The organism is Brevibacillus daliensis (assembly GCF_021245735.1).
Taxonomy (GTDB): Bacteria; Bacillota; Bacilli; order Brevibacillales; family Brevibacillaceae; genus Brevibacillus_B; species Brevibacillus_B daliensis.
In genome coordinates, this window is record NZ_JAJISB010000023.1 from 1 (window position 1) to 115,343 (window position 115,343).

Sequence of the window (115,343 nt, forward strand, 5' to 3'; positions counted from 1 at the left end):
AACTTAACCAAGATGTGTCCATGAAACTATACTAACTCCATTTTAATACTTATTTTATATGAATAGGGGAGTGGATTTAACGAAAAAGGACATATGTGAATAAAAGTGATTTTAATCTAGTGAATAATGTACAGAGTTAAAGGGGGAAATATAACATGTTTGATGATAGAGAAAAAGAAGCGATTTATAATGTGATTTATAAAAGGAGAGATGTTCGGAATTTTCTTTCTAATCCTGTGTCTAAGGAGATAATAAACCGGATTTTACAAGCAGCACACCATGCCCCTTCAGTGGGATTTATGCAACCATGGAATTTTATTTTAGTGGATTCAATAGAAGTAAAAGAACAATTAGCTTGGGCGACAGAGAAAGAAAGAAAAGCATTAGCTATTCATTATGAAGAAGAGAGATCTACACAATTTTTAAGTTTAAAAATTGAAGGGATTAAACAGGCACCCTTGACTATTTGTGTAACATGTGATCCAACAAGCGGGGGATCGCATGTATTAGGACGAAACTCTATTCCTGAAACTGATATTCTTTCAACAGCATGTGCTATCCAGAATATGTGGTTAGCTGCATGTGCAGAAGGTTTAGCAATGGGATGGGTAAGTTTTTACAAGAAAAATGATGTACGAGATATCTTGCAGATACCTCCGCACGTTGATCCTATTGCTTTAATTTCAATTGGATACACTAAAGACTACCCATCTGCTCCGATTTTAGAACAGGTGAAGTGGGAAAAACGAAAATCTCTTGAAAATCTAGTTTTTTATAATAAATGGGGAGAGCGATAGGATTATACTGAGGAATTCATTTGATTTTAACCCATATTTTGGCGGTAGAGAGCGTAAATTCAGGTGTCCGATTATCAGTTTTTTTGAAAGAACCGAGGATTTTATACTGGTTTAGTGGTGTAAGCAACGAATAATTTATTTTGGTATTGGGAATATTATTCTGAAAAGATAAATACAACGGAGATAGCGTATGTTCAGATTCTCTATTTGCATCTTACTTTTGGTTTCATGTTGGCTATCATGAAGTAATGTTTATGCTGGACCTGAAACTTCCCCCAAACGAGAACAAGCGACAATAATTGATTCATTTTTGGCTGGGTTACAAGCAGAGACACCAAAACAAGCTGTTAAATTATGGATTCTAGGTGTTAAAAATCGTAGTGGTGCTGTCCAATATGCTACGCTATCGTCAAATCTACAACAAAAGACAAGGAATCAATTTGAGAAAATTACTACAAAGTATAATGAATATGAGGCGTTTATTCCTGCCGAAACAGTTATTAGATAATATCAATGGGCCTCGTATGAGGTCCATTTTAAGTATTGAGCTAATGGGTATCGATAGCTTAATACTCACTTAGAACGGCAGCCTGTTTAATAGGCTGCCGTTTTCTCAACTAACGGGCAGAATAGTGAAAAGTGACAGAAAGAAATGGAGAAATTGAGAATGATGAGTCTTGACTGTCAGCAGATCGAAAAATTGAAGAGGAGTGTACCTTGATGACAAATAAAAGAATGAATCCTAAGGTTGATGTATATTTTAGTAAAGCCAAAAAGTGGAAGGAAGAAATGGAGAAATTGAGAATGATCATTCTTGACTGTGGGCTGACCGAAGAATTGAAGTGGTATCAGCCTTGTTACACGTTTCAAAACAAGAACATAGTTATAATAAGTGGATTTAAAGAATACTGTGCGCTTAATTTATTCAAAGGTGCCTTGTTAAAAGATGCCAATGGTATTCTAATCAAACCTGGGGAAAAGAAATTAGATGAAATCCCTGCCTTGAAAACTGCTTTTGAGGCATTGACGCCAGGACGGCAAAGAGCATACAATCTTTATTTTTCAGCACCCAAACAATCCAAAACTCGGGAGTCAAGGGTTGAAAAATGTATGCAGCAAATTCTCAATGGAAAGGGATTAAATGATTAGTAAGCAGACTTTTAGTTAACTTGGTGGTTTTGATAATGAACGAATACAAGAAGTGGTCGATATCATAATAGAATGCAAAGAGCCGTATTTCTATATTAGAGACTACAAGAGCAAGGACGGAAAGTTTATCGCCAAAACAAAATCTTAATCGCCAAACGGTTCAGATTCGTTATTGTTCGTGTCCTGTACTTTGGATAAGAATTCATAGAAATAGGAAAGAGAATGCCTTTCTGCATCAGCGGAAGGACATTCTCTTATTGTGTGGAACAGACGATGTTTCCGTTCGTCTTCATACATTACAAGCAAATGTCCTCCACTCTCCGTCTTCGAAAACCGATCAACTGTTTCTGGGCTTGGATGGCGCTCCACCAACTATGGCGCTCCATCAGCTCGTAACCCCGACAATTCGCACTCCGCTAATCCGTTATCATGACCGAAGGAGTAGCTGCCCGCACGAAAATGATAGCATCAAAAGCTTTAGCTGGAATCATTTTTAAAGTATACATCTTTTCAATTTTTCCATACAATCCACTAAAGACTGCGCCTATTGCACTGATGGGCTGAGCTCTATTCAGATATGCGGTGAAATTTTCATCATGTCTTGCCTTTGCAAAGTCCAGGAATCCATCCTTCATGTTTGTATGTGCAAACAGAACAGCTAGCCGATCGTTCCCACTATTTTTTACATAAAACTCTTTTCGCTCATTGGTAGTGGCGTCATTAGCAATGAAGGAGCTTTCGTAGAATTCACTTCCTATTGCGTAATATTGGTCCCCAAAGGTTTTTGCGAGATACGCTCCCATGCAGGTTGTCATTCCTATGGAAGTGGAGGTTTTTTCAATGTGTCCATTATGTCCTGTTATGAATATGTTTTCGCGACCGTAATATTTCTTTTCAAATGATAAAATCCATATCACTTTTTCCGCCATATAGTGATCACGGGTATTGTTATAGTTTGCATTTGTTCCGCGCAGTGTAGCGTTTTGCTTGATAGCTTCGGCAAAGGCTAGAGCCAACTCATATTCTTTCTCAGAGCTTTTTGCGGTATAAACGGATTTATTTTCTTTCATCCGCTCCATCAAGTTTTTAATATGGGAGAGCCCCTCCTGTACGTTGGCCTGCTTTTGATCATACACCGTTTTATCATTCAGATTCGTAAGTGCAATTTCATACTTAGAGGCAAGTGTCGGATCAACCTTTTTTAAATAGGATAATAGCCCGTATTTGTTATGGTCATAGCGTTGCATATCAAAACCATAAAAATGAATTTTATCTTTTGCATCCTGATGCTCATTATAGGAGCGCATCCAAGATAGAAGGTCTACCATTTCTTGTGTATTGTAAATCGTAAATCCAATTGCTTTTGCAGCATCTTGTGCAGTTCCGCTGCCTCCTAAAATGTATTCATTAACCTTTTGTCCTCCGCCGAAATCGCCTTCTATGGCAAATACGCGATATCCTTGTTTTTCCACCAGATGCTTAAAAATATCTAACTTTAAAGTAGTAAATTGCTTGTTCCCATGTGTAGCTTCTCCAAACCCGATGATGGTTTTCGAAGGGAGTTCCATTTTTGAAACAGGAACAAGGTTAGATTTCAATGACTGTTGTAACGTATTGGTTGATTCAGAATGGAAACCCGTACCCGTCAATAAACTCATCATGATGAACAAGCTTATTGCGATCAGGAATTTTTTTTTCATATCGTTCTCTCTTTCTTGAGCTGATCATTCGTTTTTAAATGGATGAAAGGTGACAACCGCGTATACCATCTTCCCGCTCGGATTGATAAAAACGTACGGCACTTATGTTTTGGTTTTTCTTACTATTTACACTATTATACTCGTTCCCGATGTCGTTTAACTACATTGAATTGATTTATACGCAGTCCCCACCCTTTACATCATATCCTATCCAGCCGGAAAAAGGTTTGAGAGAGGGTTGTAAAAAAGTAGCTAGGTTTTATAATCCCCCGGCGCGTGTTCGTGGAAAAAATGTACAAATCGGATGTGAAAAAAAGCGAAGTTCCGATTACTAAAAGAAATTCGGAACTCCAAAATATTGTTCGTAGATCCATTAAGTCGCATGGTGGAAATTATGATCGTTTTAAAATGACTATAGTGTCATTTTAATATTGACGATAAATAGCTCATGACATACTATAAAGATGACTGTAGTGTCATTTTTATTTTAGGAGGTGGTTACTATGCCAAAGGTAAGCCATGAGTATGTGATAAGAAAGAAAAATACCATTTTAGAAGCAGCTTTATCGGTGTGTAAAGTTAAGCCACTCTATGAAATTACGATGAGAGATATCATTAAAGCGTCAGGGATAAGTCAAGGAGGGATATATCGCTATTATTCGGATTTGGACGAAATACTTGTTGCTGTCATTAATCAAGCTAATGCTAATGCAGACTATAAGCAAGTTGTCGATGCGATTATTGAAAATAGCAATTCTCCCAAAGAATCGATAAAAAAGCTGTTTACTTTTCTCGGTGAATACATGAAAGAAAACTTATCAACGGTTGGCAAAATTCAATTTGAGCTCACAATCGTATTTGCGAACAATCCAGAGAGACAAAAGAAAATTTTATTGAACATTACTGAAAATGAAAGCGGACAATATTTGGTCGAGCGGTTATTTAGTACAATTCATGAGGGAATTTCTTTAGGGAGCTTTCAGCCTGAAGTATCACCAGAAGATTTATTAACTTTTGTTATGACATCGATTGATGGCATTGTAAGAGATGTTGTTTTACAAAAATGTTACGGTATGTTCCAAAATGAACAAGTGCAATTTGACGAAATCCGTCTGATGGATACTCTTTGCAAGTCCGTATTATTATTGTTGGGGTCTAAATAAGGAGAGGTTCACAATTGGGGAAAGAGATAAGAAGGTTTCTATTCTATACCTTTGTTTCGTCGTGGATACTATGGGGCGGCTTAGCGATACTAACACAGTTCAATCTGCTCAGGTTTGGAACTGCATTTTCAATGATGTTGTTTATTCTTGGTGGTGTTACCCCTGCCATTTGCGAGATTTGGCTGAAAAAGAAATATAGTTCTAAAGAAGAGTTTAAATCATTTATTCATAATATAAAAAATCCTAGACACCCATTAGCATGGTACCTATTTACCATCGGACTTGCGTTTGCAGCTTGTTTTTTGCCAACTCTTTGGGGTGGAGCATCTATGGAGAACCCTCTATATCTAGCATTGATTGAATTCCCAATCATGATTATCGGAGGTGGTTTGGAAGAGATCGGCTGGCGTGGCTATTTACAGCCTACGTTGCAAAAAAAGTGGTCGCGATTCACAAGTACGCTCATTGTGGGTGGTATTTGGGCAATATGGCATCTGCCATTATGGTTCGTGGTTGGTTCAAATCAATTGAGTATGAACTTTCTCTGGTTCACTCTAAGTGCTTTGGCATTATCTTTTCTGCTGACGGTCATTTATTCATCCACCAATAGCATTTTTCTATGTATTATTTTCCATGCCTTAATTAATTCATTCTGGGATGTATATATTCCAGATACGAATGTTGCGTCTGCTTTATTTACACTTTTGTTTGCGCTGTTTATTTTTACTGCATTTGAATTCTATCGAAAGAGGAATAACACGAAAGGGCTAGAGGGGTGGTTTCATGTCTAAAAGGATAAAGAAGAAAAACATCTGAAGCTGAAAAGCAGATTAAAGAAGGTCGAGGCACAGGTATTGAAGCAGATTATCAGCCATAGTTAAAGATTCAAGACGCTTCATCATTAGACCGTTCCACGAGATAAAAAGGAAGTAAGACAAATAGACAGCATGAATTTATATTTTTATCAGATTTGATCCGAAAATATATTGAAATATAACGAAAATTGATTATAATTTAATTAACCAATGGTCAATAAAGGAGATTTGTATGGCTGCACGGAAGAAAGCGATGGACGAATTATCGAAGGAAATGATAATTCAAGAAGCAAATAAACAGTTTTTAACGAGTGATTTTCATAAAGTATCAATGCGAGCGATTGCGAAAGAACTGGGTTGTAGTCACGGCGCCATTTATTATCATTTTGCGAACAAAACAGAGCTCTTTTATGCAGTAGTGGAACAATATTTTACTGAGTTAAATATGACTTTAGAAAATGTGATACAAGAAGAGGGAGATTCACGTTCGAAAATGGCTGCAGTCTTTACAGGATTTATTGAATTTGGATTGAATCATCAAAGCCAATATGAATTTATGTTTATGCAGCGAAATAAGGAAGTAAATCCACTTTCGCAACAAGCCTCCAATGAAAGCTATACAAAATTCGCTCAGGTGCTTCAAGAGTTAACGAATCATACATTATCACTAGCGAAAATTTATTCAACGTTTATCTCACTGCATGGCTTTGTTTCCCATTATCGTGGTTTTGTAGAAAATTATAATGAGGCGAAGGAAGCAGCAATTCAGCACTCACAATTTTTGTTAGAAGCTCTAGATTAGCATCTAGAGTTTTTCTTAAAACAGCTATTGACCAGTGGTTAATTAAAAAGAACGAGGTGCTTTTATGAAGAAGGTTTTAATTGCAGGGGCAACGGGGGGAGTTGGCTATGCATTAGTGCAGGAACTGACAGAACGAAACATTGAAGTTGTAGCATTTGCACGTACAGCAGACAAATTAAAAAAATTATTTCAACACAATAAGAACGTAACATGTATAGCAGGAGATGTTTTAAACCGAGAAGATATTTTAAAAGCGAGTAAAGCTGTTGATACCATTTTCCATGCGGTTAGCTTTCCTTATCAGGAATGGGAGGAGAAACACATTCCTTGCTTAACCAATTTATTAGAAGCTGCCAAAAGTAATCAAAGCAAGCTTGTATTAATTGATAATATATATGCCTACGGGAAACAATCGCAAGCGGTAAAGGAAAATGTTGTGAAGCATCCACATACAAAAAAGGGTAAAAAGCGCTTGCAAATGGAGGGAATCGTTAAAGATAGTAACGTACCATACATAATTGTACATTTACCGGACTTATTTGGACCAAATGCGATAAATACAATTTTATATGGGACGTTGCAAGCCGCTGTTCAAAATAAATCTGCTTATTTTGTGGGGAGACTTGATGTGGTACGTGAATTCGCCTATACAAAAGACGTAGCAAAAAGTGTGGTTGCCCTTGCTTCAAACCCAGAGGCGTTTAATCAAAATTGGAACGTACCAGGATGCTTAAAAATTTCGGGGCAAGAACTTGTTATACTACTGCAAAAGATGCTGGGATATCGTAAAAAAGTACGTGTTGCTACACCAAAACTTATTGCTTTTTTAGGCTTGTTCTCCCCATTTATGCGTGAGCAAAAAGAAATGATGTATTTAACAGAAACCCCTATCCTATTGAATACGGAAAAATTAGAAAAAACGTTAGGGATTATCCCGCTTTCAAATAGTACACAAAGCCTAGAACAGACGTTGAACTGGATAAAAAGTAACTCATAAAAAAGAAAAGAGCATTGCTACATATTTTATTAGTAGGGGACGAATAGTGAAAATCCGCCTACCGAAATGATCAAACAAATTTATAAACAGGATTGAAAATATCAAAAAATGAGAACCCATTTTGATCAAACTTTTTTCAAAATAGGTTCTTTTTATTTACTGAAAATATGGCTAGTAACTAAAATGTATCTTGGCTTGCGGTAAACAAGCGTTTCTAGATCCTCACTACTGCCTTCATCATTTCTCAGTGGAGACACGCGACTTTAGTCATGAGTTGTTGACACATCATCTGTGTTAATAAAATGGGGAGAATTGGAACCTGCCCTTACATCCATTTGCGCACCCTTCTTCCTCCTAAGCCTACGAACCACGAACCAACCCGAGGCCACTACAATAAAAATCGCTAAAGAAATAAGGGTTAAATATTGATCGATCAGGTTTTCGGCAAATGTGCCAAAGAGATAGAACAATATCCCAACGACATAAAATTTAGCTGCTCGCCCGATTGCTGCGTACCCCATCATTTTCCATAGAGGGTAATTCGTACTACCAGAAATGATTGTAAAGATCTTGAAGGGAATAGGTGTGAAAGACCCTAGTAAAATAGCAGCTTCTCCATGACGGTTAAACATCTCCGTGGCGGAATCGACCCAGCTTTTTTTGAGTATTTTGCTGAGAAATGATCTTCCTGCAACTTTGCCGATCCAGTACCCAATCGGAGAACCCAATAAACAACCGATAAACCCGAAAGTAGCTAGCCATAAAGCATTGGATGGATCAACCATGCTTAAGGACACCTGAGTAAAAAAAGCGGGAATAGGAAAAATAATTGCATCAATAAATGCATGGAAAAACAATCCCCAGGCACCGAATTCCTTTAAAAAATTCATAATCGTATCTACCACGCAGCTATTTCTCCCCTTATATCGTTTATTTCGTAATGGAAACTGCCATCAATTAATTTCTCTTTACGGAGTAACGGATAATCGTATAAAATTCCTTCGTATATCAACTCGACTGAAGCGTGATGCAGAAAATCATCCGGTGTTACGAGAGCTGAAGGACGATCCCATAATGGTATACCGCTTCTCTTTAGTGTTTCGGCTACGAATTGAGAACAAAAATAAGAATTCTTCGATGATACAGGGACATTCATCATTACGCCAAAAAGTCCGATGAAATTATATTGGAAGGTATTTTCTTTATTTTGAAAATAACGAATGACTCGGTTTACTTTATCCCATTGCCGTTGCGTCACAGCTAATCGAAGTAGCACGCATTGTGTATTGGGAAAATGCCGGAATGTTTCTTTATACACATCTTCCATGACAAAACCGCCAATGAAAGGATTCTTGGGCTGTTTGCGGCCAAAGCTGAATAATTCGTCTAGCCCGCTATTTAGCGCAATAGACGCGTGATTGTACGGAGCTCCCGTATACTGTTTGATTAGGGTGGTAAATAACGTTCCTGTATCAGTTAAAAGTATATAGACGTATTTTGCTGCGTTTCGTTTTTTCATTTGCTCGTTCAGCACGATCACCTCGGGACTATGATAAATCATAAACATGAACGAGAGCGTAAGGAAAACTTAATAAAATCCTAATTTTACATGAATAGATCCTTAAATCATTCTTAGGTACAAAGATGAATTCTCTAGGAGATCTAATCCCACATTATTTAATGGATTCACTTCATGTTGAATAACAATAAATTTATTAAAAAAAACACGTTCAATTACAATAAACGTAATCGAACATGTTTTTTTATAGAGTATTTTTCTATGTACAGGAGCAACGGATTTTCTTTAAACCCCATTGAACCAAATCCCAATTGTCCTGAAACTTATTACTGGTAAAGCACATCGTCCCTCAACGTTGCGACTGTGCTTAGTGCTTGATTGATATCGGCTTCTTTTACTCCGAAATGTTCTAAAGCATCATGTAAATGCCTTACAATCGCATCAAAGTGTCCGGGTTGCAGGTTCATGTTTTCGTGCGCTTTCGCCATGGATTGCCCTGTATATTGATTTGGACCACCCAGGGCAAAACTAATGAATTTGGTTTGGTGACGGCGTTGTTTGTCCATGTCTGTGTTGGCAAAAAATTGGTTAACGGTACCATCGGCTAATACGAGTTCGTAAAAATAATCAACAACTTTGCCAATGGCTTCTTCACCGCCAAGATTGTCGTAAAGCTTTGCAGTTGTAGTCATGTAATCCTCCGTTTCTGTCATGAGAATAGACAAGGATAGTATTTCCAGAAGTGGTTTGATTATGTGGTGAACAGAAAAAGTACCAACTCCTAATACTAAGTGATAAAATTATGAAACAGATTATTAGCTATGGGGGGTATATGATGTTAGATACTCAAAAAATGAAGGACGTTATTATGCATCGCTATCCATTTCTTTTAGTGGATCGGATTTTGGAATTAGAAGAAGGGGTAAGAGCAGTTGGTATCAAAAATGTGACGGCAAACGAAGAATTTTTTACCGGGCACTTCCCAAATTACCCAGTAATGCCAGGTGTATTAATTGTAGAGGCGTTAGCTCAAGTAAGTGCAGTTGTGATGCTAACGAAAGAAGGAAACAAAGGAAGGTTAGGGCTTTTAGCAGGTATCGATAATTGTCGGTTTAAACAGCAAGTAAAACCAGGAGACCAACTCCGGCTTGAAGTTGAAATTACCAGATTAAAAGGCCCTATTGGGAAAGGAAAGGGTATAGCTTCTGTTGATGGTGGAATAGTATGCGAGGCAGAGATGATATTTGCATTTGGTAATTAATATACCGATTTAATTTCAAGCCAGTTAATTTTTGTTGTTCAACAAAACGGGTGCTTTCGTGCAACAAACTTAAATAGTTTGTCCAAAAACCGAGCGAGATTCAGGTATCCACTCCTGTTTCTCCTCGTTTTTTCATTTGAAAGCGGGGGGGACACAAATCCCGTTTATCCCTGGTAAATCATTCTGATATTTAATTTTAAAAATATCTAAAATTTAATTGAAATATTATTTCAGAAATGTTATCTTAATTAATGAAAGCGATTTCAAAAAAGATGGGGATGATAAACTCATGCTAGAGAATTTGACAACTGAGACCCGCAATGAAAAGACTATGAACTTGGATGAAATGACAACGATAGAATTACTAAAAGCCATGAACGAAGAAGATCAGAAAGTCGCTCAAGCTGTTCAATTAGAGCTTCCTCAAATTGCAAAAGCAGTAGAAGCGATTACGAAGGCAAAGAAGCAAGGAGGACGCTTAATTTACCTCGGAGCTGGAACGAGCGGGCGGATCGGTTTGCTTGATGCCGTTGAATGCCCACCAACGTTCGGTACAGCTCCGGAAGAAGTAGTCGGATTAATTGCTGGGGGAGAGCGTGCATTTATTAAAGCGGTAGAAGGAGCAGAAGACAGTAAAGAATTAGGAATACAAGATCTCAAAGATAGTAAGCTTACTGACAAGGACATTGTCGTGGGAATTGCTGCAAGCGGGCGCACACCATATGTTATCGGTGGATTAGAATATGCCAACTCGATTGGAACACCTACCGTAGCAGTAAGTTGCAACAAGGATTCAGATATCGGAAAAGTGGCCAATATAGCCATTGAGGTCGTAAACGGGCCGGAAGTGTTAACCGGGTCAACGCGTTTAAAAGCCGGGACTGCCCAAAAATTAATTTGCAATATGCTTTCAACCGCCTCTATGGTTGGTATTGGGAAAGTATATGGAAACTTAATGGTCGATGTACAAACCACAAATGAAAAACTAGTAAAACGTGCACAACGTATTGTGATGGATGCGACCGATTGCGATGCAAAAACAGCGGAAGCCTATTTAGTCCAAGCTGGCAACAAGCCTAAAATTGCAATCGTAATGATTCTTGCTGGGCTAACTAAAGAAGAAGCCGTACAACGTCTGGAAGCATCGCAAGGGTTTATTCGTCGAGCGATAAAATAATAGGAAACGAAGAGAGGAGAATGAACATGAGCAAGTATCATAATATGGCAGTCCAAATATTAGAGGCCATTGGTGGCCGTTCAAATGTATCCTCCTATACAAATTGTATGACACGTCTTCGTGTAACGGTCGTGGATCGCAGTCGAGTCGAAGAAGCAAATGTAAAGAAAATTGATGGCGTTCTTGGTGTGGTGGAGGATGAAACGTATCAAATCGTGCTTGGACCCGGAGTTGTGACCAAGGTAGCGGAACAATTTGGTATCCTGCTAGAGGAAGAGAGCGGAGACAAGAGGAATGCTCCTACGGCAGAAGAGCTACAAGCAAAAGGCGCACAAATGAGAGCGGATTTCAAGAAAAAGAATGATACGCCTGTCAAAAACTTTTTCCGTAAAATTGGAAGTATATTTATACCGCTCATTCCTGCATTCGTTGGAGCCGGTATCATTGCAGGTATCGTAGCGATTCTGACAAATAATATGACGGCAGGCAACCTGGATGGTGCGACTTGGCAGCAATATGTAACGGTTTTAAACGTTATTAAAAATGCGCTGTTCGGCTATTTGGTTATTTATATCGGTATTAATGCGGCCAAAGTATTTGGCGCAACTCAGGCGCTTGGCGGAGTTATCGGCGGTGTAACGATGTTAACAGGTGTTTCAGCCGACTTGCCGATCTTTAACATATTTACAGGCGCACCCTTGTCACCTGGTCAAGGCGGGATCATCGGTGTTTTAATCGCAGTATGGCTATTATCTATCGTTGAAAGAAAGTTACGTAAATTTATTCCGGATGCTATCGATATTATTGTTACACCTACAATTGCATTATTAGTTGTTGGACTTATCACGATTTTCTTCATTATGCCATTTGCCGGATTTATTTCGACTAACCTGGTTGGAGCAATCAACTGGACGTTAGAGCGCGGCGGCGCGTTCGCAGGATTTGTACTAGGCGCATCATTCTTGCCCCTTGTTATGCTAGGTTTACATCAAGTTTTAGCACCTATTCATATTGAGATGATTAACACTACTGGTATGACGCAATTGCTTCCGATCCTTGCCATGGCGGGTGCTGGTCAAGTCGGTGCATCCATTGCACTATGGATTCGTTGCAGAAAAAACAAATCCTTAAGCAATACGATTAAGGGGGCTCTGCCAGTAGGTATTCTGGGAATTGGTGAACCTTTAATCTACGGGGTAACTTTACCGTTAGGCCGTCCATTTATTACAGCTTGTATTGGTGGCGGTATTGGCGGTGCAGTAATCGGTTTATTCAATGATGTTGGAGCGATTGCGATTGGAACATCCGGGTTAACATTGATTCCACTCATCGCAAACGGATTATGGTTTAAATATGTGCTGGGCATACTTGCTGCTTATGCAGGCGGAATGATATTCACTTATTTCTTCGGTACGCCAAAGGATGCCATGGCAGAACAAGATTAATTCGTTCAAAACAGTGAGGTGATGGTCTTGTTAGGAATTTCAATTTTTTTAGCTGACCGAACATTGGAAGAAAATATAGCGTATATGAAAGAAATGAAGGAAGCGGGCTGTAAAGAGATATTTACAACACTGCATATGCCGGAAGACGATATCGATATATTGAAAGAAAAATTATTGGCCATTGCTCAGGCTGCTAAAACGCTGGAAATGGATTTGATCGCGGATATTTCCGGCAAAGTATTAGAACAGTTTCCTATTTCTTATTTATTGGAATCAGGTGTTACGGGACTACGAATGGATTTTGGATTTAGTCCCCGTGAAATTGCAGACTTCTCGCACAAGATGAAAATTGCGTTGAATGCCAGTACATTAACACCGGAGTTCATGGATGCATTAAAAGACCATTCGATATGCTTTGAAAATATTGAAGCTTGGCACAATTATTATCCCCGTCCAGAAACCGGGCTCGATAAGGAGCAGTTTATTGAAAAAAACAAATGGCTGCAATCCAACGGCATTACGACAATGTCTTTTATTCCTGGCGACGGGTTGAAGAGAAAACCTTTATTTCAAAGCTTGCCTACACTGGAGAAGCATCGTCATCAATCTTCGTTTCTAGCTTATTTGGAATTAGAGAACAACTGTGCGGTGGACAAAATATTCGTTGGAGACTTAACGCTTTCAGCATGGTCTCTTCACCAATTTCAAATGTATGCGGAAGGAATTATTCCTTTGCGGGTGATAAAGGAATTACCTTATGCGCTATGGGACACAGTGCATAGAAATCGCCTCGATGCCGCTCGTGATGCAATCCGATCAGAGAATGCACGTACGGATGAGGCACGCTTTGCAACGGAAAAGAATATTGCGCCTGCTAATACAGTCAATCGGCCAAAAGGTACGATTACGGTAGATAATCATTTGTATGGTCGCTATGAATGTGAGATGCAAATAACGCTGACGGATTTGCCGGCTCATGAAAGCGTCAATGTGATCGGTTATGTTATCGAAGAGGATATCCCCCTCTTGGAATATGTTAGAAAAGGTGGAAGTCAGTTTTCCTTTACGGCTATTTCTAATGATTGACATTCCTGTTTTTGTTACAATAGGAGAAGTAGATCAGGTAAAGGAGTTAAGAACTTGGCAGTAGGAAGTATGATATCTCAAATTGAATTAGTATTGAATGAGCTTCCAGAATCTGAAAAAAAGGTAGCGGAGTATATTCTTTCAAATGCCGGAGAAGTCATGCATATGACAATACATGAACTGGCGAAGAAAGCGGAAGCAAGCAGCGCAGCGGTTGTTCGGTTTTGCCGCTCTCTAGGAATAGATGGTTTTCCTGCCCTGAAAATTCGTTTATCCGCGGAAGTAAAGAGCACACCGCATGTTGGCTATTTTGATGTGGAATCCAATGAAACGGTCCATTCGATCATTAACAAAACATTGTCGAATACCGTATTGACTCTCCAAAATACGGCTAGCCAGCTTGATATGCAATCGATTGAACAGGCCGTAAAAATGTTACATCAGGCGAAAGTTATTTACATTTACGGAATTGGCGCATCTTTTATTATTGCGGAAGATGCTGCGCAAAAATGGATTCGGCTCGGCAAAAACGTATATGCAATTTCGGATCGCCATTTATTAGCAGCGGCAATGGCTACGCAATCACAAAACGCTGTATTCTGGGGCATTTCTTACAGCGGAGAGACAAGGGAAGTTATTCAATTAATGAAACGGGCAAAGGAAATCGGAATAAAGACAATTAGCCTCTCCCGTCCTGGAAATAACAAGCTGTCTCAGTTGGCTGATGTCTCTTTATTTACAGCACGCGCGCCTGAAGCAAAACTTCGCAGTGCGGCAACAAGCTCCAGATTAGCTCAATTATTCGTATTGGATGTTGTTTTCAGCACCTATGCGTCTGCTCAATACGATTTTACGGTGGAGCAGATAGAAAAAACAAAACAAATCATTGAAAGATTGTATGATTGATTTATAAAAGGTCACACCGCAGATGAATGGCTGCGATGTGGCCTTTTTTTGAATATAGCGATTCGCAGTATAATGGAATACTCAAAAGGAAAAAATCAATAGTAACTGAATTAGCAGAAGGGGAGAGAAGTAAATGGTTAATAAAGTCGGTCAAATTATGTTATATGTAAATAACCAAGATGCAGCATTGAAATTTTGGACAGAAAAAGTAGGGTTTAGCGTAATTTCTGAAGAAGATAACGGCCAAGGATTGAGATGGATTGAAATTGTTCCAACAAAGGAAGCAGAAACGAGTATCGTTCTCCACAATAAAGAATTAATTGCTAAAATGCAGCCTGAATTAAATCTTAATACACCTTCGATGATGTTTTACTCGGCAAATCTTGATAAGTTATATAAAGACTTTTCGGATAAAAATATCACAGTAGGGGAAATTGTAAGTATGCCTTCTGGTAGAGTATTTAATTTTGCTGATAATGAACAAAATTACTTTGCAGTCATGGAGAAAAAGTAAACTACAAAATGAAATGAGAAACAAACATGAAAACGAATTTTAGTCATTTTCATGTTGAGTGACAATAAAGGATTTCAAACCGAGTGAGATTCAGGTGTTTATCCCTGTTTCTCCTCGGTTTTTTTGGAGAGGAGCGAAGGACGAATAAGATTTTTTACAATCCGAGGACATATGTCCTTACTAAAACACATGGATATAACTTTTAATAGTAAAGAAATCTATAGTGGGGTGAGAAAAAATGAGAGGGATTTTATTTGCGGTTTTAGGTGGGGCCTGTATTACCTTGCAAGGTGTAGCCAATTCTCGAATCAGTCAAGATATTGGTACTTGGCAAACGGCAACTATTACTCAGTTAACAGGTTTCGTTGTGTCCTTTCTTCTCATGATTTTCATCTGGGACGGGAAATGGCAAAGGTTTAAGAAAGTGAAACCATTATATTTGACTGGAGGCTCCTTAGGGGCGATCATTATTTTCAGTAATGTCACCGCTATTCAAAGAATCGGTGTTACCCTTACGATATCTGCTCTACTGATTGCCCAGCTGAGTATAACGATTTTAATTGAAAATAAGGGATGGTTTGGGACAGCGAAGCAGAAGATGAGGTTGCCACAATTCATCGGAATCGGGATGATGATAACTGGTGTGGTGATACTAGGTTTTTGATAGTATGAATACTCCAGACTAGAGGTGAAGCCAAGTAATGAAAGAAATTAAAGATCCCGAGCAACTTAAATCTTATTTACATGCTCATCAAATAGAATCCATATTTAATGAACAATTAATACCGCATTTGTCACTGTGCAGCTTTGATCAAGGGGAACTCATATGCTCTCAAGGAGATCCTTCAGAGTATCTATACGTACTTGTTAAGGGAAAGGTTAAAATCTATACTACCTCGGCGGAAGGTAAGGCACTTATTCTTTCTTTTAAGAAACCGCTAGAGGTGATTGGGGATATTGAATATGTACGGAGTATCGATATTATCAATACGGTTGAGTCAATATCGCCTGTCTATATGATCCGTGTTCATCATCGATGGTTGAAGAAATATGGAAGAGATTATACACCACTTCTGCAGTTTTTATTGGAAATTATTACCCAGAAGTTTTATATCAAATCTAATTCTTTAAGCTTCAATTTGATGCATCCGGTGGAAGTGCGATTGGCTAGTTATTTATTGTCTGTCTCTTTTGATGAATCCGATTCTCTATTTAAAGGGCAATTAAGCACAGCCAGTCTAAAGGATGCAGCAAACTTAATTGGAACCAGCTATAGACATCTAAATCGGGTCATTAAAAAGTTCTGTACCGAGGGTCTGATTGAACGTAACAAAGGGTTTATTCTTGTGAAGGATAGGGAAGGATTAAGTGCACTCGCCAGTGATAATATTTACGAATAGACTTATTCATTCATCATTGATGTAACAGGCAAGTATGGATAATACCTACGAGTATTAAAACAAATTGGGAGAGTAAAAGTTATGATTCTAGGACTATTATGGGCTCTTATAGCTGGTTCGTTGATTAGTTTGCAAAATATTTTCAATAGTAAGGTGAGTGAACGTGCGGGGAATTGGGCAACTACTACATTAGTATTAGGTATGGGATTCCTGGCATCACTGACTATCGGTTTACTTTTTGAAGGAATCGATATGTTTTCCTTACAAAACATGAAGCCCTGGTACTGGTTCAGCGGTATAATCGGGGTGGGAGTGGTAACCTGTCTCATGCAGGGAATAAGGCTGCTTGGTCCAACATATGCCATTTCTATTGTTTTAACATCACAGTTAGGATTTGCTTTATTATGGGACTCACTAGGCTGGTTAGGTCTGGCTAAGGTCCCGTTTACTTTAAAGCAGTTGATGGGTGTGCTGGTCATAGTCGGTGGCATTTTTGTATTTAAATTAGGCGGTAGACGTGGGGAGAACAGGGTATTTTCTAAGATAACGTAGAAGAAAATGGAGAGATGATTTTGAAGAAATACCAGACTTTATTATTTGATGTAGATGATACACTATTGGATTTTAGTGCAGCAGAAAACTTAGCGTTACGCTTGCTTTTCGAGGATCAAAAGATTCCCTTATCAACTGAACTCGAAGCACATTATAAAAAAATAAATCAAGGTCTCTGGAAATCCTTTGAAGAAGGAAATTTAGATCGGGATGAGGTAGTGAATACTCGCTTTTCGATTTTATTTAAGGAGTACGGTCACGAGGTTGATGGAATCTTACTGGAAAAGAAATATCGTAGCTACTTAGAAGAGGGGCATCAGCTTGTTAATGGTGCGTTTGAATTGATAACGGCCCTGCAAAATAAATATGACTTATATATTGTTACGAATGGTGTTTCCAAGACACAGGATAAACGCTTACGTGATTCAAAATTACATCCGCTTTTTAAAGATATTTTTGTTTCAGAGGACACGGGCTATCAAAAGCCAATGAAGGAATATTTTGACTATATTTTTGCGCGAATACCTAACTTTTCTGCGGAACAAGGATTAATTATTGGGGATTCCTTAAGCGCGGATATTACAGGCGGGCAGCTAGCTGGGCTAGACACATGTTGGGTTAATCCTGATATGAAACCCAATGATACGGATATCGTTCCAACCTATCAAATACAAAGGCTGGATGAGTTGTATCGGATTTTAGGTGTTGGAAGAGACAATATTTCTCTATCAGCAATATAGTAGCAGAAAAATATCTGAACAATTTAATAATAAAAGGTAGAATGATAAACAAAACCAATCACAAGGAGGGACATTACATGGTTGTGAGAGATGATATTTTAACCAGAAAGGGAGCCAGGAAAGAAAGCGAAATCCCGAAGGAAGTTTTCATGTTACTTAATCAAGGAAAAATAGAGAGTGTTAATCTAACGGAATGGTTGGCTATTAACCATATTTCTTTACTGAAAAACGTTTTGCCATCAATAGGTTTAGAAGATAAGTTAGAATTTATCTTATCTGAAATAGCAAAGCATGACGCCGAATCTGGAATGAAAGCCATACGAGTGATAGGGGCTTTATTAGATGACGTTATGATTGGAGAAAGTGATAGAAAAAAGGAAGATATCATCATGAAATGCTCCAATCATGTTTCCGATAGTGTGCGGTGCTGGGCAGCATTTATGAATAAGAACCCTAATGATTCATTAGAAGATAAATTGTCGTACATCCGACCTTTTGCAGCTGATCATCATTTTGGTGTTCGGGAAATTGCTTGGATGTCTGTTAGAGAAGATCTTTCACATGATATTGAAAAGAGTGCAGAGTTGTTAGTAGAATGGGCAAAAAGTGATGATGAAAATATTCGCAGGTTCTCTGTGGAGTCAATTCGTCCTCGCGGTGTATGGACGAAGCATATTGAAATATTAAAACAAGAACCTTATAAAGCACTCCCCATCCTTACTTTACTCAAATCCGATCCGTCTAAGTACGTTCAAGATTCTGTTGGCAACTGGTTAAATGATGCTAGCAAAACCCAACCTGAATGGGTGACCAATCTGTGTGAAGAGTGGGAAAAAGATTCTGATACAAAGGCAACAGGTAGAATTATCAAAAAAGCTAAAAGAACAATAATGAAGGATAGTTGAATGAATCGTCATACAACATTTGGATCATTATGTTATTAAACACAACGGTAAATACGAAAATATGAGCATTGAGTTTTACGATGAAGAGTTGTGGGACGAGTAGCAATATAAGAGCAAAAAATGAGAAGGTAATTTTTGTAGGAGGGTAGATTTATGTGCGTATATTTACGAAATTCCATTTTCGACTAAGTAAGTCAGATAAAACGGGAGATGTTTTTCGAAAGATAGTCCAGGCTCTTAAAGAGGCAGATGTTGAATTTGAACCTGGCATTTATGTTACTGATCCCGGTAATGGGACTGTTTCGTCTGTAGATAGAATCATAAAGAAGTTCCCAACGATGAAGGAGTATGAATATATGAAATCAGATTGGGGAACTGATACTCCACCAAATAAAGCACTGTCAAATTTAAATGGTGGTTGGGATGTACCACATCATAATCAAACAGAAATAAGTATAGAAGTTCTTGAAGGTATTGCTGATGGAATACCTCGTGCTTATCCTTCTAACAAAACGACATTTGTATGGAGCGGAGCAAAATGGGATGACAACGACAAGCATGCTATTCATGCGAATCATGAGAAGGCTAATCCAGGATACCCGATGTCTTACTATTCTTCATCCGTCATTTTACAAAGCGATTGGTGGGTTAGTGGTCGCACGCTAAATCTTTGGGCAATGGTTGAACTTCCTGCTCCAAGTGAAGTGGATGTAAAATTAGAGAGAATAAGCGAAAAAGCACAAAAATTTATATCTTTACTAGGAAAAATTCAAAAAGAAGAGCTAGTAATTGTACCATCATTTGAAGAAGAACAAGATATACTAAAGAAAAGGGAACAAGCATTAGAAATAACGAAGTGGTATGATACAGCGCGTAAAAAATGGGATGCACCGCATCCGTACCCACCATTCCCACATACATTACCAAATCCAAGCCTACTACACGATACTGATGAATCGGTCTCTCCTAAAGCTGTAATCAATCAAATCTTTAAATCAAAGGGCTACAAGTATCTTAGTAATTTTAGTGGCCGTGGGATTTATACTCTCGTAAAAAGACTACCGAATAACAATCGACTTGTTTTAGAGTTTGACTTCACTCCAATTGGGCGTGATTTATCATGTGCGTTGACTTACCAGGGACTCTTTTGGAATAACAGAGTACAAGTAAGGATAACAGATAACACTGATTACTGTCCGAACAATTACCACATAACTAATACAGATATTTTAGAAAAAGTTGTTTTAAACATGGCAGCTGCTGTTGATTTCTTAGAAAAAGAATATGTTCCTAAAATAACTGAAATCTATGGCTCCTCTCCGGTTTGGATGGAGTATTAATTGACCAGAAAAAATGGGTGTAGACAAAGTAAATGAAATGCATCGTCAGTGCTTGAAACCTTCATTCTAGCACCTATTTTTTCTGGCTTTTTCTTTATACAAAATAATTCTTAGCATTAGTTAATGCCAATGCAATTGCTTTAATCCCGTTATCAATCTGTTGTGTGCATACATTTGAGACGTTTAATTTTAAAATTCTTTCCTGATAAAAGTTATCTAAATAGTTTCTTTCAATGGAGTCCAGTTCAATATGCTGTTCATGTAAATAGCGTATGAGTGAGGTCATATTCACTTTTTTAGGTAACATAAGGTGGCTATGCATGACCATTTCTGACGATGATTCGTACATAGATAAATGATAAATTTCGAATGGAAGGTAATTTTGCACCTGCTTGTAACTCTCCAGCTTGAATTTGCTGAAGAAGTGACTGATAAATTCTTTCATATTTGAGCATCATATTCCTCTTTGCGTATCTGTATCGGTACAGATGTGTATTTTTTGTATCGTGCAAATGGATGATTCTAATTATGATAGTGATACCGGCCGGATAGGAACGTAAAGGGGTTAGCAATATGACTGAAAAAAGAAAAGCGTATATCGCAGCAACCATCTATGCAATGATTATTGGTTTATCGTTTATGTTTGTGAAAATAACATTAACGATTGCGACACCACTTGATACTTTGGCTCATCGTTTTACAATTGCATGGGTTGTAGCTACATTGTTATTGCTAGTAAAAAAAGAATCGATAAAGGTAAAGAAAAAGGACGTACTGAGGATTGCCCTCTTAGCAATATTATATCCAACACTCTTTTTTGCTTTTCAAGTTTTCGGATTAGTGCATACATCATCTTCTGAAGCTGGGATTATTCAAGCGACAGTACCGATTTTCACACTAGTTTTTGCAAGTATCATCTTAAAAGAAACATCGACACGCGGTCAAATCATAGCTGTTAGCCTCTCAGTGCTTGGTGTTATCTATATCCTGTACATGAATGGGGTAGGGGCAGAAAATACAAGTCTACTTGGAAGTGGCTTCATCTTGCTTTCAGCTCTTACATCCTCACTATACAACGTATTTGCCAGAAAATTAACAAGGCTCTATTCGTTATTCACCATTACATATGTGATGACATTGTTTGGTTTTATCGCATTTAATGGAATTACACTGACAAACCATTTGATTAATGGGACCGTACATCAATTTATGCAGCCTTTTTTCCATATTGATTTCGTCCTCGCGATTTTATATTTATCCGTTTTATCCTCACTTGGAACGTCGTATCTATCTAACTATGCCTTATCACAATTGCCAGCTTCACAAGTAAGCGTTTTTAGTAATTTAGCGACCCTCATTACAATTTTAGCTGGGATCGTCTTCTTGAATGAATCATTTCATTACTATCATGCTATAGGCACTTGTATTATTATTGCGGGCATTATTGGAGTGAATTACTTCGGAAAGAGAGTGCATAAAATAACACAATAGGGTTCTGACTAAACTATTTCAGCTAATGCTCAAGGTGAGATTGACGCCATGTTAGAGATTATCTCGAAATCAGGAGAAGGTCATTTTTTATTCGAGCTGAAAAATACCTCTACTCGTACTGCTTTATATTTTTTTCTAACATTTCAACTAGCATCTCCTGAAGTTGTGGGGGAGAAATGATCTTCACCTCGGGACCATACCCGAGTAGCTTACGCGCGGTAAATGAAAATTCTTCAGGCGGAATGCGACCGTGCCACTGGTTATTTTGGAGAGGCTGAAAGTGTCTATCTGATTGAGCCAGTCTGGCACCTATACTTGTAAATTGCAGGATTACTTCCGTGGTTTCCCGATCATCTCTAGCAAGCATCCAATCTGCCAGTGTTGGCAGAGACTCGTCTACTTCCCCCAGAATAGCTAACTCTATTATCCGATCCACACGATATAATAGCACTCGATGATTTTTCCTAGCTGGCATGTACCAAAACCCATTTTCAAAATAAATACCGAGCGGAAAAGCCTGCGATATTTTATGACTACTGGCAGAGTTATAGGAGAACAGAATAGCTCTCTTTTCAATTGCCGCTTCCAGTATCCTTGTTGTATAGGGTGATGGCACAAAGCTTTTATGATTGGTAAACATGATGTGTTTTTTCATTCGATCAATGGAATCTTGGACATCAGTTGGCAGAGTGGCATAATACTGATCAGCAAGATGAGATCGTATGGTGGCAAAAGGAAAGTCGGTAACCTTTTCTAGAGACTGGATCATCAAAAAAAGACCAAGTGCCTCATGCTGTGTGAGTTGTAGCGGTGGCAATATACGATTGGGAAGAGCACGATATCCTCCGTGGGCCCCAACTTCTGTGTAAAGTGGGAATCCTATTTGTTGTAGATAATCGAGATCTCGCTGAATCGTACGGATGGATACTTGAAATCGTATTGCCAGCTCACGAGCTGTAAATTTTTTTCTTGAATCGATGATCTGCATTATCGCTATTCTTCTTTCATTCATTGGGATCACCTAATTACGTCAATATTTGTCATAATTCAACTGTATCATGATAACCAGAAAGGAGCGATAACAAATGTCTAACAATAAAGTGGTACTTTATATCGCGATGAGCCTGGATGGTTATATTGCGAAGCCTGATGGATCTGTTGATTGGCTTTATGATATAGAAGGGGATGGAGGCGATAATGGATACAGCAAATTCTATAATACGGTTGGAACGGTAGTTATGGGGAGACTTACTTATGAAGAAGTTCTCGCACTTGCAGATGAGTTCCCGTATGCAGAGAGACCGTGCTATGTTTTGTCCAGGTCCCAACAAGTGGAGGCTCCTCATGTTACTTTTACTAATGAACCATTGGAGACACTAATTCCTGGATTGAGGGATCAATCGAAGGGTGACGTTTGGCTTGTAGGTGGTGGTCAGCTTGTTCAAGCTTTTCTGGAGAAAAAATTACTGGATGAGGTATGTATCGCAATGATTCCAAAAGTGCTGGGCGAAGGTATTCCGCTCTTTCCCGAGGGAACAGTTCCAAGCTCATTTAGGCTGATCGGTATGGAGCAGATGGGTCAAATTGTTTCGTTGAGCTATGAGGTCCTACAGTAGGAAACGGAACGGTATCCAAATACAAACATTGGGTCTGTTGATTATGATACTTCGGCCAAGGAACCCATGGATAATTTTGGATAGCTGTCGATATGTAATATTGCATTTTTTATAATGAGAGACAAGGCGACAAAGGCATGGGCTATAACAATGTCTTTGTCGCCTTGTTTATGTTGTTTTATTAAAAGATGAAAGGGATTCGCCAATTAGATAACTGTCCATTTTGGGTTAAGTTCGATAATGTGACCAGTAACTTTGTTAGTGAGACTACTGACTCGCGAACTTTTATGTAATGATGGTAAAGTAGTTTCAACATACATTTGATGGGACAACCTGTCCTCCCACAGAGAAGCAACCAAATAGCTATGCATATCATTGGAAATGGTAAGAACAAGACCATCGCGGATTATTTCACGTGACAACCAGACACCAGCAAGTAACCCAGCGAGTACTGGTAAGAGTATAAACCATGTTCCTTGAATGGAGGCCAACAGTTCAGCTAGCTTCTTAAACGGAATCCATGGGAGAGTAAGAGCCCATTGGGAGATTGAGGGAATGAAGTATCCTAGTATTATCCCCAATAATGGTGGTATTGTGAGCACCAAAATACGAGTGGTTATAGAAAAACCTACAACTGTTGAAAATTTATTATTTTGATAAGATTGACGCATCATGGAATATTCTCCTTTTACAATACGATAATGAACAACTACATGATGAGGAAAATATCTTCCCCACATTACCATTTCTGTGGACCATATCCATTTTATCATTCTTGTGAGAGTATTTCTTATCCATTCTTACGATCATGAAAAAATAAAAAAAGACAGGGAGGATGATACTCCCTGTCTCACTATGCATATAGAAACATGTACTATTTGATTATCTGCTTATGAGTCTTCACGTAATAAATCTTCTCCAGGTTTCGGACGTTTTATAAAGAGTGCCAGTATTAAAGAGATAACGGTGATCCCCACAGATACTAAAAAGGAAAAGTTAATCCCTTCAATAGTAGCTGTTACCATAATTTGTTGATTCATTTCTGCCAATGCTTCAGGGGTTGGCTGAGCAGGTAAGCTATTCATGGCTTTTTCCGTTAGCTCTTTTATATATGTTTCTGTACGGTTTGCCATGAGTGTTACCAGCAAGGCGGCCCCGATAGCTCCGGATACTTGTTGCAGAGTACTATTCATCGCAGTACCGTGTGGCGTATAGCGCATAGGCAATTGATTCAAACCATTTGTCATTACAGGCATCATGATCATCGACATACCAAACATTCTAAACGTGTACAATGCGATTAGTGTTGTATAAGAGGTTGTAAACGTTAATTGGCTAAAGTAATAGCTTGTAATGATCGTGATCGTTAAACCAATAATCGCTAATATTTTTGCCCCGAATTTATCAAATAATCTTCCTGTAATAGGTGACATGACTCCCATAATTAAGGCACCTGGTAACATAAGCAATCCAGAATCCAGTGGTGAAATATGTCTAATTGATTGCAGATAAATTGGCATTAATATCATGGCGGAGAACATTGCCATATTAATAGAAACGGAAATAGCAGAAGATAGTGCGAACATAGGATATTTATAAACTCTAAAGTCCAGCATCGGCTGATCTAGCTTGAACTGGCGCAAGATAAAGAGAACTAGAGAAATACCACCAACAAGAAGAGTTACATATACTTGCGGGTTACTCCAGCCCTTGTCTCCAGCAGCACTAAACCCATATAAAATCCCGCCAAAACCGATACTTGATAAAATGATAGAGAGTACATCCAGTTTAATTTGAACTTTTTCCTTCTTATCACGAAGCTTAAAGAATGCTAGCAATAAGACAAGAAAAGCAACTGGTGAGATAATATGAAACAGCATTTCCCATGTATAATGTTCAATAATCCATCCAGATAAAGTAGGCCCAATGGCAGGTGCAAAGATCATAACTAAACCAAACATCCCCATTGCAGAGCCGCGTTTTTCAACAGGAAAGCTGGTTAACAGTACATTCATCAAGAGAGGCATCATAATTGCTGAACCAGATGCTTGAACCATTCTACCAAGTAACAGGGAAGTAAAAGAAGGCGAAAATCCTGCAATAACGGTACCTAGCGTAAATAAACTCATTGCTACTAGAAAAAGATGCCGTACAGAATATCTCTGTATTAAGAAAGCCGTAGATGGAATCATGATACCATTAACGAGCATATAACCTGTGGTTAGCCATTGAACAGTAGACGGGCTCACTTTGAATTCGTTCATGATCGATGGCAATGCAATGTTTAATAAGGTATTACTTAATAGGGATACGAAGGCGCCGATCAAGAGAATCGCTATTATCCCATACGACGGTTTTTTTTGTTCTATTCCAATACTCAAGTGTAAAACCTCCAGGTGTCAGATGATTATATAATTCTTTACTAATGAACATATATGTCAATATTGAACACAGTGTTTAATTATATGTGTGAAAAATATTATAATATACTTAAAAAAACTAAAGCAATAAACAATAAGTACCTGAATGTCATCTACTCAACACTCAACAATAGTATGTACAATATCTAAAAAATGAAAAAGGTAGGATCAATATGAAAGAGCAGACCATTGACAGAAGGAAAGTCCGCACAAAAAGAATGATTAGGGATGCATTTACAGAACTAATAAAGGAAAAAGGTTTTGATGAAATGACCGTAAAAGATATTACGATGAAAGCTGATATTAATAGGGGCACATTTTACTTACATTATCGAGATAAATATGATCTGCTAGAGCAAAGTGAGGAAGAAATCATTGAAGGCCTCAGACATATGGAACAAGGAAAGCCATTAAAAAGAGAGGATGTAGTTACTAATCGAGTGATAGACCAGCCCTCGCCTTTTATAACAAATCTATATGAATACTTATCAGAGCATGCCGAATTTATTAAAGTGCTTTTAGGTCCAAAGGGTGACCCAGCTTTTCCTTTAAAACTTAAAGAGGTTATGAGAAACAATATGGAGAAAACTATTTCATCGTATTTGGATGAGGAAAGATTGACTGTTCCCCTACATTACCTTACTGCATACTCAATTTCTGCACATCTAGGTGTTATACAGCAATGGCTAGATGAGGGAATGAAAGAAACCCCGCAAGAAATGGCTATCATTGTAGCTAGAATGATTTTTGGTAATCCTTACACCATTGTAAAACGTTAAAATAAACAGTAATTTGATAGAGGTGGTATTTTCTATTACCATACACATGTAACTGTTGGTACAATGGAAGAGTTGAGCATAGATAAGTACAAGTGGGTAATGACCATGTAGAGAGATATTTTTTAGAAATGTAGGCGGTGTAATTGTAATGAATTTATGGGAAGCATTCGTGGCTTTAATACTTGGAATGGTTGAGGGACTGACTGAATTTGCGCCGGTTTCCTCTACAGGACATATGATTATCGTGGACGATTTTTTATTCCAGACGAAAGAGCTGTTTTCATCAGATATAGCTAACACCTTTAAGATCGTCATTCAATTAGGATCGATTCTTGCTGTAGTTGTTCTGATGTGGGATCGCTTTATGAATCTACTAGGATTAAAAAAGATGCCAGGACAAACAGCTTTTGCACCACGTTTGAACCTTATGCAGGTTCTTGTTGGTCTGATCCCTGCTGGAATTATGGGGTTATTATTTGATGATTATATTGATACGTACTTGTTCTCTACCAGAACGGTAGTGATTGGTCTGGTTCTTGGAGCCATTCTGATGCTTGTAGCAGATTGGTTAGGGCCACGTAATCCGAAGACACAAACAGTGGATCAGATTACTTACAAACAAGCACTAACAGTTGGGTTAATTCAATGCTTGTCCCTGTGGCCGGGTTTCTCCCGTTCAGGATCTACTATCTCCGGTGGTGTTTTGATGGGGATGAGTCACAGAGCAGCGGCTGATTTTACCTTTATTATGGCTGTACCAATTATGGCGGGGGCCAGCTTCTTGTCACTTCTTAAGAGCTGGGATGCCATTACCATGGATGTCATTCCATTTTTCGCAGTTGGATTTGTGAGTGCCTTTGTATTTGCACTTATTTCAATTCGATTCTTCTTGAAATTGATCAACAAAATCAAGCTCGTGCCGTTTGCCATCTACCGTATCGTGCTTGCTGCTGTCATTTACTTTGTGTTCCTGTAGGTTAGGTAGTCATCCAGATTAGAATGTACAAGAGAAAACTGAGTGGAATTCAGATCGTAATGATGTTGCAATATCTGAACTCCCTCAGTTTTTTTCTATGCACATTACATTTAATAGGGATCACTTTAGGTGAAATATTTGGTAAAATGGAACTAAGGTTACCTTTCAGTAAAAAAGACGCACTATTCTCGTAAGAAAGTCAATTTAAAAAAGCTTGGTTTTACCTAGCTGATGAGTGGCATTCACAGAGACTTAGTTGCCAAAAAATACAAAAAGGATGGTAGTAACTTTGATTAAAACGATCCCACAATCATTGTCACAGGAACAAATGGAGTTCATGAATGATAAGCCGTTGATTCTATTAAGTACGATTGATAAGGAAACCAATACACCAAGTACATCCGCTATTTCATGGGTGAAGGCTCATTCTGAAAAAACAATTCGCTTTGCAGTTACGAGCAATTCTCGCACACTTGCTAACTTGAAAGAGAACTCTCGCGTATCACTTACCATGATTGGTTTAGGGACCGTCTATTCCATTATTGGTGAAGCACATCTACTAGAAGAAAAAATTGATGGAATTGCAATGCCATTGGCAAAATTGGAGGTTCGCATAGAGGCTGTGTTTGAATCTATGTTTTGGGGAGCTGCTATTACAGAGAACCCTGCCTATGAAAAAACCACCAATATCGAAAAAGCAACCGCATTGGATGTCCAAGTGTTTACAGCGTTACTAAATTAATATAATCATGTTCTACAAGCAGTTTATTCTCTTCAAAAGAGGATAGACTGCTTTTCTTTTTTTGCAGAAGCAGGAATTCACAGCTTCATAGCAAAAAAAGTAAGAATAGTATTTTTTGTAAAATGGAAGAGATTCGTGTGTTCCTGAACACTAATAAATTGTAAAGAGTGATAATCCATGAAAATAGTTGATACGCATTGTGATGCTTTATATAAAATGCAGGAGAAACCGGATCGTACGTTTGCTGATTCCATTGAACTCCAAACCAATCTGAAAAGATTACGAGCGGGTGAGGTATATGTACAGTTTTTCGCCATATTTATTGATTCCGAGGTAGATTCAGATCAAAAATTCCAGAAAGCACTTAATCAAATTGATATTTTTCACACAGAGATACTGGCTAAAAACAGTAGTATGAAAAAAATAACTTCCTGGAAAGACATCGATAGGTTAAAAGAGCATGAAATTGGTGCAGTGTTAACGCTGGAAGGTGCAGACGCATTCGGGAATGATATCAGGAAACTTCGAACGTTATACCAATTAGGTGTCAGATCAATTGGATTAACGTGGAATAACATGAATCTATGTGCAGATGGAGTAGGAGAGCCAAGGGGTGCAGGACTAACAGAATGGGGTAAAGAGGTTGTTCATTTAAACAATCAGTACCTTGTTTTTACAGATGTATCGCATTTAAGCGAGCGAGGCTTTTGGGATGTGATGGAGATAGCCGATTATCCGATTGCCAGTCATTCCAACTCAAAAGTGCTGTGTAAACATCGACGTAATCTAACAGATGCTCAGGCTCAAGCGTTATTTCAAAAGGGCGGTTTTGCCAGCGTTGTTTTTTATCCACATTTCGTTAAGGATGATGGAAACGCAAAAATTGCAGATGTTATCAATCATATCGAACACTTTTGCAGTCTTGGGGGAGTAGAACATATTTGTTTGGGGTCTGATTTTGATGGAATCTCTACATTTGTTCAACATCTAGAAGACGCATCACAGTACCAGAACCTGATTAATGAACTGTTGAAGCATTATAAAGAAGAGGAAGTAAGAGGCTTTGCTTATCAAAACTTCCTGAACCATCGACCGGGATGCTAGATGACTTCACTATACCGAGCTAGAAATAGGATATAATTCCTGGTTCTCGCTCGGTTTTTTTTATTCACAATTGTAGTGTGGTGGCAGAAGAAGCACATTTTTTGTCTGCGAACTCGTTAAGGTCCCGCAAGGAAGCGTGGACTGTCCGCTACTGGGTAAAGAGTACGGAAAGTACAAAATGATGAGACTGCTACGCAGTGTCTCACGGGTTGCACTTTTTAATCCGCACTCTTTGCCCAGTAGCTAGGCAGGACCTTAAATGTTCTGGACAAAAAATGTGCTTCTTCTGCAAACGGCTTCAGAGGAAAATTAAAAACCAAAAGCCTGAAAAACCAGATTCTCTTTTCACACAGAGCGTCTTGGCGAAGCCCAACTTAGCGGAGTACTATTCATCGGGGTAAAGAAGCGAAACCCAGCAAGTCTTACAGTGAAGACATCGTTTTGAGCTTCCCCGATGTATAGTGCGGAGTGGACAGTCCAACCCCTTGCGGGGCGAAGACTCTAGCGAAGAGTGAAAAGAGAAGCTGGTTTTCTCCCCTAGGGTAGGATTATATGCCTTTTACGCTCCAAAATGAAGGATAAACTACATTTTCTTAAGTGTATTGAAGTATATTATTGCAAGATATATAATATTCACAAAATTACAGAAATTAATAATGAAAAAGGAGCATCTGTCATGGATGAACAGGTAAGAGAAAGAATCAGAAAACAGTATAACAATCTGACAGCCAGTCAAAAGATTATTTCTAAGATCGCGATAGAAAAACCTAGTCTGCTTGCTATTCATCCGGCAAAGAAAATTGGCGAACTAACAAATACTAGTGAAGCAACGGTGATCCGGTTTTGCTATGCATTAGGATACTCGGGTTATACGGAGCTACAGGATGAGATAAAAAGATCACTATTGGTGGGAGATCAGAAAAAAGGTCCCATCCAGAAATATCGAGATACAACGGAAAATATTGCGACCAAGGATAATTTTGCCCATCACGTAATGGAGACGGATATTGCTTATCTTCAGCAAGGTTTACAGCAGATAGATTACGGACTATACCAGCAGGCAATTGAGAGCATTATCTCTGCTAACCGAATTGTTGTGGTCGGCTTTCGCTGGTGCCATATACCAGCTAAATGGCTTTTTTCTACACTAAACGCAATCAAGGGGAACACCCATCTCTATACAGGAGCAGTGGATAATGCTGATTATTTTCTAACCGAGCGAGATCAGGAGTGGTTGGTTATTGCCATTTCCTTTCCACGTCATCCTGCGGAAACGGTGGCACTAGTCAATTCCGCAAAGGACCTTGGTGCCAAAGTGCTGGCGATTACGGAAGGGGAGCTGTCACCAATCAGTCAGGCTGCTGATCTGCTCTTGAAGATAACAACTCCTCAACCAGCAGCTACCAGTGGTATGCCTACTCTGTTTTCCTTGTTGAACGTACTTATTAAAGGGGTGATGGTTTACGATCACGAGAATGTGCAGAAGCGATTGCAGCACTACGATGAAATAAGCTCCAAACTATACTCTTTCAGCGGTGAAGATGATGATGATTTCACAAGGTTTTAGTAGTAATGATCGAACTGAATGACTTGGGGGAATAAGCTCAATGACAAAACCTATTCTGTTTGCGGCAACAGGTGATAGTTTTATTACTCGTAATTTGCCTAATAAGGACCAGGCTTTTAAAGATGTATCTGAATTACTAAATCGGGCAGATGTGCGTATTGCTAATTTGGAAACAACTGTGCATGAAAATGAAGGGTATCCCAGTGCCCAAAGTGGGGGTACTTGGGCAATGTCTCCGCCAGCAGTTCTGGAGGTAATGAAGGAGTATGGCTTCAATATGATTGGCTGGGCAAACAATCATACGCTTGATTATCTCTATGGAGGACTGGAAGCAACGGAGCGCAATCTGAACCAGTTTGGTTTTGTTCATGCGGGAGCAGGAAAAAATCTCGCTGAAGCAGGAGCACCTCGATATTTAGAATGTGAGTCAGCAAGGGTGGCTCTCATTGCGGCAACCTCAACCTTTCATCCTTGGTGGGCAGCTGGTGACCAACGATCAGACTCTATCGGAAGACCAGGAATTAACCCAATGCGATACGTTATGACTCATTATGTAACAGAGGAAAAATTTCATCAGCTACAGGCGATAGCTGATTGTGTAGACATCAATGCTTTTAACAAACTGCTGATTGAAGAGGGTTTTATGAATGATCCGGGCAAAGATGTTTTTCTCTTCGGTAACACCAGATTTATGGTTGGGGAAGAAGATCGAACAACCACAGAACCCCACCCACGCGATATAAAGAGAATTGTGAAAACGATCGAAGAGGCTAAACGTCGGGCTGATTACGTAATCATCAGCATTCACGCCCATGAGATGAAAGGGGAAGAAAAAGAGGTAGCAGCTGATTTTCTCCCTACTTTTGCAAAAGCGTGTATTGATGCCGGAGCACATGCTGTTGTGGGGCATGGACCGCATCTGCTACGAGGAATCGAGATTTATAAAAACAGGCCGATCTTCTACAGCTTGGGCGATTTTATCTTTCAAACAGAAGCAGTTACAAGCCAGCCAGCCGATTTTTATGAACATTATGGATTGGACCACAGCCATAATGTAGCAGATGCGCTTGAAGCAATGAGCGCCAATTATACACGAGGTCTTTGCGTTCATAAGGAAGTGTGGGAAGCGGTAATCCCACTATGGAAAATGCAGGACGGTGAGCTAGTAGAGATCGAGCTTCATCCCATTGAGCTAGGGTATGATCTGCCCGTTCACCGTATGGGATGGCCCAAACTTAGTGATTCATCACATATTCTTACGAGCCTGCAAAAATTAAGTGAACCATTTGGAACGGAGATTGAGATCGACGGAGTAATCGGAAGAGTAAAGCTCAACCATGTCTAGATGGAGGGAGTGAGTAGGATGAAAGAGGCGTTATTTGCCAGATTGGATCAGTTATTTCCTGAATTGGTGCAGGCAAGAAGGGAACTTCATAAGTACCCGGAGCTATCTCACCAAGAAGTAAGGACTCCACAAACTATCGCCAGTTATCTACAAGAGCTGGGGCTTGAAGTGAAGACAGAAGTGGGAGGGCGTGGTGTGACGGCACTTTTACGTGGTGGGAAGCCTGGTAAAACGATTGCCTTACGCGCGGATTTCGATGCTCTACCCATTCAGGATGAGAAGGAAGTGGAATACAGATCGCAGATACAAAACGTCATGCATGCTTGCGGACACGATATTCACACCGTTGCATTACTTGGTACAGCAAAAATAATGAGTGAAGCAAAGGAAGAACTTCATGGTAATGTACTTTTTATCTTTCAATTTGGCGAAGAAGTACACCCTGGTGGAGCTAAACCGATGATCGAAGATGGATGCCTGGATGGGGTAGATTGTATCTATGGTGCGCACGTAGCCTCCATCTTGCCTTATGGACTAATCGGTATCGGTGACGGTGCGATTATGGCGGCGGCTGATACGTTCGATATTGAAATTGAAGGTCGTGGAGGACATGGGGCAAGCCCACATCTAACGATTGATCCAGTTGTATTGGGGAGCCAATTGGTAGTAGGTTTACAAACGATTGTAAGCCGACAAATTAATCCTGTACTGCCTGTCGTCATTACAGTAGGGTCCTTTGTCAGTGGTCAAGCAGCTAATATTATCCCTCACACAGCCCGAATAACGGGAACTGTCCGCACCTTTCATGAAGAAGTGAGAGAGTTCATTGAGAGACAGATTGAAGTGTTGGCAAAAGCGACCTGCGAGCCATTTGGTGCCTCTGTTACGTACAGCTTCGCTCGTGGATATCCAGCTGTCAGTAATCATCCAATTGAGACCAATCGTTTGGAACGAGCGGCACAAAAGCTGGTAGGACCAGAAAGAGTAGTTCGACTATCTCCAGTTATGGAAGCAGAGGATTTTTCCTACTACCTGCAAAAAGTACCAGGTACATTTTTCTTCGTCGGTGGTGGCAATCAAGAGATTGGTGCTTCCTATGCACACCATCATCCAAAGTTCGATGTAGATGAACGTTCCATGCTGTTGATTGGTAAGCTATTTATCTCTGTCATTCTTGATGAGTTAAGAGATCAAGTAGGTGGAGGTGAGATGGTTGACTCAGTCCATTAAACCTAATGGGTTATACGACTTTTTTGGGGAAATGGAGGAGCTGCGACAAGGATGGCAGGTGCCGGGGTGTGTGGTAGGTATCGTTCACAAGGACAACGTTGTTTTTTCACATGGCTTTGGGAACTGTCGCAGAGGAGAGGAGAATGTAGTTACTCCACAAACACTTTTTCCCATCGCATCTGCCACGAAGTCTTTCACGGCCATGAGTCTTGCTCTTTTGGTCGAGGAAGGAAAACTGGATTGGGATACTCCAATTCAGAGTTATTGGCCAGAGTTTCGCTTATTTGACTCGGTCACCTCAGAGAGAATCACTACGCGTGACTTGCTTTGTCATCGATCTGGGTTACCGCGCCACGATCTGCTTTGGTACAACACATCACTTACCAGGGAACAGCTAATGGAGCGATTAAGATATCTGGAGCCGACAAGTGATTTTCGCTCGACTTATCAATACCAAAATCTAATGTATACGGTAGCAGGATGTCTGGTAGAACGACTGACTGGTTACAGCTGGGAAGCGTTTGTAAAAGAACGGATTTTGAACCCACTGGGAATGGAAAACAGCTATTTTTCATTGGAGGAAGCCAAAAAGATGGGACCAGTTGCATCTCCATACATGAATAAACCACAGGGAATTAGAGAGGTGCCATATCTCAATAATCAGGCAATCGGACCAGCTGGCTCGATGATTTCAACACTGGAAGATATGACAAAATGGCTTCAATTCCAGATGAAAAAAAAACTGCCAAGCGGAGTCTCTCTCCTCTCTCATACGCAGATAGAAGAAATGCACACACCACTAATTGTTTCGGAAGCATATCCACCACAGCATCCGGAGATATCTCTCGCCTGCTCTGCATTAGGTTGGTTTGTCCAGATTTATCGTGGACAGAGAATGGTGTTCCACGCTGGGAACCTCCAAGGGTTTTCTTCGTTAGTAAGTTTTTTGCCAGAAAAAGAGTTGGGTATCGTGGTTTTGAGCCAAGTAGATCATTCACGACTTCCTGCCTTATTAACCTATCAGTCTTACGATCGCCTACTCAGTCTTGATTCAATCGATTGGAACGGACGAATGCTTGATCAAGAGAAAAAGGAGAGGCAGAGTCAGAAAGGATTGTTCACCCCATTACCAGATAATCTGTCGGATATGACGTATTCTTCGTACACAGGAAACTATTCTCATTTAGGATACGGGAAGATAGAGGTTTTTCAAACAGAGGAAGCCTTACAGATGAGCTATAATAATCTCCATTTTCTTTTGGAACATATTCAGGATAATCGTTTCCTTGCCACCTATGACGAGACGTATACGCTTCGATTGCCTGTTACTTTTCAGCGTGATCACTCGGGTAGAATTATCAGTTTTTTTGCACCTTTGGAACCTGCACCTGGGGCAAAAGAAATTCATTTTAACCGTATTTAAATCAAATTTTGAATACAAATGGGGTGATTGGCATGATGGCCAGGATTACAATCGTTATGCTTTTCGTGCTTTATATGATTAACTATGCTGATAAAACAATCGCAGGGTACTCTGCGGTTCCAATCATGGAGGAGTTTAGCTTAACTCAGAAAGAGTGGGGTTTGGTTGGAAGTAGCTTCTTTTGGTTTTTTTCCATTGCAGGCATTCTGGGCGCAGCACTTTCTGACCGAATAGGGACAAAAAAGATGCTGGCAATCATGGCAATCTCGTGGACGGTCATTCAATTTGGAGCTTATGCAATTGCAAGCTTACCAATGCTGGTTGTAGCGAGGGTACTATTAGGCATTGGAGAAGGACCTTTCTGGGCAACGGTTGTCAGTCACCTGAATAAGTGGTTTCCTGAGGAAAAGCGTGGGTTGGTCTATTCCACAGTTAACTTTGGTGCCTTTGTCGGTGCAGTTGCATCTGCCCCGTTACTTGTCTCGATGATAGATAGTTATGGTTGGCGTTTTTCTTGGGGATTTATGGGAGCGTTGAGCTTACTCTGGCTCATCATCTGGTTGTGGATTGGTAAAGAAAAACCAGAACAAAATGTTTCTTCAATTGAACCAGAAAAAATTGCCATGCCAAAAGCGAAATGGTCAGATATTTCGGGTGTCTTGTTATCCTCCACCTTTATTTTCTCCTTTTTGGTCTATTTCGCTCAGATATGGGGAACTACTTTTGCCGCAGTATGGGAGCCTATTTATCTGGTGAAAGTATTTAGCTTTACCAATCAGGAAATGGCGTATTCCATTGCAGGAACAGGTCTTGTAGCTGGATTGATGACGATAGTAATCTCAAGCATGGGCGACCGTTTGTATAAAAAACATCGCAGCTATCGCAAGTCATATGTACTGATTGGGGGCGTTTCCATTATTCTCGGAGGTCTGTTCTTCTACTCAGTGACATTGGTACAATCAACTGCTTTGGTATTGATGGCATTATGTCTAGGCAAAGGTTTTGCATTCTCTGTTGGAACGGCAGCCTCGGTCATTGTAAGTAGTTTGCTACCTGAGCGAACAGGTCTGCTCGTGGGCGTATTATCCAGCTTGGTCACCTTAGCAGGTATCATCTCGCCGCTTGTAACAGGTTCGATCGTTCAGGCCGCAGGAGATCTATCTATTGGATTTAGTAATGCGATGGCTTTGAATGCCTTAATTTTTGTGGTGTTTGGTGTCTTATTCTTACTGTTCACTAAACGCAATGAGGGCAAGATAAATGCAACGCCTACGATCAATTAAGTATCCTACTTGCACCATGACTATCATGATTGTTCATGTAGTCTCACTATTCAGATAAAAGGTGGTAGAATAAGCTGTGTTACATCTGAATGAAAATCTAAAAAAAAGCGTGGAAAGTTATCCAGATCATCCTGCTTATATTTTTGAAGGTGTGAGTACGACTTATACTGATTTTGATCGACAAGTTGATCGTTTGGCAGTCGGGCTAGCAAAACGGGGAATAGGTAAGGGGGATGCGGTAGCACTTCTATTAGATAATCGTCCCTATTTTGTCATTGCCTACTATGCAATTCTTCGGGTGGGAGCAGCGGTCGTGCCCATGAACCCCATGTATACATCTAGAGAGATTAGCTTTATTCTGTCAAACAGTAAAGCGAAGGCGATCATTGCGTTATCGGCGCTAGAACCTATTCTGACATCACTTAAAAAGCAGTTGGAAGGTATACAAGATCTAATCTTTACCGAAACGGTAGGTAGTGAGCTGACTGTAGAACAACTGATTCAACAGGAAGAGGCGAGTTATGAACCACAGGAGGTAAATGAAGACGACTTGGCAGTTATTCTCTACACGTCTGGTACAACGGGTCAGCCCAAGGGTGCCATGCTGTCTCATCGCAACATGGCTTCTAATGCTGAAGCAATAGGGACTCTGCTGGAACTAGCGTCAATTGATCGAATGGTTGCCGTATTGCCGATGTTCCATGTTTTTTGCATGACAGTTTGTTTAAATGGGTCAATTCGCTATGGCGCCACCGTTCTTATTCTGCCTAGATTCCATCCTGTTGAGGTGGTGCATGCCATTCGGGATCAACAAGCGTCCTGTTTTGCAGGTGTTCCTACCATGTACAATTACATGCTTCAGGTTCCTACTGTAGCCATGGAGGATTTCGCCTCAATCAGAGTAGCATGTTCTGGAGGCGCTTCCATGCCAGTAGAGCTTTTACACAAGTTTGAAGAAAAATTCGACCTTACAATAATGGAAGGATACGGGCTATCGGAAGCAGCTCCCGCTACTGCATTTAATCCCATTCGAGGAACACGAAAGCCAGGTTCTATCGGAGTGGATATTCCGGGAGTGACCAATAAAATTGTTAATCACGATGGAAATGAATTGCCAAGAGGGGAAATAGGTGAGCTGATTGTACAAGGACCCAATGTAATGCTAGGATACTTGGGATTGCCTGAGGATACGAAAGTAACCTTAAAAGACGGATGGCTTTATACGGGAGATCTGGCGTGGATGGATGAAGAAGGTTATATCTTCATTGTAGACCGGAAAAAGGATATGATCCTGGTGGATGGCTATAATGTCTACCCTCGTGAAGTAGAAGAAGTGTTATACCAACACCCGGGTATTATTGAGGCAGCAGTAATCGGCGTTCCTGACACTATTCATGGTGAAGCGGTCAAAGCCTTTGTAGCATGTAAAGAGATAGCAGTTTCTGTGGAAGAGATTGTAGAGTTTTGCCAGGATAAATTGGCGAAGTACAAGGTTCCTCGCCTGGTGGAATTTGTAGAAGAACTACCGAAGAATAGTACGGGGAAAATTTTACGCAGGTCGCTGAGAACGTAGGAAGGAATAGCAAGTACCTGATTCATATGTGCATAGCCTTAACATGTAAAAACCGAGTGAGAAACAAGGATATTAATCCTTTATTCTCCTCGGTTTTCGTTATATGCAATCAAGGTACAACCTTTATTTTATAGACTTGGAAGAATAAATAAATGATTAATGAATGGAAATAATGAAATATATTGACAACTGATTACCGATTGAATAAGATAATTTCAGATATAGTTCTAAAAAATTAGAACTAATCGTTTAGACGAGAATAGAGGTGGAAACCAACAGTGTATACCATTAAAGTGGATTATTCTCCTGTGTATGAATTTTTAACTAGCTTATATTTTTATGTAAATAAAGATCGATTAAAAATCTATGAACTTGGTTCCGGATGGAAAAAAGAAGTGGATAAGAAGCTGAAGCCTGCTTTTAAGGAAGCGCTACAAGACAAGCGAATGGAGGTCCTTCACCGATTCAGTTTACTGGTGCACAAATGTCCCGGTGAGAGAACACCAGAGAATTTTATCAGTTGGTTCAAAGGAATGTCTCCCTCTGAGATGTATGATTGCATGCGGCCGTGGGTGGAAGACATTCCAACAGGAATGATTGAATTACAAGAGCACTTTGTGTATCTCTTTCAGGAATGGAATGAACAATATTTTAAGCAGCTTGCCCCATCTATACTGGAAGCACTTGAGAAGGATGCTGCTGACAAGAGAGCCTTATTGCAAAAAATGAACCCTGTCGATTTGGTTGAACGTAGCACTAATGGTGTTCGTATTGAATCGGACCAGATTCAGGAGTTATTGCTTATTCCTCAGTATCACTATTCACCATCGAGTGTTATTGATTACTATAAGGGATTCGTAACATGCCTGTATCCGATCGAGCTCGATGATCACTCCCACTTTATTTCTAAGAGAACGCTTCACAGTTTTACCAGCTTGTCAGATGAAAACCGTGTTCTCATATTAAAGAGCCTGCATGTGAGAGTACTAACGTTTACAGAGCTGTTAGACATAACGGGTTTAGCAAAAAGTAACCTTCACTATCATCTGGGGATGCTTCGAAGTGCGGGGCTAATTCGTGCACATCACTCAAGTGAAAGAGTGATCAATTACAGTTTGCGAATGGAATCCTTATCTACCATGCACGATAGATTGCTCTCTTATATAAAGGGGGAATAAGTGGTGGGAATAGCATGGAAGGAGCTTCACCCTGTTGTAAAAATCGTCTTAATAGGTTCGTTATTAATGAATATCGGAAATGGAATGATTGTCCCCTACTTTGCGATTTATTTAGGGGAGCATACCAATCTGTCCATTACACAGATTGGTTTTCTAATAGGAACCAGCTCACTGGCAGCCATGTTTGGAGGATTTCTGGGAGGATCATTATCTGATTTGATTGGTAGAAAAAAAGTGATGATTGCATCCCTATTTTTATCTGCTTGTATCTTGATAGGATTTACGTTTCATTTCTTCCCCATTCTGCTGATGCTGGTAACGATCTTTAAAGGTTTTTCAATGTCCTTGTTCGAGCCTTGTGCCAAAGCATTGCTTGCCGATTTTACAGAGAGTCATAAAAGATTGAGCGTTTTTTCTATGAAATATTTTTGTGGGAACGTAGGTTTTGCAATTGGCCCAATTATTGGTACGATCTGGGGATTACAAGCAACCAGCGTGGTCCCGTTTTATATTTCCTTTGCTATTTTCCTTCTATTTGGCATGTTTTTGCATCTGTTTTTTTGGAAGTACAAGATCACGACAATTTCTGAGCAAAAAGAGAAAGTAACCTTTCGTGCTTCGATTAAAGCGGTACTATCGGATAAAGTATTGTTTTTGTTTCTGATTGGCGGGCTTCTGGCTACAACGGTTCATGGTCAGTTTTCCGTGACGTTATCTCAATATTTCAATCTGGATGTAAAAAGTGCCCTTTCTTACTTAGGCGTGCTATGGTCAGCCCATTCTGCCGTGATCATATTATTAAGTGTTCCTGTTGTAAGAATGATGGAAAGACGAACCCCCTTACAATCTATTATTATTGGCAAATCGTTATTTATTGTGGGCATTATTGGTTTTGGTTTCTCTATGAATTTTCCTACATTCTTGCTCTCGATGATCATTTTTACAATAGGTGAGATCTTTCTGATTCCAGCTGAATATGCCATTATTGATGAAATAACGCCCGAACATATCCGGGGAACATATTACGGGGCTGTCAGCTTTACTTCTCTGGGATCATTTATTGGACCAGGTTTATCGGGACTTTTTTTAACGATGTTTAATGGAATGATCATGTTTTTGTTTTTAGCCATAATTGCACTGATGAGTATTGCGTTTTATGTCTGGGGAATAAGGGTGAAAGGAGAGCGTAGCACGAATATGATTCAGTAAAAAGGTGCCAATGATTTGGTGCCTTTTTTATTTTTAAACCTGATCCACTACTGTAGTGGCTCGCAGAAGAAGCACATTTTTTGACTGCGAACTCGTTAAGGTCTCGCAAGGGAGCGAGGTCTGCCCGCTACACAACAAAGAGTGCAGAAAGTGCAAAAGAAAGAGAATGCTACGCAGTATTTCATAGGTTGTACTTTTTATTCCGCACTCTTTATTGTGTAGCTAGGTAGGACCTTAAATAGTTCTGGACAAAAAATGTGCTTCTTCTGCAAACGGCTTCAGTGGAAAAAACACAAACAAAACCACTAGCATGAAAAGAGAATCTGGTTTTCTCCTCAAAAGCAGGATGAAAGTATCCTTAAAAGACTGAGCAAAGTCCTTTGTCTATTTTCGTGAGAGTCTCGTTGTTTGGCACTAATGTTACTAGATGTTATTCATATTCTACTGCTAATTATGTATACATGAGTAATATTCTCTCTGGCATATTCATATAAATGAACCATTCAATTAAGACAGCTTATTACATTTTGCTGGTTATGTTAGAAAGGACGGATAGGGATGAAGTACTAGTCACGGGAGGATCAGGTTTAGTTGGATCGCACACAGTACAATCTTTGCTTCAAGTAGGGTAGTTATTGTTGTTGATTGCGTTCTTTTCATCGACAGCAGCTGTTTATGGCGAACCAATTGCTGCACTGGGAAGCAAAATGGACACTATTCGATGGATTACGGGAAATCATCGAAAGCTCCAAGAATAAAATTGTGAACTATTAGAAGGGACTCTGAGAAAATGAAAATTCCATTTTATCGTCCATATATCGGTGATGAAGAAATAGCTGAAGTGATTTCAGCTATCCAATCAAACTGGCTGAGCAAAGGGCCTAAAACAGTAGTATTTGAGTCGGAGTTTGCAAAAAGTGTGGGAAGTGAGCATGGTGTTGGTCTGAATTCGTGTACAGCAGGGCTTCATCTGGCCCAGTTGGCACTTGGTATTGGACCTGGTGACGAAGTGATTACGACACCTTATACATTTGTAGCTACGGCAAACACTATTATTCATTGCGGGGCAAAGCCTGTTTTTGTAGATATTGACCCAAAGACATGCAATATTGACGCTGATTTAATTGAACAGGCGATTACACCGAGAACGAAGGCGATTATTCCTGTACATTATGGTGGGTATCCGTGTGAGATGGATCGAATCCAAGAGATTGCACAACGCTATGGACTAGCAATCATTGAAGACGCTGCTCATGCGGTTTATACCAAATATAAGGATCAGCCAATTGGAAGTATTGGGAACATTACTTGCTTTAGCTTTTATGCCACGAAAAATTTGACAACTGGCGAAGGTGGGATGATTACCACAGCAGATGAGGAACTGGCAAACCGCATTCGAATTCTTAGCTTGCATGGCATGAGTCGCAATGCATGGACACGCTATGCTGCCAAAGGAGCCTGGTATTACGAGGTAGAACAGGCAGGCTTCAAATATAACATGACAGACATTCAAGCTGCACTTGGAATTATACAGCTGAGAAAGCTGGAAGAAATGCAAATGTTACGGATGCAGGTAGCTCGTGCTTACTCAGAAGCCTTGGCAGATTGTGAGGAAATTATTCTTCCTCATGACTCACATGAACACCGACACTCCTGGCATCTGTATCCGATTCGATTAGAAGAGGATCAACTAACAATCTCACGTAATGAGATGATTGATCAGCTATCAGAAGCAGGTATTGGTACATCTGTTCATTTTATTCCTGTTCCCAAGCATCCCTTCTACCAGGAAAAAGGCTATCGAATGGAGGAGTATCCAGAGACAGAAAAAGTATTTGAATCAGTATTATCGCTCCCCTTTTTCCCAGGAATGACAAAAGAAGAAGTTTACTATGTCGCTGATACTGTTCAATCCATCATTTCCAAGCATAGAAGGTAGGACCATGACAAAAGGATATCTGATAGGAAAATAATTACCTACATCAAATGACAAACGAATTACAAGAAATGGGGCCTTTCTGCGAAAATATGTAACGGATGAGGCATCCAGATCATCTGTAAAACAATCGTGAGTGTAATAAAAAAATGAAGGCTGTTAGTCATTGCACAAAAGGGGACGATACCCAGTGAAGCCATATAAGGACTGGAAAAAATCGACGAAATGGCTTGTCAGGTTGACTCTTCTCATCCTCGTTATCATGCTTGGTCTGGTCGCGTATTCTACTTGGAAACTATATGATACGGCAGCAACCATTTATCACCCAATCGAACGTATCTCCTCCGAGCCACGATTACAATCCGCATCTTATGAACACGAAGACTTGAAGGAAAAAACAACCCCGCAATCTGCTCAGCCATCAACTACAGAGGAAACAACTGGACCACAAGTTACCACCTTGCTCATTTTCGGGATTGATCGCCGCCCCGACACTCAAGATATTGGGAGAACAGATGTGATTATGCTGGCAATCTTGAATAAGGATACAAACAAGATTACGCTCACATCAATTCCTCGTGATACCTATGTCGAGATTGCTGGACAGGGATATAGCGATAAAATTAATGCAGCATACCAATACGGTATAGAGACGTCGATTGCAACAGTAGAGAATTTCACAGGAGTCCTGGTCGATCAATATGTGCTGTTTAATTTTGATGGTTTTGAAAAGGCAATTGACAGTATGGGTGGATTGAAGCTTGAGGTAGATTCTAATTTGGGGGAATATCTCAAAATATCGGTGGGTACACAACTCCTAAACGGGCAGCAGGTGCTTGATTATGCACGATTTCGTAACGATGCCAAGGGAGACTTCGGGCGAAATGAACGGCAACAAAATGTGATTAAAGCTGTGCTGGAACAAAGTAAAGAGCTACGAAATCCTGGAAAGATAAAAAGTATCCTGGATACCGTAGGCGAGGATGTACGTACAGATCTGGATTTATCTCGAATTATTTCACTAGCTTCTGATGTGTATGATTTTTCGACGGAACATGTTGAACAAATCAAATATAATGCAACTACAGCTCGTTTTGGTCCTCGTTATTTAAGCTACGTCGTGATAGATGAAAAAGAGCGTAAGCGAGTGGCTGAGCTTTTGCAACAGAGCATGATAAATGAAGAAAAAAGTAAATAAATCGGACCAGGGTTAATTGAGAAGGGCTTTGTTCCTCCTTGGTTACCCTGTTTTTTCTGGCATGAAGCAGAAAATCTCTGATAGCCTGTAAACAGGTATCGAGTAACCTTTTGACTATAATTTTTATTTTTAATAAAAAGGCGTAGATATGCTCTTCAAAGTTAGTAAAGTTACATGAAAATAAGGAAAAAAACTTATAGCCCGACTATATATTAATTTACAAGGACAAAAAACAAGGAAAAATGTATAAAAAACCGATAAGTGAGAAAGCACCTCTTTAATACCCGGGATAAGCATGGTATTATGACGATGGAGATTTAACTAATAGAAAGGTGGATGTTATTATGCCTAAGTACACAATTGTAGATAAGGATACCTGTATTGCCTGCGGTGCCTGTGGAGCTACTGCACCTGACGTTTATGATTACGATGATGAAGGTCTGGCATATAGCGTGCTCGATGATAATCAAGGAAACATCGAAATTCCAGATATCTTGGTAGACGATATGAGCGATGCACTTGAAGGTTGCCCTACAGGATCTATCAAAATTGCAGATGCACCATTTGATGGAGATCCTTTAAAATACGATTAAATTATCTAATTAGAGTGTATTATAAAAATCCCCGGACTATTTTGACCGGGGATTTTTCCTGTTATGGTAGTTCTTTATATCGATCCATTTCTTTGTTGAGATTTTCCATTTTGTGATCGAGGTGTGAGACGACGCCAGCTGCTTCTTTTAATTCGGCAAGTAAGTGGTTAGGGACTTCCTTTTTAAATTTATAATAGATCTTATGTTCTAAACTAGCCCAGAAATCCATAGCTACTGTTCTAATTTGGACTTCAACGGGAACATTTTCTACTCGATCCGACAGGAATACAGGAATCTCCAAGAGTAGGTGAAGACTTTTATATCCATTCGCTTTTGGGTTCTTAATATAATCTTTGACTTCAACAACGGTGATATCCTTTTGTTTTTGCAACATTGTAGCCAGTTCGTATATATCAGAGATAAATGAGCAGGTAATACGTATACCAGCAATATCTTTAATGTTATCTCGAATAGATTCTATAGATAGGTCAATATCCTTACGTTGAGCCTTTAGGAAAATACTATCCGGAGATTTAAGTCGAGATTTAACATGTTCAATTGGATTATAATCGTGGACATATTGAAATTCTTCTTTTAGAATATTAATCTTGGTATTCATTTCATCTAAACCGAATTTATAAGCCATCAAAAATCTTGTTAGCTCATTTTTTAAGTGCTTCATCTTATCTAGATTATTTATTGTTACCTTTAGTGTCAATGTACGATCACTCTTTTCATAGTAGAATGGAAGTAAGCTCGATCTAACAGTGACGAGTCAAATACATTCCTACAACACGTCTATTATCTATCATAGTACGTAACAAATTAACTTTCAAATCATTTGGATGGTAATTTTAAAAAATGTTGGAAGATGTGAAGGAGGTACTGATTTGATCAAGGTATTTACTGAATATAAAGTAAAAAGGGATTGCAGAATGGAGTATATTACTTTATTAGAAGAATTGCGACATTATCATAGGAAAGCATGGGATATAGAAGACTTCCGGATTTTTGAGGGAGCGGATCAACCGGAATTATTCGTAGAGGAGTTCCATGTTCAGGATATGGAACGGTACCAGAAAATAAAAGAGGCTAGGCGTATTGAGCAGAATAAGATTCTGGAAAGACTTCATGATTGTATTGATGGTGGTGCAAAGAAAGTGAATATCTGGGCGTTTGTGGAAATCAATGAATAAAGTAGGAACGAGAAAACCGAGTAGATCATCAGAAGTATGATTGATGATCTACTCGGTTTTTTCTATTTATTATTCAACGTTCTCCAATAATAAAAACTCAGATTTTTGATTATTTTATAATATAGAATCTCATGACTTGGGATACATTATTAATTAGAAACAGCCAAATCGTCAATTTTAATGGAGGTGTTATATGATACGTATCAATAAAGAAAGATGGGTCATAGTTCAGAGTATATTTACATTTAGCCTACTAATGAGTACAGTCTTTATACCAATGCTTTTGTACATTGTATATGGATTGGAATTATCAACCGGGTTTGAAGGATATTGGCCATCAATCTTATTTTATACTACATATATAACTGGAGTATTCATTTGGATTCCTATAGTTAGCAGGTTGGGTATCTATCGATCTTTATATTGGTCTGTTTTCATTACGATCGTATCGATGGTTAGTCTTGCTTTTTTTAATGATTCTTATCAATGGCTTGAAGGAAGTGCGTTAGTTTCTGGGTTTTCAGTTAGTGCTATTTCTTCAATGAAAAGTACCTTATTATTTCGTCATGTAGAAAGAGGTGGACAAGTTTTCACCAAAAATCAGCAAGTATTAATTATTTTTATCGTTTTCTTGTTGTTATTCGTAATTCTTTTGGGAATCAGCTTAGTAAACCTACCACTATTAACATTAGCATATGGAGGTTGTTTGAGTAGTATACTCGTTGCCATAAGAAATTTTCCACCAATTGAAAAAGTCAAAGAAATGCCCTCTGTTTCAATCACGTGGGCAGTCATTTGGTTTCTGTTTTTTTCTCTATTTGTAATTCTTGTGCGAATGAGTCGTTATATAGACAATGAACAAATGATACTCTTTTTTCTTATTTTGGCAATAATACTTATTGGTTTTATGTTTGTCACATTAGTAAGAGCTCAATTTTTTCATAAGCTTTCTTCATCATTACCAACCAAACTAAAGGCACTATCATTTTTACTTGGATTTGGAAATGGCTATTTATTCGTGATAGGACTATTTTACAGTTTTGCATTTTACAATATTTTAACCGGTATTTTTATTGTTGTTGGTCCGTATTTTTTAGGGATTTTAATGTCATCACTGTTAAATAATAAACTCATTAAGAAAATGAATTCGTTATATATTTTTCTTGTAAGTACATTTTTAATGTTGTTCGGATTCTATTCTCCAATATTTATCATTCTTAGTGTAGCAATTAGTAGCTATTCATTTAGCATGATTTCTTCTCAAAATGATATAAAAGTATTTACCCATAATCCTTCACATAGAGAACTTTCATTACTCATTTACACGACTTGGAAATCGTTTGGGAATTTATGTGTACAATTTTTTGTATTTGTTGTGATTGTAGCAGTTGGAATCTACTACCATGTTGAATGGTCTCAACTTTTTCAAGCAATTGTTGGAAATTATGAGTTACAGATTCCGGGATTAACATTACCATTATTAATGTTTATTCTAGCATTCTGTTGTTGGCTGGGAATGGTGGGCTTAGGTTTTTGGCTCAGTAAAATAGCTAATTCTAAAAAAGCTTAGAATGTTGTAAGTAGGTACCTATGTAGGTACCTGCTTTATTTTTTATGACATACTACCAAAAAAGAAACCAAAATAGACTTATGCAACAACAAAGAGGGGAGGTATAAGGCTGCACAAGCAGAAATAGATCGTTGGAGTACAATGAAAGAAGTAAATGTAGCTATGCATAGTCTTTATCAAAGTGGTAAACTTACACTAATTTCTAAGAAGAGTAAGAATCTACATAGTTTCTACATAGTCATTTTAAAAAGGTGAGGCTATTGAATGAAGACCACATAAGAGCTATTGAGCAAACTATTATGTATATGAAAGACCATTTGAATGAAAATATTACAACCGATGATTTGGCAGCACGTGTAAACTATAGCCCTTTTCATTTACATGAATCAATATGAAACAAAGAACCTACCTGTCCCGACATTCTCTGAAAATCCCTCACCTCAGATTACTTGCCAGATTTAGCGCCTGAAACCTTTCATGGCATTATTTTTGTGCCCTGATCAGAAACAAATAAGAGAGCAGACTAGAAGAATTTCTCGATTCGCAGGCACATTATAATCCCAGTAACGAATACTAGCATTTTCTATAGGGATGAGGTGAAGAATATGGAGCAACTACCCGTTTACGATATGACTTTCCAGATTAGGGTGGCTGACTTTGAAGCAGGCTCTACATGGTATGAAGCATTGCTGAGACGCTCTCCTGATTTTATTCCACACGATGACTTTATCGAATGGGAACTGATAAAGGGATGCTGGCTTCAGCTTGCGAAAGGAGAACCTGCTATTGGCAGTGGTCCCTTACGTTTTGGAGTATCTGATATAGAGAAGGAGAGACAGCGAATAATCTCGGAACTAGGTGTGGAGGTTTCAGAAGTATACACAAGGGAAGGTGTGCCTGTTAAATGGTGCACGTTTGACGATCCTTTTGGTAATCGATTAGGGTTCTATCAGCATTTGGATTAAGGATACCTATAGCGTATATGAGATGAATATTTTGAAAAGAACGTCATTTGATGGCGTTCTTTTTTGTCATATTGGTGTAACATATATGCTTTACGATGGTTGTATTCAAAAGGCTAGTGGTCATGTTCCGACTCTTATAGCTATTGGCAGTAAGTTGATTGGATGATGCCCAGATTAAATGGGATACTACTCCAAATCGAAGAGAGTATTTGTGCAGGACCTCTGTGAGTAGATATACTAGGAGGCAGAATCTATAAAAATGGGATCGATCATGAAGCGACGACCATTGATACACATATCCTTCGATTCCGGGAAAAATTGGAGATGAGTGGATTAATATACATAAACAGGCTTCTAGAGCTTTCCCGGTTGCAAACAGATCAGTATACGGTGGAGCCATTTGGTTTTTTATTTGAACACTTGTTTAAAAAGCTGCAACAACAAGTAATTAGTGTTACCGTGCATAAAGACGAAGTACATCCGTGTGGTTTCACATTGGAGAAAATCGAGTTTTATTTTGTATTATCAACATGTAACAATCATTGAAACAATGTAAATAGGGGAACGTAAGCAGTGATGATAAAAGCTCTGAAAAGAATAGTATTTAGTTTTGTAGTAGTCTGTATGTTGCTCGCAGGAATTTTTTTCTATGCGTACAAGATAGAACCAAATGCCATAACTGTTACGAATCAAGACATACGGAGTGAGTACCTTCCAGAAGGTTTTCATGGGAAGAAGATTGTGCAGTTTTCTGATACGCACTTGGGTTCAGATTATTCGCTTGAACAATTACAAGAGTTGGTAGATAAGATGAATGCTATTAATCCTGATATTGTGGTATTCACTGGTGATTTGATTGACAACTTTGCACAGTACTCATCAGAAAGAGAACAAGTACAATCGATTTTGGCAAAAATTCATGCACCACTTGGAAAGTATGCTGTATTTGGCAACCATGATCGAGGCGGTGGAGCCAGCAGATTTTATAAGGCATATATGGAGAAGGCGGGATTCACTGTACTTGTTAATGAAACAGACAAGATCGAATTGGAAAATGGCGATAGGATCACCATAGCGGGACTGGACGATTTTTTATTAGGTAAGCCAAACATAGAAAATACGCTACGTAAACTTAATGCAAAAGAGTTCAATCTGTTAATGGTACATGAACCAGATGTGGTTGAGGAGGTATTATCATTTCCAGTAGATCTTCAATTATCTGGGCATAGTCATGGAGGACAAGTGCAACTACCATTTATAGGAGCTTTGTATACACCACCATTAGCTGAAAAATATGTAGAGGGACACTATTTTCTATCAGGAACTCATAAGCGATTGCAGTTATATGTAAATCGCGGGATTGGAACAACCAGAGCCCCGTATCGATTAGGAAGCAAACCTGAACTTTCAATTTTTACACTACAAGGAATGTGAAGGATACACAGGTAAATAACAAAGGGAGATAGATTTAATACGTTTCAAGCTTAGAGTATATAAAACAGAAAGCAGGCTGTAACTTCCCTTTTTAAAACGGGGGCGCTACAGCCTGCTTTTCCTGTAGAAGTGATCGTTATGAACGTACACTTTGTATAAATGATTTTGTCCGATCAAATTGAGGATTGCCAAAGATCTGTTCAGGCGTGCCGGATTCGAGAATTTCCCCATCATCCATAAACATAATCTTGTCTGCGACTTCCTTGGCGAAGCCCATTTCGTGGGTGACGACAAGCATCGTCATGTTTTCTTCAGCCAGTTGCTTGATTACTTGCAGGACCTCCCCTGTTAATTCAGGGTCAAGAGCAGAAGTAGGTTCGTCAAACAACATGATATCTGGGTTCATCATCAGAGCGCGAGCGATAGCAACACGTTGCTTTTGCCCCCCTGATAGCTTGCCAGGATAAGCATCAGCTTTATTTGCCAGTCCTACTTTTGCCAGCAAGTCTTTTCCACGGTTGCTGATTGCTTCAGCTGATTCTTTCTTTACGAGCTTTGGTGCTAGCTCGATATTTTCTTTAACAGTCAGGTGTGGGAAGAGGTTAAAGTGCTGAAAAACCATGCCCATTTTAGACGTGATACGCTTTTGCTCAGCGGCATTGGCATAAATACCGTCTTTTACAAGATAATCGCCATGGATAGCAACGCTTCCCCCATTGATGTCTTCGAGGTGGATGAGACTTCGCAGCATCGTGCTTTTACCAGAGCCGGAAGGTCCAATAACAGCGATGACTTCATTTTTCTCTACGTTGAAGGAAACATCTTTTAACACGTCCAGATTGCCGAATGATTTTTTAAGGTTTGATACTTCTATGATAGCCATGTTAAGCCAGTCCTTTTATTCAAATGTAAGTCGTTTTTCAAGCTGTTTGAAAATCAGTGTTAGTACAAGAGTCATCAATAGATAGACGATACCCGCTATAAAAAAGGGAACAATTGTAAAATCACGATTTACTGCTGTTTGTGCAAAATGCAGGAGCTCTGGAACAGCAACTGCATATAACAGAGCCGTATCTTTCACTAAGGTGATTGACTCGTTCGTGATAGAAGGCAGTGCCACACGGAACATCTGTGGCAGAATTACCCTTGTAGTGGTTTGAAATCTGTTTAAGCCTAGTACTTTCGATGCTTCATACTGCCCTTTGTCAATTGCCAGCAGACCGCCACGGAAGATTTCCGCAAAATAAGCAGCATAGTTTAATACAAATCCAAGACAAGCAGCGACAAACCTATCCATTACAAGGTATTCACCAATAACGGGAATGATCGGGAGTCCAAAACAGATGAAGAGTAACTGAAGCAGTAATGGGGTCCCACGCATCAAATAAATATACGAATGAGCGAACCAGGAAAGGGGTTTGATTTTACTGTTTGCCATGAGGGTAAAGAGAAAGCCAAGTGGAATGGAAATAACGATGGCAATCAGAAACAGGATGACTGTCGTCTGAGCGCCTTCCAGCATGGTTTTGGTAATATTCCATAGATATTCAATACTCATATTCAAATGCTCCTAATGAGACAAACCGGATTCTCATGGGGGAATCCGGTTGTCGTATTCTAGTGTAGTAATAAACTCTGTCTACTATCTTACTTAAGTACTTTATTTTCGCCAAACCATTTTTCAGAGATTTTTGCAGCAGTACCATCTTCATTTAAGGCATCCAGTGCTTTTTGAAGTTCGTTCAATAGCTCCTCGTTTCCTTTTTTCACGCCAATACCGTACTCTTCAGGTGCCAATGCATCGTCCAGATACTTGAAGGTACCTTCTTCTTTAGACATATAGTATTTAGCAACTACTTCATCAATTACAACTGCCTCTACACGGCCAATTTTCAAATCGCTTAGTGCTGTAACATTATCGGTGTATTCAGATATCGTACCTACTTTATCTTTAACCGGGTTACTATTTAATGCATCTGCTGCAGAAGATAAAGCTTGTAGACCTATATTTTTACCTGCAAGATCATCCAGTTTTGTGATGGGAGAGTCAGCTTTCGTAACAACAATTTGGCTATTTTTCAGGTATGGCTTCGTAAACAATACTTTTCCTTTACGCTCATCTGTAATTGTATAACCATTCCAGATCAAATCGATTCGGCCACTGTTCAATTCTGACTCTTTTGCTTTCCAATCGATTGGCTGGAAGACGACTTCATACCCCATTTTTTCAGCAGTTGCTTTCGCGTAATCGATGTCGAATCCAACGATTTCATTTTTTTCATCGCGGAAGCCCATCGGAGCGAATTTATCGTCAATACCGATTGTTAATTTTTTATCAGTACTACTGCTACTGGTATTAGCAGTGGAGCATCCTGTTGCAATAGCTAAGATCATAACGAAAATAAATAATAAGGACGAGATCTTTTTCATGGATATTTCCTCCCACATCTTTATGTTATTCACATCTTACACTTTAGTACGGTAAAATGCTAACTCGATAATATACTAAAATCTTCTCGTTTTTCTTCGTTATAATAGGTTTTCGTGGTATTTTCTTTCTATATCTCTTTATTTCGCTCCTTTTCATAGAAATGTGGAAATAATGGCGATAGGATTTTTCTTTCAAGGGTGATGGCGTTGACAACCCTGTACTGCTTTCTATGTAATGGTATGCTCAGTAGTATAAATTAATATCTCGTAGTTCGAATATTATTGACGAGTATAGAGAAATAAACGATAAGGTGGTTTACTGTTATGATTATGAACGAGAAGATTAAAGCATCGGAAGTCTTGTTAATAGGCTTGCAAGGTGAGGATTTAGGGATTGTAAAAACACAGGATGCGTTGCAAATGGCGAAAGAACATAAGGTTGATCTCGTATGTCATTCGTTGGTATCAAGCCCGCCACGATGTGAATTGATTGCAAAAGGTAACTATAAAGCACAGCAGGATCAAGAGAAGAAAAAGAGTCGTCAAGCGGAAAAGGGAATGAAAATAAAAGAGATACGTCTAAGTGCTTACATTGAAGATCATGATTACGACACCAAAAAACGTCAGGCAGAACGTGTACTTACATCTATGAATGGGGTTCAATTGGTGGTGTTGCTTGAGAAAAAAGAGGGTGAACTCGCTAAAGAGCTGGTAGAAAAACTGGTGAAGGATCTCAAGCATGTAGGAAAGCAGGACAAAGGTATTCAGGTAAGCGGGAAGAAAGTAGTGGCAACGATTCATCCACTCTAAGGAGGATGTTTTGTGAAAATCAGTCCGACTGTCGATTTTGAAGCAATTGCTCGTTTGAATCAACATGTGCACGATATTCATGTAAAACTATAATTCCATAGTCGTTATCATGTAAAAACAGCCAGGGAGCCTTTTACTACAAGGCTCCCTGGCTGTTTATGTTATTTGTCTTCTTGATAGTGCCCGATAGCATATCACATAAATAATATACCCCAGCACCCCACCGGTAGTATTTAATATTAAATCGTCTACATCAAATCTGCCAATTTGTAATACTAGCTGGGATACTTCCAGAATCAAACTGACAAAGAAGGATGCTAGCATCATTCTGAAGAGCGATGCAAAGCCTTTTTTAAAAAGAAGCGGTAACAAAATACCAAGTGGAACAAAGGCAATGATATTACCGGCGAATTGGACGAAGCCTCTCCAATCCTGATCGTGACGGATAGAATGGATATTTCGTTCAATCTCTCTAAAAGGAACGATATTGCCTCCATCTACCAGACGCTCTGTAATGGATGATTGCTCGGAGAACGAGTATTGCAACTGATCTATGAGAAAGGAAGGCTCAATACTGCCAAATTTAAATAGGATGACCCTACATAGAATATAAAGATAGAGAAGCAATAGCAGAAAAAGTCCGCATTTCTGAAGCAATTTGGTTAACAATGTCAAGGCTGTTCAAATCCGATCTTAATGAGTTTTTATGTTTCGATAAATCTATGTAGGCTACTTAAACCTTATACGTACATCTTAGCGAAGAGAGTGGGCAGAATACAACCTTAACCTATTTTGACAGTCTAAATAAGCATACAATTATAGCGACTATATGAGGATGACGAGAGATGAATCTCGTTAGTGATGAAGTGGAGTGAGATAAGTGGACATGTATAGCTATCAGCATCCAGGAGATTTCCTTCGTAGAGTTGGTCTCTATTTAGAACAAAATGAAGTGGAAAACAATCTGATACTTGGTTTATTGGAAGATTATCTTGAACGAGAGAAAGCTGGGAAGCGGCAAGTTACTCCTTTCCTCGCGACAGTTGAAGAAAAGAATCAACCTTTGGTAGTAATCGTAGAGAGAAGAACAGGCTACTTGGTGGTGACTGGTGATAGTGATTGTCCTAACGAGGCAATCCAGCTTGCGATGACCAGGCTCGACATGTCTTCCTACACGCTAAAGAAGCTATCGGGAAAACCAGAGATTGTTGATAGAATGGCAATCGATTGGGAGAAAAGAAACAAGATTCTAAAAAAGAGTAAGACAAATCAAATTATTTATAAGCTGGAACAGGTGGTTGCCGACGCCAATCAATCAGGATATCTTAGGCAGGCAAAGGAGAGTGACAGCAAGCTGGTTAGTGAATGGGTAAAGGATTTTTTTCAAGAGACTGGACAAGATGTTCCTATTGAACAAGTAATGGAAGGTGTAAGAAGGGGAATTAGTGAAAACAATTTCTTTTTATGGGAAGAAGACGGAAAGATTGTCTCCATGGCTAAAAAGGTGAGGGAAACGAAAAATGGCGGAGTGATAAGCCTTGTCTATACCCCCCGAACCTTGCGTGAAAATGGATTTGCTACTTCCTGTGTAACAGCTGTAAGTAAAGAACTGCTAGCTCAGGGTTTTACGTTCTGTTGCCTGTATGCAGATGAGGAAAATACAGCAGCGAATACTATGTATGAGAACATCGGCTACAAATCTGTACAAAAGTCGATCACGTATACTTTTGCTTGATTCTACAAGTTGTCTTTCTTAATAAAATTGACCAAAGCTGTCACTTTTCCTTCTTCAAAACAGTCTTAATAAATAGGGCGTTTTTTTGTAAGAGGTGAAGTAATGAAACAAAATCCCAAAAGTTTAAATCGAACGGAAAAAAGGCGGAGCACGAGGAAGCGAAAGAAACTTCGGATGCATATGCTTTTTTATACTTTTCTGATGACAGCAATACTGCTTTTCGGCAGTGTTCTAATTTTTTCCGATGAGCTGAGTACTGCCTTCTTTTCAGATAAACAGACATCAGGAGAACCGCCGATTGAGCCAGAGCAAACGCAGGAGCAAACCGTGCGACTTAGCTTCGCGGGGGATATCATGATGGCAGCAGGTCATGTGGAAACCTTGCTTAAGGATAAAGGCTATGAGTATGCATTTGCGCATGTAAAAGACCTCTTCCTTCAGGACGATTACACAGTAGGGAATCTGGAGACACCGCTAACAGAAAATGGTGCTCCGGCAGACAATAAGGAGTACGTGTATAAATCTTCTCCCCTAGCTGCTCCAGCCATGAAGGCCTCAGGAATTGACCTGCTGAATTTGGCTAATAACCATTCCATGGATCAGGGAGAAAGTGGACTGCTCGATACGATGCAGGCACTAGAACAGCATGAACTTGCTTATATCGGTTCAGGCAATAATGCGGATCGAGCATATTCACCTGTTTACGTGGAGCGGAATGGTATAAAAATCGCGTTTTTAGGTTTTACGAGAGTCATTCCGGAAACTAGCTGGTATGCAGGTAAAAACAAACCAGGTCTTGCTGTCAGCTATGATCCTGCGAAAGCAGTAGAGGCGATAAGCCAAGCTAAGAATCAGGCAGACGTCGTAATTGTGATTGCACATTGGGGGAAGGAAAAGGTAGACAATCCAGTAGATCATCAAAAGGAATTGGCACATGCATATATTGATGCAGGTGCAGATTTGATCGTGGGTGGACATCCGCATGTATTACAAGGCTTTGAACAGTATAAGGGCAAATGGATTGCCTATAGTACAGGTAATTTTATCTTTACACGTGCACCACAGCCGAAAACCTGGGAAACGATGGTGCTGCAAGCTACCCTTACCAAGGATGGAGGGTGTGAATTACAAGTGATTCCGCATCATGCCGAGTTAGGGCAGGCAGTACCGATGAATGAAGCAGAGAGTGATGCACTTCTCAAGCGACTGGAGTCAATCTCTGAAAATGGTGTTAAGATTGATGAACAGGGTTACGTGCGAAAATCATAGTATACGAATAAAGACTCGTAAATCTGATACCAGGTTGCGAGTCTTTTTTCTTGATGAATCGTTTCGGAAAGTATAGGCAAGTGCTGATTTGGCTTGATACTATCATAATCTTAATCGTATGATGATGTGGCATACAATGTGGAAAATGTTATTATTTTCTTGTTTGTATTTGCCGTGTGCAACATTCCTATATTTATGAGGTGAAGTAACATGAAAATAACAGCTGCGATTATTCATGAAAAAAGCGCAGAATTTAAGCTGGAAGAAGTGACTCTGTCAGAACCTAATGAAAATGAAGTATTGATAAAAATAATAGGTTCAGGTATTTGCCATACAGATGCTGTCGCTCGTGATCAACAAATTCATGTTCCTTTGCCAGCTGTATTGGGACACGAGGGTTCAGGTATCGTAGAAAAAGTAGGCGCGAACGTTACTACGGTTGAGCCTGGCGATCACGTGGTACTCTCCTTCACTTCATGCGGTCATTGCGAAAATTGCTTAAGCGGACATCCTGCTTCTTGTCTTACATGTAATGTTCTAAACTTTGGCGGTAAAATGATGGATGGTACGAATCGCATTCATCAGTGTGACCATCCCGTTTCCACCTTTTTTGGACAATCCTCCTTTGGGTCATTTGCAATCGCGCATGAGCGAAATGTTGTAAAAGTTGATAAAGATGTTGATTTGATGCTCCTTGGACCACTCGGTTGCGGGATTCAAACTGGAGCTGGAACGGTGCTTAATAAACTGCGTCCTGAATTTGGTACAACAATCGCCGTCTACGGCTGTGGTGCTGTAGGATTAAGCGCAATTATGGCTGCAAAGATTGCTGGCTGCAGTGAGATTATTGCTATCGATGTTCTTTCCAGTCGCTTAGAGTTAGCCAAAGAATTAGGGGCAACGCATGTTATTAACGGTAAAGAAGGTAATATAGTTGATGAGATACGCTCTCTAACCGATGGCGGAACAAATTACGCTGTCGAAACAACCGGGGTAGCTGTGGTTGTTCGTCAATCCGTGCAAGCCCTGCGTACATTGGGAACTGTGGCAATTGTAGGTGTAGGTGGAGAAGTATCGTTCCATCTTTTTGATGATTTGATGGCTCAAGGAAAAACAATGATGGGGGTAATTGAGGGGGATTCTGTTCCACAAACCTTTATTCCACGCCTCATTCATTTTTATAAAAAAGGAAAGTTCCCATTTGATAAAATGGTTGAATTTTATGAACTAGACGAAATTAATAAAGCATTTGATGATTTGAAGAAAGGGATTACGGTAAAACCAATTGTAATGATGGAGCCTAATGATGATTGTAATTGTTGTGGATAACAGCTGTCCTAGCTTGAGAGTGACAGGATAGTGTAATGAGAAAAGGCAAAGAAAGAACCAGATTGATATACTGGTTCTTTCTTTGCTTCTTATTCGTCTTCACCCAAAATCTTAACTTCCGTTTCCAAATCCACATTGTATTTAGCCTTCACCGTTTGTTGAACATGCTTGATGAGGTTCAAATAATCTGTTGCAGTCGCTTGATCTACATTGATAATAAACCCAGCATGCTTTTCTGAGATCTCTGCTCCACCAATGCGTGTTTTTTGCAAACCGCTATCTTGAATCAACTTGCCTGCAAAATGGTTAGGAGGTCGTTTAAAGACACTGCCACAAGAAGGATACTCTAATGGCTGCTTCGATTCACGTTGGAAGGTGAGATCATTCATTTTCTCTTGGATTAAGGCTTGGTCACCCAGTATTAGCTGAAAGGTTGCCTCTAATACAGTCGCCTTTTGGTCAGCAAATGCACTGCGACGATAGCCAAATTGGAAATCATCTGGACCCATTCGCAGTAATTCACCCTCAGATGTAAGCACAAGGGCTGATTGAAGAACATGTGCCACTTCTCCCCCATATGCTCCAGCATTCATATATAAAGCACCACCTACTGTACCGGGAATACCACAGGCAAACTCGAGACCAGTCAGGCTATTTCGTAAGGCTACCCGTGACACATCAATTATGGCTGCACCGCACCTGGCAACAATTTTTTGGTCGGTTACAGTAATTGTATCCAGTCTGACCAAATGTAGAACAATCCCGCGAATACCGCCATCACGTACAATCACATTGGACCCATTACCTAGAATGGTAACGGGAATCTCATTTTTTCGGGCATATTGAACTACCCCCTGCACTTCCTCGTATGAACCAGGCTGTACAAAGATATCAGCTTTTCCGCCTGTTTTAGTATGTGTATACGTTTTGAGTGGTTCGTTAATTTTGGCGATCCCTACTGTGATGATCTTTTCTATGTCTTGAATGATATGTTTTTGATTCATTATATTATCCATCCCCATTGAAAGCTGCTATATCTGTTTCTATTAACAATATTAAACTATACCAGTTTTGGTGACGATGCAAGTTTACTTTTATCCATTGCGTTGTGGGCTAGCAGAAGAAGCACATTTTTTGTCTGTGAACTTGTTAAGGTCCAGCAAGGATGCTAAGACTGTCCGCTACTGGGCAAAGAGTGCGGAAAGTGCAAAAGGCTGAGTAGCTACGCAGTATATCATGGGTTGCACTTTTTTATCCGCCCTCTTTGTCCAGTAGCTAGGTTGGACCTTAAAGGTTCTGGACAAAAAATGTGCTTCTTCTGCAAACGGCTTCAGTGGAAAAGCACAATCAAAGCCAAAAGCTTGAAAAACCAGATTCTCTTTTCATACAGAGCGTCTTGGCGAAGCCCAACTGAGCGGAGCACTATTCATCGGGAAAAAGAAGCGAAACCCAGCAAGTCTTACAGTGAATACATCGTTTAGAGCTTCCCCGGTGAATAGTGCGGAGCGGACAGTCTAACCCCTTGTAGGGCAAAGACTTTTAGCGAAGGGTGAAAAGAGAATCTGGTTTTCCCCCCTATGATAGGAATACCGCAATAATATAGTCTTCGGATGGTCAGAGACAAAAGATTTTATTGTAAGCACTTGAAATATTCAGAACATTACATATAATAAAAACTGAGAGGTGATTCAGGTGTCAGAAAATCAACCAACACAAACACTGACAAAAAAAGGTCTGGAAACAAGAGCGAAGCTGCTGCATGCTGCTGAACATATTTTTGGACAATACGGATATTATGAAGCTTCCATTGTGTTGATTACTCAACATGCTCAGGTGGCACAAGGTACTTTTTATAATTATTTCGAGTCCAAAAAGGCGATTTATGATGAAGTAGTCAGACAGCTGAATCGAGGTTTACGGGCACAAATAAAAGAAGAAATTGCTTCTGCAACCAGCCACGAAGACACCCTTCGAATCGGTTTTCTCGCTTTCTTTCGCTGGGTAAAAAATCATCCCAATTTGTATAGTATCGTTCAGCAGGCAGTTTTGGTCGATCAGGAATTGTATCGATGGTACTATGACAAATTGGCAATGGGGTACCAGAAAAGTTTAACCGTCGGTATTGATGAGGGAGCTTTTCGCAAGTTGGATCAGGAGACAATCGCTTACTGCTTACTGTCAATTGGCCAATTCCTCGGCATGAGATGGGTGTATTGGGAGGGGCAGGATGTACCGGAGGACGTATTCGAAACAGCGATGTCCATGGTTTTCGGCGGTCTTCAGGTTAAGTGATCGCTTTAAACAATAAAATGCAAACGTTTTCAAAGGTGAAGTAAAGGAGGAAGCCTATGCAAGGAATTACTTACTGGATCAAACAGCGAGCGTATCTTACCCCAAACCGCATTGCGATCATTGCGGAAGAACAACAAGTAACTTACCAGGAGATGTACGTCAAGATCACTCGAATGGCTCGTTTCCTGCAGAATGATTTGTCGGTTCAAAAAGGGGATCGAATTGGAATCTTATCACAAAACAGTATGGAGTTTGTTCTTCTGCTGTTTGCTATTGCAAAGTTGGGAGCGATAGCGGTTCCTTTTAATATTAGATTGACACCAGCAGAACTTAGCTATCAGTTTCAAGACAGTGGAATACGGATCTTATTCACACAGCGAGAGTTCGAGCTCTCCATCACTGCCAGTAAGGTAATGGATGTAGTAGAGCATCTGAATTGGCTAGATGAGAACCACCTTGCTTGGTCGAGTTATGAACCCCAAGCTGATGCAGTGATTGATGAAAACGAGTGGCGCTACGTGGGAACAGGTGAAGATCGCTACATCATCTGCTATACCTCCGGAACGACAGGAAAGCCGAAGGGAGCAGTGCTTACTCAGGAAAATATGTTTTGGAATGCATGCAATAATATAACTGCCATTGATATTACCTCTTATGATCGTGTGATCGTACTCTTACCCCTGTTTCATATCGGGGGGATTGGATTGTTCGCATTTCCTACCTTCTTTGCCGGGGGGACTGTGGTTATTCCCGGTAAATTCCATCCAGATAAAGCCCTACAGCTCATTGAAGAACATCAAGTTACCGTCGTCATGGGGGTACCCGCTATCCATGATGCAATTCGTAAAAGTCCACTTTTCCACACCTCAGATCTGAGTTCCGTTCGTTGGTTTTACAATGGCGGTGCTCCTTGTCCACATGAATTGATTATCCAGTACCATCAGTTGGGACTTCCGTTTGGTCAAGGGTTTGGCCTGACCGAAACGTCCCCCACCGTATGTATGCTCACCAAAGAAGATGCTCATAGAAAAGTAGGTTCAATTGGCAAGCCAGCTCTGTTTTGTGAGATTCGTCTGGTCAACAATGAAGGCGAAGACGTGATACAAGGCGAGATTGGGGAATTACTAGTCAAGGGTCCCCATGTCATGAAGGAGTACTGGAACCTGCCTGATGAAACGAATAAAGCAATTCGTGATGGCTGGTTTTACACGGGTGATTTGGCTAAGCAGGACGAAGAAGGCTTTGTCTATATCGCAGGTCGTCGCAAAGAAATGATTATCTCAGGTGGCGAAAATATTTATCCGCTGGAACTGGAACAGACGATTGGCGATCTGGAAGGGGTAGAAGAGGTAGCGGTTATCGGAGTGCCGGATGAAAAGTGGGGAGAGGTTGCCAAAGCATTCATTGTACCTAAAAAAGATGCTTTGCTTACACGTGAACAAGTGCAAGCGTACTGTGAGGAACGATTAGCACGTTATAAAATACCGAAATATTTTGTCTTTTTATCTGAGTTACCGCGAAATGCAACAGGAAAAATCGTAAAACAATCTCTAGCAAAAATGGAAACAACTACACTCTAGTGAGGTGAAGAAATGGCTTTTTTTACTCAAGGGCAAACGGCGTCATTTAGTAGAACCATAACAGAAACGGACTTCGTTATGTTTGCAGGATTAAGCGGAGATTACAACCCTGTTCATGTGGATCAGGAGTATGCCAGGGAAACGAGGTTTGGTCAGCGGATATCGCATGGACTACTCACAGCTAGCTTACTTTCACGCTTGCTTGGCATGCACTTGCCTGGAATAGGTTCCGTCTACAAAGACCAGACGCTTCAATTCAAGGCACCAGTATTTATCGGAGATACGATAACGGCTACCGCTACCGTTCAAGATTTTAATGAAGAACGAGGCATCATTACCTTGCTAACGGAATGTACCAATCAGCATGGCAAGATTGTATTAACAGGAACAGCAACGATGCTCGTACCGAAAGAAGGAGAGAAAGTATGATCGAAACCAACAAAGAACTAGAAATCGGGATTGAGGCAACAGGTGTATATTTTCCAGAGAGTGTTGAAAAAGCTAGTGAACTCGCGGTCAAAACAGGCATATCTGAATCAGTTATTATCGAAAAATTCGGTCTTTATGAAAAGCATGTAGCAGATGGTAGCTTGCACGCATCCGATCTAGCTGTTCGAGCAGCTAAAAGTATTGTGGGAACTGCGGTAGATGCGAATGAGATCGATGCCATAATCTACTTCGGCAGTCCGCATAAGGATTATTATATCTGGTCCAGTGCACCCAAAATTCAACATGAATTGGGTGCAAAGGGGGCTTACGCTTTTGAAATTATGAATGTAAGCTCTGGGTTTCCTATTGCATTGAAGGTTGCCAAGGATATGCTTGTAGCTGATTCCTCCATTACTAACATTCTTCTGGTGGCAGGGTGTAAGGAATCTCAAGTAATTGACTACGATAACCCACGTTCACGATTCATGTTTAACTTTGCTGATGGTGGAACAGCTGCACTGATAAAACGTGGATCACAGAAAAGTAGGATTTTGGAAAGCGCGATCATTACTGATGGTTCGTTTCATGATGATGTGAAGGTTCCGGCAGGCGGTTCCAAGCATCCAACCAGTCTACAAACCGTTGAGGAGCGTCTTCATTACATCGATGTGACTAATCCGGCTAGCATGAAGGAGCGTCTAGATCCTGTGTCCATTCCCTATTTCGTAAAAGTGGTGGAACAAGCATTGGAGAAGAGTGGTCGTACCTTGGCTGATTTAAAGTTACTTCTTCCGTTACATACAAAGAGGTCCATGTTTATGGATTTGATCGGAAGGCTAGGTATCAAGGAGGATCAGGCGGTCTATCTGGACCATCATGGCCATATGTCAGCGCTTGATCCATGTGTGGGACTTCATTTTGCACAGGAGAGAAAATTGCTTCAACCAGGTGATATAGCAGTTGCCGTAAGTGCTGGAACGGGCTATACCTGGGCAGCGACAGTAATTGAATGGGTGGGTGAATAGATGAACAAGTGGACATGGGCAAAAAGAGGATGGAAGACAGGGATATTCACGTTGTTGTTACTAGCTCTTTTTATCAGCAATGTTCAGGCAGCTAGCTTCTCACATGAAGATACATGGGGTAATGCTAATGATCGTTCGCAAAAATTCCGGACTCCCGTAGCGATGGGTAAGGATGCAAAGGGCAATCTCTACATGGCAGATATGGGAAATCATCGGATTGTCCTGTTGAATTCGGAAGGAAAAATAACAGGAACGTTTGGCCAGCTGGGAAGTGGTAATGGCGATTTTAACATGCCATTTGGAGTCGTGGTTGATAAAAATGGCGATATCCTGGTAGCAGACACAGCCAATTACCGGATTCAAAAATTTGATTCTCAGTTCAACTTTATTAAGAGCTGGGGAACAAAGGGAAAAGGAAACGATGAATTTGGTTTCCCACGCGAGATCGCTATTGATAGTCAAAACAATTACTACGTAACGGATGAATTTAATCATCGCATTCAAAAATTTGATCAGGATGGCACATACTTACAAACCATAGGTAGCTACGGTCGAGGAGATGGAGAATTTGCTCTGCCACAAGGAATAGCCATCAATAATCAAGATGAAGTCTACGTAGCAGATACCTATAATAACCGGATTCAGGTGTTTGATTCGAGCGGAACATTCCTTAGACAGGTTGGAGATGGGAAATCGGGGTTAGGACCGTACCAATTTTATCACCCACGGGGACTCAATTTTGATCCAGCCTCAGGGAATTTGTTTGTAGCTGATACCTATAACAATCGGATTACCAAGTTTAATCAACAGGATAAATTCCAATATACCGTTGGCGGCTTTCCTAGTCTGATTTATCCGAACCAGGTCTTACCTGATGGAGATGGCTTGTTATATGTAACAGATACGACGAACAATCGGATCGCTGTTTATGTGGATGGGCCTGTGACCGCAGTGTTAGGTCGCTACATTGGGGACGCACGTAACGGAGATAAGGAATATGCAGGTCCTTATGATGTCGAGGTTGATCCTAATGGAAACATTTTCGTAGCCGACTCGTTTAATCATCGCATCTTGAAGTATAACAAGTCAGGGTCTCTGATTAGCAAATGGGGAACTAATTTTGGAGTAGGTGGACCGAATGGCTTTGGAAGTCTCGTCGGTCAATTCATGATCCCAAGACAAATTGCTATCGATAAATATGGATATGTATATGTAGCAGATTCCGCCAATCACAGGATTCAGAAGTTTACGAATGCAGGAGTTTTCGTTTCGACGTATGGCTCTTTAGGTACATTAAGTGGATTTTTCCAATTCCCTAATGGGGTAGCGGTAGATAGTAAAGGGAATATTTTTGTATCTGACTCAGTTAATAACCGCATTCAAAAATTTAATGCATTCTTTGTTTATCAAACCGAATGGGGCGGAGCAGGAACAGGAGACGGGAAGTTTAATCAGCCTATGCAAGTGGCGATTGACTCCGAGGATAACGTGTATGTGGTGGATCGTGTCAATAACAGAATCCAAAAGTTTGATAACAGAGGTCGTTTTATTACGAAATGGGGAACTAATCAGGGCAGAGGTGACAATGATCCGCTTGAAAATTGGGAGGAAGGCGAAGGAGACATCTTTTTACCTACCGGAATTGCAATTGACAAACAGGATCGGGTTTATGTAACGGACACCTCTAATAACCGCATGGAAGTTTACGATGAAAATGGAGTATTCCTGTCTCAGTTTGGAAGTTTCAGTGGGGAAGAGAGGGAGTTCTTCTCTCCGCAGGGAGTAGGAATTGACTCATCTGGTGCACTCTGGATTGCTGACGGACTTCTACAACGAATCCAAAAATTTGTACCTGCAAAGTAGGTTCAAGGTGGGGGGATACTAGAATCCCCCACCCCAAAATACAGGGGGGATTTTCTTGAAAAAAAGAACATGGAAACAGGCAGCGTTCCTTGCATTATCAGCATGCTTGGTCATGGTATCTGGTTGCAGTACAAATGAAAGCGCTTCATCAGCAGGCGGTACGGATGTGATCAAAATCGGGGTTCTTGCCTCCCTTACAGGTCCATTAGAAAGCTATGGAAAACAAACGCAAAAAGGATTCGAGCTGGGTCTCGATTATGCAACCAAAGGCAAGCGTGAAGTGGCGGGCAAAAAGATCGAATTCATCGTAGAAGATACAGAAACTAAATCAGATGTAGCGGTTCAAAAGGCGACAAAGCTTTTGGAACAGGACAAGGTAGATTTTCTGGTTGGCTCCTCTAGCTCTGGGGATACCTTGGCGGTGTTGCCTCTAGCGGAAGAATACAAAAAAATCATGGTGGTTGAACCGGCAGTAGCAGATAGTATTACGGGCGAAAACTGGAACAAATATATTTTCCGTACAGGTCGTAACTCTTCCCAGGATGCAGTTGCCGGAGCCGCTGCAATTGCGAAAGATGGTGTGAAAATCGCAACCTTCGCGCAAGACAGCGCATATGGTCGAGAAGGAATTGGCGCCTTCAAATCGGCAGCAGAAAAACTGGGAGGAACCATTATCGCAGAAGAATATGCAGATGCCAGTACCACTGATTTTACAGCGAATATCCAAAAAATCATCAGTGCCAAACCTGACTATCTATTCATAACGTGGGCAGGCTCTAACTCACCTTGGAAACAATTGATGGATATGAAAGTATCCGAACAAGGTATCAAGATCTCCACAGCTGCTCCTGATATTGCAGCACTAAAAACGATGGATGCGCTAGTGGGTATGGAAGGCTTCTCCGTCTACTATCACACATTACCTAAAACAGAGATGAACACATGGCTTACAGACGAGCATAAAAAACGTTTTAATGGCGAGATTCCTGATTTATTTACGGCAGGTGGCATGACCGCAGCTGTGGCGATTGTAGAAGCACTGGAAAAAACAAAGGGTGACGTTGAAGTAGAAAACCTCATTAAAACCATGGAAGGGATGACCTTCGAAACACCAAAAGGCAAGATGCAGTTTAGAGCGGAAGACCATCAGGCGCTGCAAGCTTTGTATGCAATCAAGCTAGAAAAACAGGCTGGCTCCGATCATCCTGTACCAGTCTTTATGCGTGAATTAACCATGGAAGAAACAGCTCCACCTATCAAAAACAAAAAATAGAGGAGGGCGCTATGAGCTACCTCATGGAAACAAACGAACTGAGCATAGCGTTTGGAGAACAGACGGTCATCGACCGTGTCTCATTGAAACTGCCCAAGCATCGCTTCACCTCCATCATTGGTCCAAACGGTGCAGGGAAAACTACGTTATTCAACTTGCTAAGTGGACAACTACGACCTTCGCACGGAACGATCACGTATCAGGGACAGGTGATTACACACCTGTCCCCCGCAGCACGAACCAGGCTTGGGATAGGTCGTTCCTTTCAATTAACCAATCTATTCTCAAAGCTGTCGGTAAGAGAGAATATACGGCTCGCCGTTCAGGCTGCTCACGGTATACGCTTTCAGCTTTTTATGAGTAAAGCAGAGCAGGTGGCTCAGACAGAAGAAGTAGATCGATTACTAGAGCTGGTTTTACTTACTAAAAAAGCGGACGTCCAGGCAAGTCAATTAGCTCATGGTGAAAAAAGAAAGCTGGAAATAGCCATGCTGATTGGTCTCAAGCCGGAGCTGTTATTGCTGGATGAGCCAACAGCGGGCATATCTCTGGAAGAAGTGCCAGCGGTGTTGCAGGTCATAGAAACGATTAAACAAGATAAGTCCACTACGATTCTATTAATCGAACACAAGATGGACATGGTGAAATCACTCTCTGACCATATGGTTGTATTGTTTCATGGAGAGTTACTAGCAGAAGGGACACCCCAGGACGTTATGAAAAATGAACTGGTGCAGTCTGCTTACTTGGGAGGTTTGTATAAAGATGCTACTGCAGCTGGATCAAGTTGAAACCTACCTCGATCAATTTCATATTTTACAAGGTGTTTCCATGGAAGTGAAAAAGGGCAGCATTACCGTCTTATTTGGACGTAATGGGGCAGGTAAAACTACAACATTGCGTTCCATTATGGGACTTTCTCCTATCAGACATGGGAATATTCGCTATCAGGGCGAAGAGATTGGGCAACTTCCGACATATATGGTCGCACGAAAAGGGATTGGTTATGTCCCGGAGAATCAGGGGATTTTTACGGATTTTACAGTAGAAGAAACACTTCGGTTAGCCATGCAAAAAGGGAGCGATGAGGAGAAGGAAAAAATGGCATGGATGCTCGATTTATTTCCTGATCTAAAGTTGTACTGGAAGAAACAGAGCGGTCATTTAAGCGGAGGGCAAAAACAGATGTTGGCGATTGCGCGGGCGTATGTTAACAGCAATGGCTTGTTGCTTATCGATGAGCCAAGCAAAGGATTAGCACCCATTATGGTTGAGAAGGTCATGATGCATATTGAACAAATGAAACAGAAGACAACGGTTCTACTAGTGGAGCAAAACTTCTTTATGGCAAGCAGAATTGGCGAGCATTTTTACATTATGGATGAAGGTAAAATCGTGCATAGCGGGCAGATGCATGAGTTAACAGATGACGAAGAAGCGAAGCAGAAATATCTGGGCATCGCCTGATATATCGACAAGAGGGGAGGCTTACCACCGTGGATGTAATCATAAACTTGTTGGTCAACGGCCTTGCTACAGGGATGCTCATATTCTTGCTTGCTGCCGGACTTACACTAATTTTTGGTCTGATGAGCGTACTTAATTTTGCTCATGGCGGATTATTCGCCTGGGGTGCTTTTGGTGGCGTCTGGATATTTGGATTAACAGGCAGTTTTCTATTATCGATGGCTGGCGCTATTGTGATCGGGATGCTGATTGGTCTTATTCTGGAACGTTTTCTGATTCGTCCCGTTTATGGAGATCATATTCAGCAATTGCTGGTAACATTAGGCGGAATGCTGGTGTTAAGTGAATTGCTAAAGGTTTTCTGGAGTCCTAATCCGATCCCGGCGGCAGTTCCATCTTATTTACAAGGCAGCTTTGACTTTGGCGGGATCATTCTCATTAAATATCGGTTGTTTGTCATTTTAGTAGGAGTGCTCATCTATATTGCCCTCCATTTGTTGTTGACCAAAACGCGTTTGGGATTAATTGTACGTGCGGGAGTAATCGATAAAGAGATGGTTCAGGCGTTAGGAATCAATATTAAACAAGTGTTTACATTCGTTTTTCTCTTGGGTGCCGGGATGGCCGCATTAGGAGGAAGCTTGCTTGCCCCGTATTCCGGAGTAATTTTTGCCGAGATGGGCATGCAGTACGCGATACTTGCCTTTATTGTCGTCATCATTGGAGGGATGGGCAGTGTGCCAGGATCTGCGGTTGCTGCGTTATTGGTAGGAGTGTTAGGCTCTTTCATGGCCTATTTCGTTCCGGAACTCTCTCTTGCAGTTAATATGCTTCTGATGTTGTTTGTTTTGCTGGTGAAGCCGTCCGGATTGTTTGGAGCGAAGGGGTGATTATGATGGTACGTAAGGCTGGATCTCTGCAAACGCGTCTGTTTCTCGTATTCTTTCTGTCTCTGGCCATACTCCCTTTGATCTATGACTCAAGGAGTTTATATATTCTGTGCACGCAAATCTTTATTTTCGCTATCTTTGCGATGAGTTATGATTTGCTGCTCGGTTATACAGGGATCGTTTCGTTTGGTCATGGTATGTTTTTTGGAATAGGGGCGTATTCTGTAGCTATTTTCATGAAGAATTTCGGGGCAACGACCGGGAATTTTTTGTTTGGTATTCTGGTGGCTGTTGTCATAGCTGCGATTATTAGTTACGCTATCGGGATGCTATCGTTACGACTGAAAAGTCATTTTTATGCGATGCTGACGCTTGCTGTCTCCCAGCTTCTATTTGTCGTAGCAGAAAAATGGCGTTCTCTTACAGCAGGTGGTGATGGATTTACGTTCAGTGTACCTGATTTTATTCGGGATCGATTTTCTTTCTATTATGTATGTTTACTTGCAATGATTGTGCTGTTCTTTGTTCTTCGTCATTTTGTTCAGTCACCTCTTGGCAAGGTTCTAAAGGCAATTGGGCAAAATGAGCAACGGGCTGAAGCGCTTGGATACCAGATTATAAATTACAAGGTTATCGTTAGTGTCGTAGCAGGGGTGATCGCTGCGATTAGCGGAGGGCTATACGCAGGGATGCTCCGATTTGTTAACACGACGGTCTTCTCGATTGAGATTACACTGGATGCGCTCTTGATGACCATGATTGGTGGAATTGGTACGCTATTCGGTTCTATTCTGGGATCTGGAGTGGTAGAGATTGCTCATGACGGATTAACATCACTAGCTAAAGTGCATCCGATTTTTGAGCGATGGATCATCTTTATGGGACTTCTCTACATTGTAGTGGTGTTGATTTTCCCAAGTGGGATTACAGGTAGCTTCAACAATTGGTTGGAACAAAGAAAAAAAGTCCGCATGCAACAAAAAGAGATACAAATGGAGGAAGCGGGTAAAAAAGCTGGATAGGTGGCGAAGAAATGGATGCTGGAAAAAGACTGGAGAACAAGGTAGCAATCGTAACTGGGGGAGCTAGTGGCATTGGGAGAGAGACTGTTATGCTGTTCTTGCAAGAAGGGGCAAAGGTAGCCATAGCAGACTACAATGAACAGGTAGGTATGGCTTTTCAAAATGAACTGAGAGAGTGTGGATATGAACACGCTACTTATGTTCATGTGGATGTGTCGGATGAAACGAGCGTGGCGCTCATGGTGAAAATAGTAGAAGAAACCTTTTCCACGATCGATATTCTGATTAACAATGCAGGAATCACACAGGATGCCATGCTTGCCAAAATGACCTCAGATCAGTGGCATCGTGTTATTGGGGTTAATCTAAATGGTGTCTACTTTTGTACGAAAGCTGTCATTCCGTATTTGATAGAAAAAGGGGCTGGCAAAATCATCAATACTTCTTCTATCGTCGGTCTTTCAGGAAACATCGGACAGACCAATTACTCAGCTACCAAAGCAGGTGTAATTGGGATGACAAAAACATGGGCAAAGGAACTGGGACGTAAGGGAATTACGGTAAATGCGGTGGCTCCAGGTTTTATAGAGACTTCGATGGCGTTACAGGTACCCGAGAAAGTGCTGGAAAAAATGGTGGAGCAAGTACCCCTTAAACGACTGGGTCAACCCTCAGATATTGCGAAAGCTTATCTCTATCTTGCCTCTTCAGATGGAGATTATGTGAATGGTGCGGTGTTGGAGGTTAACGGAGGGTTATCTATATAAGAGTAGGAATAAGCAGGCTATTGCATGGGAGCATTAGCCTGCTTATTTTTTATCCTTCTTTCTTTTTAAACGAGCCGATTACTAAAAGAAGAGCCCCTATGATAATGGTGACCATATCTCGAAAGAAAAGTCCCATCACGATGGCTACGATAGAAGCAATTGTTATAAAGATACCAGTTTTATCTAACATGGCTGTCCTCCCAAAATAGTGCTGGTGGCTATTATTATCTCATAGATACCAAGTTACTTTTGTTATCAAATTTCACAAATCATTGATTTTTTACATAAATGATGCTTGCAAAAGGTCTGGATAGCAATTCTATCTTTAATTTTCCATAAAATGATAAAATAGTAATAGAGACGAGCGTGTACATGTATAGATACACCCAAGGAGATACATGAGAATAGCTGTACATAGTTGGAAAAATGACAGAGTAGGAGGTTTATGATGGCAGAAAGACAAAAAAACCGGCCTGGGCAGTTTCAGTTAGCTACCATGCTGTTAGCAGGAATAGGTATCTCGACATTGGGAGATTTTATTTATTTGGTTGCCATTAATGTATTAGTATTTAAACTGACAGGCTCAGCCGCAGCTGTAGCAGGTTTATGGGTCATAAGACCAATTGCTTCTCTTCTAATCAATTCCTGGTCTGGAAGTATGATTGATCGGTTTAACAAGCGACAAATCATGATAATCACCGATATCATTAGAGGGGGAGTCTTGCTTGTTCTGCCATTCGTAACCTCTCTCTGGTATATTTATCCCCTGTTATTTGCTTTAGGAGTATGTAGTTGTTTTTTTGTACCTACCTCAACTACATATATGACAAAGGTAATACCTATCGAATCGAGAAAACAATTTAATTCACTCCGCAGTTTAATAAAGTCTGGTTCGTTTATCATTGGACCTGCGATTGCAGGAGGTCTGTTGCTATCTTTTTCTCCGGCAGTTGCGATCTATATCAATGCGGTCAGCTTTTTTATCTCAGCTATCATCATCTATTACTTGCCAGATGCAGCTGATGAAGGAAATGAGACAGCTAGTAAAGTAGCGGTTAGCTCCAATAGGCTGTCACTCTCAATGATAAAGTTGGATTGGCAGCAATTTTTTCGCTACAGCAAAATGAATCTCTACGTTATGTTGGTCTACTCTATATTTGAATTCGTCATGTTATTTACACTCGCATTAGATGCACAGGAAGTTGTGTTTATACAGCAAGTCTTACAGTTATCGGAAACAGATTATGGATTATTAATGAGTATAACCGGTATAGGTTCCCTAGCAGGCTCCATGCTAAACACAGCCATCGTAAAAAGAACACCACTTCACTACCTGATTGGGGTGGGTACGTTATTTGTCGCCCTCGGCTATTTGATTTATGCCTTTTCTTTTTCATTTTTGAGTGTAGTAGTAGGGTTTGTTCTTTTGGCTTTTGCAGGTTCATTTGCCAACACTGGTATGATTACGTTTTTTCAAAATAATGTACCAACGGAGCAGATGGGAAGGATCAGCAGTTTATTTGGTTTCTTTCTTAGTGTCCTGCAAATTATGATAACTGTGTTAGTAGGCTTGATTGGTTACATGGTACCAATCAGATCAATCATTATCGTAGGAGCTTTACTTATGTTTGCTGCTTCCCTCCTGCTATTTGTACTGGTCATGCTTCCTACTAAAAAGAGATATTTTCAAGAGAACGTAGCGACGGAAGGGTAAGAGAGATAAAAGATAACCGATATAATAACGGAGGTTATCATGGAGATCATATAAAATTTATCAGGCAACAACGCTCTGACATAAAATACAATACATAAAGAAACACCTCCTTAGAATCTCTTTCGATTCAGGAGGTGTTTCCTTGTTTCACTTTATTGGATCACATAAGTGAAAAGTGAGGACATGCTTATTTAAAAGTGTAAACACGCTCTTCCAATGGTTGGAATTGTTTTTCACCTGGTTCTTGAACTGGTTTACCAAATGGCATTTGAGCAATTAGTTTCCAGCTCTCAGGCAGTTTCCACTCTTTTTTAACTTCATCGTCAATTAGCGGATTGTAGTGTTGCAAGCTCGCACCAAAACCTTCTTCTTCAAGAGAAGTCCAAACCACAAATTGTAGCATTCCAGAGGATTGTTGGGACCAGGTTGGGAAATTGTCTTTATAAAGAGCAAAATCTTGTTGTAGTTTTTCAATTACTGATTGATCTTCGAAAAATAGCACGGTACCGTATCCGCTTTTGAAGGAATCCATTCTTTGGCTGGTAGGCTCAAAACTTTCTGCAGGTACAATTTTACGCAATGTTTCTCTAGTAGTTTCCCACAGTTTGTCATGGTTTTCTCCAAGAAGAATGACCACGCGAGCGCTCTGAGAGTTAAAAGAGGATGGAGTGTGCTTAACAGCATGATTAATTACTTCTTGAATACGCTCATCAGAAACAACAGCCTCTTTGCTAATTGCATAGTAAGTACGTCTTTTTTCTACGGCAGTTTTAAAATCGTTAGACATGATGGGATCAATTCCTTTCCTTATCGAGCTTCTAATATTAAAGTCGCTTACATTAAGTAATTAACTAGATAATATATCATTGAAGCACAAAAGTGAAGTATTTATTTTTTATTTTGCACATTTGGGTGGAATTTTATGAGGGCGAATCCTTTTTTTGTGGGTGCCACCCATCTTTCAATAATTCCCAAAGTGATTTTTCCAAATCAGTGTGAATAAAGCTGAAGCCTTCGTCAAGCAATTTGCGAGGGATGCAATTACGCCCAGTTAAAGCAAGACCAGGATCAGTCTGCATAACCGTGTATGCACCTAACCAGACAAATGGGGAGGGAGTAGGAGGGGCCCAACCTTTTTTCATCACTTTGCGAAGTGTCTGCATGAATTCTTTATTGGTGGCTGGTGTTGGGCCTGTTGCGTTATAGATGCCACTCATTTGTTCATTTTCGATTGCCCGCAGGAACATTTCATTCAAATCATCGATATGTAGCCAGCTAATGTATTGGTTACCGGAGCCAACTGTGCCTCCAAGATTCAGCTTTACCAGCTTAACTAATGGCTCCAATGCTCCACCAGTGTTACCCAAGGCAAAACCAATGCGCAGAAGAACCTTGCGCGTCATCTCTAGTTCAGTTTCGAAAAAGGTATCTTCCCATCGCTCACATACCTGTACAGAAAAGCCATCACCATGAGGGGCATTCTCGTCGCATAAGTCGCGTGTATCACCATAAATAGCTAATGAACCTGCCTGTACAAATGCTTGAGGAGGTTCCTGACATTGAAGAATTGCTTTAGTAAGAGCCCTGACAGAATCCACGCGGGAAGAAAAAATTTCTGCCTGGTTCTTAGCTGTATAGATGCAGTTGACGCTCTTACCTGTGAAATTAACGATCGCATGGCTACCATCAATCTCTGATGCCCATTCGTCTAATGTTTTTCCGTCCCAGTGAATGTAACGAATTCCGTTCCGTTCAGTTGAAGCCCCTCTGGTTAAAATCACGAGCTCATAGCCCTTTTCTTGTAAAAAAGTAGCGAGAGATTCACCTAAAAAACCTGATCCACCAGGAAGTATTAATTTTTTACCCATTTATATCCCAACCTTCCCTGTTAAACTGGCAATTTTCAAAAGCATCCTTTTTAGGTTTATTTTAACAAAAAAATACAAAAAATCAGACTTCTACCACATAGAAAGTGTTGAGCAGGATTTTAAGTACTTAGCACAAAAGAAAGGCAGGCTCACCTTGGGGGTAAGTCTGCCTTTCTTTTGTTATGCATGATTATCACAATAGATATGCATCGCATCGCGAAGGAAAGCTGCTAAGCCTGGCTTCACTTTATTGATATTTTGCGTAAAACGTTCATCTGCCACGTACATATCTCCGAGACCACGGAAAATTTCCAACGTACATTCATAATAATGCTTGGTAATATGTTCTCGCCATTCTCCTACAGCTTGTTGAACAAGGGGGTGAGATGGCCCTTTATCCATATTCTCTGCAATTGTTTGGTAAATAGCGTTTTGTTGTTCCATGATAGTGGCCCAATCATTTGGTGAGTAAGCATCCGTTCTTTTATGGGTTTCTTCTATGATCTCTTTGCCATATCGCTCTTTTGCTTCTTCTGCGTATTCATGACGGTACTTTTCGATCTCTGACATATCGAAGCCATCAAACATTTTTTTCTTTTCCATCATATACTCTCCTTCATAGGAATCTAAGGTAAGATCCACGATTTCTATCATTTTTTCCAAGCGGTTTTTCTTTTTTTGCAATAGCTCTTTCTGATTATGCAATGCCTTTTTTCGGTCAAAATCTGGATGTGTAATGATCGTTTTAATCTCATCCAAAGTGAATCCGATTTCTTTAAAAAATAAAATCTGCTGCAAAGTAATCAAGTTGTTGTCGGAATAAAGACGATAGCCTGCCGGTGTAATTGAATCGGGCTGTAATAGTTCAATCTGATCATAATGGTGCAAGGTCCGAACACTGATTCCAGCCAATTCTGCAAGCTCTTTTACTTTGTAAGCCATTTCTTCACCTCCTATAATTTGATCGTACAGTATCACGTAACGTTAGGGTCAATAAGAAAAGTATCATTGCTTTTTTTAAACACCTAGCAGAAGAAGCACATTTTTTGTCTGCAAACTCGTTAGGGTTGAGCGAGGAGGAGAGGGCTGTCCGATACACAGTAAAGAGTGCAGAGTGTAAAAAGATGTGATGCTACGAAGTGTCTCATGGATTGCACTTATTAACTGTATAAGGATGCATAAACTTCTAGGCTTCGCTTCCTTATACGCATGAAAAAAATCCGCTAAAGAAGAACCAGCTTCTTCGAAAGACTTCGATAGAAGTTTTTTTATCCGCACTATTTGTTGTTTAGCTAGATAGGACCTTAAAAGGTTCTGGACAAAAAATGTACTTCTTCGACAAAGGGTTTTAGGTAACAAAGAGAACCAACTGCCCGAAAAACCAGCTTCTTTTTTCACACGGAGCGTCTTGGCGAAGCCCGACCCAGCGGAGCGCTATTCATCGGGAAAAAGAAGCGAGACTCAGCAAGTCTTACAGTGAATACATCGTTTTTGAGCTTCCCCGAGGAATTGTGCGGAGCGGACAGTCTAACCTCTTGCGGGGCGAAGACTTTTAGCGAAGAGTGAAAAAAGAAGCTGGTTTTCTCCACTAAAGCAGGATCAAGACAACACTTGGTAAATAATGGAATGAAAATGCAAAAAAAGATAAAATATCAAATTAAAACAGATAAATTTTGTGTTAAGGGAGTGGAAGGAGAGAGGGTTGGATAAAAAGAGGCGAGCCTATCTAGATTTAACGCTGGCTATGGTGATTGTAGGAAGCTCTGTCGTAGTGGGCAAACTGATCGTAGACAGTTTCCCGGTATTTTTGGCTTCAGGATTACGCTATGGATTGGCTTCCGTCATGCTTGTAGCACTGTTACTTCTATTGGAAAAAGGAATACCTGCTCTTTCCGGGAAAGAAGTAGGCGTACTTTTGCTACAGTCAAGAAAAAAACCACCGAAGTCTAGGAAGAACTCGGTGGTTTTGCCATTTGTCCTTAATAATAACGAATACCCATGTAAATGAAACTAACGATAAAGAGTGAGAACACTATAACTAGAAATCGGGAGAAACTTAATCCTGAATAAAATCGATAAATGGAAATGGACCATTTTTTTCGTTTAATTCCGTAATCTGGCGGTTGAGAAGGCTCCACCTTGGGCAATTGATGTAGGTGTTGACTAATATCTACATCCAGGAGCTTCGCATATGCTTTTGTAAAGCCATGCAGATAAGCAGGATATGGAATTAGTGTGTGGTCGTCCTTTTCAATGGATTCCAGATAGGGGATAGGGATGTTTGTTTGTTTTTGAACCTCTTTAAGCGTAATGCCTCTACCGATACGTTTTTCTTGCAATATAGTTCCAATCGTATTCATGTTTTATCTTACTCCTGTACCTGATTCCCAAAGTGTCTACGCAATATATTAAAGCAAATAAGTCTTGATGAAAAGTGTTTACTTTTGGGGATTTTGTAAATGTGACGGTTAGAAGTGTTGATCAGTTACATCGTGAAAAAAACTTCTAACAAAACATGATCGAAGTAGTAGGTATTTTCATAGAAAATGTTTCTTATCAGATCACTCGAATGCTAGGTGATGTAAAAAACTTCCGATATTTTCTCGAATGACATAATCGGCTCCATTATCATACGAAGTGGGTGCTTTATTGATTAATATCAAATGGTTGCCTTGAAAATTCTTAACCAGGCCAGCAGCAGGATAAACAGAAAGGGAAGTGCCTGCCACGATCAGTACGTCTGCTTGTGAGATATAATCGATCGCCTCTTGGAAAAGCTCCATATCGAGTTGCTCCTGGTAAAGTACCACGTCTGGTTTCACTATCCCATTGCAGAGAGAGCAAGAGGGAATAATTTCTTTACTGTTCACGATGTCGTCTAATGAAAAGGTTTCTCCACAGTGTAGACAGGTATTTCTATGGATGGAGCCATGTAGCTCAAGTACATTTCGGCTCCCAGCTAACTGATGCAAGCCATCAATATTTTGGGTGATGATTGCGCGAAGCTTTCCTTCTTTTTCCCATTCTGACAGGGCAAGGTGGCCTTGATTAGGCTTAGCATCTCGGTATACCATCTTTGCTTTATAGAACGAATAAAAGTCAGCTGAATGCTCAAAGAAAAAGTCGTGACTTAGTATTTCTTCTGGAGAATATTCGCCGTGATTCGTATGGAAGAGACCTTCAGCAGAGCGGAAATCAGGAATGCCACTTTCCGTCGATGTACCTGCTCCTCCGAAAAATACGATATTTTTACTCTTTCTAACGAGTGTTTGAAGTTCAGTGTATTCCATATATGCTCCCTTATTTCAATCGTGATTTTTTTTATTATTTCTATATATAGTAGCATAACAGGAGCGAGCATATGAGCGATTAAGTGGGAAGTGATGAGGTGATCTAGTCACGATCAAAATAAGCAGGTCGTGAAACAGACAGGGAAGCAAAGAGTTCTGTTGGGTAAGGAAACTGAAGTGTCGGTAAGTTATGTAAGGGATAGTACCGTAGTTCAGATGTTTCTCCATCTATTGGTTGTAACACCCCGCCAACAACCGAGCATGCAAACATAAATATCACGTACTCTACCTGATGGCCATTAGGGTACGTGTATCTGTATTGTTCACCACCAAATACGCCAAGTAATGTAGTGGGAGAGACATGTAAGCCAGTTTCTTCATATACTTCTCGAACGACAGCCTGAGCAGGAGTTTCTCCTGGTTCGATGGCACCTGCGGGTAGTCCCCATGAATGTTCGGAATTGCTTTTCACAAACAAAACGTCACTATTTTCATTTCTTACGATTCCTACAACACTGGGCATAAAAAGGGGTGAGGAACCAACCTTGTTTCGTAACTCTTGATAATAGGATGACATAGGCATCTCTTTATACCTCCTCAAGGCTATCTTGCAGTACGCTTTCTTCTCCATCCTAGCATACGAAATTACGAGTATGGGAAATATTTCATCATAATAGTCGCGATCGTTTTTTTAAAAATACACATTCATCGATCCCTAAAGATGTACAAAAACGACATGAATAAGTCTGAGAAAGAAATCAGCCCCGAGACGGATATCGAACAGCCAAAAAGACGTTATTCTGAAAACTATAGAGAGTACGGCTTTGAGGGAGGAGATTATGCAAACAAAAGTAGCTGTTTATCAGGAAACAAGTATAATACCGTTTCTGAAAAACTCAGGTGTTGCTTTCGTCGCTTGCCTGCTATTCATCATTGGATATGGATTTTCAGGAGAGGGAATGGAGGATAATCTTTTTTACTCTTTCGCTGAGCTCTTACTATGGTCATTTTATCTGTTATTATTCACTTTCACGTTAACTGGTTTAACAACGATCATACAGCGAATGGTAGACTGTAGTAATGGGGTGGACGAAAAAGCAATGGTAGCTGCGACCATAAGTGCCTTAGCTATCAGCTTCCTTTTCTTAGGTACAGAATTGGGTCAGGAAAATATGCTTAAGATCCTGGTCGCATCCCATGTAACGACATTCGTATATACATTTGCAACGAAACTAAAACAGAAGGCACTACCTGCGATTGCTTTCCTGTCTATTGTTCTTTTGTTCCTATATGTACCAGCAATCATTTATATGGCGGGTATTTTCCATTAACAAAAGCACCTTCTCCAGTTATGGTAGCAGGTGCTTTTTGCTATTGGCATGATGCCATATATTCTAATGATGCAAATCGTTATATATATTTTCCACAAAGTTTTTGATGGATTCAGCAGCTTTTTCAGGTGTAGCTAATTGCGCATCGGTGAAACGATAAAATCCTTTGATTTCATCCAAGTCCATTTTATCAAACATTTTGCCAATGATACCTGATGTTTTTCTATCCACTTCAAAGTGGCCAGAAATGCTGGTTTTCGAATTGGCAGGCTCTAAATGAAAGACCAATTCATCCAGCTTGCCACGAAGCCAAGTGGTTGGTTCAAAGTTAAAAAACTGATATTTGCCAGTAAACGCCTCTGCCTTAATACGACAACCAAGCAGTTTCAAGCCTTCATGAAAATTTTTCATTAGACCTGATGGCAGGACATCAATATAATCACGATCAAAAGCATCAATCGCTTCTGCTATATCTAAATTGGTGCTGAAATAATATTGGGTGGTTAGAGAACTGATTGCAATATGATCAGGAATTTTCATGGTGAAAGGGAAGATCTTACGCTCCTTAGAAGCAATCATAAACGGCTCAAGTGGAGGCATGGTTGCCACTATTTCATTAACCTCGTAGGTTCTTTCGTCGTGGGCATAACGGGAATCTACTCGAAATTGAACTGTGATTTCATTGATTTCTTGCTCAACTTCTCCACCCTGTACGATTATACTTCCCGTCACTGGTTCGCCCATTTGGATAAGCGAGCGATCAAGTTCCAAATTGATTGTTGCTCCACCTACTCCAATTCTGGATAGAAATTTTTTGAACATGCCTGTCACCTCGGTTTGAATTTTTTTACGGATAAGCATGTATAACATCCTTGTCCGCATACGTGCAGCAAAGGCTTAGTAAAGCTATGTTTTTCAAAATCTCAATATAGCTATGGGATAAATTGCTTCTCTATCAATATCAATTGTACGTCGAATCTATGAGTTTGTATCGATATTTTCTTACTATACATATTATAGTAACAGATTTACTTTTCCATAATGAACCAGTAAAAAAATGTGATTGCCCCCTTGATACCAACCCAGTTAAAAGAGTATAATGCAGTTTATTAGATAGCAAGCTAACTAAATTGAAGGGACCAAAAACGAAAATTGGGGTGCTGCATGTGGGCGAAACATATTTGGACTCATTGGAAATGCTATTGTCACAGGTAGTGCGTAACTATAATCAACAGATATTAAAAGCATCGGTTGAAATTGGAATTTACCCAGGTCAATTGCCCGTCCTGTTTATATTGGCTAAGCAAGATGGAATGATTCAAAAGGAGCTGGTAAGCAGACTAAGAATCAAACCTGCTACGGTAACGGTTAAGCTTAATCAGATGGAGAATGCAGGTTTAATTGAGCGCAGACCTGATCCTGACGATCTTCGAGCTTCTCGTGTCTTTATGACGTTAGAGGGACATTCTAAGCTTGAACATGTGAATAAAATAGTAAAAAATGTGGAGGAGAAATGTTTTGAAGGTTTTTTGGAAGAAGAAAAGTTCTTGTTGCGTCGTTTTCTTCTTCATATGAATCGTAATTTGGAAGAACTATAATTTAATAGTTAGCTAGCTAAATAAATTAATGAAGGGGGAAGCAGTCGAATGGGATTGTTATTGAAAAATCTTAAACCCTATAAAATGACTGCAATAGCAGCAGTTCTCCTGATGTTGGTAGAAGTAATGATGGATCTTCTACAGCCTACACTAATGGCGCACATTGTTGACTATGGTATTGCAAACGGAGATGTTCCGTATATTTTACAAACAGGGGTATTGATGATTGGTGTTGCCTTGCTAGGTATTATTGGAGGATGTGGATGTATCTATTTTGCCAGTATTACTTCTCAAGGGTTCGGTGCGGATACGCGTGAGCAACTCTTTAGTAAAATTCAGAGTTTCTCCTTTGATCGTCTGGATCAGTTTAAGACCTCCTCGCTTATTACAAGATTAACGAATGATATAACGCAAGTGCAGAATATTGTTTTGATGATGCTACGGATGATGACACGGTTTCCACTATTATTTTTAGGCGGTATCATCATGGCAATCTCACTAAATGCCAAGATGGCACTAGTATTGTTAGTAACCATTCCTGTACTTGCCGTTGCGCTCTTTTTCATTATGCGTAAAGGTTTTCCGTTGTTTGGTAAAGTACAAAAACGTCTGGATCAGGTAAACAGTGCCTCACGTGAAAATCTGGCAGGCGTGCGGGTGGTAAAAGCATTTGTGCGTTCTACATTTGAGAAAACACGGTTTAATACTCAAAACGAGCAACTCATGGAAGTATCAATTAAGGCTGCTCAAATTATGGCGCTTTTGATGCCTCTCATGATGCTGGTTATGAATCTGAGTATTGTGGCTGTTTTATGGTTCGGTGGGATTCAGGTGAACACAGGTACCATGCAGGTCGGTGAAGTCATTGCATTTACCAACTATTTAACCCAAATTCTTTTTGCACTCATGATGGCTAGTATGATGTTAATGATGGTGTCGCGTGCCAAAGTATCAGCAGACCGAATTACAGAGGTGCTACAAACGGATACAAGCGTTAAGGACATCGGAACAACCGGATTACAAAGCACTGAAGGCTTGCTTCAATATAAAAATGTATCCTTTCACTATCCTGAATCGACGGAATCATCATTAAAAAACATCTCTTTCACAGCCAAACCAGGTGAAACAGTAGCTATTCTAGGTGCTACAGGATCAGGTAAAACGACGATGATGAATTTAGTTCCACGTTTTTACGATGTGACCGAGGGTAGCATTTTGTTGAATGGAACAGATATACGCGAATTGAAATTAGCAGAGTTGAGAAGCCAGATCGGGATCGTGTTGCAGGAAGCTGTACTCTTTTCTGGAACCATTACTGATAATATCCGCTGGGGTTATCAAGAGGCGACAGAAGAGGAAGTATTAGCTGCGGCCAAGGCAGCGCAAGCAGATGAATTTATTAAGAAATTGTCAGATGGCTATGATACCGTCATTGGGCAACGAGGAGTTAACCTGTCTGGTGGACAAAAGCAACGTCTGTCATTAGCGCGTGCATTGGTAAGAAAACCTGCCATCCTTATCATGGATGATAGTACAAGTGCTGTCGATTTAGCTACAGAGTCTGCTATTCAACAAGCACTTAAAGAGCAAATGGAAAAAACGACCACTCTCCTTGTTGCACAACGTATTCATTCTGTAATGGGTGCTGATCAAATCATTGTGCTTGATAACGGACAGATTGTGGATATCGGTAATCATCTGGAGCTGATCGGACGTTGCGATGTCTATCAGGAGATTTACCGCTCACAAATGAGAGAGGAGGCGATTTAGTTGTCAAAATCATCTCATACAGAAGAGCAAGGAAGATCTGGTCAAGGTGGATTTAGAGGGCCTGGACCCAGTCAGGTTGTTCCGAAGGTAAAAGCAGCGAATGCCAGTGAAACAGTGAAGCGATTATGGGGTTATTTAAAAGTAGAGCGCCGCTCCTTACTAATTGTTGTCTTGCTTGTCATTGTAAGTTCAGCATTTAATTTAATGGGTCCCTATTTTATTGGTAAATCAGTTGATAGTTTAGGGATTGGACCTGGGGAGACGAACTTTACGACACTAAGTACTTTTATTATTTGTCTCATAGCTGTTTATGCATGTGGGGCGTTTACATCATGGCTACAAACGTATTTGATGGCAGGAGTTTCCCAAAGAACCGTTACGAATATCCGTAAAGAGGTATTTGATAAGGTACAGACACTGCCACTACGTTTCTTCGATACAAGACCTCGTGGAGACATCATGAGCAGATTAACGAACGATGTGGAGAATATTAATACGTCCCTCTCCCAAAGTACGATCCAAATTGTAACCAGTATAATTACGGTTACAGGTGCCGTGGGAATGATGCTTCTCCTAAGTCCGATGTTAACGTTGTTCACCCTTTTGATTGTTCCGTTAGGCTTTTATGTAACCAAACAAATTGCTGGACGTACGCGTAAGCTTTTTGCTGCTCAGCAAAAAGAGCTAGGAACGCTCAATGGATTTATGGAAGAGGGTATTTCGGGCCAAAGAGTGGTTAAAGCGTTTGGACGGGAAGAAAAAATGTTAGAGGAGTTTCAAGAGAAGAATCAGCGCCTGAAAAAAGTGGGGACACAAGCGCAGATTATCTCAGGTTTTATCCCTCCTTTGATGAATGCAATCAATAACATCAGTTTTGCATTTGTCGCAGCAGCAGGTGGTTATATGGCAGTGCAGGGGATTATTACGATTGGGATTATCTCAGCTTTCCTTAACTATTCTAAGCAATTTTCAAGACCACTTAACGAGCTAGCGAACCAATTTAACTTGTTACAAGCGGCGATTGCTGGAGCGGAACGTGTCTTCGAGGTGTTAGATGAAGAACCGGAATTTGCTGATCAAAAGATTACCCGTCCTCTTACAAAAGTGGAAGGTAACGTGGTTTTTGAAGATGTTAGCTTTGGTTATAAACCTGATGTTCCGATTTTAAAAGAAATCAATCTGACGGCAAAACCAGGTGAAATGATTGCCTTGGTAGGTCCGACTGGATCAGGTAAAACGACAATCGTTAATTTGTTAATGCGTTTTTATGATGTAAATAATGGCAAGGTAACAATCGATGGTCAGGATATCAGGGAACTGAATAAGGATGATTTACGCTCCTCGATCGGAATGGTTCTACAGGATACCTATCTGTTCCAAGGTACAATCAAGGAGAATATTCGATACGGTAGACTAGAAGCTACTGATGAAGAAGTAGAGGAAGCAGCAAAACTTGCGAATGCTCATACATTCATCAAAAAGCTGACCAAAGGTTATGATACGGAATTGATGGAGGATGCAAGCAATCTGAGTCAGGGACAACGTCAGCTAGTGACAATTGCTCGTGCTATTCTAGCAGACCCAGCTATTTTAATTCTCGATGAGGCAACCAGCAGCATTGATACCAGAACAGAAATGCTTATTCAAAAAGGATTGCGTACCTTGATGGAAGGACGCACTAGCTTTGTAATCGCACATAGACTCAGTACGATTCAAGAGGCTGATCAGATTTTGGTGATTAAACAAGGTGAGATCATCGAACGTGGATCCCATGAAGACTTAATGAATCAAAAAGGCTTCTACTATGACTTGAACCACGTACAAATCACAGCCCAGGATAAACTGACAAGCCTGTCTACTATGGTACAGTCGATTCCTCAAGGGTAATGTAAATGATATATCAGTAAAAATTGAACCCCTCCAAAACCACAGTGTTGTGATTTTGGAGGGGTTTTTGTTTACTGTATCAGAAAGTATAAACTTCGAAGGATCACTTCCTGATACGGATGAAAAACATCCGCTAATGAGAACCAGCTTCTTCGAAAGGACTTCGATAGAAGTTTTGCTTACATCAATAAATGACGTTTCACATGCTGAATAAATCTTGCTCGAACTACGAGGAAATAGATCAGCTGTAAAATGAAAAAACCTAATATACAAATGAGTGAAACGGTAAAAATAGAGAACTCCGCTAAACCACTGTACAACTTTTGCAGAGCGAACAAAGCTACTGAGGTATGAAGAATCGCCATTAAAAATGGAGCGAAAAAGAGTAAGGCGATTTCAACCGTTAAGCTCTTGTTCAACTCTTCCAGGGACATCCCCATTTTATAAATCGTACGGTAATGATACTTGTCTCGCTCTAGGTCGCCATACAGTCGAAAATAAAGGAAGCTGGCGGCACATACGTAAAAGACTACAGTAATCATCAATCCTATGAGAAGGGTAGCATTCAACTGTTCCTTCATTTCTTGATTAAATGCATCCCGAACTTGTAAAGATGGACTATAAGCGTCCAGACCTAATTGTTTTTTCAATTCATTTCCGATGTGCTTAATCGGGACCTTATCAGTAGCTTGGTCCCAAGCAGGTACGACGTAACCGTAATAGATCACTTTTTTATCGGTAGGTCTCTTCAGCTTTTCCAGATCATGATTATTGATGATTAGGGCATATGTGAGACTAGATAAAATCAGCTGATTTGTTTTCCTTGTCAAATGGAACGGTTCTCCTCGAATGGTAGCTGAGATTTTCGAGTAATCTGTATCAGTACTGTTTGCCCGTACATCTAGCAGGATCGCATCCCCGTTTTGAATATCAGGAAGTAAAGGTAATCCTAACATCAAAGCAGCCTTGTTATAATCTGACAAGCTAATAATCTCCAGATGCTTCATTTCAGGCAAATAGGTACTTACAACTTGTACTTGCTGATAGTCCAGATGTAACTCGTTTAATTTACCCTCAATGATTCCTAAATCGCGCGCTGCTTTTTCAGGAGAGGTTGAGTCACTGAAATACTGATATTGCATAGAGAATGGATACGTTTGTGCTGTGCTCTCCATCAGTTGAACTGCGCTGGAGATTGAACCTGCCGCTGTGAAAGAAGTAGTGGAAACAATCGTTACCATAAAAAACATCATGGCATTTTCTTTTACTCGGTAAGCGAGATCTGATAACCATAGCAACCGTGTTCCTCTCCAATAAAAAGAGAGCCACCTTTTAGCCAGTTTTAGTAAGTAGATACTGAGTTGAGAAAAGAAAAAGTACGTTCCGATACAGGTTAGGATAATCGCTGGAATCATCCAGGTAATGACCGCAAAGGTATCATTTTTTAAAAGAAAGACATTCCCGTAGGCAATCAATAAGCAGGTAGCTGATAATAACGATAACAGGATGGAGCTTTTGGGCTCCTTTTTATGGGTATGAGCACCATGTAACAGATCAACAATGGAAGATTTTCTAACTGTTATCAGCATGAATATCGTGATAAGTACCAGCATTATCCCGAATGAGCTAATCGTTTCCTTGATCGCCTCTAACGGAAAATAGAAGGGAAGCTCTTCCAGATAGAGGATTGCAGAACCAAAGATCAAGAATGCCTTTGAGAAGAGAAGCCCTGAAGCAATCCCCGCTAAGACTGCTATTCCCAGAATTATTATGTTTTCAAGAATAATCATCAGATAAAACTGTATGCGAGAAATACCCATGATTGTTAAAATGCCGAGTTCCTTCTTACGCATTCGTAGAAATGAATTCATGGAAAACCATAAAAACAGAAAGGTAAATATGGTAAGAATGGTCAGTGATGCAGAGAGGCCAACAGGAAAATAAGTTGGCGTACCCTCCTTATTAAAATCAGGGTGATGGATAAACATAACAAAGGTGAAATAAACCATCACGACAAAGGATGTACTTACAAAATAGGCAAGGTATGCTCGAGATTTCCGCCTTAGATTAGTAAAGAGTAAGGGAAGTAAGGTCATTCGTGTTCCCTCCCAACAAGGCGAGGACATCCAGTATTTGTTGAAAAAATACCTGACGACTTTCTCCTCGCTGTATCTCGTTATAAAACTTACCGTCCTTAATGAAGAGGACGCGATCGCAGTAGCTGGAGGCAACAGGATCGTGGGTAACCATCATCATTGTAGTCCCGCGTTCATGGTTGATCGTTTCTAATAATTCCATGACGACACGGGAAGCCTTAGAATCCAGATTGCCAGTAGGCTCATCGGCTAGTAACAAAGCGGGGGAATGAATAATGGCACGTGCGATTGCGGCACGTTGTAATTGACCGCCTGATACCTCGTATGTACGCTTGTCCAGAATTTCGCTGATCCCCAGTTTTCTGGTAACCTCCTGTAGCCTTTGCGTGATTTCCTGGATGTTGTAATAGTCGAGAGCAAGTGGAACCACAATGTTTTCAGCAAGAGTCATCGTATCAAGTAGATTGAAATCCTGAAAAACAAATCCTAGGTTTCGTCGTCTAAACAGTGCCATTTTGGATCTGCTTAGGTGGAAAGGATTTTCTCTATTGAGTAAGACTTCCCCGGAAGTAGGCTTATCAATGGTAGCAATCATATTGAGTAAGGTCGTTTTTCCACTACCCGATGGACCCATAATGCCAACGAACTCTCCTTTTTCAATATGAAAGGATACATCGGTCAAAGCGCGATATGGCACTTTTCCGTTATATATTTTGCTTAGGTGTGTTACACGAAGCATGCCAGTGGGCACCTCCTTTTTTTCTATATCGAAATGTATGCCAGTTCTTGTATTACTTCCCGATATGAATGAAAACATTCGCTAAGGAAATCAGAATGCCGAAAGAGTACCACTCTACTGATAGGGAGTCAAGATCGTAATAGTACGGGGTAATGCCGGTATGAGTGATCCTTGCATCAGGAATTTCTTAGCAATTTGTGATTGTCCTGCCATTTTTCTGTATTTTCCTATCATTTATCATGGAAACTGTAACAAAGGAACATGGTAACAGGAGTGAACAAGTGATGAAGGATTGGATAAAATACGGCTTGCTCGTCATGATGAGCTTAGCGATAGTCGGGAGCAGCATTTACGCTAAAACACCGGATAAACATAATAAATCTATTATAGACGTTATTGATGTGCAAGAGTTTTTCCCTGATGGGGAAGGAACATTTATTATTCGCGATTTAAAGGAAAATGAAACTTTTGTATACAACCAGGAGCGGGCGAATATTCCGCAGGCACCTGAATCAACGTTTAAAATAGCAAATGCGTTAATCGGATTGCAAGTGAAAGCGGTAGAAGATGAATATTCCATTAAAAAATGGGATGGTGTTGCCCGAGATCTAGAGGTTTGGAATAAGGATCATACGTTAGGTTCTGCTATGAAGCATTCCGTCGTTTGGTATTATCAAGCTCTGGCGCGTGATATTGGCAATCAGCGCATGAAAGAATGGTTGACTAAGCTCTCCTATGGTAACGCAGATATCAGTGGAGGTATTGATTCTTTTTGGCTAAACAGTTCGTTAAAAATCTCCCCGATGCAACAGGTCATTTTCTTGGAGAAGTTATATAAAGATACATTACCACTCGATAAGAAGGTAATGAAAACCGTGAAGCGTACTATGATTGTAGATGAAGGAGATACCTACACCTTATACGCGAAAACAGGCACACGCAACAACCCGTCTGTAGGATGGTACGTTGGTTTTCTGACAACAGAGGATCGGACATATGTCTTTGCAACCAATGTAGATGCTGATAAAAATCCTGCTTCTGCTAAAGCCAAAGAGATCACAACGAAAATCTTTCAAAAATACAAGTTGCTCCCAGCTGAAAAGTAGTGATTGAAAAGAGCTGACAAAAGGTCAGCTCTTCTGCTTGTTCACAAACGAATCTCCTACTCTTATAATAGAGGATATATGGTACGTACTTTTTTGGAGTGATAAGATGGCTGATTTAGAAGTTTACCTATTAGTGAAAAAAGGCGAAAGTAATTTGGCTACAGCTAAAAAATATATCATGGATCAAGATTTATACCTAGGAAGAAGCGGCAAGGCATATGAGCCTGACATTGCTTTTTCCAGCTTGTACATTTCTCGTCGGCATGCCTTGATCCGTAAGGTAGGTCAGCAATATTTCTTGACCGACCTTACTAGTAAGCATGGTACCGAAGTGAATGGAGAGCAGCTTGGGACAGCACCGCATACGTTGGAGAAGGGAGACTTGATCTCGCTTGCCAAGGGGGAAGCAGAACTTATCTTTTGTTCCAATGAAAATGAGTGGGAGGCGACTCAGGAATTCTCCCAAGCCCTTGCCGCTAAGCTAGCTGAGCAGGCGAATCGCCAGCTTGAAAAGGTTGAATCAGGCTTAGTGATTAACATGGAACGAAGAGAAGTATTAGTGGATGGTGAACGTCTCCAGCTTTCTGGTAAAGATTTAGATTTATTATTAGCTCTGTATCAAAGAGCGAATCAAGCTGTCAGCTATGATGAGGTAAAAATGTTAGTCTGGCCGGAGCGACTCATTTCTGATGAAGTCGATTTGCCGGATGTTGGTCGTGGGGAGATTAATGCTTTAGTGTATCGCCTGCGCAAGAGATTAGGTCCCTATGGTGATTTAATCGTTACGATTCCTCGCTTTGGTTACATGCTCGACTTATAGTACGGGTCTTTTCCTGCTTTGGATTCATGTTTTCTTGATAAACGGAGAAAACTATGAAAAACATGCGGAAAAAGCGAGGATAACAGAATGGATACGTCCGAAAAAAACATGGAAAAACAGGAGCGAAGCAATCGTGTGCAGATTATTTTTCTGATTGCTTTTCTCCTGTTTTGTTCTATTGTGCTACGTCTTGCTTATTTACAATTGGTGCAAGGGGAAACCTTTGAGGCTGTTCTCGATTCAAGAACCAGCAAAAAAGACCCGATCCCCGCCGTGCGAGGAAACATATATGATCGAAACGGAAAGCTGCTTGTGTTTAGCAGAGGTTCATTTACGGCTGTATTTCATGAGAAGGAAGGCTTGAAAAAGGAAGAGGCATGGGAGCTATCTACTCATTTGGCAAGGGTGCTACCTAGAATGGATGCAGCAAAAGTACTGAAAAAAATGGATGCAGGCTATGCGCTAGAAAACGGAAAGGTCATTCCAAGCTCAAGAAGGGCTCCGAAGTATTTAGAAAAAGAGGTAGCTTATGATTTAACACCAGAAATTGTGGCATATATTGAGGAACACCGGCAACAGCTACCAGGCATTGATGTGGTTAGTAAACCGATTAGGGTGTATGATCAGCGCAAGCTAGCCGTGCAAGCAATAGGCTATGTTCGCCCTTATTATGTGGCCGAGAACATAGGAAGTAGCTTCTATCAAGAGGAAAAGGGGAAATACCTGCCTACTCAGTTAGTGGGATTGGATGGTATTGAGAGAAGCTATGAAAAAGAACTACGTGGAGAAAATGGGTACCGAAATTATGAAGTGACCGCAGATCAAAATGTACTGCATGAAGGCAATAAGGTGGCCCCAAAACGGGGGAACAACTTGTATTTGACGATAGACGAGCGGGTACAGCTGGATGTAAGAAATTATATAGAAGAATTTTTGCCGAAATTACGTAGCTCTATCTCTATCGCTTCCCAGGCACGAAGCGCATATGCAGTCGCAATGGAAGTAAAGACAGGCAAAATTGTGGCGATGGTAAGCTATCCTGAATATGATCCCAACCTGTGGGTACAAGGACCAGATGAGAACACCTATGAGCAAATTAAGTATGCAGCCACCAATGGAACAATTAGAGAAGCCCCTTACGACGTACGACCTTTGACAGGTAAGATTGCTGAATGGGAGAATAATAAACATCCCAAATCAGTAGTTCCGGTAGGTTCAGCAGTTAAACCGATAACGGTGCTTCTTGGTTTACAGGAAGGTTTGATCAAGTCCAATGACCGTTGGCAGGATACGGGAGTTTATTATTATGGACGAGGAACGGATAAGATCCGTAATGATGAAGGGCATATTTATGGAATGCTTAATCCAGAGCGGGCTATTCAAAAGTCTTCCAATACCTATATGGCTAGAATCGGACAGGAATTTGCCAGAAAAAGAAAGGCGTCCTCTGTCGAAGTATTATCAACCTATTATCATGCGTTTGGATTAGGTGTAACTACAGGTATCAATCTACCAGGTGAGCAGGAAGGTAAAGAAGACTTCAAGAGCATGGGGAAGCAATATGGTCCGCTTGCCGCAATGGTCCAAGCCTCCTTTGGTCAACAAATCAGAGCAACGACCATGCAATTAACCCAGTATGCAGCGACGTTAGCTAATAAAGGCGTTCGGGTACAGCCGCAGCTGGTAGATCGGATTGTAACTGGTCAGGGAGATGTTATTTTTCAGTCTAAGCCTGTCGTGCAGAGCAAGTGGGAGGCACCAGAATCGTATTGGAATGTAATTAAAAACGGTATGATGCTGGTTACCAAACCTGGAGGTACAGCAGTTCAATCCTTTCGAGATTTGCCTTATGATGTTGCTGCAAAGACAGGGACATCAGAACAGGACATTTATATACCTGTTTCTTTTCACGACTCCATAACTAAGAAATCAAAGACCCGTTGGAGCAAGTATGCACGCGTCAATAATGGCGTCATTATTTCATTTGCCCCAGCAGATAACCCGAAGCTTGCGGTAGCAGTCGTTGTGCCAGAAGGTGGTTATGGAGGGCGATCTGCCTCAGAAATCTGCCGAGCTATCTACCAGGCATACGATAAGCATATCGGTCTTGATTAATATTATTGCATTGCCTGGATAAGAAAAATACTATACGATTTATCATGAGATTTATCATGAGTCACAGGTCGCAATAAGAGTTCGTAACATGAGTTCAATGAGAAGGAAAGGAAAAGAAGCAGGGATGCAAAACAAGAACAAAACAGTTGTAAAGGCAATGGATTTACTGACTTTTTTTCTTACTCATCCAACCCTTACGTTAAAACAATTGGTTGATTTGTCTGGTAAACCCAAAACCTCAGTACACCGTATGGTAGGATCTCTTGAAGAGATGGGTATTTTGCAAAAAGATGCAGAGGGTCGATATCGATTAGGATTACTATTGTTGCAACTAGGTCAACTTGTTTATGATCGTCTGGATATCTGCCAGATTGCCTTGCCCACCATGGATGAGTTGCGTAATGAAGTGGGAGAAGCGGTTAATCTCATTATGAAAGATGGACAAGATGCTCTGTATGTCGAGAAGCTGGATACTCCCCATCCTGTCCGATTATATACGAAGAAAGGGCGAAGAGCCCCTCTCTATGCTGGAGCATGCTCACGAATTATCCTCTCGTTTTTGCCAGAGGAAGAACGGGCAGCATATATGAATCATGTGGAACTAATCCCGATTGCATCGGGAACCATTACCGACAAGGCTCAATTAGCCAGTCTAGTAGCAAGCTCACGAGAGCATTATTATACAATTAGTTTTTCTGAACTGGAAAAAGGAACAGTATCTGTAGCAGCACCTATTCTGGATCATTTGGGGAATATGGTTGCTGGATTAAGCGTGGCAGGACCTGAATCTAGATTTCAGTCGGAGAAACTGGGTAATCTCATTAACAAAACACGAGACGCAGCTGAACATATTTCCAGGCTCCTTGGCTATCAAGAGAGCTTTCCGCAGAGTATGGATACTAGTGGAATATAGTAAGAAAACTGATCATCACATCTTAGATGTTGAATGATCAGTTTTTTTGCGGCCAAAAACAAATCATTTACATTACACCCATATTTGGTATATCAATTGTGAATATACAGTTAAAATCAGATTGTTATCAAGTGAAAAGTAAGCATGTTACCTTGTAGGTTATTTTTGATTAGGTTAGTCTACAAGAGTACGCAACTATAGAGAGTAGCGTAACATTGAGAATAAGGAGGCAGGACATGAGAAGATATAGTCAGGCTTTTAAAGGTCTTGTAAGTACTGTACTTGGTTTTTCGATGATTGCAACGGGTATGATTGCACCAGCTCCTGCAGAGGCAGCAGAAAGTGAAGAGGTACAGATTACTCTGATGGCAACTTCAGATATCCATGGGCGATTTATGCCTTGGGAGTATGCCATGGATGGTCCGAATGATAAAGGAAGTATGACTCAGCTTTATAGCATGATTGAGGAAATTAGAGCTGAGAATCCTAACTCGATTCTTATGGATGCCGGTGATATGATTCAGGACAATTCGGCTGAATTATTTAATGACCAACCCAAGTCCCCTATGATAGCGGCAATGAATGAAATGGGCTACGATATTTGGACGTTTGGTAACCATGAATTTAACTTTGGTCTAGATGTTCTGGATAAAATCAGTAGCCAATTTGAGGGGCAAATCCTTACGGGAAATATTTATAATGAAAATGGAAAACGGTTTCATCCTGCTACCACTATCATTGAGAAAGACGGCGTAAAAATTGGTATTATCGGTATGGTTACCCCAATGATTACCGAATTTGAGGAAGGTACTGATCATTTAAAAGGATTGGTCATTAATAATCCTGTCGAAGAAACCAAAATTGCGATTAAAGAACTAGAAGGCAAAGTAGATGCTATCGTTGGCTTGATGCATATGGGTGTTGATAATGAAAATGGTATCCAGGATACAGGTGTGGCAGATATTGCAAAGGCTAATCCTGAGCTGGACGCCATATTCGCAGGTCACATGCATAAAATGGTGAATAGTGAAGAAGTGAATGGTGTTCTTATCACAGAACCAGATAAGTATGCTACCCATTTATCCCGAATCGACCTTACTTTTGAAAAACAAGGTGATAAGGTTGAATTGAAAAAGAGAGAAGCAAAAGCGATACCGGTAATAGATAAAGATGGGAAAGCAGCTGTTTCTCATGCTGAATTGGAAAAGACGCTCCAACCATTCCACGAATTTGCCCGCGCAGATGCCAATATCTCCGTAGCGGAATTAAAAGGTGGAAATCTAGTACCGAAAAATGAGATTGCAGGTATTCCACAGGTGCAAGTTCAGGCGACACCATTGGCGAATTTCTTTAATGAAGTCATGCTGCATTACAGCAAGGCGGATGTAGTTGCTCACCAGATTGATAACGACAAGGCGAAGCTGGATGTTGGACCAATCAAGAAAAAAGATATTGCATACAACTACCAGTATGCAGGTGGAGAGGTTACGATCTATAAGGTAACAGGTAAGGATCTAAAGGATTATATGGAATGGGCAGCAGGCTATTTTAATTCGACTCGACCTGGTGATGTGACCATTAGCTTTGATGAGAAACGTCGTTCTTCCAAATATAGTACCAATGATTTCTTTGGTAATGTGAAATATGAAATTGATTTGTCTAAACCTTATGGAGAGCGAATCACTAACCTTCGTCGAATGGATGAAACTCCAATTAAAGCGGAAGATTCCTTAAAACTAGGGATGAACTCTTACAGAATGGAAGCACTTCAAGCGAAAGGTGGAGCATTAGAAGGTCGTTCCTTTGAAGAGCTGTGGTCCTCTAAGCAAAATGATGCGTATGGAGAAACAGGTGGAACGATCCGTAACCTTTCCATGAAATATCTTAAAGAAGTGAAAAATGGAGTATATACCCCAAATAATGAACAGTATTGGAAAGTAATCGGTATTGATACAACTGCTCCAGCTCGTGCTGATGTAGTCGAATTAATGAATGACGGTATTCTAGAAGTGCCAAAAACAGCAGATGGGAAGTATACGAATATTGCTTCTATCAACATTAAAGATCCTATAACACAGCAGGAAATAAATGATATTGCTAAAAAAGCTAATTGTAATGCAGATGGCTTTAAAGCAGGTATAACAAAAGGTGAATTCTATCAACAAGTAAACAAAGCACGTAAGGCAAAACCTACTACTACTAACGAAAAACAGAAAACAGATGAAAAAACAGTCCCATCCGCTACAGTTGTACAACCAACTGCATCAACTGTACAACCAGTCCCAGCGCCAACCGTAACTCAGTTATCGAAAAACAACCAAGCAACCGTAACTGTATATTTCTTAAATCTTCGTCTACAGCCATCTCCTGATGCAAAGATCTTGGTAGCAGTTCCGAAAAATACAGTACTTGAGGTAGTAGGTTCTCATCAGGGCTGGCTAAAAGTAATGTACAACGGTAAGACGGCGTATGTAGACCAAGCCTTTGTAAAATTTCTCCCTTAGATATCTCCTATCATTAGGTGCAGGAACAAAATAAATAACGCGGAAAAGTAGCTCATAAATGGGGCTACTTTTTTGTATTTCTTTATACCAACAGCAGATAGAGAAACGTATTTTTCATTCTCACGATTACTCACGAATCCCTTCAATTTTTTATCTTGTCAAAATATTTTAATAATTTTATAATGAAAAACAAACCATATTACGGAATTATAGTTCCGAATTATGGGACGATTGATTGGAGGAGGATGAATATGTACAGGGTGGACTTGAACTGTGATTTGGGAGAGAGTTTTGGAGCGTATCAAATAGGTAAGGACCAGGAGATTCTGCCATTTGTTACGTCTGCTAACATTGCTTGCGGTTATCACGCAGGTGACCCTGCTACGATGCGAAAGACAGTCCGTCTCGCACTAGAAAATGGTGTTGCAATTGGCGCACATCCCGGATTACCTGATTTAAACGGTTTTGGTCGACGAGAGATGATGATTTCTTCAGAAGAGGCATATGAGATGGTGTTGTATCAATTAGGTGCACTGTCCGCCTTTGTAAAAACAGAGGGAGCACAGCTACACCATGTGAAACCACATGGAGCCTTATATAATATGGCAGCCAAAAATCAAATGCTTGCTGATGCGATTGCTCGCGCAGTCTTTCACTTTGATCAGTCATTGGTATTATACGGCTTGTCAGGCAGTGAATTAGTGAAGGCAGGGGAAGCAATGGGGCTTCGGACTGCACACGAGGTGTTTGCTGATCGCACTTATCAACAAGATGGCACTCTTACCTCAAGAAGGGACCCTCGTGCCCTGATCACTGATACGGAGCAGGCAACCTTACAAGTTATTCAAATGATCAAAGAAGGAACAGTAATCTCTGAGCAAGGAACCGAGGTACAGCTAAGAGCCGATACGATTTGCATCCACGGCGATGGAGTACATGCGCTCCAATTCGCTAAAGAGATTCGCCAACGTCTGGAACAAGCAGAAATTTTTGTTGTGCCATTCGCTTCAACGTAGGAAAAAAGCTTAAAGAACAAGGGGGAGTACCCATGTGGCCATTAATAGGAATTCTTATTGTCATAATTGGATTTGCTCTTAAATTTAATCCATTGCTAGTTGTAACTGTCGCGGGAATCGCCACAGGTCTGGCCGGTAATCTCTCTGTGGAAGAAATCCTGATTACGTTTGGTACGGCTTTTGAGAAAAACCGCTATTTATCCCTATTCATATTAACCTTGCCAATCATCGGGCTGTTAGAACGATATGGGCTCAAAGAACAGTCTCAGGTTCTGATTAGTAAAGTAAAAGCGGCAACTACAGGTCGCTTGCTCATCTTGTATTTATTCGTGCGTGAATCCACGGCTGCTTTGGGCTTAACCAGTTTAGGTGGACATGCCCAAATGGTTCGACCACTCGTAGCACCAATGGCAGAAGGTGCAGCAGAAAACAAGCATGGCGAATTACCAGAAGAGCTACGTAATAAGATAAAAGCGCAGTCTGCTGCTACAGATAACGTTGGATTGTTTTTTGGTGAAGATATCTTTATTGCTTTCGGTGCCATCTTACTGATGCATGGTTTCTTCCAGCAAAATGGAATTGTCATGGAGCCACTTCATTTAGCAATGTGGGGAATACCTACAGCCATTTGTGCCTTCCTGATTCACGGAACTCGATTATATCTTTTTGACGGAAAAATCGCAGCGTATATGAAAGAATACAATCACTCTACGAAAAATCGAATCGATGGCTGATGAAGGATGGTGAATCTACATGATATTTCAACTTGAATATGTATACTATATAGCAGGTATTTTTCTAGCGATCATTTCCATACTTTCTTTTACTGATAAAAGTAACCCACGTCGTTTCACTACTGCCCTTTTCTGGGGATTGTTCGGAATCTCTTTTATTTTCGGAAAAGTAATACCTCCGCTTTACATGGGGATTCTGGTCATCGTTCTTGCTATTATCGCAGGATTTGGTGGCGTAAGAATGGGGAGTTACCAACAAACAACCGATCAGGAACGTGAAGCCAGCTCTCGTCGCTTTGGCAACAAACTGTTTATTCCCGCGCTATTGATTCCAATCGTAACGGTGATTGGCAGTGTTGTGTTGAAGAAAACACAGATTGGTGATCTATTCCTGTTAGATCAGCAGAACGTCACATTGGTTAGTCTGGGTATCGCATGTATGATCTCGTTAGTAGTAGCCATGAGCATTACCCGAACCAAAGGAATTCAACCGATTAAAGAATCTCGTCGATTGCTGGATGCGATTGGCTGGGCTTCTGTGCTTCCACAAATGCTTGCCACGCTAGGTGCTTTATTCGGAGCAGCAGGTGTTGGTACGGTTGTTGCTGATTTGGTTGGTTCTGCTATTCCAGTAGATAATCGTTTTTTTGTTGTCGTTGCTTATGTGGTAGGGATGGCACTCTTTACGATGGTAATGGGAAATGCATTTGCTGCGTTCCCCGTGATGACAGCAGGGATCGGACTTCCGCTATTGGTACAAATGCATGGTGGTGATCCTGCTGTACTAGGTGCAATCGGGATGTTCTCTGGCTATTGCGGTACGCTTTTAACTCCGATGGCAGCTAACTTCAACATTGTTCCAGCAGCCTTGCTTGATTTACCTGATAAAAACGCAGTTATTAAAGCTCAGGCTCCAACCGCACTTATCCTACTCACGGTTAATGTGTTCCTGATGTACTATCTCTTGTTTTAGGGAGGGACTTTTATGAAAAAAATTCTACTTACAGGCTTCGATCCGTTCGATGGAGAGGCAATCAACCCTGCCTGGGAAGCGGTTAAAGACTTTGAAGATCGTACGTATGAAAATATCCAAGTATTCGTAAAGCAGATTCCAACGGTTTTTTACCGTTCTCTTGACGTGTTGCGTGAAGCGATTGAAGAGGTACAACCTGATATTGTTATATGTGTCGGGCAGGCAGGTGGACGACCTGATTTTACCGTAGAGCGGGTGGCGATTAATATAGACGATGCTCGCATTGCAGACAATGAGGGGAATCAGCCTGTTGATGAGCCTATCATTTTGAATGGACCGGTTGCCTATTGGTCAACTCTACCGATCAAGGTGATTGTCCAACAAGTGAGGGAAGCAGGGATTCCTGCTTCCGTATCGCATACAGCAGGTACATTTGTCTGCAATCATCTTTTTTATGGGCTTCAACACTTGATAGCTACGCAATCTCACAACATTCGTGGTGGATTTGTTCATATTCCCTATTTGCCTGAGCAAGCAGCGAGATTCCCCCAACAGCCAAGCATGAGTATAGAGCAGGTTAGTAAGGCGCTTGATATCACAATAAAGTACAGCGTAGCTTATGAATCTGACATTAAGGCAATAGAAGGCCAGATTAGTTAGGGGTCTTCCTTTGTCAAACGAGTTGAATGGGATGAAGTCTGTAAAAAGCGAAGTAAAGCTGTTTCCGTTGGGGGATTCAGCTTTGCTCGTTCAATTTTCGCAAGAGATGGATGAATGGGCACATAGTCAGGTGCAAGCACTCGCAAGTCATTTGGAGAACCGTTCATTTACAGGATTTATTGAATATGTACCAGCTTTTACGAGTCTAACTCTGTTTTATGATCCTTATCTTGTATATAAGGAACATGTACGTGAGCCTAATATCAGTCCCTATGAGTGGGTTACTACCTATGTTCAAAACCTGTTGAGTAATCTGGAGGCAGAGAAAAGGGAAGAGCCGCGTATGATTGAAATACCTGTCTGTTATGGAGGAGAGTTCGGTCCTGATTTGGGGGAGGTAGCTACTCATAACGGACTAACCGAAGAGGAAGTAATTCAGATTCATACAAGCAGTACATATAACGTATATATGATTGGATTTGTACCAGGGTTTCCCTATATGGGGGGAATGTCTCAGAGGATCGCCACTCCGAGACGTTCATCGCCACGCCTTGCTATCCCCGCTGGTACGGTTGGGATTGGAGGTTTACAGACAGGTATTTATCCGCTTGATTCACCAGGTGGATGGAGATTGATTGGCCGCACACCTGTCTCCTTATTCTTGCCCGATAGATTTCCGCCTAGCTTGCTGGCTGCTGGAGATCAGGTGCGTTTTAGAGCGATTTCCATGGAAGAATACGTCGCTTATCAGGAGGAGAAGCGATGAGTATACAAGTGCTAAAACCTGGTCTATTAACCACGATTCAAGACCAGGGAAGGGCAGGATATCAACGATTCGGGGTGGTAACGAGCGGAACAATGGATGTAGTGGCAATGCGTGTAGCCAATTTATTGGTAGGTAATGATGAATATGCTCCTGTTCTGGAAATGACTTTAGTAGGACCGAAACTACGCTTTCAAAAAGATACTCTCCTTGCTATTACAGGGGGAGATTTAACAGCGAAGGTGTACGGTAGAAGTCTTCCGCTAAACAGACCAGTCTATCTGAAGGCAGATACGGTAGTGGAGTGGTTTGGTTGTAGAGATGGTTGTCGAGCCTATGTTGCCGTTGCAGGAGGATTTGCTGGAACGGAGGTACTGGGAAGCAAGAGCACGTATTTGCGTGGTTCGTGGGGCGGTCATCACGGTCGTAACCTGAAGGCAGGTGATCAAATTACGTATCAGAATTCAGGCAGGCTCTCCAATCAGTTCAAGGATTCATTGTCTAGACGGATGAATGATACGAATACTATCCATCGGAATATAGAGCTTCACACCGATCATAACGCTAATAGTCCCGCATGGTTTGCTCCAGATTGGCGAGTGGGAAGTGTAATCACGAATCTCTACAGTCGACGGTCACGAGTCAGAATCATATCAGGCACACACTTTACTGATTTCACAATTGAGAGCCAGAGAAATCTTGTGAACCAATCTTTTCGTATCACTCCACAATCGGATCGAATGGGATATCGTCTGAAGGGAGCGCAACTAACCCTTAGTGAACCGCTTGAATTGCTTTCAGAGGCAGTCGTTCACGGTACTATCCAGGTTCCACCAGAAGGCAATCCAATTATTCTTTTATCTGACAGACAAACCACAGGTGGATATCCACGTATTGGGCAGGTCATTACTGTTGATCTTCCCTTGCTCGCACAGGCTAAACCGGGAGAAGAAATCATGTTTAAACTGGTCGATCATCGGGAAGCAGAACGTTTATTGATAAAACGCGAAGATGCTTTACTTGAATTGCAACAAGGCATCCGAATGGCGATGGCTCAGCTATGAGTAGGCTGAAAGCTGAAAGCCAGAGAAATCTATCTGGTAAAATACTTACAACCTAACAAGTTCCATTAGTAAAGATCCCTTAACACGCACTACGAGAGTTGTTGCGTACAAGGGATCTTTACATGTTTCGAGATACCCGTATGAAAATGGGCGTGTTAGAAGTAAATCGGAAGAGACCGTTAGAAGTAAAGAGGCATAAGGTAAAAGTGACAGAAGCCCGTAGACGAATGCCTGTATGAGATGGTCAGGTGAGAGAAGAAAGAAGTGGTTGGAGTGCAAAAATCCCACTTGACAGATAGGAATTGTATGATTAAAATTCAATCAAGATTTCCTATTTCAGAATATTGTTTTATTTTTTACGTAACTGAGTTTCATTTGTATGTATTTCAAGTACGTAATGGGTTCTTGTCGCCAAATCCTTTCGCCCCAATCTTGACTAAATTACTCAAGATTGAGCAGCATGGAGGAATGTTCTTTGAAGGTATCAAGTAAAGGCGAATATGCATTACGTGCTCTACTGCTTCTGGGTCAAAATACTGGTAACGTTCTATCGATATCAGAAATCGCTGAGAAGATTTTGGTCCCTGTTAGTTATTTAGAGCAGATCCTCCTGCAAATGAAGAAAATGGGCTATGTTCAAAGCAAACGAGGGGCAAATGGCGGGTATACGTTACGTGTATCACCGACAGAAATTGCTATTGGAGAGGTAATCAGGCAGCTAGAAGGACCACTTGCTCCAATGAGTTGTGCCAGTGTAACAGCTTACGAAGCGTGTGCGTTAGAACCGACTTGCCTGTTAAAACCGTTATGGACGCTCGTACGTGATACCGTAGCACAGGTGCTTGATGCCACGACACTGGATGATTTACTCAAGAACAAGATTAACGGACATAGAGGAGGAAAAACATATGTCTGAACGCCATGTTACCTCACATGATGTGTGGGTAGAAAGAATACTTACAGCGATGAAGGGAATCGAGTATGGAACCATTCAAATTACCATTCATGACTCCCATATCACTCAGATTGAACGATTAGAGCGTTTACGCTATCCAGTAGAAAAAAGAGACGTACCGAAAAGAGGAAGAGAATAAAGTAGCCGATCGGTCAACCGAAGGCTCCTGTTCGTTTGCAAGAGAAAGCAAGCGAGAGGAGTCTTTTATTTTTTCTACCCATCTTCTGTTAAATAGAAAGGAGATACCTTATGAAAAAACAGACATGGCTTACCTGGATTCTTGCAGGTAGCTTAGCCATTACCGCAGGGTGCAGTGCATCCGACTCCTCGCAAGGAGGAACTACATCTGGTCAGTCTGTAGAGTTACTTAACGTTTCCTATGATCCAACGAGAGAATTGTACCAGGAATACAATGAAAGTTTTGCTGCCTATTGGAAAGAAAAGAAGGGGCAACAGGTTACTATTAAGCAATCTCACGGTGGTTCAGGCAAGCAGTCACGCTCTGTCATCGATGGTTTAGAAGCAGATGTAGTAACGTTAGCTCTCGCTTATGACATTGACGCTTTAGCAAAAAAAGAAATTATTCCACAGAATTGGCAAACCCGACTGGAGCAAAAAAGCTCCCCCTACACTTCCACGATTGTTTTCCTTGTACGAAAGGGGAACCCCAAGGGTATCAAGGACTGGGATGATTTGATTAAAGATGATGTCCAGGTAATTACACCGAACCCCAAAACCTCTGGAGGGGCAAGATGGAACTATCTAGCAGCCTGGGGTTATGCCAAGGAAAAGTACAAAGGAGATGAAAGTAAGGCTCAAGAATTCGTACAGACGCTGTATAAACATGTTCCTGTGCTTGATTCCGGTGCACGAGGTTCCACGACTACTTTTGTAGAGAGGGAAATTGGTGATGTGCTACTAGCTTGGGAAAACGAGGCGTTTTTAGCGGTTAATGAAATTGGGAAAGAGAAAGTAGAGATCGTCGTCCCATCTGTAAGTATATTGGCAGAGCCTCCCGTCACTGTCGTTGACAAGGTCGTAGACAAAAAAGGAACGAGAGAAGTAGCAGAAGAGTACCTGAAGTACTTGTACACAGAGACAGGGCAAGAAATTGCAGCGAAAAACTATTATCGTCCCCGTCTTGCGTCAGTCGCCAAAAAATATGAAGCGCGATTCCCGAAAATCAAACTATTTACGATAGAAGAAGTAGCAGGCTCATGGCAAGAGGCGCAACAGACCCATTTTGCAGATGGTGGTATCTTTGATAAGATATACAGCCCATAGCCAGACATCCAAGGAGTGTTTAGATGAAAAAGAAGTGGAAGCATCCAAGTATTATTCCTGGGTTTGGTCTTTCCTTGGGATATACCATTTCATATCTTAGTCTGTTGGTCTTAATTCCGCTTGCTGTACTGATTTTGAATGCTACTTCTCTAACGTGGGAGCAGTTTTGGCAGATTGTCACAGCAGAGCGTGTAGTTGCTTCATATAAATTAAGCTTTCTTACGTCATTTATCGCCGCGGCTATTAACACGGTTTTTGGAGTGATCATTGCGTGGGTACTGGTGCGTTACCGTTTCCCGGGTAAACGGATCATTGATGGACTTGTCGATCTGCCCTTTGCATTACCGACAGCTGTGGCTGGTATTGCTCTGACTGCGGTGTATGCTCCAAATGGCTGGATCGGGCAATATCTGGAGGAGCTGGGTCTCAAGGTCGCGTTTACTTCGGTAGGGGTTACAACAGCATTGATTTTCATCGGAATACCATTCGTCATTCGCACCGTTCAGCCAGTCCTGCAGGATTTGGACCTGCAAATGGAAGAAGCCGCCGCCAGTTTGGGAGCCTCACGATTCGTCACCTTCTGGCGCATTATTTTTCCTCAGCTATTACCTGCTACGGTAACGGGGTTTACTCTTGCCTTAGCACGAGCGGTAGGTGAATATGGTTCCGTTGTTTTTATATCAGGAAATATGCCTATGAAAACGGAGATTGCGCCTCTTTTAATCATGACAAAGCTGGAGCAGTTCGACTATGAAGGAGCTACAGCCATTGCGACTGTAATGTTACTGCTCTCCTTTATCATTCTGTTTGTGACGAATCTACTGCAATGGTGGAGCAGGCGTATCTATCGTATGGAGTAGAGAGAGGAGAGAAAGCAGATGTCTCATACCAATCAATCACAGCGGGCTACACACCCGACCGCATGGCTCATGATCGCTCTCTCCCTGGTGTTTCTCGGTTTGTTTTTAATCGTCCCTTTGATTGCTGTCTTTTCAGAAGCATTAAAAGGTGGAGTGGGGGCTTTTCTGTCAGCCATCGATGAACCAGAAACAATGGCGGCGATTCGGCTTACCTTGCTGGTCGCAGTGATTGCAGTTCCGCTTAATGCTATTTTTGGAGTAGCAGCTGCCTGGGTAATCGCTAAGTACCAGTTTAGAGGGAAAAATCTCTTGCTTACGCTAATTGACCTGCCCCTCGCTGTTTCTCCTGTTATCTCAGGATTTTTATTCGTGCTTCTGTTTGGGAGTCAGGGTTTACTAGGTCCCTGGCTGGCAGAACATGATCTGAAAATTATATTTGCTGTCCCGGGGATTGTGCTGGCTACTGTTTTTGTCACCTTTCCCTATGTAGCTAGAGAATTGATTCCGGCGATGCAGAGTCTAGGAAATGATGAAGAGGAAGCAGCGATCTCACTAGGAGCTAATGGTTGGCAAACCTTTTATCGGGTGACACTTCCCAATATTAAATGGGGACTCTTGTATGGAGTCATTTTATGCAATGCCCGGGCGATGGGAGAGTTCGGAGCAGTATCTGTTGTTTCAGGGCATATACGGGGATTAACCAATACCATTCCCTTACAGGTTGAGATCTTATATAACGAGTACAATTTCGTTGCTGCCTTTTCTGTTGCTACTCTGCTTGCGATTCTGGCAATCGTGACGTTAATCGTAAAAAGCATCATGGAATGGAAAGCAGAGCGGCAAACGATTGAACAAGAGCCAGACATGATTGTCAGGGCATATGAAACGGGGGGAAGCATACATGGGCATTAGTATTCATAACGTAAGCAAGACCTTTGGTAATTTTAACGCCCTGCAAGATGTCAGTTTAACCATACCGAGTGGGAAATTGGTAGCTTTACTTGGTCCATCCGGTTCGGGCAAAACAACGTTACTACGGTTGATTGCAGGCTTGGAACAAATGGAACAGGGGCAAATCCTGTTTGATGGTGAAGATACGACGACGAAAAGTATTCAGGAAAGGCAAGTGGGCTTTGTTTTTCAGCATTATGCCTTGTTTCGCCATATGAGCGTATTTGATAATGTGGCTTTTGGATTACAGGTACGCTCGAGAACAGAGCGTCCTGCTAAAACAGAGATCCGTGCAAAAGTTCGAGAATTATTACGCCTTGTACAGTTAGATGGTCTGGAATCACGTTTTCCTGCCCAACTATCAGGAGGACAGCGGCAGCGGGTTGCCTTGGCTCGTGCCTTGGCGATTGAGCCTAAAGTGTTGCTTCTTGACGAACCATTTGGCGCTCTTGATGCCAAGGTAAGGCAAGAGTTGCGCAAATGGCTCAAACAACTGCATCATGCTTTGCAAATTACTACTGTTTTTGTGACTCACGATCAAGAAGAGGCATTGGAGATGGCTGATGAGGTCGTAATTGTTAATAAAGGTGGAATTGAACAGGTTGGCTCACCTGTGGAGGTTTACCAACGGCCGGCTAATCCTTTCGTCTATAGTTTTCTGGGACGCGTGAACACGTTTACGGGAAAAGTAGTGGCTGGGGAATTTCAGTTAGGGGCTCTCCGTTATCAGACGGAGGATACGCGTAGGTGGAATAACTCTCATGTAGTGGGATATATTCGACCACATGAGCTGGAGGTTGCTCCTGTTTCAGGTGGAGAAGGATGGGCGGCAGCGGAACTGACGCATATCTCGATGATTGGACCACTTGTTCGACTTGAGTGTAAGCTGATAGAGTCAGGCATTCCTTTTGAGATAGAAGTGAGTGGCGAACAATATCTGGAGATCACCAAACAGGTAAAAGGCAATCTTTACGTAAATGTAAAGCAGATGAGACTCTTCGCTACAAAAGAAAGCCCGATTCAGCTTGAAGAGAAAAACCACATTCAATCGGTATCTCTTGCTGTATCAGAGTTAAAAGCATAGGAAGACCTTATCTACTACTGTAGGGGCAGCAGAAGAAGCACATTTTTTGTCTGCGAACTCGGTTAAGGCCCTGCAAGGGAGTAAAGTCTGTCCGCTACACAGCAAAGAGTGCGGAAAGTGCAGAAGGAAGGGATGCTATGCAGTATCTCTTAGGTTGCACTTTTTACCCGCACTCTTTGCTGTGTAGCTAGGTAGGACCTTAAATAGTTCTGGACAAAAAATGTGCTTCTTCTGAAAAGGGCTTCAGGTGATTAAAAAGCTAGAATTAAAACCAAAAGCATAAAAAACCAGCTTCTCTTTTCACACAGAGCGTCTTGGCGAAGCCCGACCCAGCGGAGCACTATTCATCGGGATTAAGAAGCGATACCCAGCAAGTCTTACAGTGAATACATCGTTTAGAGCTTCCCCGATGGATAGTGCGGAGCGGACAGTCCAACCCTCTTGGGGCGAAGACTCTTAGCGAAGGGTGAGAAGAGAAGCTGGTTTTCTCCACTAAAGTAGGATGAAGACAACCCTTAAAAATCCTAGCAAGGAATATCCTTGGAATGGATCAACGCTAATATGTCATCAACGGAGCCTGTAGTCAGTAGTTTCTGTAGGGTTTCTTTGTCAGAAAGCAGGGTAGTAAGCTGCGACAATGCTTTTATATGACTCTCGTTGTCTGTTGTAGCAAGAGTAATGACAAGATGTACGCTGTTTTCAGGATCATCAGAGAATGAAACGGCTTGTTTTATCAGTAAAAGACTCATTCCTACTCGATTCACACCGTCTATTGGTCGAGCGTGCGGGATAGCAACTTGTGGAGCGATTACGATATATGGTCCATACTCTTCTACTTTCTTGATCATGGTATCTACATAGCCGGTGTTTATACTGCCGTTCTCCACCAGTGGAATTGACGCCTGCCGGATTGCCTCCTGCCATGAGGAGACGGAATGAACTAACCTGATATGCTCTTTTGGCAAAAGATCTGATAGAGTTGGAGTGTACCTGTTACTGCCAGCTAGCACAGTTCGGTCAGTCAGATAGGTATTCAGTTCCTTGTGAAGTGTATCTTCGTTCGAAATAGCTGCATGCTTTGAAATGATAGAGATAATATCATCTACTGTCTTGGATGGTACAGATTCTTTTTCACTTGTACCAAACAACACCGCTAAACGATTTAATAAATGTGCCTTCTCCGTATCATTCAGGATGGGGTTTACCAATAAAATAGGTACATTACTTGTTGCCAGAATTGATGTAGAGAAGATCAGATCCACCTCATGGGAGACTGATTTCAACTCCTGAAGAGTGACTGTTTTACTAATATCTATAGTAGAAAACAGGCTTTCCAGTTGAGTTTTAAGAATTAACGAAGTGTCCTCGCCAGCAGGACATACAATAAGAGCCTTTTTTCGTGGTGCTGGATTAGCACCTTGTTTACGCAACCAGGCACCAAAATGCATGGTAATATAGGCGGTCTCGTGATCACTAACGGGATGACCAATTAATCTTTCAAAATGGTTCATAACTTTCTCGGTTAAAACAAATATCTCATGGTAATGTGTCTTGATTGATTCTACCAAAGGATTATCTACGTAAATCCCGTACTTGACTCGATAGAAGGCAGGTTTCAGATGCATAAATAAATCGTGCTGTAGCCCGATGACGTCTACAAAGATGATGCAGGCATACTTTTGAAAATCGGTAACCATTTGCTGAACAACCTGTCGTAACAATCGACTGCTACTTGATTCCTTATTATGTTGTTTTTGATTATCTACACGTGCCCCTAGCAGATGAGTGGCTATATAACAGATATCATCCTCTGAGAACGTGAGTGAAAAAGCTTTAGAGAGTTCATTACCAATATAGATAGCCGCCTCATAGTGGCGTGTTTTTTTCAACACGTCTTTTTCTACTTGATCCATCTTAACTACTTGCCCCTGACTAAATCGCTTACGGAACAAGTGGATGTAAATACTGAGGCTTTCTAAGACTTCATCCGTATATTCAATACCCAATAAGCGTTCGCATACAGCCAAGGATTCTCGAATGATTTGAATCTCTTCTTTTGGAAACAAAGGTACAGAAGCTTGTGTCTCTCCATCAGAAAGGGCAAGGCTTGAAGAGAGTGGTGCAAGGGTTTGAATATGAGAGATCAGCTGCTTCCAGTCTTGCGTGGAGACGGCTTGGGACAGGTAATAGATCAGAGCTTTTCGTTTGTTTTGCTCTTCACCTTCTATCAGGTATCCGTGTTTTCTCTCAAAACCCAGCGTTAGCTCGAAGGACTCTAATTCTGATTTTAGCCGTTTGAGATCTTCTATCACGGTATTACGGCTAACACCTAGCATATGGATCAAGTCTTCTAATAAGATGCGATCATTTTTTGTTAAAATTTGATTGGCTAGCCATGCTTTTCGTTCCTTAACTGAATAATCATTGTCCCGATTAGTGGTTAGCTGTAATGCAGGCGGAATTAGTTTTTTGGTCTGTTCATCGACAAAGTATCCAGTAGAACGAACATATTGTAACGGTGGAAGCTGATTCTCTTCCAGCCATTGACTGATTTTTTTAATATCGTAGTAAAGGGTGCGCTTGGAAACAGCCTGTGATTCAAGGAGCTCTTGTACAGTAACATAGTTGTCTGCCTGACAAACATGAAGAAGAATAGTTGCACATCGTTTATCCAATGCCATGGTTTTACATTCCTTTACTTCGTACTTTCCCTTACCTTACAATATTCATCTTTTATTTGCAAAAACAGGTTGCATAATTTAAAAAAATGGTGATGAGATGTGCCTAAATCTTGAACGCATCAGGGTTTTTCCTGTGTCTACTTTTATGAGAGTTTGTGCAAAATGTGGGATGTTGTAAAAAAATGCTGCTTATAACTGGAGAGCTTTCATTGACAGCATAAAGAGCCTGTACCATAGTGGAATAGAGACAGAAGTAAGAAAGAAGGGGTACTATGTGGTTTTGTCCGTTATGCAAGCATCAGCAGACGGAAGGAAAAAAATGCTCGTTCTGCGGGGGAACGTTGATTGAAATAACGGAACTTCAACGGAAAAATCAGCAAGATACAAACAAGAAGAGCTCGCCTGGAATGTTCCGAACATCAGTATCATCTATCCCATTGGTTCAAGAAAGTAAACCACTGCATCAACAACAAGCACTGCCAGAAGAAAACCAAGAGGCAGCTAGCATACAGAAAGATGAGACACCTACCGATCATAAGATATTTATTCAGGGAAACAAAAAGCTGCTTAATTGGTTGCAGCACAATAAGAAGAAGATTTGGATCGCCGTATCGATAGGGTTATTAACAACTGGTGGTATCGCGTCCTGGCAAATAGCAAATCAATCAAATCCCCATCGAGTCGTCGAGCGATATATAGAAGCAATAAAGTCGGAAGATTACGATTTATTAGCCTCGGTCATCACATCTCCAAGGGAAAGCCATGTTACTGACATTACCGAAGAGAATCTCAGACTATTAGTAGAGTATGTAAAGGGAAATCTCAGCTGGGAAGAGCAACAAGCTGAACTGAATGAACAAGTGAAACTACTGATGAAAAACCCCGAAGAATTTAACATGATATCGATGTTTTCAAAGGAAAAAGAACTGCCATTGCTCGTACAAAAGGGGAAAAGTTGGCTGTTTTTTGATACATACAAGGTAGAATTACCTTCTGAACAAGTGATAGTGGAAGCAGATATACCTGTTCAGTTGTTATTGGAGCAATCTGATACGGTGACTGCTCTTGCCTCTGAGACAAGAGGAAGAACAGGTCATACGCTGTATCGTTATCATACAGGACCACTCTATCCGGGAACGTATACACTTACGGCTAACGTAGAAAGTCCAATTGGACCGATCGAGACTGAATTACCGATTAAAGTAACCTATGGTGAGAGAGAAGCAACACCATATTGGATTACCAGTCAGTTTCTATTATTTGAATCTAGCAATGATGATACCAAGGTCTTTTATCAGGATAAAGAACTTACACTGGAATGGAAAAAGATAGGCGATAAATTTTTTGCAGAAGTGGGAGGCATGCCTACTCTACCGCTGCTATTAACGACAAAAAGTGAGACGGATTATGGAGTATTAACGCAGCAATTGGAGCTGGACCCTTCAGAGATTAGGGTAAATGTTGATGCCTCGATTGGTACATTTCCTAAATTTCAAAGTGAGATGAAAGCCTTATTCAAAGGCTACAATATGAACTGGCTTAGATTTGCGCGTGATAAGAAAACAGCTGACGTTCTGAAACCATATGTGGTTGAGGATTCTCGACTGATGAAGGATTATCTGAATGAAATAACGAATAAATCCGATCTATTTATTGGAAAGATGACTGAGCTTGCCATTGACTTTCAAACTGCACGTCTCCTGTCACCAACGCTGCTACAGATTCATGTAAGGGAAAAATTTCAGGAGGAATGGCAGAATCAACTTACAGGCGAAATCAGAGATGGTGGCGGAACAATTGTTTACTGGACCTATGAGCTGGAGAAAAGCGGAGATATATGGAAAATACGTGGATTTGAGCGGACGAAGAAGCAAGACATAGTGGACAATAGCTTTGAGATTATCCCATTACCATAGGAGGTTAGATATAAGGGGAATTTTCTCTCCTATCTACGTTTAGAAATCCTGCCTAGTGTTATTACTCCAGATAAAGTGGGTAGAGTAATGATAAGAGAGTGGGGCAGAAATGAGGAGTAAAAATGGACCCTTTTAAGAAGCAGGAAAAACGTCTGGTTATCCTGTGCATGGTTGTTGCAGTCCTGTTGTTACTCTCCTTTGCGAGAAAGTTTATGTAGATCAGAATAAAGGAAGAGAACAGCCCTTGTGATATGCCAAGGGCTGTTATTTATAGCATTTATTTGATAAAGTTGCCAATTGTTCAAAAATAGTTTTAAGAATTATTGAAAGAACGTGCTACAATGAAGATGTAAGGGTTTACATACGAATCGGTATTGGAGGGTGTGCTTATGTTTGCACAAATAGTTGTACCTATCGATGGATCTGAGTTGAGCAAAAAAGTAATTGACACTGCCTTGTTTATGGCACGTGATGGAGCTACTATCACATTTGTTCACGTCGTAAAAAATTTACCTATCTATTTGGCAAGTCACCTGATGATTCTGGGACAACAGGCCGAGAATGATTACATGGAAGAAGCTCGTAAATACGGCAAAGAACTACTGGAAGATGCTTGCGAGACAGCAAAAAATGCAGGTATCAACTGTGAGAAAAAATTATTGTTTGGAGATCCTGCCAACTCTATTCTTAGTTGCGCAGAAAACGGACAAAGTGATGTTATCATCATGGGTAGCCGCGGGTTAGGTGATTTCAAGGAACTAATGCTAGGAAGCGTCAGCCACCGTGTAACACAAATGGCTCCATGCCCGGTATTTATCGTAAAATAATAGTGAAAGTCAGAGACCTTCCGGGATAAATTCTCGGAAGGTTTCTTTGCATCCACTAAAAACAGTTTCTCTTTTTATATGGAACGGACAGTCTAGTCCCTTGTAGGTAAAAACCTAATTTCTTCTGTTATTTACAGAACATTCATGTTATGATTTCTTTGATATGGGTTAAATAAATAATGAAGAGATCTTTCTTCTATAAATAGAATAATGTGCGTTCTTATCCTGGTTGAAGGATTACCGCTGTCACCGTTTTTTGGTGGCAGCTTTCGCATTTTTATGGGGGTCTTGAAGTTGAATATCTTTTTCAATTACGTTCCTGATAAGGAGGGGAATATGCTATGAACAATGTGAATATTGCCTATAAAACTGGCTCTTCACAAGGCAAAGGTATCTGGGGAAGAATAGCACCGCACATGGAATTGATTGCCGCGTTAACTAGTGGTGTTCTTATTATGCTGGGATGGGGCTTATCAACCTGGAGCGAAGGGAAGCTATATGTTGCCGTATTTGGAGCTGCTTTTCTAATTGGAGGCTATTCAAAAGCCAAGACAGGGATTACAGAAACGATTAAAAATAAAGATGTTAACGTAGAAGTACTGATGATACTGGCGGCAATTGGATCAGCCGTTATTGGGTATTGGATGGAAGGGGCCATTCTCATCTTTATTTTTGCATTGAGCGGTGCATTAGAAACCTACACCATGAATAAAAGTCACAAAGAAATATCATCCTTAATGGACTTGCAACCTGAAGAGGCGACGCTACTCACAATAGAGGGAAATGAGAAGGTCATCCCTGTATCCGATCTACAGATTGGGGATCGCATTTTAATAAAAGCAGGGGAACGTGTTCCATCTGATGGAAGAATTGTGAAGGGGTCAACTAATATAGATGAAGCAGCTATAACAGGTGAATCTATTCCGGTGAGCAAGCAGGTAGACGATGATGTATTTGCGGGAACAGTTAATCTGAGGGGTACAATCTTGGTTGAGATCACGAAGCCACAGGAAGAAACGCTGTTTCAAAAAATCATAATACTTGTACAATCTGCTCAGAGTGAAAAATCGCAATCGCAACAGTATATTGAGAAGTTTGAAGGGATTTATGTCAAAGTTGTATTAATCGTTGTGTTAGTCATGATGTTTCTTCCTTATTTTGCTTTCGGATGGACGTGGACCGAAACGATATATCGTGCCATCGTGTTACTGGTAGTGGCGTCACCTTGTGCGCTGGCTGCCTCTGTCATGCCTGCTACCTTATCTGCCATTTCTAATGGTGCACGCCACGGTATATTGTTTAAAGGTGGAGTTCATCTTGAGATTTTAGGAAACCTAAAAGCAATCGCACTAGATAAAACAGGGACTCTTACCAAAGGAAAGCCTGAGGTAACCGATGTTCTGTTTCGCGAGGATTTGACGGTAGAAACCTTTTTGCAGCATGTAGCTTCGGTAGAAAAGTATTCGAATCATCCTTTAGCTCAATCCATCGTCAACTATGCAGCTACTCACAGTTCACTTCCACTTATTGTACCAGAGAGCTCTGAGGATATTTCAGGTTTTGGTGCTCAAGCAACCTTACATGGTATCGAGTGGAAAGTGGGTAAAGCTGATTTTGTCGGTGGAGTGGAAGCATCAACATTCCAGAATGGTATTGCAAAAATACTGGCTGCTGAAGGGAAAACAACGGTGTATGCAAGGGATGAACATGGGATTGCCGGAGTAATCACCCTGAAGGATGTTGTTCGTCAGGAAACGATCGTTGCTCTCGATAAGCTAAAATCAGCAGGAATCGATACCTTCATGTTAACAGGAGACAGCGAGCATACAGCCCGTGCAATCGCTTGTGAGTGCCGCATTGGCGGTTATGTCTCTGAATGCTTACCAGAAAGTAAGGTAGACGAAATTAAGAAGCTTCGTGAACGGTATGGCACAGTCGCAATGGTTGGTGATGGCATTAATGATGCGCCTGCTCTGGCTTCTGCCTCCATTGGGATCGCAATGGGAGAAGGTACTGACGTAGCGCTTGAAACTGCTGATGTTGTACTCATGAAGAATAATCTGGAGCTCATTTCGTATGCAGTTCTTCTCTCCCAAAAAATGAATAGAATCATCAAGCAAAATATGATCTTTTCTGTTTGCGTTATTGTAGTATTAATCATTTCTAACTTTATGCAAATGCTTAATTTGCCATATGGTGTCATTGGGCATGAAGGAAGTACAATCCTGGTCATTTTAAATGGATTACGATTGCTACGTTTTTCAAAAAATAAGATATGAAAGAAGAGCAGAGGTAACAATTATGACCAAAACCGCACAAAGTTGCGGTTTTTCTTTTTTCCATTGATCTTTGCTAGAAGACCATTTATAGTTATACCCATAGGGGTATATCTATAATATAGGAGTGATATCCATGAAGAAAAAAATCATAATCGTCGGTGGAGTAGCAGGTGGAGCTACGGCAGCAGCACGTCTGAGAAGGCTGAGCGAACAGGATGAAATCATTCTAGTTGAACGTGGGGAGCATATTTCCTTTGCTAACTGTGGATTGCCTTACTATATTGGTGAGGTCATTGAGGAAAGAAGCAAGCTCCTGTTACAAACAGTAGAAGGAATGAGTACCAGATTCCAGATGGATATCCGGGTTAAGAGCGAAGTAACAGCCATCGATCGTGAAAAGAAAATGGTTACCATCAAAAATAATGTAACGGGTGAGGAAAAACAGGAGACATACGACGTACTGATTCTGTCTCCAGGGGCAAAACCAATTCGACCTGCCATACCTGGTATAGAAGAGGCAACCAATCTGTTTACTCTTCGGAACGTGCCAGATACAGATAAGATCAAAGCATATGTGGATGAGAGTCAGCCTAAACATGCTGTGGTTGTGGGTGGCGGCTTTATCGGTGTAGAGATGGCAGAGAATCTGCGTGAACGTGGAATGGATGTCACCTTGGTTGAGATGGGTAAACAGGTAATGGGACCGCTTGACCCTGAAATGGCTGAAGTAATCCATGAGCATATGCTGGTAAATGGAGTAGAACTGCTGTTGGAAGATGGTGTACAAGCATTTGCAGAAAAGGGACATATTGTTCGATTAAGCAGTGGGCGTGAAATTAAAACCGATATGATTATTCTGGCAATCGGAGTTATCCCTGAATCTACTTTGGGAAAAGAAGCAGGATTAGCTACTGGAGTAAAAGGTGCGATTCGCGTCAATCAGCACATGCAAACAGAAGATCCATCTATCTATGCAATAGGTGATGCAGTAGAGGTGCTGGATTACATTAACGGACAACCTACTCATATCCCACTTGCTTGGCCAGCTAACCGCCAGGGACGACTTGTGGCAGATCATATCAATGGTCTACCAGTAGTTTATAAAGGTACGTTAGGAACATCAATTGCGAAGGTATTCGAATTAACGGTTGCTACCACAGGTAATAATGAGAAGAACCTGAAGCGTTTAGGAATGCCATACCAAGCGATCCATCTTCATCCTAATTCTCATGCCGGTTATTACCCAGGTGCATCTCCTATCTGGTTCAAGCTGTTATTTAACAAAGAAGACGGCAAAATCTATGGTGCCCAAGCAATTTCCGTAGATGGCGCGGACAAGCGTATTGATGTTATCGCTACAGCAATTAAAGGTGGGCTAACTGTTTTTGATTTGCCAGATCTTGAGTTGGCGTATGCACCTCCATACTCCTCTGCCAAGGACCCAGTAAATATGGCGGGTTATATGGCTTCAAATATTTCTCAGGGGCTGGTAGACATCGTACAGTGGCATGAAATTGATGAGATCGTGGCAAATGGTGGTCTTTTAATTGATGTGCGTGACCCGAATGAAGTGGCAGCAGGAGCTATTACAGGTTCTCGAAATATTCCATTGAACGATTTACGCACGAGAATGGAAGAACTGCCTACAGACAAGGTGATTCATGTTTCCTGTCAGGTGGGCTTACGTGGCTACTTAGCAGCTCGTATCCTGAAACAGCATGGATTCCAGGTGAAAAATTTAGATGGTGGTTATAAGACCTATAAAATGGGTTCAAGTGTTAAATAGAAATATTGTTAGATTGTAAGAAGAGGAGTTGCTTCAACAACCGCTTAAGAGGTTGTTGGACAGCTTCTCTTTTTCTGTGAAAAACGTCTCGACGTTTTTCATAAAATTGGATGTGACCGTTTTGTTTAGGTATAGTCCTGAATTATTACCACAAAATGACAAGGTTTTGGAATTATTAACATACTGTTACTCTGTAGATTTTGTTATAATGAGTGATTATAAACTTGCGATTAGGAGAACAACATGGCAAAAAAAGAAGAGTGGACATCAAAACTTGGTTTTATCTTGGCTGCTGCCGGCTCTGCCATAGGATTGGGAGTGATTTGGAAGTTCCCATATATGGTGGGAACGAGTGGTGGTGGAGCCTTCTTCCTGGTTTTTATTATCTTTACGCTGTTAATTGGAACCCCGTTATTATTAGGTGAACTAATCATTGGGCGCAGAACAGGAAAAGAAGCCGTTTCCGCTTATCGTGCTATTGCTCCAGGGACAAAATGGCATTGGATTGGAAAACTGGGGATAGTAACAACTTTTATCTTACTATCTTATTACAGTGTAGTTGGTGGATGGATTCTTATTTATTTCTTTAAAAGCTTAACTGGTCAATTAATTGGCGAAGCGATGAACTACAATGAACTGTTCGGTGCTACTATTTCTAATTCATGGCTTGTAGTAGCCTTTCAATTATTATTTATCGTCTTGACGATTGTAGTCGTGGCAAGAGGTGTTTCCAACGGGATTGAAAAAGCAAACAAGTATATGATGCCTGCCTTATTTATTATCTTCATTGCGCTTATCATTCGTTCTGTTACACTTCCAGGGGCGTGGGAAGGGATCGTTTTCTTTTTGAAGCCTGATTTCTCAGAGCTTACTTCTAAATCTCTTCTATATGCATTGGGACAATCATTTTTCTCGCTAAGTGTTGGGGTATCTGTCATGGTAACATTTAGTTCTTATTTGTCCAAGAGTGAGAGCTTACCCAAATCAACGATCTCCATTGTAAGTTTGACGCTTGTCGTTTCATTACTGGCTGGACTAGCTATTTTCCCAGCAGTATTCTCATTAGGTATGGAACCTACTGAAGGACCGGGATTATTGTTCGTTGTCCTTCCTGCGGTATTTTCCCAAATACCTTTCGGAGGATTCTTCTTATCCATCTTCCTATTGCTGTTCTTGTTTGCTACGCTAACATCTGCATTTTCCATGCTAGAAATTAGTGTAGGTGCAATTACGAAGGGCGATCAGAGAAAACGGGCAAAAGCATCCTGGAGTGTAGGGATTGGGATGTTCTTGCTGGGAGTTCCTTCTGCATTAGGTTTTGGCGTCCTAAGTGATATTACGCTATTTGGAAAAAGCATATTTGATAATGCAGACTTCCTTGTTAGTAACATCTTGATGCCAATAGGTGCTTTATTAATCTCTATTTTTGTTTCGTGGAAAATGAAGCGTGATATTCTCTTGTCAGAAGTAAGCGAGGGAAGCAAAAATGTAAAACGTTGGTTTACGATTTGGTATATGCTGCTTCGTTATGTTATCCCGGGGGCAATTATGATTGTCTTTATCAATATGATTGGGATTCTGTAAGAAGAGAATAACAACAAGAAAAAAGGTCTCCTTTAGTCCAATTGAACTAGAGGAGACCTTTTGTAGTTGGCTTCTTCGCCAAAAAAATTATTTACCTAGGTAAGCGTTCAACATCCAGATGTGTTTTTCCAGTTCGCCTTGGATGTCTTTAAACATATCTGCACTAGCTTCATCTTGTGCTTCCTCAGCTACTTCAGCACCTTCCTTGCATTCGTTGCGAAGAGTAGTGAAGTCAGCGATGATAGCTTGAACCATTTGTTCAGCAGATTCTTTGCCAGTAGCTTCTTTTAAGCTAGTTAATTCAAGATATTCTTTGAGAGTAGCTGCAGGAGTACCGCCAATAGTTAGGATACGTTCAGCTAGCTCATCAATTTTTACAGATGCATCGTTATAGTATTCCTCAAATTTTTCGTGAAGAGTGAAGAAATGAGGGCCTTTTACAAACCAATGGAAGTTGTGCAGTTTCACGTACATGATATTCCAGTTTGCTACCTGTTTGTTTAGAGATTCAACTACTTTTGTGTTTGCTACCAATGTTTGTGTATTCATCTATAACCACTCCTCGATAGTAATTTTTACTTCTTAATAATAATTATAATATAATAATAATACTAAAAGACGTAAATGTCTAGTGTGAAAATGTGAACAAATTATGGATAAAGAAACACGGTATGAAACAAAGAAAAAACATCGCTTATAATCTACATTCGCTGTAAAAGGCATTTATCATCTCATTAAAAATGGCAAGACCATGAAGAATGAGTGAAGTAAAAAACATCTCTTACCTATTTTGTAAGGTAATACATTTTTTTATTCATTATTTCTCAGTGGAGACACGCGACTTTAGTCGTGTGAGGAAACGGAGTCGTTTCAGACGGATTTCAGTCACGTTAATGAA

110 protein-coding genes are annotated in these 115,343 nt (G+C 40.7%); 83 read left to right on the plus strand and 27 right to left on the minus strand.

All coding sequences use genetic code 11. The features are described 5' to 3' along the window. Positions 1-155 precede the first annotated feature (155 nt). Positions 156-797, plus strand: coding sequence for a 5,6-dimethylbenzimidazole synthase (gene bluB, locus LM917_RS16270; protein ID WP_232698635.1), 642 nt, complete (start codon positions 156-158; stop codon positions 795-797). 720 nt (positions 798-1,517) lie between these two features. Then, positions 1,518-1,946 carry a YdeI/OmpD-associated family protein gene (locus LM917_RS16275; protein WP_232698637.1) on the plus strand — a complete coding sequence of 143 codons (429 nt, stop codon included), beginning with the start codon at positions 1,518-1,520 and terminating at the stop codon, positions 1,944-1,946. Positions 1,947-2,090: 144 nt separating this feature from the next. On the opposite strand, the gene LM917_RS16280 is transcribed toward LM917_RS16275, so the two are convergent. Further along, positions 2,091-2,315, minus strand: a complete 225-nt coding sequence (locus LM917_RS16280; protein WP_232698639.1) for a hypothetical protein — start codon at positions 2,313-2,315, stop codon at positions 2,091-2,093. 47 nt (positions 2,316-2,362) lie between these two features. Next, a complete protein-coding gene (locus LM917_RS16285) occupies positions 2,363-3,646 on the minus strand; it encodes an erythromycin esterase family protein (protein WP_232698640.1) in 1,284 nt (427 codons plus the stop codon). A gap of 503 nt (positions 3,647-4,149) precedes the next feature. Here LM917_RS16285 and LM917_RS16290 point away from each other — a divergent pair. The 4 genes from LM917_RS16290 to LM917_RS16305 all read left to right on the plus strand — a co-directional run bounded on the left by LM917_RS16290 (position 4,150) and on the right by LM917_RS16305 (position 7,423). After that, on the plus strand, positions 4,150-4,809 hold the full coding sequence (locus tag LM917_RS16290) for a TetR/AcrR family transcriptional regulator (RefSeq protein ID WP_232698641.1): 660 nt from the start codon (positions 4,150-4,152) through the stop codon (positions 4,807-4,809). Positions 4,810-4,823: 14 nt separating this feature from the next. Beyond that, complete coding sequence (locus LM917_RS16295) at positions 4,824-5,600, plus strand: CPBP family intramembrane glutamic endopeptidase (RefSeq protein WP_232698642.1); 777 nt, start codon at positions 4,824-4,826, stop codon at positions 5,598-5,600. Between the two features lie 256 nt (positions 5,601-5,856). Continuing rightward, positions 5,857-6,426: a TetR/AcrR family transcriptional regulator gene (locus LM917_RS16300; RefSeq protein WP_232698643.1), complete on the plus strand. Its 570-nt coding sequence runs from the start codon at positions 5,857-5,859 to the stop codon at positions 6,424-6,426. Between the two features lie 64 nt (positions 6,427-6,490). Next, complete coding sequence (locus LM917_RS16305; RefSeq protein ID WP_232698644.1) at positions 6,491-7,423, plus strand: SDR family NAD(P)-dependent oxidoreductase; 933 nt, start codon at positions 6,491-6,493, stop codon at positions 7,421-7,423. Positions 7,424-7,686: 263 nt separating this feature from the next. Here LM917_RS16305 and LM917_RS16310 read toward each other — a convergent pair whose 3' ends face one another. From LM917_RS16310 to LM917_RS16320, 3 genes are all read right to left on the minus strand, one after another. After that, positions 7,687-8,313: a YqaA family protein gene (locus LM917_RS16310; protein WP_255668368.1), complete on the minus strand. Its 627-nt coding sequence runs from the start codon at positions 8,311-8,313 to the stop codon at positions 7,687-7,689. Positions 8,314-8,321: 8 nt separating this feature from the next. Beyond that, positions 8,322-8,957, minus strand: coding sequence for a hypothetical protein (locus LM917_RS16315; RefSeq protein ID WP_309241958.1), 636 nt, complete (start codon positions 8,955-8,957; stop codon positions 8,322-8,324). Between the two features lie 311 nt (positions 8,958-9,268). Then, positions 9,269-9,634 carry a group I truncated hemoglobin gene (locus LM917_RS16320; protein WP_232698646.1) on the minus strand — a complete coding sequence of 122 codons (366 nt, stop codon included), beginning with the start codon at positions 9,632-9,634 and terminating at the stop codon, positions 9,269-9,271. A 143-nt stretch (positions 9,635-9,777) separates the two neighbouring features. Here LM917_RS16320 and fabZ point away from each other — a divergent pair, with 143 nt between their 5' ends. The 12 genes from fabZ (at position 9,778) to LM917_RS16380 (ending at position 20,268) form a co-directional block, all read left to right on the plus strand. Then, complete coding sequence (gene fabZ, locus LM917_RS16325) at positions 9,778-10,203, plus strand: 3-hydroxyacyl-ACP dehydratase FabZ (protein ID WP_232698647.1); 426 nt, start codon at positions 9,778-9,780, stop codon at positions 10,201-10,203. A 289-nt stretch (positions 10,204-10,492) separates the two neighbouring features. Beyond that, positions 10,493-11,380, plus strand: a complete 888-nt coding sequence (gene murQ / locus LM917_RS16330) for an N-acetylmuramic acid 6-phosphate etherase (RefSeq protein ID WP_232698649.1) — start codon at positions 10,493-10,495, stop codon at positions 11,378-11,380. Between the two features lie 26 nt (positions 11,381-11,406). Beyond that, positions 11,407-12,825 carry a PTS transporter subunit EIIC gene (locus LM917_RS16335; protein ID WP_232698652.1) on the plus strand — a complete coding sequence of 473 codons (1,419 nt, stop codon included), beginning with the start codon at positions 11,407-11,409 and terminating at the stop codon, positions 12,823-12,825. Positions 12,826-12,852: 27 nt separating this feature from the next. Beyond that, on the plus strand, positions 12,853-13,911 hold the full coding sequence (locus LM917_RS16340; protein WP_232698654.1) for a DUF871 domain-containing protein: 1,059 nt from the start codon (positions 12,853-12,855) through the stop codon (positions 13,909-13,911). A 54-nt stretch (positions 13,912-13,965) separates the two neighbouring features. Further along, positions 13,966-14,817, plus strand: coding sequence for a MurR/RpiR family transcriptional regulator (locus LM917_RS16345; protein WP_232698658.1), 852 nt, complete (start codon positions 13,966-13,968; stop codon positions 14,815-14,817). A 133-nt stretch (positions 14,818-14,950) separates the two neighbouring features. Further along, positions 14,951-15,331, plus strand: coding sequence for a VOC family protein (locus LM917_RS16350; RefSeq protein WP_232698660.1), 381 nt, complete (start codon positions 14,951-14,953; stop codon positions 15,329-15,331). Positions 15,332-15,569: 238 nt separating this feature from the next. Beyond that, complete coding sequence (locus LM917_RS16355) at positions 15,570-15,995, plus strand: DMT family transporter (RefSeq protein WP_232698662.1); 426 nt, start codon at positions 15,570-15,572, stop codon at positions 15,993-15,995. A 37-nt stretch (positions 15,996-16,032) separates the two neighbouring features. Then, positions 16,033-16,731 carry a Crp/Fnr family transcriptional regulator gene (locus tag LM917_RS16360; RefSeq protein ID WP_232698664.1) on the plus strand — a complete coding sequence of 233 codons (699 nt, stop codon included), beginning with the start codon at positions 16,033-16,035 and terminating at the stop codon, positions 16,729-16,731. 81 nt (positions 16,732-16,812) lie between these two features. Continuing rightward, positions 16,813-17,283, plus strand: a complete 471-nt coding sequence (locus tag LM917_RS16365; RefSeq protein ID WP_232698666.1) for a DMT family transporter — start codon at positions 16,813-16,815, stop codon at positions 17,281-17,283. 20 nt (positions 17,284-17,303) lie between these two features. Next, a complete protein-coding gene (locus tag LM917_RS16370) occupies positions 17,304-18,023 on the plus strand; it encodes a YjjG family noncanonical pyrimidine nucleotidase (protein WP_232698777.1) in 720 nt (239 codons plus the stop codon). 77 nt (positions 18,024-18,100) lie between these two features. Then, on the plus strand, positions 18,101-18,928 hold the full coding sequence (locus tag LM917_RS16375; RefSeq protein ID WP_232698668.1) for a DNA alkylation repair protein: 828 nt from the start codon (positions 18,101-18,103) through the stop codon (positions 18,926-18,928). Positions 18,929-19,083: 155 nt separating this feature from the next. Then, positions 19,084-20,268: a hypothetical protein gene (locus LM917_RS16380; protein WP_232698670.1), complete on the plus strand. Its 1,185-nt coding sequence runs from the start codon at positions 19,084-19,086 to the stop codon at positions 20,266-20,268. Between the two features lie 314 nt (positions 20,269-20,582). On the opposite strand, the gene LM917_RS16385 is transcribed toward LM917_RS16380, so the two are convergent. Next, positions 20,583-20,723 (minus strand): GntR family transcriptional regulator, encoded by a 141-nt coding sequence (locus LM917_RS16385; protein ID WP_232698672.1) that lies wholly within the window; start codon positions 20,721-20,723, stop codon positions 20,583-20,585. A 118-nt stretch (positions 20,724-20,841) separates the two neighbouring features. Here LM917_RS16385 and LM917_RS16390 point away from each other — a divergent pair, with 118 nt between their 5' ends. Further along, entirely contained in the window at positions 20,842-21,759 is a 918-nt protein-coding gene (locus LM917_RS16390; protein WP_232698674.1) for a DMT family transporter, read from the plus strand. Positions 21,760-21,868: 109 nt separating this feature from the next. Here LM917_RS16390 and LM917_RS16395 read toward each other — a convergent pair whose 3' ends face one another. Further along, entirely contained in the window at positions 21,869-22,771 is a 903-nt protein-coding gene (locus LM917_RS16395) for a helix-turn-helix transcriptional regulator (protein WP_232698676.1), read from the minus strand. 73 nt (positions 22,772-22,844) lie between these two features. Between LM917_RS16395 and LM917_RS16400 the strand changes: the two genes are divergently transcribed. Further along, positions 22,845-23,375 carry a dihydrofolate reductase family protein gene (locus LM917_RS16400; RefSeq protein WP_232698678.1) on the plus strand — a complete coding sequence of 177 codons (531 nt, stop codon included), beginning with the start codon at positions 22,845-22,847 and terminating at the stop codon, positions 23,373-23,375. Between the two features lie 206 nt (positions 23,376-23,581). Here the strand turns inward: LM917_RS16400 and LM917_RS16405 are convergent, their stop codons facing one another. Together LM917_RS16405 and LM917_RS16410 are read right to left on the minus strand one after the other, a co-directional pair. Further along, the gene (locus LM917_RS16405) at positions 23,582-24,049 is read right to left on the minus strand and encodes a YqeB family protein (RefSeq protein ID WP_232698679.1); all 468 of its coding nucleotides are present in this window, start codon (positions 24,047-24,049) and stop codon (positions 23,582-23,584) included. Positions 24,050-24,265: 216 nt separating this feature from the next. Next, positions 24,266-25,756 carry a DHA2 family efflux MFS transporter permease subunit gene (locus tag LM917_RS16410; RefSeq protein WP_232698680.1) on the minus strand — a complete coding sequence of 497 codons (1,491 nt, stop codon included), beginning with the start codon at positions 25,754-25,756 and terminating at the stop codon, positions 24,266-24,268. 212 nt (positions 25,757-25,968) lie between these two features. Between LM917_RS16410 and LM917_RS16415 the strand changes: the two genes are divergently transcribed. The 15 genes from LM917_RS16415 (at position 25,969) to LM917_RS16485 (ending at position 43,931) form a co-directional block, all read left to right on the plus strand. Then, a complete protein-coding gene (locus LM917_RS16415; RefSeq protein WP_232698681.1) occupies positions 25,969-26,574 on the plus strand; it encodes a TetR/AcrR family transcriptional regulator in 606 nt (201 codons plus the stop codon). A 148-nt stretch (positions 26,575-26,722) separates the two neighbouring features. Continuing rightward, positions 26,723-27,550: an undecaprenyl-diphosphate phosphatase gene (locus LM917_RS16420; RefSeq protein WP_232698682.1), complete on the plus strand. Its 828-nt coding sequence runs from the start codon at positions 26,723-26,725 to the stop codon at positions 27,548-27,550. 289 nt (positions 27,551-27,839) lie between these two features. Continuing rightward, a complete protein-coding gene (locus tag LM917_RS16425; protein WP_232698683.1) occupies positions 27,840-28,292 on the plus strand; it encodes a pyridoxamine 5'-phosphate oxidase family protein in 453 nt (150 codons plus the stop codon). 177 nt (positions 28,293-28,469) lie between these two features. Further along, positions 28,470-29,396, plus strand: a complete 927-nt coding sequence (locus tag LM917_RS16430; protein ID WP_232698684.1) for a dipeptidase — start codon at positions 28,470-28,472, stop codon at positions 29,394-29,396. A 676-nt stretch (positions 29,397-30,072) separates the two neighbouring features. Next, a complete protein-coding gene (locus tag LM917_RS16435) occupies positions 30,073-30,963 on the plus strand; it encodes a MurR/RpiR family transcriptional regulator (RefSeq protein ID WP_232698685.1) in 891 nt (296 codons plus the stop codon). Positions 30,964-31,003: 40 nt separating this feature from the next. Then, on the plus strand, positions 31,004-32,308 hold the full coding sequence (locus LM917_RS16440) for a CapA family protein (RefSeq protein ID WP_232698686.1): 1,305 nt from the start codon (positions 31,004-31,006) through the stop codon (positions 32,306-32,308). An 18-nt stretch (positions 32,309-32,326) separates the two neighbouring features. Continuing rightward, complete coding sequence (locus tag LM917_RS16445; protein ID WP_232698688.1) at positions 32,327-33,538, plus strand: M20 metallopeptidase family protein; 1,212 nt, start codon at positions 32,327-32,329, stop codon at positions 33,536-33,538. Then, positions 33,522-34,961, plus strand: coding sequence for a serine hydrolase (locus tag LM917_RS16450; protein ID WP_232698690.1), 1,440 nt, complete (start codon positions 33,522-33,524; stop codon positions 34,959-34,961). The genes LM917_RS16445 and LM917_RS16450 overlap by 17 nt, the downstream gene beginning before the upstream one ends. A gap of 32 nt (positions 34,962-34,993) precedes the next feature. Next, positions 34,994-36,244 (plus strand): MFS transporter, encoded by a 1,251-nt coding sequence (locus LM917_RS16455; protein WP_232698692.1) that lies wholly within the window; start codon positions 34,994-34,996, stop codon positions 36,242-36,244. A gap of 76 nt (positions 36,245-36,320) precedes the next feature. Next, positions 36,321-37,817 carry a long-chain-fatty-acid--CoA ligase gene (locus LM917_RS16460; protein WP_232698694.1) on the plus strand — a complete coding sequence of 499 codons (1,497 nt, stop codon included), beginning with the start codon at positions 36,321-36,323 and terminating at the stop codon, positions 37,815-37,817. A gap of 278 nt (positions 37,818-38,095) precedes the next feature. Continuing rightward, positions 38,096-38,995 (plus strand): ArsR/SmtB family transcription factor, encoded by a 900-nt coding sequence (locus tag LM917_RS24645; protein WP_232698696.1) that lies wholly within the window; start codon positions 38,096-38,098, stop codon positions 38,993-38,995. A gap of 3 nt (positions 38,996-38,998) precedes the next feature. Beyond that, positions 38,999-40,204: an MDR family MFS transporter gene (locus LM917_RS16470; protein WP_232698698.1), complete on the plus strand. Its 1,206-nt coding sequence runs from the start codon at positions 38,999-39,001 to the stop codon at positions 40,202-40,204. A gap of 790 nt (positions 40,205-40,994) precedes the next feature. Then, positions 40,995-42,143 carry a DegT/DnrJ/EryC1/StrS family aminotransferase gene (locus tag LM917_RS16475; RefSeq protein WP_232698699.1) on the plus strand — a complete coding sequence of 383 codons (1,149 nt, stop codon included), beginning with the start codon at positions 40,995-40,997 and terminating at the stop codon, positions 42,141-42,143. A 187-nt stretch (positions 42,144-42,330) separates the two neighbouring features. After that, the gene (locus tag LM917_RS16480) at positions 42,331-43,338 is read left to right on the plus strand and encodes an LCP family protein (RefSeq protein ID WP_232698700.1); all 1,008 of its coding nucleotides are present in this window, start codon (positions 42,331-42,333) and stop codon (positions 43,336-43,338) included. A 344-nt stretch (positions 43,339-43,682) separates the two neighbouring features. Beyond that, entirely contained in the window at positions 43,683-43,931 is a 249-nt protein-coding gene (locus LM917_RS16485; protein WP_232698701.1) for a ferredoxin, read from the plus strand. Positions 43,932-43,992: 61 nt separating this feature from the next. Here LM917_RS16485 and LM917_RS16490 read toward each other — a convergent pair whose 3' ends face one another. Continuing rightward, the gene (locus LM917_RS16490; RefSeq protein WP_232698778.1) at positions 43,993-44,613 is read right to left on the minus strand and encodes a GTP pyrophosphokinase; all 621 of its coding nucleotides are present in this window, start codon (positions 44,611-44,613) and stop codon (positions 43,993-43,995) included. 208 nt (positions 44,614-44,821) lie between these two features. Here LM917_RS16490 and LM917_RS16495 point away from each other — a divergent pair, with 208 nt between their 5' ends. From LM917_RS16495 to LM917_RS16515, 5 genes are all read left to right on the plus strand, one after another. Then, on the plus strand, positions 44,822-45,127 hold the full coding sequence (locus tag LM917_RS16495; protein ID WP_232698702.1) for a hypothetical protein: 306 nt from the start codon (positions 44,822-44,824) through the stop codon (positions 45,125-45,127). A gap of 277 nt (positions 45,128-45,404) precedes the next feature. Next, positions 45,405-46,697: a hypothetical protein gene (locus LM917_RS16500; RefSeq protein ID WP_232698779.1), complete on the plus strand. Its 1,293-nt coding sequence runs from the start codon at positions 45,405-45,407 to the stop codon at positions 46,695-46,697. Positions 46,698-47,302: 605 nt separating this feature from the next. After that, a complete protein-coding gene (locus LM917_RS16505) occupies positions 47,303-47,662 on the plus strand; it encodes a VOC family protein (RefSeq protein WP_232698703.1) in 360 nt (119 codons plus the stop codon). Positions 47,663-47,986: 324 nt separating this feature from the next. Beyond that, the gene (locus LM917_RS16510) at positions 47,987-48,208 is read left to right on the plus strand and encodes a hypothetical protein (protein WP_232698704.1); all 222 of its coding nucleotides are present in this window, start codon (positions 47,987-47,989) and stop codon (positions 48,206-48,208) included. Positions 48,209-48,238: 30 nt separating this feature from the next. After that, the gene (locus LM917_RS16515; protein ID WP_232698780.1) at positions 48,239-49,096 is read left to right on the plus strand and encodes a metallophosphoesterase; all 858 of its coding nucleotides are present in this window, start codon (positions 48,239-48,241) and stop codon (positions 49,094-49,096) included. Between the two features lie 136 nt (positions 49,097-49,232). Here LM917_RS16515 and LM917_RS16520 read toward each other — a convergent pair whose 3' ends face one another. From LM917_RS16520 to LM917_RS16530, 3 genes are all read right to left on the minus strand, one after another. Further along, entirely contained in the window at positions 49,233-49,979 is a 747-nt protein-coding gene (locus tag LM917_RS16520) for an amino acid ABC transporter ATP-binding protein (protein ID WP_255668356.1), read from the minus strand. A 15-nt stretch (positions 49,980-49,994) separates the two neighbouring features. Next, entirely contained in the window at positions 49,995-50,654 is a 660-nt protein-coding gene (locus tag LM917_RS16525) for an amino acid ABC transporter permease (RefSeq protein WP_232698705.1), read from the minus strand. Between the two features lie 89 nt (positions 50,655-50,743). Next, positions 50,744-51,526, minus strand: coding sequence for an amino acid ABC transporter substrate-binding protein (locus LM917_RS16530; protein ID WP_232698707.1), 783 nt, complete (start codon positions 51,524-51,526; stop codon positions 50,744-50,746). A 324-nt stretch (positions 51,527-51,850) separates the two neighbouring features. Here LM917_RS16530 and infC point away from each other — a divergent pair, with 324 nt between their 5' ends. Continuing rightward, positions 51,851-52,336: a translation initiation factor IF-3 gene (gene infC / locus LM917_RS16535; RefSeq protein WP_232698708.1), complete on the plus strand. Its 486-nt coding sequence runs from the start codon at positions 51,851-51,853 to the stop codon at positions 52,334-52,336. A 156-nt stretch (positions 52,337-52,492) separates the two neighbouring features. On the opposite strand, the gene LM917_RS16540 is transcribed toward infC, so the two are convergent. Then, the gene (locus LM917_RS16540; RefSeq protein ID WP_232698709.1) at positions 52,493-53,011 is read right to left on the minus strand and encodes a VanZ family protein; all 519 of its coding nucleotides are present in this window, start codon (positions 53,009-53,011) and stop codon (positions 52,493-52,495) included. 211 nt (positions 53,012-53,222) lie between these two features. Here LM917_RS16540 and LM917_RS16545 point away from each other — a divergent pair, with 211 nt between their 5' ends. The 3 genes from LM917_RS16545 (at position 53,223) to LM917_RS16555 (ending at position 56,669) form a co-directional block, all read left to right on the plus strand. Next, entirely contained in the window at positions 53,223-54,071 is an 849-nt protein-coding gene (locus tag LM917_RS16545; RefSeq protein WP_232698782.1) for a GNAT family N-acetyltransferase, read from the plus strand. 102 nt (positions 54,072-54,173) lie between these two features. Next, positions 54,174-55,340: a CapA family protein gene (locus tag LM917_RS16550; protein ID WP_232698710.1), complete on the plus strand. Its 1,167-nt coding sequence runs from the start codon at positions 54,174-54,176 to the stop codon at positions 55,338-55,340. 210 nt (positions 55,341-55,550) lie between these two features. Next, positions 55,551-56,669 carry an NAD(P)-dependent alcohol dehydrogenase gene (locus LM917_RS16555; protein ID WP_232698711.1) on the plus strand — a complete coding sequence of 373 codons (1,119 nt, stop codon included), beginning with the start codon at positions 55,551-55,553 and terminating at the stop codon, positions 56,667-56,669. An 89-nt stretch (positions 56,670-56,758) separates the two neighbouring features. Here LM917_RS16555 and murB read toward each other — a convergent pair whose 3' ends face one another. Continuing rightward, positions 56,759-57,673, minus strand: coding sequence for a UDP-N-acetylmuramate dehydrogenase (gene murB, locus LM917_RS16560; RefSeq protein WP_232698712.1), 915 nt, complete (start codon positions 57,671-57,673; stop codon positions 56,759-56,761). A 688-nt stretch (positions 57,674-58,361) separates the two neighbouring features. On the opposite strand from murB, the gene LM917_RS16565 reads away from it, so the two are divergent. The 11 genes from LM917_RS16565 to fabG all read left to right on the plus strand — a co-directional run bounded on the left by LM917_RS16565 (position 58,362) and on the right by fabG (position 69,277). After that, complete coding sequence (locus tag LM917_RS16565; protein ID WP_232698714.1) at positions 58,362-58,961, plus strand: TetR/AcrR family transcriptional regulator; 600 nt, start codon at positions 58,362-58,364, stop codon at positions 58,959-58,961. A 56-nt stretch (positions 58,962-59,017) separates the two neighbouring features. Continuing rightward, on the plus strand, positions 59,018-60,541 hold the full coding sequence (locus LM917_RS16570; protein ID WP_232698715.1) for an o-succinylbenzoate--CoA ligase: 1,524 nt from the start codon (positions 59,018-59,020) through the stop codon (positions 60,539-60,541). Between the two features lie 12 nt (positions 60,542-60,553). Beyond that, positions 60,554-60,970, plus strand: coding sequence for a MaoC family dehydratase (locus LM917_RS16575; RefSeq protein ID WP_232698716.1), 417 nt, complete (start codon positions 60,554-60,556; stop codon positions 60,968-60,970). After that, positions 60,967-61,995: a 3-oxoacyl-ACP synthase gene (locus LM917_RS16580; protein WP_232698717.1), complete on the plus strand. Its 1,029-nt coding sequence runs from the start codon at positions 60,967-60,969 to the stop codon at positions 61,993-61,995. The genes LM917_RS16575 and LM917_RS16580 overlap by 4 nt, the downstream gene beginning before the upstream one ends. Next, a complete protein-coding gene (locus LM917_RS16585) occupies positions 61,996-63,858 on the plus strand; it encodes an NHL repeat-containing protein (protein WP_232698718.1) in 1,863 nt (620 codons plus the stop codon). It begins immediately after the preceding gene. 112 nt (positions 63,859-63,970) lie between these two features. Continuing rightward, on the plus strand, positions 63,971-65,131 hold the full coding sequence (locus tag LM917_RS16590; protein ID WP_232698783.1) for a substrate-binding domain-containing protein: 1,161 nt from the start codon (positions 63,971-63,973) through the stop codon (positions 65,129-65,131). 11 nt (positions 65,132-65,142) lie between these two features. Continuing rightward, entirely contained in the window at positions 65,143-65,922 is a 780-nt protein-coding gene (locus LM917_RS16595) for an ABC transporter ATP-binding protein (RefSeq protein ID WP_232698719.1), read from the plus strand. Further along, the gene (locus LM917_RS16600) at positions 65,897-66,598 is read left to right on the plus strand and encodes an ABC transporter ATP-binding protein (protein WP_232698720.1); all 702 of its coding nucleotides are present in this window, start codon (positions 65,897-65,899) and stop codon (positions 66,596-66,598) included. Before LM917_RS16595 ends, LM917_RS16600 begins: the two co-directional genes overlap by 26 nt. 29 nt (positions 66,599-66,627) lie before the next feature. Beyond that, on the plus strand, positions 66,628-67,488 hold the full coding sequence (locus LM917_RS16605) for a branched-chain amino acid ABC transporter permease (RefSeq protein WP_232698721.1): 861 nt from the start codon (positions 66,628-66,630) through the stop codon (positions 67,486-67,488). Positions 67,489-67,493: 5 nt separating this feature from the next. Beyond that, entirely contained in the window at positions 67,494-68,510 is a 1,017-nt protein-coding gene (locus tag LM917_RS16610) for a branched-chain amino acid ABC transporter permease (RefSeq protein WP_232698785.1), read from the plus strand. 11 nt (positions 68,511-68,521) lie between these two features. Continuing rightward, the gene (gene fabG / locus LM917_RS16615) at positions 68,522-69,277 is read left to right on the plus strand and encodes a 3-oxoacyl-ACP reductase FabG (protein WP_232698723.1); all 756 of its coding nucleotides are present in this window, start codon (positions 68,522-68,524) and stop codon (positions 69,275-69,277) included. 49 nt (positions 69,278-69,326) lie between these two features. On the opposite strand, the gene LM917_RS16620 is transcribed toward fabG, so the two are convergent. Continuing rightward, positions 69,327-69,467 (minus strand): hypothetical protein, encoded by a 141-nt coding sequence (locus LM917_RS16620; RefSeq protein ID WP_232698725.1) that lies wholly within the window; start codon positions 69,465-69,467, stop codon positions 69,327-69,329. A gap of 258 nt (positions 69,468-69,725) precedes the next feature. On the opposite strand from LM917_RS16620, the gene LM917_RS16625 reads away from it, so the two are divergent. Continuing rightward, positions 69,726-70,991, plus strand: coding sequence for an MFS transporter (locus LM917_RS16625; RefSeq protein WP_232698727.1), 1,266 nt, complete (start codon positions 69,726-69,728; stop codon positions 70,989-70,991). 187 nt (positions 70,992-71,178) lie between these two features. Here LM917_RS16625 and LM917_RS16630 read toward each other — a convergent pair whose 3' ends face one another. From LM917_RS16630 to LM917_RS16640, 3 genes are all read right to left on the minus strand, one after another. Next, positions 71,179-71,778 carry a nitroreductase family protein gene (locus LM917_RS16630; RefSeq protein WP_232698729.1) on the minus strand — a complete coding sequence of 200 codons (600 nt, stop codon included), beginning with the start codon at positions 71,776-71,778 and terminating at the stop codon, positions 71,179-71,181. 133 nt (positions 71,779-71,911) lie between these two features. Continuing rightward, on the minus strand, positions 71,912-72,859 hold the full coding sequence (locus LM917_RS16635; protein ID WP_232698731.1) for a TIGR01777 family oxidoreductase: 948 nt from the start codon (positions 72,857-72,859) through the stop codon (positions 71,912-71,914). Positions 72,860-73,039: 180 nt separating this feature from the next. Continuing rightward, a complete protein-coding gene (locus LM917_RS16640) occupies positions 73,040-73,801 on the minus strand; it encodes a MerR family transcriptional regulator (protein WP_232698732.1) in 762 nt (253 codons plus the stop codon). Between the two features lie 760 nt (positions 73,802-74,561). On the opposite strand from LM917_RS16640, the gene LM917_RS16645 reads away from it, so the two are divergent. Then, entirely contained in the window at positions 74,562-74,867 is a 306-nt protein-coding gene (locus LM917_RS16645) for an EamA family transporter (RefSeq protein WP_232698733.1), read from the plus strand. Here LM917_RS16645 and LM917_RS16650 read toward each other — a convergent pair. From LM917_RS16650 to LM917_RS16660, 3 genes are all read right to left on the minus strand, one after another. After that, positions 74,839-75,219, minus strand: a complete 381-nt coding sequence (locus LM917_RS16650) for a helix-turn-helix domain-containing protein (protein WP_232698734.1) — start codon at positions 75,217-75,219, stop codon at positions 74,839-74,841. The two genes, LM917_RS16645 and LM917_RS16650, sit on opposite strands and share 29 nt — an antisense overlap. Positions 75,220-75,420: 201 nt before the next feature. Then, positions 75,421-76,149 carry an NAD-dependent protein deacylase gene (locus LM917_RS16655; protein ID WP_232698735.1) on the minus strand — a complete coding sequence of 243 codons (729 nt, stop codon included), beginning with the start codon at positions 76,147-76,149 and terminating at the stop codon, positions 75,421-75,423. Between the two features lie 103 nt (positions 76,150-76,252). Next, entirely contained in the window at positions 76,253-76,732 is a 480-nt protein-coding gene (locus LM917_RS16660) for an NUDIX domain-containing protein (RefSeq protein WP_232698736.1), read from the minus strand. A gap of 256 nt (positions 76,733-76,988) precedes the next feature. Here LM917_RS16660 and LM917_RS16665 point away from each other — a divergent pair, with 256 nt between their 5' ends. Continuing rightward, a complete protein-coding gene (locus LM917_RS16665) occupies positions 76,989-77,480 on the plus strand; it encodes a hypothetical protein (RefSeq protein WP_232698737.1) in 492 nt (163 codons plus the stop codon). Positions 77,481-77,543: 63 nt separating this feature from the next. On the opposite strand, the gene LM917_RS16670 is transcribed toward LM917_RS16665, so the two are convergent. After that, complete coding sequence (locus LM917_RS16670; protein WP_232698738.1) at positions 77,544-78,341, minus strand: sporulation protein; 798 nt, start codon at positions 78,339-78,341, stop codon at positions 77,544-77,546. A gap of 305 nt (positions 78,342-78,646) precedes the next feature. On the opposite strand from LM917_RS16670, the gene LM917_RS16675 reads away from it, so the two are divergent. Genes LM917_RS16675 through LM917_RS16685 form a run of 3 tightly spaced genes read left to right on the plus strand, consistent with a single transcriptional unit; the run spans position 78,647 to position 82,735 of the window. After that, the gene (locus LM917_RS16675; protein WP_232698739.1) at positions 78,647-79,078 is read left to right on the plus strand and encodes a MarR family winged helix-turn-helix transcriptional regulator; all 432 of its coding nucleotides are present in this window, start codon (positions 78,647-78,649) and stop codon (positions 79,076-79,078) included. Positions 79,079-79,126: 48 nt separating this feature from the next. Next, positions 79,127-80,848 (plus strand): ABC transporter ATP-binding protein, encoded by a 1,722-nt coding sequence (locus tag LM917_RS16680; protein ID WP_232698740.1) that lies wholly within the window; start codon positions 79,127-79,129, stop codon positions 80,846-80,848. Then, entirely contained in the window at positions 80,849-82,735 is a 1,887-nt protein-coding gene (locus LM917_RS16685; RefSeq protein WP_232698741.1) for an ABC transporter ATP-binding protein, read from the plus strand. It abuts the gene before it with no gap. 179 nt (positions 82,736-82,914) lie between these two features. On the opposite strand, the gene LM917_RS16690 is transcribed toward LM917_RS16685, so the two are convergent. After that, positions 82,915-84,831 (minus strand): FtsX-like permease family protein, encoded by a 1,917-nt coding sequence (locus LM917_RS16690; protein ID WP_232698742.1) that lies wholly within the window; start codon positions 84,829-84,831, stop codon positions 82,915-82,917. Continuing rightward, the gene (locus LM917_RS16695) at positions 84,803-85,570 is read right to left on the minus strand and encodes an ABC transporter ATP-binding protein (RefSeq protein WP_232698743.1); all 768 of its coding nucleotides are present in this window, start codon (positions 85,568-85,570) and stop codon (positions 84,803-84,805) included. Before LM917_RS16695 ends, LM917_RS16690 begins: the two co-directional genes overlap by 29 nt. A gap of 284 nt (positions 85,571-85,854) precedes the next feature. Between LM917_RS16695 and blaOXA the strand changes: the two genes are divergently transcribed. The 17 genes from blaOXA (at position 85,855) to LM917_RS16780 (ending at position 103,372) form a co-directional block, all read left to right on the plus strand. Beyond that, complete coding sequence (gene blaOXA / locus LM917_RS16700) at positions 85,855-86,676, plus strand: class D beta-lactamase (protein ID WP_232698744.1); 822 nt, start codon at positions 85,855-85,857, stop codon at positions 86,674-86,676. Positions 86,677-86,782: 106 nt separating this feature from the next. Next, positions 86,783-87,496, plus strand: coding sequence for an FHA domain-containing protein (locus tag LM917_RS16705; protein ID WP_232698745.1), 714 nt, complete (start codon positions 86,783-86,785; stop codon positions 87,494-87,496). Positions 87,497-87,583: 87 nt separating this feature from the next. After that, positions 87,584-89,611 carry a peptidoglycan D,D-transpeptidase FtsI family protein gene (locus LM917_RS16710; protein ID WP_232698746.1) on the plus strand — a complete coding sequence of 676 codons (2,028 nt, stop codon included), beginning with the start codon at positions 87,584-87,586 and terminating at the stop codon, positions 89,609-89,611. Positions 89,612-89,735: 124 nt separating this feature from the next. Continuing rightward, on the plus strand, positions 89,736-90,524 hold the full coding sequence (locus LM917_RS16715) for an IclR family transcriptional regulator (RefSeq protein ID WP_232698787.1): 789 nt from the start codon (positions 89,736-89,738) through the stop codon (positions 90,522-90,524). A gap of 236 nt (positions 90,525-90,760) precedes the next feature. Then, positions 90,761-93,028 carry a 5'-nucleotidase C-terminal domain-containing protein gene (locus tag LM917_RS16720; RefSeq protein WP_373688799.1) on the plus strand — a complete coding sequence of 756 codons (2,268 nt, stop codon included), beginning with the start codon at positions 90,761-90,763 and terminating at the stop codon, positions 93,026-93,028. 251 nt (positions 93,029-93,279) lie between these two features. Then, complete coding sequence (gene pxpA, locus LM917_RS16725) at positions 93,280-94,044, plus strand: 5-oxoprolinase subunit PxpA (RefSeq protein WP_232698748.1); 765 nt, start codon at positions 93,280-93,282, stop codon at positions 94,042-94,044. 32 nt (positions 94,045-94,076) lie between these two features. Continuing rightward, positions 94,077-94,778 carry a DUF969 domain-containing protein gene (locus LM917_RS16730; RefSeq protein WP_232698750.1) on the plus strand — a complete coding sequence of 234 codons (702 nt, stop codon included), beginning with the start codon at positions 94,077-94,079 and terminating at the stop codon, positions 94,776-94,778. A 19-nt stretch (positions 94,779-94,797) separates the two neighbouring features. Beyond that, positions 94,798-95,751: a DUF979 domain-containing protein gene (locus LM917_RS16735; RefSeq protein ID WP_232698752.1), complete on the plus strand. Its 954-nt coding sequence runs from the start codon at positions 94,798-94,800 to the stop codon at positions 95,749-95,751. A 12-nt stretch (positions 95,752-95,763) separates the two neighbouring features. Further along, entirely contained in the window at positions 95,764-96,411 is a 648-nt protein-coding gene (pcp, locus tag LM917_RS16740) for a pyroglutamyl-peptidase I (protein ID WP_232698754.1), read from the plus strand. A gap of 106 nt (positions 96,412-96,517) precedes the next feature. Then, a complete protein-coding gene (gene pxpB, locus LM917_RS16745; RefSeq protein ID WP_373688800.1) occupies positions 96,518-97,177 on the plus strand; it encodes a 5-oxoprolinase subunit PxpB in 660 nt (219 codons plus the stop codon). Further along, the gene (locus tag LM917_RS16750; RefSeq protein ID WP_232698756.1) at positions 97,174-98,238 is read left to right on the plus strand and encodes a 5-oxoprolinase subunit C family protein; all 1,065 of its coding nucleotides are present in this window, start codon (positions 97,174-97,176) and stop codon (positions 98,236-98,238) included. Before pxpB ends, LM917_RS16750 begins: the two co-directional genes overlap by 4 nt. 475 nt (positions 98,239-98,713) lie before the next feature. Then, on the plus strand, positions 98,714-99,154 hold the full coding sequence (locus LM917_RS16755) for an RrF2 family transcriptional regulator (RefSeq protein ID WP_232698757.1): 441 nt from the start codon (positions 98,714-98,716) through the stop codon (positions 99,152-99,154). Beyond that, a complete protein-coding gene (locus tag LM917_RS16760; protein ID WP_232698758.1) occupies positions 99,147-99,332 on the plus strand; it encodes a YezD family protein in 186 nt (61 codons plus the stop codon). The genes LM917_RS16755 and LM917_RS16760 overlap by 8 nt, the downstream gene beginning before the upstream one ends. Positions 99,333-99,442: 110 nt before the next feature. Further along, the gene (locus LM917_RS16765) at positions 99,443-100,477 is read left to right on the plus strand and encodes a sulfate ABC transporter substrate-binding protein (RefSeq protein WP_232698759.1); all 1,035 of its coding nucleotides are present in this window, start codon (positions 99,443-99,445) and stop codon (positions 100,475-100,477) included. A 23-nt stretch (positions 100,478-100,500) separates the two neighbouring features. After that, entirely contained in the window at positions 100,501-101,337 is an 837-nt protein-coding gene (cysT, locus tag LM917_RS16770; RefSeq protein WP_232698760.1) for a sulfate ABC transporter permease subunit CysT, read from the plus strand. 18 nt (positions 101,338-101,355) lie between these two features. Then, the gene (gene cysW / locus LM917_RS16775; RefSeq protein ID WP_232698761.1) at positions 101,356-102,249 is read left to right on the plus strand and encodes a sulfate ABC transporter permease subunit CysW; all 894 of its coding nucleotides are present in this window, start codon (positions 101,356-101,358) and stop codon (positions 102,247-102,249) included. Continuing rightward, positions 102,239-103,372, plus strand: coding sequence for a sulfate/molybdate ABC transporter ATP-binding protein (locus tag LM917_RS16780; protein ID WP_232698762.1), 1,134 nt, complete (start codon positions 102,239-102,241; stop codon positions 103,370-103,372). The genes cysW and LM917_RS16780 overlap by 11 nt, the downstream gene beginning before the upstream one ends. Positions 103,373-103,896: 524 nt before the next feature. On the opposite strand, the gene LM917_RS16785 is transcribed toward LM917_RS16780, so the two are convergent. Further along, positions 103,897-106,053 carry a BglG family transcription antiterminator gene (locus LM917_RS16785; RefSeq protein ID WP_232698763.1) on the minus strand — a complete coding sequence of 719 codons (2,157 nt, stop codon included), beginning with the start codon at positions 106,051-106,053 and terminating at the stop codon, positions 103,897-103,899. Between the two features lie 272 nt (positions 106,054-106,325). On the opposite strand from LM917_RS16785, the gene LM917_RS16790 reads away from it, so the two are divergent. The 5 genes from LM917_RS16790 (at position 106,326) to LM917_RS16810 (ending at position 114,445) form a co-directional block, all read left to right on the plus strand. After that, on the plus strand, positions 106,326-107,969 hold the full coding sequence (locus tag LM917_RS16790; RefSeq protein ID WP_232698764.1) for a TcaA second domain-containing protein: 1,644 nt from the start codon (positions 106,326-106,328) through the stop codon (positions 107,967-107,969). A 389-nt stretch (positions 107,970-108,358) separates the two neighbouring features. Next, complete coding sequence (locus LM917_RS16795; protein WP_232698765.1) at positions 108,359-108,796, plus strand: universal stress protein; 438 nt, start codon at positions 108,359-108,361, stop codon at positions 108,794-108,796. 341 nt (positions 108,797-109,137) lie between these two features. Beyond that, positions 109,138-111,075 (plus strand): heavy metal translocating P-type ATPase, encoded by a 1,938-nt coding sequence (locus tag LM917_RS16800; protein WP_232698766.1) that lies wholly within the window; start codon positions 109,138-109,140, stop codon positions 111,073-111,075. 133 nt (positions 111,076-111,208) lie between these two features. Next, positions 111,209-112,861 carry a CoA-disulfide reductase gene (locus tag LM917_RS16805; protein ID WP_232698767.1) on the plus strand — a complete coding sequence of 551 codons (1,653 nt, stop codon included), beginning with the start codon at positions 111,209-111,211 and terminating at the stop codon, positions 112,859-112,861. A gap of 243 nt (positions 112,862-113,104) precedes the next feature. Further along, positions 113,105-114,445 (plus strand): sodium-dependent transporter, encoded by a 1,341-nt coding sequence (locus LM917_RS16810; RefSeq protein ID WP_232698768.1) that lies wholly within the window; start codon positions 113,105-113,107, stop codon positions 114,443-114,445. Positions 114,446-114,532: 87 nt separating this feature from the next. Here LM917_RS16810 and LM917_RS16815 read toward each other — a convergent pair whose 3' ends face one another. After that, entirely contained in the window at positions 114,533-114,979 is a 447-nt protein-coding gene (locus tag LM917_RS16815; protein ID WP_373688801.1) for a Dps family protein, read from the minus strand. Positions 114,980-115,343 lie beyond the last annotated feature (364 nt).

Bases quoted from the DNA above. Each gene is read 5' to 3' on its own strand.
- bluB (WP_232698635.1), top strand. From the start codon at position 156: ATGTTTGATGATAGAGAAAAAGAAGCGATTTATAATGTGATTTATAAA.
- LM917_RS16275 (WP_232698637.1), top strand. From the start codon at position 1,518: ATGACAAATAAAAGAATGAATCCTAAGGTTGATGTATATTTTAGTAAA.
- LM917_RS16285 (WP_232698640.1), bottom strand. From the start codon at position 3,646: ATGAAAAAAAAATTCCTGATCGCAATAAGCTTGTTCATCATGATGAGT.
- LM917_RS16290 (WP_232698641.1), top strand. From the start codon at position 4,150: ATGCCAAAGGTAAGCCATGAGTATGTGATAAGAAAGAAAAATACCATT.
- LM917_RS16300 (WP_232698643.1), top strand. From the start codon at position 5,857: ATGGCTGCACGGAAGAAAGCGATGGACGAATTATCGAAGGAAATGATA.
- LM917_RS16305 (WP_232698644.1), top strand. From the start codon at position 6,491: ATGAAGAAGGTTTTAATTGCAGGGGCAACGGGGGGAGTTGGCTATGCA.
- LM917_RS16310 (WP_255668368.1), bottom strand. From the start codon at position 8,313: ATGAATTTTTTAAAGGAATTCGGTGCCTGGGGATTGTTTTTCCATGCA.
- LM917_RS16320 (WP_232698646.1), bottom strand. From the start codon at position 9,634: ATGACTACAACTGCAAAGCTTTACGACAATCTTGGCGGTGAAGAAGCC.
- fabZ (WP_232698647.1), top strand. From the start codon at position 9,778: ATGTTAGATACTCAAAAAATGAAGGACGTTATTATGCATCGCTATCCA.
- murQ (WP_232698649.1), top strand. From the start codon at position 10,493: ATGCTAGAGAATTTGACAACTGAGACCCGCAATGAAAAGACTATGAAC.
- LM917_RS16335 (WP_232698652.1), top strand. From the start codon at position 11,407: ATGAGCAAGTATCATAATATGGCAGTCCAAATATTAGAGGCCATTGGT.
- LM917_RS16350 (WP_232698660.1), top strand. From the start codon at position 14,951: ATGGTTAATAAAGTCGGTCAAATTATGTTATATGTAAATAACCAAGAT.
- LM917_RS16355 (WP_232698662.1), top strand. From the start codon at position 15,570: ATGAGAGGGATTTTATTTGCGGTTTTAGGTGGGGCCTGTATTACCTTG.
- LM917_RS16360 (WP_232698664.1), top strand. From the start codon at position 16,033: ATGAAAGAAATTAAAGATCCCGAGCAACTTAAATCTTATTTACATGCT.
- LM917_RS16365 (WP_232698666.1), top strand. From the start codon at position 16,813: ATGATTCTAGGACTATTATGGGCTCTTATAGCTGGTTCGTTGATTAGT.
- LM917_RS16375 (WP_232698668.1), top strand. From the start codon at position 18,101: ATGGTTGTGAGAGATGATATTTTAACCAGAAAGGGAGCCAGGAAAGAA.
- LM917_RS16385 (WP_232698672.1), bottom strand. From the start codon at position 20,723: ATGCTCAAATATGAAAGAATTTATCAGTCACTTCTTCAGCAAATTCAA.
- LM917_RS16390 (WP_232698674.1), top strand. From the start codon at position 20,842: ATGACTGAAAAAAGAAAAGCGTATATCGCAGCAACCATCTATGCAATG.
- LM917_RS16395 (WP_232698676.1), bottom strand. From the start codon at position 22,771: ATGAATGAAAGAAGAATAGCGATAATGCAGATCATCGATTCAAGAAAA.
- LM917_RS16400 (WP_232698678.1), top strand. From the start codon at position 22,845: ATGTCTAACAATAAAGTGGTACTTTATATCGCGATGAGCCTGGATGGT.
- LM917_RS16405 (WP_232698679.1), bottom strand. From the start codon at position 24,049: ATGATGCGTCAATCTTATCAAAATAATAAATTTTCAACAGTTGTAGGT.
- LM917_RS16415 (WP_232698681.1), top strand. From the start codon at position 25,969: ATGAAAGAGCAGACCATTGACAGAAGGAAAGTCCGCACAAAAAGAATG.
- LM917_RS16420 (WP_232698682.1), top strand. From the start codon at position 26,723: ATGAATTTATGGGAAGCATTCGTGGCTTTAATACTTGGAATGGTTGAG.
- LM917_RS16430 (WP_232698684.1), top strand. From the start codon at position 28,470: ATGAAAATAGTTGATACGCATTGTGATGCTTTATATAAAATGCAGGAG.
- LM917_RS16435 (WP_232698685.1), top strand. From the start codon at position 30,073: ATGGATGAACAGGTAAGAGAAAGAATCAGAAAACAGTATAACAATCTG.
- LM917_RS16440 (WP_232698686.1), top strand. From the start codon at position 31,004: ATGACAAAACCTATTCTGTTTGCGGCAACAGGTGATAGTTTTATTACT.
- LM917_RS16445 (WP_232698688.1), top strand. From the start codon at position 32,327: ATGAAAGAGGCGTTATTTGCCAGATTGGATCAGTTATTTCCTGAATTG.
- LM917_RS16455 (WP_232698692.1), top strand. From the start codon at position 34,994: ATGATGGCCAGGATTACAATCGTTATGCTTTTCGTGCTTTATATGATT.
- LM917_RS16475 (WP_232698699.1), top strand. From the start codon at position 40,995: ATGAAAATTCCATTTTATCGTCCATATATCGGTGATGAAGAAATAGCT.
- LM917_RS16485 (WP_232698701.1), top strand. From the start codon at position 43,683: ATGCCTAAGTACACAATTGTAGATAAGGATACCTGTATTGCCTGCGGT.
- LM917_RS16490 (WP_232698778.1), bottom strand. From the start codon at position 44,613: ATGAAGCACTTAAAAAATGAGCTAACAAGATTTTTGATGGCTTATAAA.
- LM917_RS16500 (WP_232698779.1), top strand. From the start codon at position 45,405: ATGCTTTTGTACATTGTATATGGATTGGAATTATCAACCGGGTTTGAA.
- LM917_RS16505 (WP_232698703.1), top strand. From the start codon at position 47,303: ATGGAGCAACTACCCGTTTACGATATGACTTTCCAGATTAGGGTGGCT.
- LM917_RS16510 (WP_232698704.1), top strand. From the start codon at position 47,987: ATGAGTGGATTAATATACATAAACAGGCTTCTAGAGCTTTCCCGGTTG.
- LM917_RS16515 (WP_232698780.1), top strand. From the start codon at position 48,239: ATGATAAAAGCTCTGAAAAGAATAGTATTTAGTTTTGTAGTAGTCTGT.
- LM917_RS16520 (WP_255668356.1), bottom strand. From the start codon at position 49,979: ATGGCTATCATAGAAGTATCAAACCTTAAAAAATCATTCGGCAATCTG.
- LM917_RS16525 (WP_232698705.1), bottom strand. From the start codon at position 50,654: ATGAGTATTGAATATCTATGGAATATTACCAAAACCATGCTGGAAGGC.
- LM917_RS16530 (WP_232698707.1), bottom strand. From the start codon at position 51,526: ATGAAAAAGATCTCGTCCTTATTATTTATTTTCGTTATGATCTTAGCT.
- infC (WP_232698708.1), top strand. From the start codon at position 51,851: ATGATTATGAACGAGAAGATTAAAGCATCGGAAGTCTTGTTAATAGGC.
- LM917_RS16545 (WP_232698782.1), top strand. From the start codon at position 53,223: ATGTATAGCTATCAGCATCCAGGAGATTTCCTTCGTAGAGTTGGTCTC.
- LM917_RS16550 (WP_232698710.1), top strand. From the start codon at position 54,174: ATGAAACAAAATCCCAAAAGTTTAAATCGAACGGAAAAAAGGCGGAGC.
- LM917_RS16555 (WP_232698711.1), top strand. From the start codon at position 55,551: ATGAAAATAACAGCTGCGATTATTCATGAAAAAAGCGCAGAATTTAAG.
- murB (WP_232698712.1), bottom strand. From the start codon at position 57,673: ATGAATCAAAAACATATCATTCAAGACATAGAAAAGATCATCACAGTA.
- LM917_RS16570 (WP_232698715.1), top strand. From the start codon at position 59,018: ATGCAAGGAATTACTTACTGGATCAAACAGCGAGCGTATCTTACCCCA.
- LM917_RS16575 (WP_232698716.1), top strand. From the start codon at position 60,554: ATGGCTTTTTTTACTCAAGGGCAAACGGCGTCATTTAGTAGAACCATA.
- LM917_RS16580 (WP_232698717.1), top strand. From the start codon at position 60,967: ATGATCGAAACCAACAAAGAACTAGAAATCGGGATTGAGGCAACAGGT.
- LM917_RS16585 (WP_232698718.1), top strand. From the start codon at position 61,996: ATGAACAAGTGGACATGGGCAAAAAGAGGATGGAAGACAGGGATATTC.
- LM917_RS16590 (WP_232698783.1), top strand. From the start codon at position 63,971: ATGGTATCTGGTTGCAGTACAAATGAAAGCGCTTCATCAGCAGGCGGT.
- LM917_RS16595 (WP_232698719.1), top strand. From the start codon at position 65,143: ATGAGCTACCTCATGGAAACAAACGAACTGAGCATAGCGTTTGGAGAA.
- LM917_RS16600 (WP_232698720.1), top strand. From the start codon at position 65,897: ATGCTACTGCAGCTGGATCAAGTTGAAACCTACCTCGATCAATTTCAT.
- LM917_RS16610 (WP_232698785.1), top strand. From the start codon at position 67,494: ATGGTACGTAAGGCTGGATCTCTGCAAACGCGTCTGTTTCTCGTATTC.
- fabG (WP_232698723.1), top strand. From the start codon at position 68,522: ATGGATGCTGGAAAAAGACTGGAGAACAAGGTAGCAATCGTAACTGGG.
- LM917_RS16620 (WP_232698725.1), bottom strand. From the start codon at position 69,467: ATGTTAGATAAAACTGGTATCTTTATAACAATTGCTTCTATCGTAGCC.
- LM917_RS16625 (WP_232698727.1), top strand. From the start codon at position 69,726: ATGGCAGAAAGACAAAAAAACCGGCCTGGGCAGTTTCAGTTAGCTACC.
- LM917_RS16630 (WP_232698729.1), bottom strand. From the start codon at position 71,778: ATGTCTAACGATTTTAAAACTGCCGTAGAAAAAAGACGTACTTACTAT.
- LM917_RS16635 (WP_232698731.1), bottom strand. From the start codon at position 72,859: ATGGGTAAAAAATTAATACTTCCTGGTGGATCAGGTTTTTTAGGTGAA.
- LM917_RS16640 (WP_232698732.1), bottom strand. From the start codon at position 73,801: ATGGCTTACAAAGTAAAAGAGCTTGCAGAATTGGCTGGAATCAGTGTT.
- LM917_RS16650 (WP_232698734.1), bottom strand. From the start codon at position 75,219: ATGAATACGATTGGAACTATATTGCAAGAAAAACGTATCGGTAGAGGC.
- LM917_RS16655 (WP_232698735.1), bottom strand. From the start codon at position 76,149: ATGGAATACACTGAACTTCAAACACTCGTTAGAAAGAGTAAAAATATC.
- LM917_RS16660 (WP_232698736.1), bottom strand. From the start codon at position 76,732: ATGCCTATGTCATCCTATTATCAAGAGTTACGAAACAAGGTTGGTTCC.
- LM917_RS16665 (WP_232698737.1), top strand. From the start codon at position 76,989: ATGCAAACAAAAGTAGCTGTTTATCAGGAAACAAGTATAATACCGTTT.
- LM917_RS16670 (WP_232698738.1), bottom strand. From the start codon at position 78,341: ATGCTTATCCGTAAAAAAATTCAAACCGAGGTGACAGGCATGTTCAAA.
- LM917_RS16680 (WP_232698740.1), top strand. From the start codon at position 79,127: ATGGGATTGTTATTGAAAAATCTTAAACCCTATAAAATGACTGCAATA.
- LM917_RS16690 (WP_232698742.1), bottom strand. From the start codon at position 84,831: ATGACCTTACTTCCCTTACTCTTTACTAATCTAAGGCGGAAATCTCGA.
- LM917_RS16695 (WP_232698743.1), bottom strand. From the start codon at position 85,570: ATGCTTCGTGTAACACACCTAAGCAAAATATATAACGGAAAAGTGCCA.
- blaOXA (WP_232698744.1), top strand. From the start codon at position 85,855: ATGAAGGATTGGATAAAATACGGCTTGCTCGTCATGATGAGCTTAGCG.
- LM917_RS16705 (WP_232698745.1), top strand. From the start codon at position 86,783: ATGGCTGATTTAGAAGTTTACCTATTAGTGAAAAAAGGCGAAAGTAAT.
- LM917_RS16710 (WP_232698746.1), top strand. From the start codon at position 87,584: ATGGATACGTCCGAAAAAAACATGGAAAAACAGGAGCGAAGCAATCGT.
- LM917_RS16715 (WP_232698787.1), top strand. From the start codon at position 89,736: ATGCAAAACAAGAACAAAACAGTTGTAAAGGCAATGGATTTACTGACT.
- LM917_RS16720 (WP_373688799.1), top strand. From the start codon at position 90,761: ATGAGAAGATATAGTCAGGCTTTTAAAGGTCTTGTAAGTACTGTACTT.
- pxpA (WP_232698748.1), top strand. From the start codon at position 93,280: ATGTACAGGGTGGACTTGAACTGTGATTTGGGAGAGAGTTTTGGAGCG.
- LM917_RS16730 (WP_232698750.1), top strand. From the start codon at position 94,077: ATGTGGCCATTAATAGGAATTCTTATTGTCATAATTGGATTTGCTCTT.
- LM917_RS16735 (WP_232698752.1), top strand. From the start codon at position 94,798: ATGATATTTCAACTTGAATATGTATACTATATAGCAGGTATTTTTCTA.
- pcp (WP_232698754.1), top strand. From the start codon at position 95,764: ATGAAAAAAATTCTACTTACAGGCTTCGATCCGTTCGATGGAGAGGCA.
- pxpB (WP_373688800.1), top strand. From the start codon at position 96,518: ATGGATGAATGGGCACATAGTCAGGTGCAAGCACTCGCAAGTCATTTG.
- LM917_RS16750 (WP_232698756.1), top strand. From the start codon at position 97,174: ATGAGTATACAAGTGCTAAAACCTGGTCTATTAACCACGATTCAAGAC.
- LM917_RS16760 (WP_232698758.1), top strand. From the start codon at position 99,147: ATGTCTGAACGCCATGTTACCTCACATGATGTGTGGGTAGAAAGAATA.
- LM917_RS16765 (WP_232698759.1), top strand. From the start codon at position 99,443: ATGAAAAAACAGACATGGCTTACCTGGATTCTTGCAGGTAGCTTAGCC.
- cysT (WP_232698760.1), top strand. From the start codon at position 100,501: ATGAAAAAGAAGTGGAAGCATCCAAGTATTATTCCTGGGTTTGGTCTT.
- cysW (WP_232698761.1), top strand. From the start codon at position 101,356: ATGTCTCATACCAATCAATCACAGCGGGCTACACACCCGACCGCATGG.
- LM917_RS16780 (WP_232698762.1), top strand. From the start codon at position 102,239: ATGGGCATTAGTATTCATAACGTAAGCAAGACCTTTGGTAATTTTAAC.
- LM917_RS16785 (WP_232698763.1), bottom strand. From the start codon at position 106,053: ATGGCATTGGATAAACGATGTGCAACTATTCTTCTTCATGTTTGTCAG.
- LM917_RS16790 (WP_232698764.1), top strand. From the start codon at position 106,326: ATGTGGTTTTGTCCGTTATGCAAGCATCAGCAGACGGAAGGAAAAAAA.
- LM917_RS16795 (WP_232698765.1), top strand. From the start codon at position 108,359: ATGTTTGCACAAATAGTTGTACCTATCGATGGATCTGAGTTGAGCAAA.
- LM917_RS16800 (WP_232698766.1), top strand. From the start codon at position 109,138: ATGAACAATGTGAATATTGCCTATAAAACTGGCTCTTCACAAGGCAAA.
- LM917_RS16805 (WP_232698767.1), top strand. From the start codon at position 111,209: ATGAAGAAAAAAATCATAATCGTCGGTGGAGTAGCAGGTGGAGCTACG.
- LM917_RS16810 (WP_232698768.1), top strand. From the start codon at position 113,105: ATGGCAAAAAAAGAAGAGTGGACATCAAAACTTGGTTTTATCTTGGCT.